This is a genomic window from Roseateles aquae, assembly GCF_032337115.1.
GTDB classification, from domain to species: domain Bacteria; phylum Pseudomonadota; class Gammaproteobacteria; order Burkholderiales; family Burkholderiaceae_C; genus Roseateles_C; species Roseateles_C aquae.
This window is the reverse complement of the sequence record NZ_JAVXZY010000007.1, coordinates 54,964-167,326: the sequence shown is the minus strand read 5'-3', so window position 1 is coordinate 167,326 and position 112,363 is coordinate 54,964. Positions and strand designations below refer to the sequence as shown.

Here is a 112,363-nt window from a genome sequence, read left to right as displayed (position 1 = left end):
CATACTTGGATCAAATTCCCAACCTTTTCTTGATTGGGCGTAACGGTATGCACCGTTATAATAATCAGGATCATTCGATGCTTTCGGCCAAATTGGCTGCGCAAGCAATATTGAGGGGTGCAGGTGACAAAAGTTCAATTTGGGCTGTCAATATTGATGATGAGTATCATGAAGAATCGAAGTAATAGTTTCGGTGTGAGCCGTGACGCGCATTGATGAACGAAATTGTAGGCCAGCGACAAACGCGCCGCCCTAGACTTCTGGCGATCGAGTGGTTGGCGCTTTTCTCAGCCTATGTGCTGATTGCCGGTAGTGTATTTGGTTTGAGGATATACATGCCGGATCGAGGGGCGGCATTATTTTCGTTCGAGCACTACCTGCTGCCATTGGCGGCTGTTATTGTTGTTGGTGTCTTCTGGGGGCGTGGGAGCGTTGATCTTAAAGCGGTCCAACTGCGGTGTCGTTTGTTGGCAAGCTTGGCATTTATTGTATTCTCTCATTTCAATATAAAGTTGTGGGCGCACTTGATCAATGAAACCAAGTGGGATGCGCAATTCAAAGCGATTGACCTGGATCTGCCGCTGCTGCAGCAAGCCTGTCTCTTCATTTCGGCCGCATTGAAATCTACGTTGTTTGGCTGGGACAGTGCATATCATGACGTTTTTGTAGGCATGTTCGTGCTTGCAATCATTGTCGCTGCATTCGATGGTGCCGCGGCATTGGAGCGACTTGTCACACTAATTGGTGCTGTGCTTGTATTTGGTGGTCTGTCGTATCTGCTCGCGCCAGCGTTTGGACCATTCATCTTCGACATAAATCGCAGCCCTGTGCAACAGTTGATGTTGTCTTTTCAGTTGAGCTTCATTGACTCAGGCGGGGCGAACTATTCAGGGGAGAACTTCATCATGCCGTTGGGTGCGATGCCCTCTTTACATGTCGCGCATGGTTGGGTATTGACTTGGGTAGTTGCACGGATGCATGTTTGGATAGGTGTTTTGTTTGCACTGACTCTGATTTTTATCGGTGCTGAGGCAGTGGCATCGAAATGGCACTATCTCGTAGATATCCCAGTTGGACTGGCGGTTGCAGCGCTGTCGAAGTGCTTTGTGCGGCATTTTTTGCCCCAAGCTGGTTCAGCGAAATCAATGCAGCGTGCTTGAGTATGAGGTATGACCGAACTAAATGCCATGTGTTTTTGAAATTGAGGTTGATTGATACGCTCTGATTTGAATGCATAACTCTATTGCAAACTCAATTAATGATCGCTGCGTTGACGCGGCAAGTGCGCTGTGCGCCGCGCTGCCTTTCTTGATCGCGTTCAGTCAAACACCAAGCACTACCCTTTTTAACCAGTTGGCTGCATTTGCGGCTTGTGGCGCGACGCTCGTGCTCCTGCGTTGTCGTCGCAGCCCACCGTCGATCAGCTTGAATGCGGGAGTGTTGGCCGTCGCCATCCTGCTGGTCATGGGTGTCTACTCAAAGCTCGTAGGCGACCTGCATGCTGTACTCAATTGGTCGTATGTCGCTATGACAGGGGCAGGGCTGGCAGTGCTTTTCGCAGCGCAACAAATCGACAGCTCTGAGCGCGAGCGCTGTTGGGCCAATTTGTCCTGGGCTATGTTGGCGGCAGGCCTTGCGAGCGTCGTGGTAGCTGTTGTGCAGGTCTTTGCACCCGGCCTTGCAGATGGTGACTGGATTGCCCGCTCCGGATTGCCAGGCCGCGCCATCGGCAATATGCGTCAGCCGAATCACCTTGCGAGCCTGTTGATGTGGTCTTGCATCGCTACGGTGTACCTTGCGGAGTCCGGGCTCCTTGGCAGGCGGGGGCGTTTGGCTATGGCTGCCTTGCCATCTGCTTTGTTGGGATTGGTGTTTGGGGTGGTGCTTAGCGCTTCGCGGACCGGGATGCTGGCCGTGCTGCTGCTGGCCTTGTGGGCGCTGCTGGACCGATCCCTGTCGGCACGCAGTCGCTGGAGCTTGCTGGCCACACCCTTAATGCTGGCGCTCAGTTGGGCGTTCTTGAGTTGGTGGGCGCACAGCCACGCGCAGGTGTTTGGTGCCGAGTCGCGACTGGCCGAGGGCGCCGGCTCGCCCTCGCGGCTGGCGATTCTGTCCAATGCCCTGGACCTGCTGCAGCGCTATCCGTGGTCTGGTGTGGGGGTCGGTGAATTCAATCTGGCCTGGACGATGACGCCGTTTCCTGACCGCCCCGTGGCCTTTTTTGACCACACCCATGACCTGCCGATGCAACTGCTGGTCGAGCTTGGTTTGCCGTTGGGCTTGCTGGTTCTGGCCTTGCTGGGCACGGCATTGTGGAAAGCCTGGCGCTATGCCTATGCGGCCAGCGGCAGCGAGGCCCGCATTGCTCGCAGCGCCTTGATGATGGTGCTGATGATCGGTCTGCACAGCCTGCTTGAGTATCCGCTGTGGTATGCCTATTTCCTGTTGCCAACCGCCTTTGCGCTAGGCATTTGTAGTCCACGTGAGACCTTGCGCCTGGCCGCTGACGTGCGGCCTGCGCGATGGCCGCGTGTTGCAGGCGCAATGCTACTGCTGGGTTCGGCCTACGCGGCGTGGGACTACAACAAGGTCGTCGTCATCTATGCGCCGCCCGCTGGTGCGGCGTCTCTGGAGGAGCGCATCGCCATCGGCCAGCGCAGCCTGTTCTTCTCGACGCAGGCCGACTACGCGGCGGCGACAAGCTTCAGCCCTGGGCCAGAGGCACTGGCGGCCGCCAAGCGAACAGCGCATAACCTGATTGATGCGCGTCTGATGATGGCCTGGGCAAAGTCTTTGCACGCGACCGGTGATACCGACAGGGCGCGCTATGTGGCCGCACGGCTGCGTGAATTCAGAAATGCCGCAGCCAAGGAGTGGTTCGAGGAGTGCGAGACGTTGGCGCCTGGCGCGCCCCGGCCTTTCCAATGCGATCCACCGCAGCGCGAGTACAGCTATCGCGAGATGCGTTGAACGAACGGTGTTGCAGGCTTAGTCCTGCGCCACCCAATCACCCGACTTGCCCCCGTGTTTTTCCAGCACACGAATCGCTTCCATGACCATGCCGCGGTCGGCGGCCTTGCACATGTCGTAGATGGTGAGCAGGCCCACCTGCACTGCGGTCAGCGCTTCCATCTCGACGCCTGTGCGACCCAACGTCTCCACCTGAGCGATGCAGCGCACCAGACTGGCCGCCTCGTCAATCTCGAATTCGACGGCGACGCGGGTGATGGGCAGCGGGTGGCACAGCGGGATCAGATCGGCGGTGCGCTTGGCGCCTTGGATCGCGGCAATGCGGGCCACGCCGAGCACGTCGCCCTTCTTCGCCTGGCCCGAGCTGATCAAGGCCAGCGTGGCCGGCAGCATGCGGATCTGACCAGCCGCGCGGGCGATGCGGTGGGTTTCCTGTTTGGCGCTGACATCGACCATATGGGCCTGGCCATGCGCATCGAAATGGGTGAGTGGCGACTGGGGGGGGGCGGAGCTGCTCATGGGCGCCTGTCGTGAAGTGTCGGTGCGTGACCAATGCCGCCCACCGTGCGGGCAGCAACAATAGGGAAACCTGTTCGCTGTCATCATAGCGACCGGCTTGCGCCTGCCGCGGCCCTGCGTTTTTCCGGAGATCTGCTTGAAACCCTTGATGTCTGCACTGCGTCTGCCGCGTCGTCCCTTGATCAGCGTGTTGGCCGCCTCTTTGCTTTGGAGCGGCGCTGCACCGGCGCAGGTCAATCTGCCGGCGCTGGGCGATTCGGTGTCGGGCGAATTCGACGTCAGCACCGAGAAGCGGCTGGGTGACCAGATCATGCGCCAGATTCGCCTCGATCCCGACTATCTTGAGGACCCGCTGCTGCTCGAGTATGTGCAGCAAACCTGGCTGCCGCTGGTGGCAGCGTCCAAGCGGCAGGGCAATATCGCTGACGACACCTCGGAGCGCTTCGCCTGGGAAACCTTTCTGATCCGCGACAAGAGCGTCAATGCCTTCGCCTTGCCGGGCGGCTTCGTCGGCGTTCACCTCGGCCTGATCGCGATGACGGTCTCACGCGATGAGCTGGCATCGGTGCTGGCGCATGAGCTGTCGCACATCACGCAGCGCCATGTGGCACGGCGCATCGTCGGCGACTCGCGCAATAGCCTGCTGGCCACGGCGGGCATGGTGCTGGGGCTGATCGCGGCGTCCAAGGCGGGCAGCATCGATCTGGCCAATGCGGCCATCGTCGGCTCGCAGGCAGCGGCCGCGCAGGCCTCGCTGAATTTTTCGCGCGATATGGAGCGCGAGGCTGATCGCGTCGGCTTCAATGTGCTGGTCGAGGCCGGTTTCAAGGGCGCGGGCATGGCGTCGATGTTCGAGCGCATGGAGCAGGCCTACCATCTGATGGACAACGGCAGCTACCCCTACCTGCGCTCCCACCCGCTGACCACCGAGCGCATTGGCGATGCGCGTGCCCGCCTTGGTGCTGGCGCGCCGGAGTGGCCGCAGAGCGTCGCCGAGCATGTGCTGATGGCAGCACGCGCGCGGGTGCTGATGGACCCCCGTGCCGAGTTCTGGGCCCAGCTGCAGAACATGGATGCCGGCGTGCGCCAGAACGATGTGATGGCGCAGCTGGGCGCGCGCTATGCCAGCGCCCTGGCCTCGATCAAGATGCGCGACTGGGCTCGCGCCGAGTCCGCGATGCAGACGGCGCAATCGCTGCTGGCCACGCTGAAACCCGATGCCCGGGCGCAGCGGGCGATGGTTTTCCTGCGTGCTGAACTGGCGCAGGCGCAGGAGAAAACCGAATCCGGCTTTTCAGCACTGGCCAGTCTGTCTGGCGACAAGTCGCGCGCGATGATGGTGCAGCGGGCCGAACTGGCCGTCGTTGACGGACGAGCCGAACGCCTGCGTGAAAGTGCAGAGACCTTGCAGACCCATGTCAGCCTGCAGCCGCAGGATGCCCAGGCCTGGGGGCTGCTGGCCAAGCTGTGGACCAAGCTCGATCAACCGCTTCGTGCGGTGCGCGCCTTGGGTGAGACGCGTGCGGCCGTCGGCGACCTCAATGGCGCCATCGACCGGCTGCGCTCAGGGCTGCGCCAGTCGAGGGGGCGCGATGTCGATCAGATCGAGGCCGCTGTGATCGATGCGCGCTTGCGTAGCCTGCTGTACGAGCGGCGCCAGTTGTTGGAGGAGCTGTACCGCCGCGGCGTGCCTCCGGGCACGGAACTGCCCAATCTTCGTTGAGGAGCGCCCCTGCACTTGAGCAGCTGCGCTTCAGTCGCCGCTGACGAACAGCCGCTCAATCAGCACGTCGATCAACATGCCGCACAGGCTGTAGATCAGCGAGCCGATCAAGGCCGCGGCGAAGCCGGATACCGAGAAGCCCTCCAATACCTCGGCCGCTGCCCAGAACATCAGCGCGTTGATGACGAAGAGAAAAAGCCCGAGGCTCAGCACCGTCACCGGCAGGGTCAGCAGCACCAGCAAGGGACGCAGCAAGGTGTTCAGCAAACCCAGCACCAGCGCCGCAATCAGGGCCGAGCCAAAACTCTTCACCGAGACGCCAGGGTAAAGGTGGGCCACCAGCAGCAGGGCGGCGGCGAGCAGCATCCAACGCAGCAAGGTTTTCATGCCGCAAGCATAACGGCCGCTGCCGGATCGGCGCGCCCGGTATCAATCAGTATTGATCAATCGCAGCATCATTCGCCCGCACAAGCCGCTTGTTATCGAGACCCGGGCATGCCCGACGTGAGCTGCCGTGGCGCATCACCTGCTCCCCGCGTGCCGGAGGCGAAGTGGCCGGAAGCATGCAGAGTGATGCAGCGCCGCGACAAACCCCTCGCCATGGGGCTTTTTACTTGTGTCTAAGGGTCTTCTAGGCCTTGCAAAGCCTTCTCAATGCAGAAGGTGCGCAGTACCATTGCCTGCGCAGGGTGCTAGAGAGAAATGAAGGACAGACCTTCGCCCGGGCCCGGCACATCAACAAACCTTTGATGGAGAGAATCGAAATGGCAACTGCGAAGAAGGCCGCGCCTGCGAAGAAGGCGGCTCCGGCCAAGAAGGCGGCAGCCCCGGCGAAGAAGGCCGCGGCACCCGCGAAGAAGGCTGCACCTGCAAAGAAGGCCGCTCCGGCGAAGAAGGCTGCTCCGGTCAAGAAGGCCGCAGCACCCGCCAAGAAGCGCACGCCCAATGCTGCCTTCATGAAGGCCCTGACCCCCAGCGCAGCGCTGGCGGCCATCGTCGGCTCGGCACCGCTGCCGCGCACCGATGTGACCAAGAAGGTCTGGGAATACATCAAGAAGAACAAGCTGCAAGATGAGGTGCAGAAGCGCATCATCGTGGCCGATGCCAAGCTGAAGGAAATCTTCGGCAAGGCCAAGGCCGATATGTTCGAGATGACCAAGCTGATCAACAGCCACCTGAAGTGATCAGGGTTTGAGCGCAGGCTTCAGGGCCGGCGCTTCAAGCGAGTCAAAGCCCGGTTCTGCCGGGCTTTTTTGCGTCTGCGGCGAGTCGCTGACGGGCCTCAGCCGAGCATCTGGCGCAAGACGGCTTCGAGCCGTGGCACATCGATCGGCTTGGTCCAGTAGTCGCAGAAGCCGGCGGCGAGCGCTGTGGCGGTCTGTTCATCAAGGGCATCGGCAGAGAGCGCCACACAGCGTGGTGCGGCGTCGCCGTGCCGGGCCTGGATCTCGGCCAGCAGCTGCAGGCCATTCATGTCGGGCAGATTCATGTCGATCAGCAGCAGCGCGGGTGCCAAAGATTGCAACAGGCTCAGCGCCTGGGCGCCGTCTTCGGCGCATTCCAACTGCCAGCCCGGCAGGCGGCGGAACACTTCTTCCATCAACACGATGTTGATGCGATCGTCTTCGACGTAGAGAACAAGCCGGTTGGCCGAGAAACTGGACATGGGTGGGGGCGGGAGTCTTTGCGCAAAGCGCGAGGCGCACGATAGCAGCGAAATGCAGGCGTAACCGTGCCTTCAGTCAAATCTGCGCCGCAGCGTAGTGCTTGCCGGCGTGGCAGCCGATGCCCATCAGCACGAAAAGCCGGGCATTCGTGAAATATGAGGGCACGAGCACCACCCCTGAACCGGGGGAGTCATCGAATCTAGGACTTACCCCTAATTACACTGGCAACACTTCAGCAATGGATCGCGGCACACCGCGATTACCACTGCACAGCCGACGCAATGCACGCATCGCATCGGCGCCAGAACTACAAGGGAACGGTCCACATGTCTTTGATTGCCTCGCTCGCTTTGGCGGCGTCCAGTGTCACGCTGCCCCATTGCTCCTGGGACAAGCCGGGCGTCAATCCCTTCATGGGTGATCTGGTCGCGGCCGTTGATCACTATCCGGATATCCCCAAGGCCGTGCGTGTGAAGCTGCAGGCACGGATGCAGGCGCGCAGCTACGACGAGATCGTCAGCATCCAGCGCGATGGCATCAATGGGCGGGCCCGCTATGGCGCCGAGATCACCGACATGCACTTCGGCAGCGGCAGCGTTTGTCGCACCGTCAGCCGGGCCAAGTGGACCGTCAGCGCCGTCGAGCGCGGCCTGGTCTATTGCGAGGATGGCCATTGCATCCTGGTGCCCACCGTCTGCCGCAATGTCAGCCGCATCAAGCGTTTGACGGCACAACCGACCGCGGTGGCGCCGGCCCAAGCTGCACATATCGCCTCAGCCGAACAGACCAATGACGAGCTGCCGCTGGAGATCGAGCCGCCAGCCGCTGGTGTGATCGGCGGCGGCGCGCCGGCGATGCCGGGCAGCTTTGCGCAGACGGCCAATCTGCCCAGCAGCGATGGCGGCGGCATTCTTGGCGGTTCGTCGGGCAATCCGGCCCCGCTGGGCGGTGGCAGTCTGCCGCCGCTGCCGACGACCAGCGGCACGCCACCGCTGCCGATCGGCCCGCTGGACAAGAATCCGCCGCCTATTCCGTCAGTGCCCGAGCCGCAGACCTGGGCCATGCTGGCAGCCGGCCTGCTGCTGGTGGTGTGGATGGCGGCCAAGCGCCGCCGCTGAATCCGCCGCAGAACGAGAGGCGCTGAGCGCCTCAGCGCTTGGCCAGCAATGGCTTCAGATAGCGCCCTGTGTGGCTGCCCGCGTGTTCGGCCAGCTGTTCCGGCGTGCCGGCCAGCAACAACTGACCCCCGCCCGAACCGCCCTCCGGGCCCATATCGATCAGCCAGTCGGCCGTCTTGATCACATCGAGGTTGTGCTCGATGACGACGATGGTGTTGCCCGCATCGCGCAGCTGATGCAGCACCTTGAGCAGCAGCGCGATATCGGCGAAGTGCAGGCCGGTGGTCGGCTCGTCAAGGATGTAAAGCGTGCGGCCGGTGTCGCGCTTGGAGAGCTCCAGCGCCAGCTTGACGCGCTGCGCCTCGCCGCCGGATAGCGTGGTGGCGCTCTGGCCCAGGCGCACATAGCCGAGGCCGACATCGAGCAGGGTCTGCAGCTTGCGCGCCAGATTTGGCACGGCGTTGAAGTAGCCGTAGGCCTCTTCCACCGTCATGCCCAGCACCTGGGTGATGTTCTTGCCCTTGTAGAGCACTTCCAGCGTCTCGCGGTTGTAGCGCTTGCCGTGGCAGACGTCGCAGGGCACGTAGACGTCGGGCAGAAAGTGCATCTCCACCTTCAGCACGCCGTCGCCCTGGCAGGCCTCGCAGCGGCCGCCGGCCACATTGAAGCTGAAGCGGCCCGGGCCGTAGCCGCGTTCGCGCGCCATCGGCATCTCGGCAAACAGCTCGCGGATTGGCGTGAACAGCCCCGTGTAGGTGGCCGGGTTGGAGCGCGGCGTGCGGCCAATCGGCGACTGGTCGACGTTGATCACCTTGTCGAAGGCGTCCATGCCCTCGATCTCGTCGTGCGCGGCCGGGTCCTGGTGGCTCTGATAGAGCTTCTTGGCGACCGCGGCATACAGCGTGTCATTGACCAGCGTGCTCTTGCCCGAGCCGGACACGCCGGTCACGCAGGTCAAGAGGCCGACCGGGAACTCCACCGTCACGCCCTTCAGATTGTTGCCGCGGGCGTTGACGATCTTCAGCGTGCGACCATCGGCCGCCAGCTGATGGCGCTGGCGTGGCACCTCGATGCGCTCGGCGCCGCTCAGATAGCGGCCGGTCAGTGACTCGGCATTGGCTGCGACCTGCTCGGGCGTGCCCTGGGCGATGATGCGCCCGCCGTGGACGCCGGCGCCGGGGCCGAGGTCCAGCACATAGTCGGCGGCGCGGATCGCGTCCTCATCGTGCTCGACGACCAGCACCGAGTTGCCCAGATCGCGCAGCCGACGCAGGGTGGCGATCAGGCGGTCGTTGTCGCGCTGGTGGAGGCCGATCGAGGGTTCGTCCAGCACATACATCACACCGGTCAAGCCCGAACCAATTTGCGACGCCAGCCGGATGCGCTGGGCCTCGCCGCCGGACAGCGTGTCGGCGCTGCGATCCAGGCTCAGGTAGTTCAGCCCGACATCGTTCAGAAAGCGCAGTCGCGCGCCAATCTCGCGGATGACCTTGTCGCCGATCTCGGCCTTGGCGCCCTTGAGCTTCAGGCCTTCAAAATAGGCCAGGGCGTCGCGCAGCGTTGCATGCTCGACTTCATAGATCGGCCGGCCCTTGAAGCCGGGCGGGGCATCGGCCGGCTGCAGCACCACATGGCGGGCCTCACGGCGCAGCCGCGAGCCCTCGCAGGCCGGGCAGCATTTGGCCGCCATATAGCGGGCCAGGTCCTCGCGCACCGCGGTTGAATCGGTTTCCTTGTAGCGCCGGGCGAGATTCGGCAGGATGCCTTCGAAGGGATGCGAGCGCTTGACGCTGCGTTTCTTGCCGTTGGCGGCCTCGGCCTGATAGATGAACTGGATCTCTTCGCTGCCCGAGCCATGCAGCAGCACCTGGCGGGCCTGTTCGGGCAGCTCCTCGAAGGGCAGCTCGATGTCGAACTGGTAATGCGCGGCCACCGCCTCCAGCGTCGAGAAGGTGTAGGCATTGCGACGGTCCCAGCCCTTGACCGCACCGCTGGCCAGGCTCAGCGTCGGAAAGGCGACGACGCGCTCGGGATCGAAATCGGTGACTTGGCCCAGGCCTTCGCAGCTGGGGCAGGCGCCGACCGGCGAATTGAACGAGAACAGCCGCGGTTCCAGTTCGGGCAGCGAGTAGCTGCACACCGGGCAGGCGAACTTGCTGGAGAAAATGGTTTCGGTCGCGCTGTCCATGTCCAGCACCAGCGCACGGCCTTCGGCCAGACGCAGCGCCGCTTCGAAGCTTTCGGCCAGACGCTGGCGCAAGGCGTCGGCGCCGCCCTCGCGACGCAGCTTGATGCGGTCGACCACCACATCGATATCGTGCTTCTCGGCCTTCTTCAGCGCCGGGATGTCCGGCGCCTCGACAGTGACGCCATCGACGCGAAAGCGCACATAGCCCTGCGCCTGCAGATCCTGGAACAGCTCGACGAATTCGCCTTTGCGATCGCGCACCACCGGCGCCAGCAGCATCAGCTTGCTCTCGTCGGCCATGGCCAGCACCGCATCGACCATCTGGCTGACGCTCTGCGCCTCCAACGGCAGATGGTGGTCCGGGCAGAAAGGCGTGCCGGCGCGGGCATAGAGCAGGCGCAGATAGTCGTGAATCTCGGTGACGGTGCCCACCGTCGAGCGCGGGTTGTGGCTGGTGGCCTTCTGCTCGATCGAGATCGCTGGTGACAGGCCTTCGATCATGTCGACATCGGGCTTGTCCATCAGCTGCAGGAACTGCCGCGCATAGGCCGACAGGCTCTCGACATAGCGGCGCTGGCCTTCCGCGTACAGCGTGTCGAACGCGAGGCTCGATTTGCCCGAGCCGGACAGGCCGGTGATCACCACCAGCTGGTTGCGCGGCAGGTCCACATCGATGTTCTTCAGATTGTGGGTGCGGGCGCCGCGCACCCGGATCATCGGCGCTTCCGAGGCAGCAGGGGGGCGGGTGTCGGCGTTGGACATGGAGGGCGCGCTGTGCAGGCTTGAGGGGAAACCCGACATCATAGGCCGATGGGCCCGAATGACGCCAGCCGCAGCCAGGGCGCTGCTGCCAGCGTGCTGTCAGGGGGCTTCGCGATGGGCGTCTTCATCGGCCTGGCAAGGCAGCTGCAGCAGCACGCAGAGCCCGACACCGGACCCGCTCAGCGGCGGCAGTGGCGAGTCCTGCAGATCGATCTGCCCCCCCAGACGTTGCACGACGCTGGCCACGATGGCCAGGCCCAGGCCGGAGCCGCTCTGTGCTTGGTCGGGCAGGCGGTAGAAGCGGTCGAACACCCGTTCGCGGGCTTCGGCCGGAATGCCCGGGCCATGGTCGGCAATGCTCAGCTGTGCCAGGCCAGCGGCGGCAGTGAGGCGGACCTGGACCAGACCGCCCGGCGGGCTGTACTTGATCGCATTGGTGATCAGGTTGTCCAGCATCGAGATCAGGCTCTCGCGTGGAGCGCCGATGGCGATGCCGTCGGCGGCCTCGCAGTCCAGCTCGATGCCGCGCTCGGCTGCCAGCAGGGCCAACTGGGCCAGGCGCTCGCGCAGCAGCTCGTCCAGCATCACCGGCTGGGCGGGGGCCGTGCCGTCAACCGCGGCATCGCTGCGCATCAGCGCCAGCAGCTGGCCGACCAGGTGGTTGGCACGCTCACCGCCGCGCAGCACACCGTCCAGCAGGGCCTGGGCATGGGCACCGCTCACATGGGCTTGCAAGGCCTCGGCATGGACGCGCATCGTGGCCAGCGGGGTGCGCAGCTCGTGCGCGGCATCGGCAATGAAGCTGCGCTCACGGGCCACGCTCTCGCGTACCCGGCGCAGCAAGCGGTTCACCGCATTGAGCATGGGGCGCAGCTCGCGGTGGCGGGGCGCATAGGCCAGCGGGGACAGGTCTTGCCCACCACGGCTGGCGATCTCCGCGCTGACCCGCCGCCAGGGCCGCAGCGCCAGCCGCACCGAGGCCCAGGCCGGCAGCACCAGGAGCGGCAGGCTGACCAGCAGCGGCAGCACCAGGAAACCGTGCGAATTCATCGCCATCAGCAGATCGGCGATGCTGCCCGGCAGCAGCAGCGTCACGCGGGTATTGGAATGCTGCGATTGCTTGGTCAGCGCGCGCCAGCGCCGGCCATCGCGTTCGACCAATTGCACCCCATCGCCGGGCGGCGTGTAGACGACGCCTGGCTCACCTGGCGTCGCATAGACCAGCTGATCGCCGCGCCAGACCACCATGGCCATGCGCAGTGCCTCGATGTCTTCGACGCCGTCCTCCAGGCGCTGGAACATATCGATGTGGTGCAGCACCTGCTGCAGCTGCTCGGGCTGGTCGCGCAAGGCCTCGGTGACGGCGATGATGGATTCGAAGCGATGGCCGCTGTCGAACACGCTGGTGTCGTGCAGGGTTTCGGTCGCCACGTAGGCGATCAGCCCCAGCCAGAGCAGCAGCACCAAGAGGCCCTGGGCCAGCAGCAGCCGGCGCAGCACCGAGGGCTCGCGCCAGCGCAGCAGCAGCAGCTTGAAAGTCCTCAGCACGGGGCGGCGCGGTTCAGGCGGGCCGCTGGCGATCGATCACATAGCCAACGCCGCGAACCGTGCGGATATAGCCCTCGCCGATCTTCTTGCGCAGATTGGACATGTGCACATCCAGCACATTGCTGTCGCCGGCGCCGCCGGGCAGCACCTGCTCCTCCAGCATGCGCCGGGTCAGCACGCGGTCGGCACGCTTGAGCAGGGCGGCCAGCAGCTGGAATTCGCTCTTGGACAAATCCACCGGCGCGCCCTGCACGCTGACCCGCATCGTCGGCTCATGCAGGGCCAGGCCGCGCAGCTCGATCGAATCGTCCTCATGGCCATAGCTGCGCCGCACCAGCGCACGCACCCGCGACACCAGCTCGGCCAGCGCAAAGGGCTTGACCATGTAATCGTCCGCCCCGCCGTCGAGCGCGCGCAGCCTTTCGTCCAGCGCGTCACGAGCGGTGAGTATCAGCACCGGCAGGCGCTGCTTGTCGCGGCGCAGCTGGGCCAGCAGCGTCAGTCCATCCCCATCGGGCAGGCTCAGATCGAGCAAGAGCAGATCCGGTGGCGATTGCGCCAGCGCCTGCGCCGCTTCGGCCAGGCGGCGCACCCAGACCACGCTCAGCCCCTGGTCGACCAGGGCCATGCGCACCCCGTTGCCGAGGTCCAGATCATCTTCCAACAACAACACCTTCATGGCCCGGATTGAAACCGGGCCCGCGCGGGATTTCGGAAGTCATGTTGTGGCGGCTTCCTTCAGCAAAGCTTCAGCCAAGCTTTGGCTGGCCTTCAGCCAGTCTCTCCAGACTGCAAGGCATCGGTGCTGCAGGCCCTCTGCCCGGCAGTCCGTTGAACAGGAACGGTGGCCCAGCAGCACGGTTCTTGTTGATGTCCAGAGATTGCTGCTTGATCTGACTATGTTTCCCAGGAGGAATTCATGAATCGCACTACCGCCCTGTCTGCCCTGTCCACGCTGGCCGCCGCCGTGCTGGCCCTGTTCAGCCTGTCGGCCCAGGCCGCTGACGAGGTCGGGCCTTATGCGGGCGCGGCCATCGGTCGCGGCAGCTTGAGCCTGCCCGATGCCAGCGTGCCGCTGAAAGACAAGGATGGCCGCGACACCAGCTACAAGCTCTTCGGCGGTTATCGTCTGAACGAAAACTTCTCGCTCGAAGCCGGCTATGCGCGCCTTGGCAAACTCGGTGAAACCGCCACCATCGGCGGCACCGATCTGCGCCAGCAGGGCACGGCCAGCAGCCTCTACGCGGTGGGCGTCGGCCGCCTGCCGGTCAATGAACAATTCGCCTTCACCGGCCGGCTCGGCCTGGCCCGCAACAAGGTGTCCGGTACCAACGTTCTGCCTGCCGCTGACAGCCTGCAAGGCAGCAAGAACAACGTCGTCTGGGGCTTGGGCGCCGAGTACAAGCTGAGCAAGACGGTGGCACTGACGGCCGACTACGACAACTACGGCAAGGTGTCCGACAAGGTCAAGGCCAGCACCTTGATGCTGGGCATCAAGACCAGCTTCTGAAGCTGGCGCGCCCTTGGCATCAGTTGCGCAGCCTCATCGAGGGCTGGTAGCGGCGGGCCAGGGCAGCCACAGCGCGACAGATGCGCCACGGCCGGAGTTGCCGCGAACTGCGGTGCGAACGTCCAGTAACTCAAGAATTTCCTTGGTCAGCCCATGCATCTGCGCGCGCTTGGCTCAGTCGGCGTCGGTCTGTCCTTGGCACAAAGGCGGCTTGCAAATGACCAACTGCTGTTTGCCGTCGAAGTCGGCGCAGCCGTCCGGACCGAGAATCGAACGTCTCGGTCAGCCGCGCACTGTGCTCGATCACCAGCGCGTCGAAAGGCAGTCTTCGACTAGCAGCAAATCCGCCGCGCAGTGGCTTCTGACCATGGCACAGGTGGCGCAGCGCAAGTTGACGGCAGTGCAGGCGATGGACTAGCCGCCAAAGAGGTGGCCGCGGCGTGGCCTGGGCCAATGCTGAGTGATTCCGGAGCGGGGCCCCTCAGCAGGCCGTGGCCATCAATCGCTCGATGGTGTCAACCAGTTGTACCGGGCTGAAGGGTTTCAGCAGGTATTCGTCGGCCCCGGCAGCCAGGCCGGCTTCCCTATCCTTCTGCTGGCCGCGGGCCGTCAAGAGAATCAGCTTGATGTGGCGCAGCACATCGTCACACTTGAGCCGCGCGCAGGCTTGTAGACCATCGATATCGCCCGGCATCATGACGTCCATCACGATGAGGTCGGGCTGTAGGCTGGCGGCCATTGCCAGCGCTGTGCTGGCATCGCTGGCATCGCTGGCCTCGTGGATCTCGTAGGCCTCGAATTCCATCGTCATGCGGATCAGCTTACGAATATCGGGCTGGTCCTCAACGATCAGGATGCGCTTCATGGGGCCTCCTTGCCTGCCCACGGCCCGTGCAATTGCATCAGGTTTATCATTTGTAGCCATTTGTATCCACGGCGACAAGGAATTCCGTCACACTTTGAGCCGAGCAAGCGTGTTGAGTGCGCGCTGCTTGAGCGGCTTCGGGCGTACGCCGAGAATGAAGACCTATGCAAAGCCATGAAAGCAACAGCGCCGTGAGCGACGAAAAGCGTCAACGCAAGTCCTGGCTTGACGGCTTCATGGCCTATCCGCTGCCTGCTGGCCTGGGCGAAGCTCAGGTGCGCAGCAATATCGTGCTGCTGGATCAGCGGCTCTATGCGCTGTGGTGCCTGGGCGAGAACCTGATCTTTGCCTGGACGCCCACGGCGCGGGGCATCACCGTGCTGCTGGCACCGCACACCTTGCTGATTGAGTTCATCGCGGCCGCAGACTCAGCCGCCGACAAGCGGCGCCGCGAACAGCTGCTCGAAACACTGCTGGCGCGCCAGGAGCATCTGGATGCGGCCGCCTTTGAAGCGACGGCGCTGGAGCTGGGCCTCAGCCCCCAGCATGTGCCGCTGCCGTTCTCGCCAGGCGAGGGCCTGGGGCTGCCGCTGGTGGCCGCGGTGGTGGAGCGTTATGGCATCCGGCTGGTCGAGGACCGCGCGGTCATCCTGCTCGATGCGGTCGGTTTCTCGCTGCTGTCGCCGCTGGAGCAGGTGGTGCAGCTGAACAGCCTGTCCTGCTCGGTCAATGCGGCCTACGCCAAACTGCTGGACCGCGAGATCAATATCAATTTCGCCCGCACCACCACCGGCGACGGCTTCTACATCTGGAACCGCATGCGCGGCATCGCCGCCAATGTGGAGCTCTATCAGCTGATGCAGTTCATCCTGGCCGATAACGCCCTGGCCCGCGAGCGTGCCGGCGGCAAGGGCAAGGCACCGCAGCTGCGCGCCTGCTTCCATGTCGGCTCGCATTACGAGTTCTACCAGTCTGAGGGCCTGAACCCGACCTCGTTCAGCTACCTGGTCGGCCAGGTGACGATCGAACTGGCGCGGATGATCGAGCGCGCGCTGCCAGGACAGATCCTGGTTGGCAAATTCCGCACCATGATGCGTGACGAGAGCGATGGCTCGCAGAAGCTGGTCGATAGTGTCGACTTTGTCGAGCACATGCGCGGGCCCATGCAGAAGCTCGGCGGCTTGCCGCTCGGCGGCGCCGAGATCGACGAGATCGCCTGCTATCTCACTGGTCAGCGCGCCGGCGGGCGCGAGTTTGGCCTCAATGAGTACGAGATCACCGACAAGCACGGCCTGCAGCATCGCGTTTACAACGCCAAGCTGAATATCCACCGCCGCGACGGCGAGCCCATCTATCTGGGCCTGCGCGACGAAGACCTGCGAGACTTTGAGGGTCGGGTGGTGGCGAGTGCGGCAAGCCAGCCAGATAAACAAGAAGAGGCCGCGCCAGGTGCTGAGCGCTGATGCCCAGACACGGGGCGGCCGGCCAGGGGCGCGATGAGGGAGATAGCGTGATGAGCATGGGCAAGACGGGGCTCACGGCCAAGGCGCAGCTGTGCGTTCAGCGTGCGGCTGTGCTGTTTGCATTGGCGCTGGTGGCCTGCGGTGGGGGCGGCACGGGCACTGCGGTCACCGAGTCACCGGCCGGCAGCACCTGCAAGAACGCCCGAATCCAAGCCAGCACGACGGCACAGGTGGGCCGCAATGCCGAGCTGAGCGTGTTGGGCTGTGCCGGTGCTGCGCTGTCTCAGCTGCAGTGGCGTCAGACGGCCGGTCCTGCCTTGACGCTGATGTCGGCGCGCTCGCAGGCCATCAGCATCGAACCCACCGAGGCGGGCAGCTATCGATTCGAAGTCGGCTATGTCGATGCAGCCGGCGCCCTTGGCAGCAGCACGATCGACCTGAGCGTGGCGCCCGCGCCGGCTGCTCCCGCACTGATCGTGCGCGGCGAGCCCTCGGTGTGGAGCGGCGGGCAGCTGTCGCTGCGCGCCTGGATGCCCGGACTCAGCGAGGCAGAGCGCAGCAGTGCCAGCGTGCAGTGGAGCGTGCTGTCGGGGCCGTCCACGACACTGGCCGAAGCCAAGAGCTGGCGGCTGATCTTCAGCGCGCCGCAGGTCACGCAGGACAGCCTGCTGCAGCTGCGCGTCGCGGTCACCCTGGCCGATGGGCGCAGTGCCAGCCAGGACTTCGGGCTGCTGGTGCAGGCGGTGGCGGCGCCGGTCAGCGGCGCGCTGTTTGGCAGCAGCAACCCGTCCTCACGGGTCTATGCCTACCGGGCTGACAGCCCCCATGCCGGCGCTTTGGCAGCCTGCATCTATCACCCGGCCCTGTCCGGCAGCACCGTGTGTCCACTCAGCCGCCTGCCTTTGCTGGGTCAGGAAGCCGGGGCAGTCGCGCCTAGCGTCGAGCAGGTGATGAACCGGGTGCTGGTGTCCAACGACTGGATGGGCGAGGTGTTCGAGAACTTTCTGCGCACGCAGGACGCGAACGGCGATTTCCGCCGCATGCTGGCGGCGACGACGGCCGTCGTCATCGGCGGCCGGGTCAGGCCGGCGTTTTACTGGAGCTACACCGGCGCCATCTATCTAGATGCCGACTTCCTCTGGCTCACCGCTACGCAGCGCGACAGCATCAGCGAGGTGCCCGATCCGCGCAGCGACTATGGCAGCGAGCTGGGCTTCACCACGCTGTGGCGCTATGTGAAGAACAACCAGTATGCCGGCGGCAGCTATCCGGTCCAGCAGCGCGGCAATCGCGACATCAGCCAGCTCAGCTACACGCTGGGCCGCCTGCTGTATCACGAGCTGAGCCATGCCGGGGACTTCGTGCCGCCGCGGGTGCATCAGGTGCTGCGCAGCGACCTGCCGGTCTGGCAGGCCGGCCCGGCCTTCACGCCATCCAACGATTTGCAGCAGCGACTGCCCTTCTTCTCGCAGGACATGGTCGGCCTGGGGCAGGTGCAGTTCTTTGGCCAGCCGGCGAGTGCGGCGCAGCGGGCCTGGACGCCGGTGGACATCACCGCCTTCTTCAGCAGCGACCGCGTCAATGACGACTACAGCTACTCGCTGCCGGTCGGTGCGACGGTGCCACGCGAGGATGCCGCCATGCTGGTCGAGGAGGCCATGATGCAGCTTCGCTACGGCGTCATGCGCGACTTTGCGATCACGCTGCCGTTGGCCAAGGGCGCCAGCAGCGCCGACCTGCTGGTGCACTGGGGCCAGCGCGGGCGCATCGGCGAGGCGGCGTTACGACCGCGGGTCGATCTGGTGCTGGGGCAGATCCTGCCCTGGCTGCAGGCCGACTTCAGTGCCGGTCTGGCCCCGGCGCAGGCACTGCGCGCGGGCCTGAGCTGGGGCGTCAATCTCGACCAGGCTGCCTTGGCGGCCGGGCAGGCGCGCGGGCTGACGGCTACTGAACGTCAGATCGAGGCCGAGCAGGCCAGCCGGCGTGGCGGCGAACAGGCGCGGCGCCAACGCGCTCAGACACTGCAGCACGGGGCCACGAGTTTCTAAAGCATGGAAATCCACGAGCACGGCGTCAGTTCAGGAGCCCGGCGCTGAGGCATGATCGCAGCTCTCGTATCACCGCTTGAGAGATGATGCTGGTCGATCAGACGTCTGCGCCATGAAGTCCTGGCTGCGTGTGCTGTTTGCAGCAGCCTGGCTCGGCGGCATGTTCGCCGCGGCGCCCGCTGCCGAATTGGTGCTTGCGGTGGATACCAGCACCGAGATGCCCTTGGCCCAGCTGAGCGGTAAGGATGTCGTGGATGGCCTGCATCATGACCTCGGCCTGGAACTGGCGCGTCGACTGCAGCGCAGGCCGCGCTTTCTGGCACTGCCGCGCATGCGCATCGTGCAGGCGCTGGAGCAGGGCGAGGCCGATCTGGTCTGCATCTATCTGCCGCCCTGGCTGCCGGGCCCACTGGACTGGAGCAAGCCTTTCATCCCGCAGGCCGATTGGCTGGTCAGCCGTACTGAAGCCAAACGCCCGCAGAGCCTGGCCGACCTGGTCGGCCAACGGATTGGCACGGTGCACGGCTTTTCCTATCCGGCCTTGAGCCAGGCACTGGGCGCCGGTCTGGTGCGCGACGACGCGCCCAGTTCAAGTGCCAATCTGCGCAAGCTGGCTCTCGGCCGCGTCCAGCATGCGGTGGTCAGCCAGCGCTTACTGGAATACACGCAGCGTGAGCGCCGCGGTTTGCTCGACCTGCATCCACCGCTGCTGATTAGCGAGGAACTGACTCAGTGTGCCCGCTCCCGCCGTTCTTCCGTCAGCCTGAACGATTTGAACGCAGCCATCGACGCCTTGGCGGCAGATGGCACGCTGAATCGGCTGCAGGCCCGCTACCGCTGAGCCCAGCCGGCCTTCCCTTTGCCGCTTACTTGAACTGATACTGAGCGCTCAGGTAGAAGAAGCGACCACGCGGATCGGTGTAGCTCGGGTCATAGCCAGACAGGAAGAAATAGGCCTGGTTGGAGAAGGGCGGGCTGGTGTTGCCGATGTTCTGGATGCCCGCGCGCAGCTTGAACTGCTGGTTGACCGCCCACCAGCCCGACACATCCCAGGTTGAGTAGGCCTTGACGCGGTTGGCCGCGACGACGGTGCCGTTGTCGGTGTTGATGGCCGAGTTCTGGTCGTCGTAGCCGGCCGAGTAGTTGTTGGCCAGGCTCAGGCCTACGGGGCCCTGCTCCCAGTCCAGCGTCAGGTGATGGCGCCAGCGCTGCACCACGCCCTTGGTGACGAATTTGCCGAGGTTGCTGATGTAGGGGTCGCCCGGGGCGTTCTGCAGTTTGGACTGCAGCACCAGCGTGCCGTTGAGCCGCGCGCCAAGCACGCCCCATTCGGTCTTGACGCCGTGCAGATCGAAATTCAGGTCCAGACCGCTGGCCTTTTGAGCGCCTCGGTTTTCCTTGCGCAGCTCGATATAGCAGATGCCGTTGTCCTCGGCGTCGTAGTCGCACAGGCCATCGTTCTGGCTGTAGCGGTGAACCAGATTGCCGTATTTGGCCAGGTTGCCGAGGATGATGTCGTCACCGATCTCGCTGATCAGGTCGGTGCGCTTGATGTTCCAGTAGTCCAGGCTCATCGTCAGCGAGCGGCTGGGTTCGAACACCGTGCCCAGCGAGAACTGCTGGCTGCGCTCGGGCTTGAGCTTGGCATTGCTGTAGCGGCGGGTGTTCCAGTTGTCGGCACAGACCGAGAGATCGTTGTCGTTCTCGGCGCAATAGACCGGGTCGGGCAGGGTAGACGTCGAGCTGTAGACGGTGGGCCGGTACAGATCGTTCAGCGAGGGCGCGCGGAAGCCGGTGCTGGCCGAGCCGCGGAACAGCAGGCTCTTGTCCGGCTGATAGCGCAGGCCCAGCTTGGGGCTGCTGGCGCCGCCAACGGTCTGGTAGTGGTCGTGGCGCAGCGCCAGCTGCATCTCCCACTGCTTGGCAAAGGGCACGAACAACTCGCCGTAGACGGCCGCGACACGGCGTGAATCGCTGGTTGCCTTGCCGCCCTCGGGTGCCCGGTCGTTGTTGATGTTGTCGGTCATCAGCAGCGCCGAGGGGGTGAAATCCGTGCGCTCATTGCGCAGCTCGCCACCGAGGGCCAGCATCACGTCGCCGCCGTCCATCTGGCCGATCGCCCGCGAGGCCTTGAAGTCCAGCGTGGTCATGGTGCCGCGGGCATGGCGGACTTCGTCGTTGACCTGGATGCTGTCGATCAAGGCCACGCCAGCGGCGCTGGACGGGCCGAAGGGATTGATGATGCCGCTTCGGATGCCCTGAATCAGCTTGTCGTAAAGCACATAGCCGTGCACGTCGCGGTCGCCCACCGTGTTCACGCTGCGATTCAGGCCGATGTCGTAGTCCCAGCCGGCGAGCGTGCCCATCATGCCGAGCACGAAACGCTGGCCGGTGCTGGTCAGCTCGCTGGTGCGGCGGCCTGCCTCGTTGAGGCGCATGCGCAGCTCAAGTTCGCCAGGGTAATCTTCGTCGAGCTGATCCAGTCCGGTGTTGGCCAGGGCCGGAATCATCTTGTAATTGATGTCGCCGGTGACTCGTGCCGACGACCCCACATAGCGCGTCTTGGCCTTGGCCAGCGAGAGCTCGGCATAGAGCTGATGATCCGGCGCGACCTGCAGGACGCCGCGGCTCAGCAGACTGATGTTCTTCGACTCCGGGTACAGCTCGGTGTCGCCCATGTAGTCATAGGTGCAAGCATCGACACCGCCCGTGCCGTCCGGCAGGTAGAGATTGGCCGGCGGTGCGCAATTCGGGATCGAGAAATTGATCAGGCGGTTGGTGATGGGCTTGCCGTTGATCGTGAAGCCGATGTCCTGCAGATGGTCGCGCTGCGTGCGGGTCAGGCGGATATTGGCTGGGCTGGTGAAGCTCGACAGCAGATGCCCCAGCCGCTCAGGGATCTTCAACTCGGGGATGAACTTGCGCTGTGAGGTGCTCAGGCGGCCGGTGTTTTGCAGGTCGAGCACGGCAAACAGGTTGTAGCCATCACGGGTGATGTTGCCGAAGCCGCCGGCCAGGCTGGCGGTCTGCTTGCCGGCACCGCCTTCCTGAGTTTTGCCGGCGTAGGCGCTCAGGTCAAAGCCCTGAAAATCCTTGCGGGTGATGAAGTTGATCACGCCACCGATGGCGTCGGTGCCATACAGCGCCGAAGCACCGTCCAGCAGCACCTCCACGCGCTGGATGGCCGCGGCCGGGATGTTGTGCAGATCGACGCCAGCATCGTCGCCGGGCGAGGCGAAATTGGCCATGCGCCGGCCATTGAGCAGCACCAGCGTCGATGAACTGCCCAGGCCGCGCAGATTGGCCGAATTGAAACCGCGCTGGTCGCCGCCGACGTTGATGCTGACCCCATCGGTCAGCCCGCCGACATTGGCCGCCACCTTGGACAGCAGTTCTGCCGCTGTGGTGACGCCGGCCTTGTCGATGTCCTCGCGGCTGATCACTTGTACCGGTAGCGCTGTTTCACTTTCCAGCCGCTTGATGGCCGAGCCGGTGATCTCGACGCGGTTCAGTCGCGCATCGGGCACAACGGCCTGCTGGGCCACGGCCGGCAGCGCTGCCAGGGCCAGCAGCACCGCCTCGACGCTGTGGCGCAGCTTGGCGCTCGGTAGCGAAGCGTTGTAGCTGGGGCGGGCGGGGCGATGGGGGCGTGGGCTCAAGATGCGGGCTCCTGCAGTAGGGGAAGGCGGCTGCCTCGATAGGGCGAGTCTAGGAATGATTGCATGGCGATGACACCCGGGCTATCCCAAGAAGTGTCTGGCAGCAACAAAGCGCCGGCCCGGGCCTTGCAGCTGCTTGCAGCAAGGCTGAGTGTCCGTCGATTGGCGGTTTTTGCTGTGCGCTTTGCGAACCTGGCGATGCTGATCCGTGTTGTTAGGGGGTGTGCCGGCTGGGCAGCTTGGGCTTTATGACGTAGTCTGACCGTTCAAAAGCCAAGTGTTTCCCTTCGGCTCTGTTTCCATCCGCTGTCCGTTGCCACCATGCCTGTTGCCAAGCGCGCCCTGTTCCTGCCACTGAGCCTCCTGCTGCTATCCGTGCCTGCGGCGCAAGCGGCAGACCATGGTTTTCCAGCCATCACCGTGGCCGCGGCGACGGCCGGCACACCCGCGGCACCGGCCGCTTCCCAGCCGCAGGGGCGCAGCATCTGGAATGTGATCCCGGGCCTGAGCAAGAATGCGCCGCCACCAGCGGTGGCCAAACCGGCTGTTGCGGTGCAAACAGCGCCCAGCCAGCCGCCAACCGCCCCGGTGGAAGCAGCGATCAAGGGCTATGCCGTGCCTATCGGCGGCGCCTTGAAGTCCGATAACGAAGAGGTCTGGGGCCGCATCGTCCAGCTAGCCGGCGGCAAGGGCGCGCGTTTCGTCGTCTTCGGCACCGCCTCGGAAGACCCCGAAACCAGCGCCAAGCAAGCGGTCGATCTGCTGCAGCGGCGCGGTGCGGTGGCCGAGGCGCTGCCGGTGGCACCCAAGTTCAGCTGGGTCGATCTGAACAAGGTGGTGCGCGATCCGGCGCTGATCAACAAGGTGAAGAACGCCCGCGGCGTGTTCTTCACCGGCGGGGCGCAGGAGCGCATCGTTGACGTGCTGGCGCCGGGTGGCCATGTGACGCCGATGCTGGAGGCGATCTGGGACGTCTACCGCCGTGGCGGCGTGATCGCCGGGACCTCGGCCGGCGCGGCGATGATGAGCTCGGTCATGTTCCGTGATGCGCCGAGCGTCATCAACATCATGAAAGGCAAATGGACCGACGGCAAACAGGTTGATCGCGGTCTGGGCTTTCTCGGCCCCGACCTGTTTGTCGACCAGCACTTCCTCAAGCGCGGCCGCTTCGGCCGGATGATCCCGCTGATGATGGCCAAGGGCTACAAGCTGGGTTTGGGCGTCGACGAGAACACCGCTGCCGTGGTGCGTGGTGACGAGGTCGAGGTGATTGGCGGGCGTGGCGCCTTGCTGGTCGACCTGAGCGAGGTGAAGACCGATCCGACGCTGGGCGCCTTCAACGTCACCAATGCCCGACTGACCTATCTTGACCATGGCGATAAATTCAACCTGAAGACCCGCATCACGACGCCGGCGGCGATCAAGCTGCGCGGCCAGCGCCTGGACCCGCAGCAATCCGACTACAAGCCCTACTACACCGAGGATCTGTTCCACCTCGACATGCTGGGCGACCAGACCATTGCCAACGCCATGGCCTATCTGATCGACAGCAACAAGGCCGAGGTGCGTGGCTTGACCTTTGATGTGATCCCCAAGCCAGGCGATCCACTGGCCGAGTTGGGCTTTCTGTTTCGCCTCTACAAGGGCAAGGGTAGCGTTGGCTGGAGCACCGAGGAGATGGGCGGGGAGGAATACACCGTCGTCAGCCTCTATCTGGACATCACGCCGGTGCATATGCCCAGCCCGATCTATGGCAGCTGGCGGGCCGACGAGCGCCGCGATGCGCCCAGTGAGCGCATCCCGACCAGCCAGTGAGGCATTGATGAGGGCCTAGCCGCTGCGTTTTATCGCCACCCATGGCGATTCGCGCGGCCACAGCGGCGATTGATCGCATGGCGCTGGCGGTGCCCGGCTGGCGTGACGACACTGCAAAGCATGGACAAGCAAGAGCACGCCATGAACTACGCCACCAAGACCTTTCTGACCGCCGTGCTGGCGGTGACGGGCGCTGTTTTCAGTGCCCTGTTTCTGGCCGAACAAGCCGATCTCGAACAGGCCCAACGCCTGCAGCTGAGCCAACCTGCCGGGCACCAGGCCCAGCAGCTGGGTCGGCAGACCGCGGCCAGCGGCGCCATCAATTCCTGAGCCTCGCAAGGGGTTTGACTGCCGTTCAGGCATGTCAAAACGTCACTCAAGCTTGCGCTGCTGGCGCACATCGCACGGAGCAGGGAAACTCGCGCGTTTCTCTCGTTTCGTCCGACAAAGGTCTGCCCCATGTCCGTCCAGCGCATCTCTCGCACCGCCCTTGCCATCGCCACGGCGCTCGCTGGCGCCTCACAAGCCCATGCCGATGAGGGCATGTGGACCTTCGACAATGCGCCGCTGGCGCAGATCAAGCAGCGCCTGGGCCTTGAGCTGAGCCCCGCCTGGCTGGAGCATCTGCGGCTCTCCGCCGTCAAACTCGGCGCCTCGGCCTCTTTTGTGTCCAAGGACGGCCTGCTGCTCACCAACCATCACGTCGCCCGCGGCTGCGTCGAGCGCCTGTCCACCGCGCAGCGCAATCTGATCGCCAACGGCTTTGTCGCCCACGGCCGTGCCGAGGAGCTGCAATGCCCCGGCGCCGATGCACGGGTGTTGCAGTCCTGGCAAGACGTGACCCCGCAGCTGCGCGCCGCCGCACCGGCCAGCCTGGGCGAGGCCGAGGGCAATGCCGCGCGCAAGAGCGCCATCGCCAAGCTGGAAGCCGATTGCAAGCAGGAGACCGGCCTGAAGTGCGATGTCGTCACGCTCTACAGCGGTGCCGTCTACCACCTCTACCGCTACAAGGAATACCAGGACGTGCGCCTGGTGATGACACCGGAAGCCCAGGCTTCCGACTTTGGCGGCGACTTTGACAACTTCACCTTCCCGCGCTTCGCGCTGGACTTCACGCTGCTGCGTGCCTATGAAGACGGCAAGCCGGTGCAGCCGGCTCACTATCTGAAGCTGGCCGCTGCGCCGCTGAAGGACGGGGACGCCGTCTTTGTGGCCGGTCATCCCGGCAATACCGACCGCCAGAACACGCTGGACCAGCTGCGCGCCAAGCGCGATGTGCTGCTGCCGCTGCGCTTGAAGGAGCTGCAGGCCGAGCGCGAGATGCTGCATGCCTTTGCCGCCCGCTCGCCGGAGTCGGCCCGCCGCGCGGCCGGCCAGATCGCCGGCGTCGAGAACAGCCTGAAGGCGATGACTGGTCAGCACAAATCGCTGCTGCGCCCCGCCCTGCTGGAGCAGAAAGCCAAGGAAGAGGCCGACTTCAAGGTCGCCTACAAGGCCTCCGGTCGCAGTGATGATCCCTGGGCCCAGGTCGAGCGCGCCACGGCGCAGCAGACCGCACTGGCCGCCCAGCAGCAGTACAGCGGCTATGGCTGGAACTCGCTGATGGGCCTGGCCGGTGGCCTGGTCGAGGCCGCGGCCGAGCGCCAGCTGCCAGAGGGAGAACGGATGCGCGGCTATTCGGCCAACGGCCTGGCTGCGGTTGAGCGCCGTCTGCGCGCCAACTCGCCGGTCTACAAGGATCTGGAGCAAGCGCGTTTGGCCTTCAGCCTGAACCGCGCCGCGCAGGCGCTGGGGCGCCAGCATCCGCTGGTGCAGGCCGCCCTGGGCAGCGACAGCGCCGAGGCCGTCGCCGCCCGCGTGATCGCCGGTACCAAGCTCGACCAACAGGCCGAACGCGTGCGCCTGCTGGAAGGCGGCGCCGCCGCGCTGGCGGCTTCGGACGACGCTGCCATCGCGTTGGCGCGCAAGCTCTACCCGCTGCACCGCGCGCTGGCCCGCCAGCTCGAGCGCGAGGTTGACGAGCCGCTGAAGCGCGCTGCCGATCAGCTCGGCCAGGCCCGCTTTGCATTGCAAGGCCGTGGCGTGCCGCCCGATGCAACGGGCACGCTGCGCCTGTCCTACGGCCGCGTGGCCGGCTATGACGCCGAAGGCATCAAGGTGCCTTACAAGACCGTGTTCGGTGGCCTCTTTGCCCGCGCCGCCGCCTTCGAGCATCAGATGCCCTTCAAGGTGGCGCCGCAGGTGGCTGCTGTGCGCGCCAAGCTGAATCCGGATCTGCCGCTGAACTTCGCCTCCACCGCCGACATCATTGGCGGCAACTCCGGCTCGCCGGTGGTGAACAAGGATGGCGAGCTGGTCGGCCTGATCTTTGACGGCAACCTGGAAGGCCTGGGCGGTCGCTTTGCCTATACCGACGCGCTGGACCGTGCCGTCGCCGTCGACATCCAGGCCATCCTGGCCGCGCTCGAGCAGGCCTACGGCGCACCCGAGGTGGCCCGCGAGCTGCGCGGCCGCTGAAGGCGGCCGGGCCTGGATGCAGCGCCGCTCAGTGCTGCGCGATCCAGGCCTGGACCTTGTCGGCCAGCATGTCCAGCGGCAGCGCGCCGCCATCCAGAATCATGTCGTGGTAGGCGCGCAGGTCGAAGGCTTCACCCAGTGCGGCTTCGGCGCGGGCCCGCAGCGCCAGCATCTGCAGCTGGCCGATCTTGTAGGACAGTGCCTGCCCCGGCCAGCCGATATAGCGATCGACCTCGTTGGCGATGTCGACCTGGGTCTTGGGCGCATGGTCACGGAAATAGCTGATGGCCTGCTCGCGGCTCCAGCCCTGGGTGTGCAGGCCGGTGTCCAGCACCAGGCGCAGTGCGCGCCAGATGTCGTAGCTGAGCTGGCCAAAGCGTGAGTAGGGGTCCTGATAGAGGCCCAGCTCATAACCGAGCTGTTCCGCGTACAGTGCCCAGCCCTCGATATAGCCGTTGTAGCCGGCAAAGCGGCGGAACTTGGGCAGCTCGCCCTGCTCCTGGGCCAGCGCGATCTGCAGATGGTGGCCGGGCACGGCCTCGTGCGTGGTCAGCACCTCGATCTCGTAGCGCGGCCGCATCTCCGGCCGGTAGAGATTGACGTAGTAATAGCCGGCGCGGCGACCATCGGCCGAGGGGCCGCTGTAATAGGCGGCCGTCGTGTTGGGCGCGCTGGTGGCCGGGATCGGCCGCACGCCATAGGGCGTGCGCGGCAGCTTGCCGAACAGCTTGGGCAGCTCGGGCTCGATCTGCTTGGACGTCATCACATAGGCGGCGAACAGCTGCTCGGCGTCGGCGTAATAGAAGCGCGGATCGCTGCGCAGCCAGTCGAAGAACTCGTGCTTGCTGCCCTCAAAGCCCAGCTCGTCCAGCAGCTCCTGCATCGCTGCAGTGATCCGAGCCACTTCGGCCAGGCCAAGCTGGTGGATGTCGTCAGCACTGAAATCGGTGCTGGTGTGGTGGGCGATGCGGTTGGCGTAGAAGGCCAGGCCGTCCGGCGTGTCGCTGATGCCCAGGCTGTCGCGGCAGGCCGGCAGATAGTCGTTGGCGAAAAACTCGCGGAAGGCGCGGTAGGCCGGTACCAGCGCTGCGGCAATCAACGCGTGGGCCTGCTGCTGCAGGTCCTGATCGGCCAGGCCGGCGAAGGCGCTGTAGAAGGGGCTTTGCGCCGGGTCGTCGACGATCTGCATGTCCAGCTGCGGCAGCACGCGCTCCATCAGCATGCGTGGCTGGGTGTGGCCCTGGGCGGCGCACTCGCGCAGCAGATCGGTGTACTGGGCCAGATAGGCGGGCAGGCCACGCAGCCGTTGCAGCCAGGTCTCGATGTCGGCGCGGCTGTCCATGGGCATCAGCTCGACCAGCTCGTTCAGCGATTGCGGCCCTTCGCGTGCGGTGATCGCATAGGCCTCGGGGCGAAAGCGATGCAGCGCGATGCGGCCTTGCAACTCGCGCTCGAACAGGCGCCGGTTCAGCTGATCGGCGGCACTCAGATCCTCGGGGGCGATGCCTTGCAGCTCGGCCAGAGCCGCACGGTCGGCGGCATGGCGACGTTCGCGCGCCGCCGCGCTGAGGTCGGGCCAGAGGGCGTTGTAGGCGGTCTCGCCGTAATAGGTGGCCAGCAAGGGATCGGCCGCCATATCGCGCGCCCAGGTGGCGTCGAACAGGGCGTGTAGCCGCATGCCGGGGGAGGCGGTGTCGTTCGTCATGGCATCAATCCAGCGGCAAGGTACCGCAGCAGCAGACAGATGCGGACAGTGTGCGCGAAAGTCCGCCGCCGCTGCGCGTTCATCGCCCCAGCTTGCAGCTCAGCGGCGATAAAGCGCGCTGCATCGCCTGCGGCTTTCAGGGTGCTTGCCTATTGACGAAACTGCAATCACTGACCCAGCCAACCTCAAGGAGCCTCACCATGAACACCAGCACCCAAGCCTTTGTATTCGGTCTTGCCGGCACCATCGCCCTGGCCGCCGGATTGAGCGTCTCTGCGGCCCAGGCCGAACGCGCCAACATCGTGCGCCTGGCGCCGGTGGTCGTGGTGGGCCAGCATATCGGTGGCAAGGTGGTGACAGCCCAGATCGAGCGCCTGCCCACTGTCTATGTGCTGGGGCGCAGCAACGGTACTGCTGCCGTCGTGGCCCAGGCGGCCACCCAATGCCTGCCGCAGACGATGTGCTGAGCCGGCGCGAGCCGGCTGGCGTCAGTCACATTTTCATGAACAAGGCCCGCGATCCGCGGGCCTTTTCCATTTCTGCCACCGTCCGCCATGGACGCCGATTCACACCGAATTTCCCTCGTGCCCGAACGCCATCCCCGCATCCGCCGTGCCTAGCGCCAGCCAGTGTTCTTGCTGCTGCCATTGCGCGATCCAGCCCGGCAGCGCGGCCGCCGGCATCGGGCGGGCAATGCCATAGCCCTGGCAGAGCCGGCAGCCCAGCTTGAGCAACAGCGCGCCATGGGCCAGCGTCTCGACGCCTTCGGCAATCACCTGGCGGCTGAAGGTGTCGGCCAGCCGCACCACGCCTTCGACGATCAGCTGATCGTTCGGTTCCATGATCATGTTGCGGATGAAGCTTTGATCGATCTTCAGGGTGTCGATCGGCAAGGAGCGGAAGTAGAGCAGCGAGGAATAGCCGGTGCCGAAGTCGTCCAGCGACAGCTGCACGCCGAGCTGGTGGCATTCGGCCAGCGTACGCGCCGCCTGGGCCACGTCGCTGAGCGCCGCGCTCTCCAGAATCTCCAGTTCCAGGCAGTCGGCAGGCACATCGGGCTGGGCCTGCAGCGTCAGCCGCAGCCGCGCAGCAAAGTCCTCGCGCAGCAGGTGTTCGGGGCTGATGTTGACGCTGCTGATCAGCCTGAGCCCCTGCGCCCGCCAGGCCGATTGCTGGCGCAGTGCGGCGCTGATCACCCACTCGCCAATCGCGCGGTCCAGCACATTGCCCTGCAGGTACTGAAGAAATGCGTTAGGCGCCAGCAGGCCGCGCTGCGGGTGCTGCCAGCGTATCAAGGCCTCGACACCGATCACCGTACCATCGAGCAGGTCCACCTTGGGCTGGTAATACAGCACGAATTCCTCGCGCTCCAAGGCCAGCGCCAGCGCCTGCTGCTGGGCAGCACGCTCCTGCATCTCGCGGTCGTGCAAGAGATCGAACAGCTGGTAGCGGTTCTTGCCCTGTTCCTTGGCGCGGTACATGGCCTGGTCGGCGTGGCGCAGCAAGGTGTCGGCATCGGCCGCGTCCTGCGGGTAGAGCGTGACGCCGATGCTGGCCGAGATCACGCAGGCCTTGCCCTGGATCAGCAGCGGCGCACTGACCGCCTGCAGCAGGCGTTGCAGCAAGGCCGGGCATTCCTCGGCGACCATCAGATCAACGAGCAGCACAAACTCGTCACCGCCGATGCGGGCCACCGTGTCTTCGGTGCGCAGCACGCCGTGCAGGCGCCGGGTGGTTTCAACCAGCAGTTGATCGCCGCCTTCATGGCCGAACTCATCGTTGACGGCCTTGAAGCCGTCCAGGTCCAGATAGCAGATGGCCAATGGCCGTGCGCTGCGCTGGCTGCGGGCAATGGCCTGGTTCAAGCGGTCGGCAAACAGGCGCCGGTTGGGGGCGCCGGTCAGCGCATCGTAGTTGGCGATGCGGTCGAGTTCGGCCTCATGCTTCTTGGCGCTGCTGATGTCCGAGAACACGCCCACATACTGTTGCAGCACGCCGTTGGCATCGCGCACCGCGGAGATGGCCAGGCGCTCGGCATACAGCTCGCCGTCCTTGCGGACGTTCCAGACGTCGCCGCTCCAGTAGTCGTTTTCATGCAGAAATTTCCACATGCGCAGATGAAAGAGCGGGCCGTTCATCGTCGAGGCCAGCAGGCGCGGGGTCTTGCCCAGCACCTCTTCGCGGGCATAGCCGGTGATGCGGCAAAAGGCCGGGTTGACGTCGACGATGGCGGTGTCCGGGTCGGTCACCATGATGCCGTCGTAGCAATGCTCGAAGACCTTGGCGGCCAGGCGCAGATCGGTTTGCTGGCGCTCCAGCTCCTCGTTCTGCATCTCCAGCTCGACCTGATGAACCTGCAACTCGTGCATCAGGCGCAGGGTGTCGGCCGCAGACAACTCGGCCTGCGGCTGCTGCTGGCGCGCCTGCAGCCAGGCCTCGGCGCGTTGCCGCAGCTCGGTGTTGAGTGCCTGATCGGGCTTGTCCATCCGGCCTCCCTGGTCGAAACTGGCCCTGTGGCTGCGGGCCCGACAGATGCCTGGTCTTCAGTTCACGATTTGAGCAGCTTCAACTCCGCCTGCATCAGCTTGATCTCGGTGATCTCGATGAAGGTGATGACGATACCGTCGATGACGTTGTCCAGCGTGCGGTAGGGCATGATGCGCACCCGGTAGCAGCGGCCATCGGCCGTGCGGGCCTCGGTCTCCTTGTAGACCAGGCTGCGCAAGACCTCGACGGCATCGGCGATCAGCCGAGGGTAGTCCAATTCGCTGACGATGTCCGAGAGCGGCCGCCCGATATCGCCAGGAATCAGCTTGAAAAGACGCTTGACGTCGCTGGTAAAGCGGCGCAGCTGCATCTCCATGTCAAGAAAGATCGTCGCGATCTCGGTGCTGTTGAGCAGATTGGTCATGTCGTTCTTGACCCAGCTCAGGTCGTCGACCTTGGATTGCAGCTCGGCATTGACCGTCTGCAACTCCTCGTTGAGCGACTGCAACTCTTCCTTGGAGGTGGTCAGCTCTTCGTTGGTCGACTGCAGCTCCTCGTTGGTGGCCTGCAGTTCCTCGTTGCTGGCCTTCAGCCGCGCCAGCGAGCGCTGGGTTTCCTCATGGGCCGCCCGCAAGGCTTCGCGGGTCAGCAGCAATTCCTGCTCGAGTGCGCTGTGGCTGTCTGGCAGTGTCCGCGGCCGGCGTCGGGCGGACGGCGCCGGGAGTTCATGAAACACCACCAGCACGCGGCCGCGCAGCACCTCCGGGCTGTGCAGGCCCTGGACGGTGACATTGAGCGTCAGCCGGCCGGCCTCGTCGTCGATCTGCACCGCGTCGAGCTTGATCGGCTCGGTCTGCTCGGCGGCCTTGCGCAGCACGCCCACCAGCGCCTCGCGCAGGCCTTCGCGAGCCATCGCATGCAGATTGATATTGACCTTGCCGGCCGCCGGTTCCAGGTATTTGCCGGTACGGCCGCTGATGTAGACGATGTCGCCATCGGGGGTGACCAGCACGGCCGCTGGCGCGAAGCGTTGCTGGATCAGCCGGTCGGTCTGCACCTCCAGGCTGTCGGCTGCCAGCGCCGGCCACTCATCGCCGGGCGTGTTCGGCTCACTGATCGGTCGGATCAGAAAGTTCAGTCCGCCGGGCGAGGCGATGCGCTCGCTGCGCTGGTAGAGCCGCGATTTGGCATCGATGACGCTGAAGTCGTCGCCGAATGCGCCCACCGTCTCGGCGCTGCCCAGCAAGAGCAGGCCGCCGGGGTTGAGCGCGTAATGGAACAGCGGCAGCAGGCGGCGCTGCAACTGCGCCCCCAGATAGATCAGCAGATTGCGGCAGCTGAGGATGTCCAGCTTGATGAAGGGCGGGTCGGAGATCAGGTTTTGCGGCGCGAACACCACCATATCGCGGATCTCGCTGCTAATGCGCCAGCCGCCGTCCTCGGCAACGAAATGGGCGGCCAAGCGCTCGGGCGTCAGGTCGGCGGCTATCGTGTCCGGATACCAGCCCTTGCGGGCCCGTGCGATCGCGTCGGCATCCAGATCGGTGGCGTAGATCTGCAGGCTGAAGCGGCGCCCGGCCGGTTGGCGCGCCTGCACCTCGCGGAACAGCATCGCCAGGGTGTAGGCCTCCTCGCCGCTGGAGCAGGCCGGCACCCAGGCGCGCAGGCGCTTGCCAGCCGGCTGGCGTGCCAGCAGCGCCGGCAGGGCCTGCTCGGCCAGCTGCTCCCAGACGGCGGGATCGCGGAAAAAGCTGGTCACGCCGATCAACAGCTCGCGGAACAGCAGATCGAGTTCCTGCGGGTTGTCGCGCAGATGCTTGGCGTAGTCGGCCAGCGTGGCGAGCTGGTGCACGGCCAGGCGCCGCTCGATGCGCCGGTACAGGGTGTTGGACTTGTACAGCGAGAAGTCCTGTCCGGTGCGCTCGAACAGCAGGGCGGTGATGTCCTCCAGGTCGCTGCGGGTGCCCAGTGCGAGGGCTGGCGCCGGCGCCGTTTCAGCGGCGTGGGAATCGGGAAGGTCTTGCGAGGCCATGGCGCTTGCGTCGTGAAGGTGGGCGAGTATCCGTGCCGGCATCTGGGCTGGCAAGGCAATCACGTCGGCGAGGCCGGCATTGATGATGGCGCGCGGCATGCTGTCGGCGCCGGCACTGGCCGGCTCCTGGGCCAGGCAGAGCGCGCCCACCTCGTGCAGGGCACGCATGCCCAGCAAGCCGTCCTGGCCCATGCCGGACAGCACGATGGCGACGGCATCGGCGCCGAGTTGCTCGGCCAGGGACACAAAAAAGCGATCGACCGGCAGGGGCGGCCCGGCCGGCGCGGCACTGCTGCGCAGCCGCAGCCGTCCATCGCTGAGCCGCATCGAATGGCCCGGCGGGATCACCAGCACCTGATCGGCCGCGACGACGCTGCCGTCCTGCGCCTGTTGCACCGGCATGGGCGTCACCCGTTGCAGCAGTTCGGCCAGGGCGCTGGGCTGCTCCGGGCTGAGATGCTGCACCACCACCCAGCACAGGCCGCAGCCCGGCGGCACCGCGGCCAGCAGCGCTTCGAGCGCCGCCAGGCCGCCGGCCGAGCAGCCGATGCCGACGACGCTGGCGACGCCCTGTGCCGCAGGACGCTTGGGAGCGCTGCGTTCGGGCGGGGCGGCGGTGTGGGCCTTGCTCATCGTCAGCTCCTTGCGGCCAGCCGAGGCAGGTGCAGCGGCAGTGCGAGGCTAACAGACGGTGATGGCGGGTTCAGTTGCCCAGCACACGCAGGATCTCGCGCCCGTAGGCTTCCAGCTTCTTGGTGCCAACGCCGCTGATCTGCGCCAGTTCGTCGAGGCTACCTGGCTGGCGGCGGGCCATTTCGGCCAGCGTGACGTTCTGAAAGATCACATAGGCGGGCAGGCCATGTTCCTTGGCCACCTCGGCGCGCCATGACTTGAGCTGCTCAAAGCGCTGTTGGGCGTCGATATCCAGATCAATGGCTTCGCCGCTGCGCGTCTGCGGCCGGGCGGCGCGGCTTTGCTTGCCCTTTTTGGGCGCCACCGTCGGCACGCGCAACAGCAGCTGCACCTCGCCCTTGAGCACCGAGCGGGCCGTCTCGGTCAAAGCCAGCGTGCCGTACTCGCCCTCGGCAACCACATGGCCCAGCGCGACCAGCTGGCGTAGCACGGCCCGCCATTGCTGCTCGCTCAGATCAGCGCCAATGGCCCAGGTGCTCAAGTGCTGATGGCCGTATTGCCTGACCTTGTCGGTGTCCTTGCCGCGCAGCACATCGAGCAGATGGCCGACGCCAAAGCGCTGGCCGCCGTTCTGATGGAAGCGGTAGATGCAGGACAGCGCCTTGCGCGCCGCCTCGGTGCCATCCCAGGTGGCGGGAGGATTCAGGCAGTTATCACAATTTCCACATTGGACCCCCACGTCGCTGCGCTCCTGCCCCTCAAGGGGGCGCTGCCCGCCTTGGGGCGGCCCGGCGTCGGGCAAACGCTTGCCCCCCACGTCGCTGCGCTCCTGCCCCCCGAGGGGGCGCTGCCCGCCTTGGGACGGCCCGGCGTCGGGCAGACCGCCTTCACCCCGGTACTGCTCACCGAAATAGCTCAGCAGCCGCACCCGCCGGCAATCCGTCGCCTCGGCCAGCGCCAGCAGCGCATCGAGCTTGCCGCGCTGGATCTTCTTGAAGTCCTCGCCGGCCGGGCTTTCGTCGATCATGCGGCGCTGGTTGACCACATCGGCCAGGCCATAGGCCATCCAGGCCTCGGCGGGCTGGCCATCGCGGCCGGCGCGGCCGGTTTCCTGGTAATAGCTCTCGATGTTCTTGGGCAGGTCCAGATGGGCGACGAAGCGCACATCGGGCTTGTCGATGCCCATGCCAAAGGCGATGGTGGCGACCATCACGATGCCGTCCTCGCGCAGGAAGCGGTCCTGATGGCGCTGGCGCAGTCCGGCGTCCAGACCGGCGTGGTAGGGCAGGGCCTTGATGCCCTCGGCCTCCAGCCAGGCAGCGGTTTCTTCGACCTTCTTGCGGCTCTGGCAGTAGACGACGCCGGCCTCGTCCTCGTGTTCGTCGCGGATGAAGCGCAGCAGCTGTTCGCGCGGCTTGTCCTTCTCGACGATGGCGTAGCGGATGTTCGGCCGGTCGAAGGACGAGATGAAGATGCGCGCTTCTTCGAGGCGCAGGCGCTCGATGATGTCGGCGCGGGTGATGTCGTCAGCGGTGGCGGTCAGCGCGATGCGCGGCACTGCCGGGAAGCGCTCGTGCAGCAGCGACAGCGCCAGGTATTCGCTGCGGAAATCATGGCCCCATTGGCTGACGCAGTGCGCCTCGTCGATCGCGAACAGGCTCAAGAGGCCGCGCTCGTTGAGCGAATCCAGCTGGGCCAGGAAGCGCGGATTGGTGATGCGCTCCGGCGCCGCATAGAGCATCACCAGCCGGCCGCTCATCATCTCGCGCTCGACCCGCTGCGCCTCCTCGCTGGACAGCGTCGAGTTCAGAAAGGCGGCGTGCACGCCGGCTTCTTCCAGCGCCCCGACCTGGTCATGCATCAGCGCGATCAGCGGGCTCACCACCACCGCCACGCCCTGGCCGGCGCGGTGGCGGGCAATCGCCGGCACCTGGTAGCACAGGCTCTTGCCGCCGCCGGTGGGCATCAGCACCAGCGCATCGCCGCCCGCACAGACCTGCTCGATGATGGCCTGCTGGGCGCCACGGAAGGCGTTGTAGCCGAACACCTCTTGCAGGATGGCCAGGGGGGCGTGATGATGGGTGCGCTGGGTCATGGAGCCCGGCATTGTCCCAGGAGATTGCATGAGCGAGCTGAGCGGCGAAGAAAGAGTGCAGGAACTGCGCAGGAAACTGATACGCAACTTCAACGGCCTGCCGCGCGAGCAGTTCCTGCGCGAGCCTTTGTACGAGAGCCAGGTGGCCGGCGTGTCTGACGGCACCCTGGCGCGCAAGCTCGGCTGCGGGTTTGACATCGTGCCCCCCGGCAAACAGAGCTGCCCCTACCACTTCCACCACACCCAGGAGGAGATGTTCATCATCCTGGAAGGCTCGGGCACGCTGCGGGTGGCCGGCGAGCGGCTGCCGGTCACGGCCGGCGATGTGATCTTCATCCCCTGCGGGCCGGACTATCCGCACCACCTCATCAACACCTCAGACGCGCCGCTGAAATACCTGTCGATCAGCACCCAGGAACGGCCCGAGGTCTGCGAATACCCCGATTCCGGCAAGATTGGCATCTTCCCGTCCAAGGGCGATGCCTTTCTGCAGCGCCGCGAGAACGCGCTGGACTATTGGGATGGCGAGCCCTGAAGCCGCGCTGCCATGCTCGCCCCCGCCTTTCCCGCTGACGAAGCACAGCGCCTGCAGGCGCTGCAGGCCCTGCATCTGCTGGACACCGAGGCCGAAGAGCGCTTTGATCGCTTCACCCGGCTGGCCAAGCGTCTGTTCGGCGTGGCCGTCGTCTCGGTGACGCTGGTCGACGCGCACCGGCAGTGGGCCAAGTCCATCCAGGGCATTGAGCTGCGCGAGCTGCCGCGGCGGGTGTCCTTCTGCGGCCACGCCATCCTCAGCGATGCGCTGCTGCTGGTGCCCGACGCCCGGCTGGACGAGCGCTTTGCCGACAACCCCTTGGTCACCGGCGAGCCCTTCATCCGTTTCTATGCCGGCCAGCCGCTGCGGGCGCCGAACGGGCAGCGCATCGGCACCTTGTGCCTGATCGACCGTGACGCGCGGGCCTTTGGTGACGAAGACCAGGCCTTGCTCAAGGATCTGGCGCTGATGGTCGAGCACGAGATCGCGCTTTTGCAGCTGGCCACCGTCGATGAGCTGACCGGGCTGAGCAACCGGCGTGGCTTCGAGGCCCTGGCTCGCCATGCGCTGAGCCTGTGCGGCCGCCAGCAACGGCCGGCCACGCTGCTGTTCTTTGACCTGAACCGCTTCAAGGCCATCAACGATCAATTCGGCCATGCCGCCGGCGATCAGGCCCTGGTCGCCTTTGCCGGGCTCTTGCGCAAGACCTTTCGCGAATCGGATGTGGTGGCGCGCCTGGGTGGCGACGAGTTCGCCGTGCTGCTCAGCAATGCGCCGCAAACGGAGCTGGCCGGCGCCCTGCAGCGCCTGCGCGATGCCGTGCAAGGCTTCAACAGCGCCCAGCCGGCGGGCGGCTGGCAGTTGCTCTACAGCGTGGGCAGCGCCGCCTTTGATCCGGCCCGCCATGCCAATGCCCAGGAGCTGCTCAACGAGGCCGACCGGCTGATGTATGAAGACAAGCTGTCCGCCGGCCGGGAGCGCTGAAGCAGCGGCCGGATGGCGCGCTAAAATTAGAGGTTAGCGCTTGTCGCCGTGCGCGTTGATCGAGGCCAGGCCGGCGATCGCGCGGCGCACCTCGGGCTGGCCCCAGTAGTCGACCGTGCCCAGGCCCGAGACGCTGACGCTCAATGATTCACTGACCCACAGGCTGGCATTGCCGATGCCGCTGATCGACACGGCGGCGCGATCACAGTGCAGCTGATCGGCCTGCAGCTTGCCCTTGCCCGAGACGTAGAGACGCAGATCGCCGACCTGGCCGCGCAGCCGGCCATCGCCGGCGCCGGAGATGTTGAACTGCAGCTGCTCGGCATTGAGATCGTCAAAGCGGGCAAGACCTGCCCCCGAAATGCTGACTGCCAGCTTGCCGGTCTTGACCGGGCCCAGCGCGTTGACATCGGCCGCGCCGGACAAGACCAGCTGGCTCAGATTGCGCATCATCACCTCGACCTGCAGGCGCGCACTGCGCCAGAACTTCCAGCCGCCGGTGGGGCGGATGAAGAGCTTGTCGTCGATCAGCTCGACCTGCACGCCTTTTTGCACATCGGCATCGCCGGCGATGAAGACCTCGTCCTTGCTGCCCTGGCTGAGCTTGACCTGGGCGGTGCCGGCAATCTCCAGCCGTTCAAAGGGCCCGGGGGCGTAGGTGCGGCCGTCCACCGAATCGGCCCAGGCCGCCGGCATCAGCGCGGTCAACAGGCTCAGCGTCGCGGTGGCGAGGCACAGCTGGCTGGGCTTCATATCGATTGCTCCCTCAACTTCTTGGAGACCTCACGGCTGGCGGTGAAGCGGCTGCCGTCGCGCATCTGCACAACGAATTGCGAATTCTCGTCGGGCGTCATCGCCTCGACGAAATCCAGATTGACGATGCAGCCGCGCTGCAGCTTCAGAAAACGCTGCGCATCGAGCCGCTGCTCAAAGCTGGTGATGGGCAGGCGCACCAGGAACTGGCGGCCGCGGCTGGCGATGGCGGTGTACTTGCTGTCCGAGCGCAGGTACTCGATGGCGTCGACATGCAGCGGGAAGATCTTGCCCTGGTCGCGCACCAGGATGCGGGTCAGCGGCTCGCTGTCCTGGCCGGTGCTGGAGGCCGCCTCCAGCGCACCGAGTTGCTGGCTGGCTGCGGCGCTGTGCGCCAGCGCATGCTCCACCGCCTCGTTGAAGCGCTCTTGCGAGAAGGGCTTGAGCAGATAGTCGACCGCGTGCAGCTCGAAGGCCGTCAGCGCGTGCTCATCGTAGGCGGTGGTGAAGATCACCGCTGGCGTCACACCCTCGGCCGCCTGACCCAGCGCGCGCAGCACCTGCAGGCCAGTCATGCCGGGCATATTGATGTCCATGAAGACCAGGGCGGGCTGATGCTGGCGGATCTGCTCCAGCGCGCTCAGGCCATCGGCGCACACCGCCACCAGCTCCAGCTGCGGCCACTGCGCCACCCAGTCGGCCAGCGCTTCGCTGGCCAGCGGCTCGTCTTCGGCGATCAGGGTCTTGATCTTCGGGTTCATACGGCTTGGGGAATCCAGATATCGACGCGAAAGCCCTGGCCGGGCGCGGTGTGGATACGCAGCCGGGCACGGCCTTCGTAGTCCAGGGAAAAGCGTTGGCGCAGTGCCGACAGGCCGATGCCGCTGCGGCTCTGGTGCGCGTCCAGTTGGGCCGGCTCGCAGCCCGGGCCGTCATCGCTGACGCTCAGGGCCAGGCCCTGGGTCAGCGCATCGCGGCGCGCGCTGATGTGCAGCTGCCCGCCCTGCGGCCGCGGCGCGATGCCGTGGATGATGCTGTTCTCGACCAGCGGCTGCAGCGACAGCGGCGGAATCTCGTCATTCAGCGTCGCGTCATCCAGCTCCCAGTGCACCTGCAGGCGCTGGCCCAGGCGCAGCGCCTCCAGCGCCAGGTAGTCGCGCACAAAGTCCAGTTCGTCGGCCAGGGCGACACGGTCGGTGGCGCTGCGCTTGGTGTCCAGCACATAGCGCAGCATGCCGGAGAAGCGCAGCAGGCCCTGCTCGGCGGCGCGGGCGTCCTTGCGGGTCAGCGCGATCAGCGAATTCAGCGTGTTGAAGAGGAAATGCGGATTGAGTTTGCCGCTGATGGCCGCCAACTCGGCCCGCGCCAGCGCTGACTCGGCCTGTGCCGCTGCCACCGCACTGGTTCGGGCGCGCTGGGCGTTGTGCCAGGAGGTGAAGCCGGCGCTCAGCGAGACATAGACGAACACGCCCCAGATCAGCCGCCACAGCACGTCTTGCGCCAGCATGGCGCTGGCGTGGTCTTCGCCGAACAGGGCCCAGGCCAGCGCGAAATCGCAGGCCTGCCACAGGGCGCCAAACAGCAGCGCGGCCAGCATGTGCAGACCCAGCTGGGCGAACAGCCCCCATTCGCGGCGCTGCAGCCAGCAGACCCAGGGCTGCACCATGGGGCCGAGCAGCATCGCTGCCCACAGCGAAACTGTGGCCTGGTAGACCGATTCCCAGACCTGCCAGAGGCCCCGCTGGAATTCGGTGCCGGCCAGCACATGCAGCAGCCAGACGAGCAGGCAGACGGCCGCGTAGGCGACCCAGAGGCCGCGTCGGCTCTGTTCGCCCGTGGGGCTCGTGAGGCTGCGTTCGTTCACCATGCCGGCATCTTAGGGAGGGCCGAGCGGGCCCGGGGGCGGCAGAAGACAAAGTGCCGGATCGTGGGCACGATTCGCCGCCCCGGCGCCGCGCTGCGGCGGCTGGGCTGAGTATGACGAATGGCAGGGGTCAGAAAAAGTCGACACCGGCGCTGCTGGGCGCAGCCGCTGGCGCGCTGGCCGGTCGACTAGCCGTCATGGCCAGGCTGCTGCGGCCGGGCGCGGCCTGGGCCTCATCGCCTGGCGCCTGCTGCAGCTGGGCCACCAGGGCGCGCAGCTCACCGGCGCTCTGGTTCATGCTGTCGGCCGTCATCACCGATTCGGCCACCAGCGCGGCATTGTTGTCGGTCAGGCTGGCCAGTTCGCTGAGCTCGCGCATCACCTGGGTCAGCTCGGCGCTTTGGCGGCGCGAGTCGCCGGCCAGGGCCTGGGTGCGCCGGGCCACATCTTCGACGGAGCGCTGCATTGCATCGAGCTGTTCGCGCACGCCCTGCACCTGCCGCACGCCGACCTCGGCCTGGCTGCTGGCTCGCTCGATCAGCCCGCGCACCTGCTGGGCCGTCTCCGCGGTGCGGCCCGAGAGGCTGCGCACCTCGGCCGCCACGACGGCAAAGCCGCGCCCCGCCGTGCCGGCGCGGGCCGCCTCGATGGCGGCATTGAGCGCCAGGATATTGGTCTGGAAGGCGATGTTCTCGATCAGGCCCAGCGCCTCGCGCATCTCATCGGAGCGCTGGCTGATCAGCTCGATGGACTCGACCGCGCTTTGCACCACGGCGTTGCCCTGCTCGGCCTGCGCCTGCAGCCGGCTGCACTGGGCATCAACGCCGGCCACGTTCTCGGCCGTTTGCTGCACCTGGGTGACGGCGCCCTCCACCGTGGTCGAGATCGCCTTCAGGCTGGTGGTTTGCTGGTCGGTGCGAATGGCCAGGTTCTGCGCGCCCTGCGACATCTGCTCGCCGGCATCGGCGACCCGGTCAGAGCCGCTGGCCATCGCGGTGACCACCGCTTCAAGTCGCGCCCGTGCTGCGCTCAGATCGTCCAGCGTGCGGTGGGCCTTGTCGTGGGCGCTTAGCGTGCCCTCCACAAGCACGGCAGCGGCGAGCAAGAAGGCCTGCCAGCCGAGCAGATAGCGCAGGAACAGCGCATCTACATCGCCCAATTGAACCAGCAGCACGGTCAGGGGCACCACCCCCATGCACAGCAGCTGGGCATAGGCGCGCTGGCGTTGAACCTGGCTCAGGAACAAAAGGCCGAACAGTGCTTGCAGGCCGTAAAGCACACCATAGCCCCAGAAGAACTGCAGGCGATTCAGCACGCCGGCCAGGGTCAGCAGCAGCACGAAGCCCGCCACGCTGCCCAGCATCCACGTCAGTTGCACCAGCCGCGGGCTGCCACGATCCAGCAGTTGCTGGGCAGTGGCACGCAGCATGCCAACCGTCATCAACATGCCGGCGCTGCCGGCCACGATATTGGGCTTGTCCATGCTGGGCTGTGTGCTGCCGTCCAGCGCATAGAACAAGGAGCCGAGCAGGCAGATGATGGAGAAATGACCAAAGACCGGCTCGCGCATGCGGTGCCACAGAGCGAAGAACGCCAGGCCCAAGATGCCGGTAGCCACGGCTGTGCAGCCTGCCAGTGCGTGGAATACGGTGAAGCTCTCTGTCATGCCTGCCCCGTTGTATTGCCTTGTCGATCAGCCAAACCAGTGTAGGCCGGTGATGCAAGCCCAGGCGTGGCGCCTGCGCACCACCTGGCCAGCGCCAGCGGCATAATCCCGCCTTTGGAAAACACCTTCCAGCGGAAAGCTCATCATGGCCTCGGTCAACAAAGTCATTCTTATCGGTAATCTGGGGCGCGACCCTGAGGTGCGTTACACCCCCAGCGGCTCGGCCGTCTGCAATATCAGCCTGGCCACGACGCGCAACTGGAAGAGCCGCGAAGGCGGCGAGCGCCAGGAAGAGACCGAATGGCACCGTGTGGTGTTCTACGACCGCCTGGCCGAGATCGCCGGGGAATACCTGAAGAAGGGCCGCCCCGTCTATGTGGAAGGCCGCCTGAAGACCCGCAAGTGGCAGGACAAGGAAGGCAAGGACCAATACACCACCGAAATCATTGCCGATCAGATGCAGCTGCTGGGCGGCCGCGACGGTGGCGATGAAGGCGGTGGCGGTGGCGGCGGCTACAGCCGTCAGGCCCGTGGCGGCGCCGGCGGTGGCGACGAACGCGGCGGTGGCGATTTCGGCGAGGCCCGTGAGTCGCGCGCCCCGGCTCCCCGCGCTCCGGCCCCGCGCCCGGCGCCAGCACCGAAGTCGGCGACCGGCTTTGACGATATGGATGACGACATCCCGTTCTGATCAGATCGTCCCTGCGGAGGACGATATGGATGACGACATCCCGTTCTGATCAGATCGTCCCTGCGGAGGACGATATGGATGACGACATCCCGTTCTGAGACGCTGTCATCCTGGCAACTGAAAAAGCCTCAAGCCGCGCGCTTGAGGCTTTCTTCTTTCTGGGGTCCGTGCCTGATCGGTGTGGCCGGACTTTTTTCAGACGGCCAGCAGTTCGCGGGCGGCGCGCAGGCCGGAGTCGTAGGCGCCATGGGTGGTGCCGAAATGCTGGCCGTGTGTGGCCTCGCCGGCGAAGAACAGGCGGTCGCCCAGCGGCGCAGCCAGTGCCGCGCGCATCGCCGGCGTGCTGCCCAGGGCATTGAAGGAGTAGGAGCCATGGGCGAAGGGGTCGGCGGCCCAGCGGGTGATCTGATGGCCGACCGGGGCGGGAATGCCGGGCCCGAACAGCGTGCGCAGTGTTTGCATGGCGCTGGACACGATCTGGGCGTCACTCAGCGCCTCCACTTCGCGCCCGCGGGCGGCGGCGTTGAAGCCCAGCAACACGGGGGCCCCGGTGGCGCGCGCCAGGCTGACCCACTCGACCCAGTGCCCACGCTGCGGCGCGATGTATTCGAGCCAGTCGACGTCATCAGGCCAGAACACCTGCTCGAAGCGCAGGTAGCACTTGTTCAACACGCCCATGCCCAGCGCGGCAATGGCCTGCTGCTTGGCGGCGGGCAGGGCGGGCACAAAGCGCAGGCTGCCGGCCTTGAGCACGCCCAGCGGCAGGGTGACCAGCACGCGGTCAGCCTCGTAGGCGGCCTCGTCGGTGAGGACGCGCACGCGCGGTGCGCCCCAGTGCAACTCGCGCACCGGCCGACCCAAGCGGATGTCCAGCCCCTGGGCCAGGTGCTGGGTGATGCGCTGGAAGCCGTCAGCAAACAGCGCATCGCCGCCTGGGAACTGCTCGGCGGCGTCGTACCAGTGCGCCGAGAGTTCTTCGGCTGAACCGGCGTACTCCTGTTCAATGCTGCCATTGATGATGAAGTCGATCAGGCGGCGCGTGTGTGCCGAGCCACCTTGCTGGCGCAGCAGCAGCTGCGCGACGCTGTGGACCGAGCGATCCGCATCGGCCCGCTGGGCCTGTGCCAACAGCATCTTCAGCTGCTGGCGCAGGCGCTCCAGCGCTGCCTCAGTTTCCGCGTCGAGCGGCCGACCCTGCGCGTCCCAGACCTGCGCGTTTTCGTAACGGGTGCCGATACGGCGCGCATTCAGCTGGTCGGCCAGGGCGCTTAAGGGGTTGCCCTGGACGCCATGGATCCATGTGGCACCGAGGTCCAGCGGCAGGCCTGGCCAGTGGGTGCTGGTGTGAACCCGGCCACCGATGCGTGTGCGCGCTTCCAGCACGGTGACCTGGTGCCCGGCGCTGTGCAGCTGGCGCGCCGCCGCCAGGCCGGCAAGACCTGCTCCGACGATGCAGACCTTCAGTGGGCGGCTGGCCGCGACAGCGGCCATGCTGGACGACGCCAGCAGGCTGGCGCTCAAGAGCGCCCGTTCGGCAGCGAGCAGGAAGTGGCGACGAGAGTTCATGCTGCCTCCGGTGTTGGTGCGCGTGCTCAGGCGTTCAAGCTGCCCCGATCGGCCAGGCCAGCACCGGCCCGCCGTCGTCGATGCGCACATGCAGGGCCGCTAGAAAGCCCAAGGCCTGCAAGGCCTCGGCCAGTGTCGGCTCGGCGGCGGTGGCGCAGGCCTGGCTGGCCGCCGTGCCCAGGAAGGAGAGGTAGAGCATCTGGCGCGGCAGCAGGGCGGCCAGGTGGCTGACCCAGGCCGGGCCATGGGTCAGCAGGGCCTGCTGCGGCTCGAGCGGGCAGAAACGCGCGCCAAGCGCCTGCCAGAAGGGGCTGTGGCCGCTGGCGTCGCGCCAGCCGGGCAGCTCGATGACCAGCCATTGCGGCGCAGCGGCCTGCTGCCGCAGCGCCTGTTGTGCGGCGCGCGCCAGCGTGCCCAGGGCGACGGCACGCGCCGAGGCGTCCAGTTCCGGCGCGCAATGCAGCTCGCTGAGTTCGGCCTCGCCGGTCAGGTCATTGCACAGCTGCAGCGTGCGCTGCACCCGAAACAGCTGCAGCGCCGGCGCGGCATGGACGGCGCGGCCGAGGCGGAAGTGATAGCGCGGCAGGCTCAGGCCCAGGGCGGTGCTGAGCGTCAGCGCGGCGCTGTCATCGGCCAGGCTGAGGCGTTGCCGGCCCTCGGCCAGCGTCTCGATGCGGACAGGGGTGGGGCTCATCATGCGTCCTCGGGCCACAGCGGCGTGCAGAGCAGCTCCTCATCGGGCCGCAGCGCCAGTTCAGGCAGCTCGTCGCTGCCGATCTCGCTGCCGATCTCGGCCAGCATGGCGGCGCAGTGCTCGCGCGCCGGGCGCAGCACCAGTCTGAGCTGGCGCGGGCCACTGCCCGCTCCGGCGCGCACGCGCTGCCGGCGCAGATGGCGGATGCTGCGCAGGCTGGCCAGCGTCGCCTCGACGGTGGGGCCGCCATCGAAGATGTCGACATAGCTGTCGGCGTCGAAGCCCTCGTCGAGCAGGATGGAGAAGGGCACCTCGCCGACCGGGTGCAGCTGCCCCAGCGCCAGCTGCGCCTCTGCCGGCAGCAGCGGCACGGGGATCGGCGCCTGCGGCATCAGATCGGCGATAACGGCCTTGCTGCGGCCGCCGACCACCTGCTCGGCCTGCGGATAGTCCATGCCGAAGAAGTGCCGGCCGACGGCATCCCAGAACGGGCTCTGCCCCTGCGCATCGGTGACGCCCGGGTTCTCGGCCGCGATGCGGTCGGCGAAGCGTTCGGCGTGGGCCTGGATGAACAGCAGCCGGGCGCGCGAGAGCAGCTGCGCGGCCAGGCTGTGCTCGTAGGCCGGTTCAATGAAGAAAGACGTGAGCAGCGTGCAGCCGGTCAGGTCGTGGCACAGGTGCAGCGTATGGATGCGCTGCGAGACGCCCAGCGCCGCACTGGCGTGGACGACGAACTCATTGCGATAGCTGTAGAAGCGGTCGAAGAAGCCGGCGCTGGCGGCGATGCCCGAGCAGCCGACCAGCCGTTCGGCCGCGCGGTCCTCCAGCACGAACAGATAGGTCTCCTCGCCGCTGGCGTCATCGGCGCTGGCGAAGGCCTGCAGCGAGGCGTCGATGCGCTGGCGCAGCTTGGCCTCGTCATGCGGCAGCGAGCTGATGCCGTCGGCGCTGGCGGCGGCCATGCGCAGCAGGTCGGGCAGGTCGGAGGCTGCAACGGGGCGCAGCAACAGGCGGTTCATGCGGGGTCTCCCAGGGGCGCACCGGGCCAGCCGGGCCGGCGGCTGCGCTCCTCGCGCGGTGTATGGCCGTGATAGGCCTTGTAGGCATTTGAGAAATGCGGGCCGGACGCGAAGCCGCAGCTGAGTCCGACCTGCAGGATCGACTGCGTGCCCTGCTGCAACAGGCGCTGCGCGCGTTCCAGGCGCAGGCTCAGATAGTGGCGCGAGGGCAGGCTGTCCAGGTGCTGCTTGAACAGGCGTTCCAGCTGGCGGCGCGACACGCCGACCAGCCGCGCCACCTCCTCGGTGGGCAGCGGCTCGGCCAAATTGGCCTCCATCAGCGCCAGCGCCTCGGCCAGCTTGGGCGGGCTGTGGGCCTGGCGTTCGTCCTGCTCGCGGCGCTGGCGCTCGTCCTGGCGGCGTGCCTGCCTCAGGTCCAGTGTGCGCTCCAGCGCCTGTTGTGCCGGCAGGCCATGCCATTGCGCGACCCAGGCACTGATCAGATCGCTGACGCCGGCCGTGGCGGCGCTGAAGCGGCGCTGCGGCAGCGCCAGATCCCACAGGCCCTGGGACCAGGCGACGGCCGGGTAGGCGGCGGCAAAGGGGTCCAGCCAGCGCCAGTCGGCGCAGGCGCGCTGCCCGTCCAGCAGGCCGGCGGCGGCCAGCGTCGCGGCGCCGGTGCCGATGCCGCCCAGCAGCACGCCCTGGCGATCCCAGTCGCGCAGCTGGGCCAGCAGCCGGGCGTCGACGCTGCGCTGCGGGCCGGCGATCACCACGACCGTCCGCCAGGATGTTGTCGCGTCGAGCGGCTGGCACAGCAGCGCCGGGCCGCTCTCCGAGGCCACCGCCGCACCGCTGACCGACAGCAGCCCGAGCTGGTAGTGGAACTCGGACTGGCTGGCGTTGAGCACCTGCAGCGCATCCGCCAGCGCGGCGAGCGCGCGCAGCGCGAAGCCGGGTTCGAGCACGCAGGCGATGGCGCGTACGGGGGCGGACATGGGGCGACTGTAATCAAGTCCAGTGCTGCAGCGCCGGAATCGCCAGCAGCACCAGGGCCATCAGCAGGTAGAGCGCCTGCAGCGGCAGCAGCCAGCGCACCCAGGTGCCAAAGGGCAGCCGGGCGAGCGCCAGCACGCCGACGGTGATGCCGGAGGTCGGGATGATGGGCGTCGTCAACTCGCCGAACTGGAAGGCCAGCACGGCCGTCTGGCGGCTCAGCCCGACCAGATCGGCCAGCGGCGCCATGATGGGCATGGTCAGCGCGGCCTGACCGGTGCCCGAATGGATGAAGAAGTTGATGAGCGACTGGATCAGGAACATCTTGTGCGCCGCCCAGACCGTCTGCTCCGAGGCCACCAGCGGTGCCAGCGCGTTGAGCAGCGTGTCGATGATCTGGCCCTCGCGCAGCAGGATCACCGTGGCCTTGGCCAGGGCGATGACGAAGGCCGTGCCGACCAGGTCGCGTGCGCCCTGCAAAAAGGCGGCCATGAAGCCCTCGCTGCCCAGCCGCGCGACTACGCCGACCAGCACCGCCATCACCAGGAACAGGGCCGCGATCTCCTCGATGTACCAGCCCAGGCGCACCACGCCAGCAATCATTACCAGCAGGCACAGCGCGAACAGGGCCAGCACCAGGCGATGCCGGCCGCTCATGCCCTCGAAGCGCGCGAAGGCGTCCAGGTCGAGTTCGGCGCGGCGTGCCTGGTCGGACTGGTAGCAGGGGCTCAGCGCGGGCTGGCGGCGGATGCGGGCGGCCCACCACATCAGGAAGGCGATCGTCAGGCCGGTGGCAATGGCCCAGCACAGCAGCCGGTAGCCCAGGCCGGAGAACATCGGCAGGCCGGCAATGCCCTGGGCGACGCCAACATTGAAGGGGTTCAGAAAGGCGGTCGCAAAGCCGATCTGCGAGCCGACGAAGGGGATCGCCACACCGGTCAGCGTGTCCAGCTTCAGTGCCAGCGCCAGCGGGATGAAGATCAGCACGAAGGGGATCGCCTCCTCGGCCATGCCGAAGCTGGCGCCGCCGAGCGAGAACAGCGTGACGAAGACCGGGATGGCCAGCGCCCGCACCAGCGCCGAACGCTGATGGGCGCGGGCGACCGACTTGATCAGCGCATCGATCGCCTCGGTCTTCTGCAGCACGGCAAAGGCTCCGCCGACGATCAGCACGAAGCCGATGATCAGCGCGGCCTCGACAAAGCCCTTGATCGGCGCGGTCAGCAGCGCCGCGAGGCCCTGGGGGCGCGCCTCCACCGTGTGGAAGCTGCCCGCCACGATCAGCGTCTTGCCATTGACGAGCGCGGTTTCGAAGCGGCCGCCGGGCACGATCCAGGTTGCCAGCGCGATCAGCGCCAGCAGGCTCACCAGCAGCACATAGGTATTGGGCAGTCGCAGCTTCATGGCGGCTCTCACAGGGACAGCAGCTTGCCGCTGCGATAGGCCTCGCGGCCGGCGATCTTGGCCAGGCGCATGCCGCGGCTGGCATAGCGCCTTGCGGTGCGTGCGAAACAGCGGCCAGCCGCGCGGGCGTGCAGGGCGCTGCGCTGGTCGCTGAGCGGATCGATGATCTCGGCCACCAGCTCGCCGGCCTCGACCCAGTCGCCCGGCGCCTTGGCAAAGACGATCAGGCCGGCGCAGGGCGCGGTGATCGGCTCCACCGCCTCCAGCGGCGTGGCCGGGCAGGCTGGCGGCAACGGCGCGGCGGCACCGCTCAGATGGCCCTGCTGGCGCAGATAGTCCAGCAGCGCCTGCGCGTCCTGGTCCGCCAGTTCATGGCTGACCTCGGTCTCGCCGCGCAGCTCGACGGTCAGGCCCACGCAGCCCAGCGGATCGACCGGATGGCGTCCGGCGAACTGCGCGGCCAGCTCCCACCAGGGGCGCGCCAGCGTTTCGTCGAAAGGCTCATCGCCGGCCAGCGGCGTGTGCAGCAGTGCCGCGGCGCCCAGGTAGGCGGCCAGCGGCAGCGCCGCTTCCAGCTGGGCCGTGGCGGCGTAGACATGCAGCACCGCCTGGTTGTCGCAGTGCAGATCCAGCACGAGCTCGGCGTCCAGCGCCAGGCGCTGCAGCAGCTGCTTGAGCGCCTCGGCCTCGGTGGCCGGGGCCCAGGCGTCCAGCGCCACGTGCATGGCGCGGCGGATGCAGCGCGCGTTCTCGGCCGGGTCATCGCCGAGCTGGCCTTCCAGGGCGAGCGCGAGCGCCGGTGTCAGGTGGCGGAACTGGCGGTTGAAATTGAGCCCGCTGCCCAGATCGAAGCGGCCCAGCGCGCTGCCTTGCAGCTCCTGGGACAGGCCGATCGGATTGGCCATGGGCACCAGCACGATCTCGCCGGCGATGGCGCCCGCCGCCTCCAGCGCCTGCAGACGCTCGATCAGGACCTGAGCCACCAGCATGGGCGGGATCTCGTCGGCGTGCAGCGAGGCCTGCAGATAGGCCTTGCGACCCGACAGACGCTGGCCGAAGTGCAGGCTGCGCAGCCGGCGCTGGGTGCCGGCATGGCCGGCGGGGAGTTCGTGGTGTTGGACAAGCATGGCAGCAGCAGAGCTGAGCGGCCACTAGCGGGCCGCCCTGTTTGTTTATTGGAGGGCTGGGACGAGAGACCGCCGTCAGCGGCGCGGCAGTGGCACGTACAGCGGATGGGCCATGCGCACCGGGCGCACGTCCAGATGGGCGTTGAGCACCGTGTAGTCCTCCGAGCCCAGGGCGCCGCTGAACCAGCCGTTCAGGTCGGGCGTCTTGTAGAGCCTGAACTCGAAGCCCAGCTGGTTGTGGCTGCCGCGCGGGCCGGGTTCGTAGGCCAGGCCCAGCAGTTCGCGTTCCGGGCTGTCCAGCAGCTGCGCCATGGCGCTGACGATGGCGCCTTCGGCCAGGATGTCGCCAAAGAAGTGGCCGTGCGGCAGATAGGGCTTGTAGTCGCTCGCGCTGGGGTCGATGCGGGCCTCGCGACGCTTGTGCGGCGCTGCCGTGGTCTGGCCGCTCAGCAGATCGTGCTGATCGCCCTGATCCAGGTAGCTCAGGCGTGCGCCGCGGAGGTTGAAGGCGCCGAGCTTGGTGTCGCTGCGGGCCTCGCGCAGATCGACCAGCAAGGCCCCACGCGCGCCGATGATCTCGATCTGCGCGCCCTTGATGACGGCAGCCGAGTTCTCCTCGACGCCCAGTCCGATCTGGTAGCCCAGCGCCTGCATCGCCGGCAGCATGCGGCCGATGCGACCGCGCTTGAGGAAGTGCTGATCGATGAACAGCTCCGGGCCGACAAAGCCCAGACCGCGGTCGTACTCATGGCCCTGGCGCCATTGGCCCTGCAGGATGCGCAGATTGTCCTGCGCGTCGCGGAACATCATCCGGCTCATGATGGCCGCACCGGCACTGGTGCCGGCGACCACGCCGCCGCGCTGGAACACCGCCCAGATCGCCTGCAGCATCGCCGTGGGCTGGCCGCCTGGCTGCAGCGTGTCGACGATCAGCTCCTGCGCGCCGCCGGAGAAGAACACCGCCTGGCTCTGGCGCACCTGCTCGATCAGTGCCGGGTCGTTCAGCTGCGCCTGCAGATCGACGCCGGGCAGGCGCGGCGCCACCGGGATGAAGCTGGCCTGGGCACCGTGCTGGCCGAGCGTGTTGATGATCTGCGTGGCACTGCGTTCGGGATTGCCCGCCGCGGTGGCAAAGACGGCGACACGGGCGCCGGCACCGCCGGCCTCCTGGACGACGCGTTGCCAGACGGCGGCGTTGTCGTGCCGCAGCGCGCCGCCGATGACGATGGCCGTGCCGGCCTGGGCGCTGCCGAGCGCCAGCACGGACATAAGCATGAGGGAGAGGGGGCGTGGGATTCGCATGGCTTCATCTTGGCAGTCCGCCGGCGCCCGAACCAGAGGGTGGCGCCGCTGTCCGGGCTCGGCTGCGCCAGGAACGCAAGTGCATGTCGCTTCTGCGCAAGCCGCAGCGCGGCCGTGCCGTCTGCGCCGCGCCGGCTTGTCGGTTTGCGACAGGCAATTGCCTGCAAGCGACCGCCGCGCCAAAACCCCATAGGCAAGTCATCTGTGCCGGCCCACAGTGATCCCAGCTTCCCCGGCTTCACCTCCTCCATCTCTTCCCCCATCTCTCCCCCTTGAGGTTTCCATGACTCGTGCAAGAACCCCGAACCCGACCCTGCTGGCCCGCGCGATCTGCCTGGCCCTGGCACTGCCCGCGCTGCAGGCGCAGGCGCAGGACGCCGCTTCCAAGCTGGAGCGTGTCGAGATCACCGGCTCCAGCATCAAGCGACTGGCCGGCGAACAGGCGCTGCCGGTGCAGACGATCCAGCGTGACGAGATCGCCAAGGCCGGCGTCACCACGGCCGCCGAGCTGCTGAAGAACATCAGCGCGGCCGCCGCCAATCTGGGCGATGGCGCCTCGATCACCGACAACACCGGCGGCCAGCGCGGCTTCAATGGCGCGAACCTGCGCGGTGTCGGCGTGTCCTCGACGCTGGTGCTGCTGAACGGCCGGCGCCTAGCCAATTTCGCCTCGCCCGGCGATGCGGCGGGTGTCGATCTGAACAGCATTCCGGCCGGCGCGATCCAGCGCGTCGAGGTGCTGAAGGACGGTGCCTCGGCGATCTATGGCACCGATGCGATCGGCGGTGTCATCAACTTCATCACCCGCCAGGACTATCGCGGCATCGACCTCAGCGCCTACGCCTCCGCCACGCAGGAGGGCGGCGCCGGCAAGCGCGCGTTCACGCTCAGCGCGGGTCACGGTGATCTGCAGCGCGATGGCTTCAATGTGTTCGCCACGCTCGATGTGCAGTCGCTCGACGCGCTGCGCTCGACCCAGCGCGAGTTCATCCAGGAACGCCCGCTGGCCGAGACCGTGCCCTTCTATCTGTCGAGCCGGCCCTACCCGGGCAATATCCGTCTGTCCGGCACGGCATCGACGCGCGCCGAGCAGCTGGCTGCGATCAATGCCGCGGGCTATCTGTTCAACGGCAAGCCCTACACGCAGCGCACGCTGAACCTGTTCGCGCCGACCTGCAATGCGCCGGCCTCGGTCTATGCGCCCACACGCACCGGCCTGGAAGCCTGCGGCTATGACTACATGGCCGACACCGAGATCTACCCCAAGTCGGACAAGCTCGCCTTCCTCACCCGCGGCGTGCTGCAGCTGCACCCCGGCCATCAGCTGTTCGGCGAACTGCTGCTGGCGCGCGCCGATACCCGCTATGTGCTCTCGCCCAACCCGACAGGGCTGACGGGCTTGAACTGGGCGTCGGTGAACGCCTTCCTGCCCAAGCCGGTGGACAACGCCCGCAGCATCGAGATCCGCTTCCGCGCCACCGAGCTCGGCAATCGCAGCAACGAGGTGCGCAGCGATGCCAATCGCGTCGTGCTGGGCATGAAGGGCAGCCTGTGGGGCGACTGGGACTACAGCACGGCCCTCAGCCATGCACAGAACAAGGTGGCGGATCGCTATGTCGATGGCTACTTCAAGTTCAACGAGCTGCTCGATGCGGTGCGCGCCGGCAAGATCAATCCTTTCGGTCCCTCGCCGGCGTCCAGCCGCGGCTTGATCGAATCGCTGCGCATCGATGATGTGGCGCGTGCCAGCGAAGGCACGACCACGGGCCTGGACTTCAAGATCAGCGGCAGCCTGGGTCAGCTGGACGGCGGCGAGATCGGTGGGGCATTGGGCGCCGAGCTGCGCCGCGAGACGCAGCGCTTCACGCCCTCGGCCCTGCTGCTGAGCAACAACATCGGCGGCGACCGCGACAGCAGCGGCACCAGCCCGGCGATAGCAGCCACCCACTACAGCCGCAACATCGCCTCGGTCTATGCGGAAGTGAGCGCGCCGCTGAGCAAGCAGCTGGAACTGCAGGCCGCGCTGCGCGCCGACCATTACCAGCAGGTGGGCAGTTCGGTGAACCCCAAGCTGGGTCTGCGCTATCAGCCGAGCCAGGCCCTGGTGCTGCGTGCCTCGGCCGGCACCGGCTTCCGCGCGCCCAGCTTCAGCGAGCTCTACCGCCCGACCACCTACGGCAGCAGCCCGGCCTTCCTGTACGACAAGGTCTATGGCGACTTCGACCAGTACCCGACCGAGAAGATCGCCAACGCGAACCTCAAGCCCGAGAAGAGCCGCCAACTCTCGCTGGGCCTGGCCTTCGAGCCCAACAAGCACAGCCTGGTCAGCCTGGACTACTGGCAGATCCGCAAGACCGATGTCATCAGCGATCTGTCCGGCAAGGTCATCCTGGAGAACACCGACCGCTATGGCGCCTACATCAAGCGTGACGCGGACGACTATCCGACCCTGGTGCTGAAGAAGGAAAACCAGGGTGGGCTCAAGACCGATGGTCTGGACCTCGAAGCCCGCTGGCGCTCCGAGGCCAGCGGCATGGGGCGCATAGCGCTGAACCTCAGCGGCACCTACGTGATGCACTACCAGCGCCAGTTCGGCGCGTCGGAGCCCTATGTCGAGAATGCCGGCCGCTTCCTGCAGGACCAGGTGATCCAGCGCTGGCGCCATCGCATCGCGGCGGATTGGGAGCGCGGCGCGCTGACGCTGACCCTGGCCAACAGCTACTTCTCCGCCTACACCGACGACAGCTACCTGCCCGACACCGAGCCACGCCAGGTCAAGGCCTATTCGCTGTGGGACCTGAGCGCCAGCTACCGCGTCAATGAGCGACTGAGTGTGCGCGGCGGCGTGCAGAACCTGCTCAACACGGCGCCGCCCTATTCCAACCAGTCCTACTACTTCCTCTCGACCTTCGACCCGACCTACACCGACCCGCGTGGTCGCAACTACTTCCTCAGCCTGAACTACCAGCTGCGCTGAGGCGCGTGGCGCGAGGCGGCGCTGCCGCAGTACTGGGCACAGTACTGAGCGCAGATCTGGCCGGCCTCGGCGCCGGCCAGCCACTGCCGCGCCAGTTGCTGCAGCGGCCCGCGGGCCTCGCGCGGCAGCGTGCCGTCGAGCGCATCGCCGGCCACGGCCAGCAGCTGGCTGGCGTAATGCTGGCGGGCATCGGGTGCGCAGTCGAACAGTTCCATCACGGTGCTGGCGAACAGCTGGAACTGCTCGCTGCTCAGTTCGCTGCCCTGGGCGCCCGGCCACACGGCCAGGCACAGGTATTCGAGCGGCCCCAGGCTGCGCGTGGCACGCGGAGCGCTCGCCTGGCCCCAGGCGGCACGGCGCCCACTGGGCAGTCGCCCCTGCTGCAGCGCCAGCGCCAGGCTGCGCGCCACCAGGGCACGGGCAGCGAAGTCGCCGCGTTGGTTGACCTCGATCAGCACGCGCAGAAAGGCCGGGTAGAGCTGTTCTCCCAGGCCCTCACAGACCTGCTCCAGCAGTTCGACCGAGGCGTCCGGCCCCAGGTCGGCACAGCCGCTGATCAAGGCCTGCGCCGCCTCCGGCCAGCGTGGATCGGCGCGCAGCTCAGCGGACAAGCAGGGCGGCCAGCACCTGGCTGGCATGTTCGGCGATGCTCAGGCCGCGCTGTCCCGGCGCCACCTCGGCGTGCAACACCGGGCCCCCCTGCCCCAAGCCCTGCAGCCAGGGCGCTTCATGGGATGAGGTCAGCGACGGGGCCTGCACCGACGCAGCGCCGCGCAGGCTGCCGGATGCAACAGGGGCGAGCGAGGACGGAAGATGGAGGCCGATCATGGGCTTACCCGGCGGTGTGGCTTTGGAGCTTGAAGCTTAGGGCCAGCGCCCTGGCAGGGCGATTGCGGCTGGCCCTAATTCCGGCTTGCTCAGGGCCGCTGCCGGGCCGCACTCTGGCCATCGAATTCGCAGCCGGCACCGCCATAGGGGGCGCAGTTGCCCTCGGTGCTGCTGCTGACCTTGTTCCAGGCCTCGTCGAAGTCCAGCGTCAGGCGGCAGTCTTCGCCGCGTGGCAGCTTGCGATAGGGCTCGATCACCAGCCGACGTTTGCTCATCTGTCCGATGCCGGCGATCGACGCCGAACAAGCGCCCTGTGTCAGCGTGGCGCTGAGCGCCGCGCTTGCTGTCTGTCTATCCAGCCAGATCAGCCGCAGGTCCAGCCCTTCGGACTTGTAGTTGGCCTGGGCGCGCGCGTTGTACTGTGCCTGTGCCGGCGCTGCACACAGCAGGCTCAGCGTTACCAGGCCAAACAGCGTGCGTGCTAGCGCATCAATGCGCCTCAGCGGCACTCCGAGCGTCGGCCGCGTAGGTCTGGCCCGCTCGCATCGCATCGCCCATGCGCTGGTAGGCGGCTTCGACCGTGATGCTTCCATTGCCATAAAGTGAACTGTTATTGCTGATGACCGCTTCGGGTAGCACGGCGTCGACGCGGGCGGCGGGTTCGCTGCGCAGCGCGCGGAGAAAATCAGCACCGTCGCCGGCGCCGAGATTATGCAAGGCGTAGACGTTGGCGACATCATCCCGGCCCCCGAGCTCGCGCCCTGTTTCAATGTTCTGGCGGGTGTGCTCGGCCAGCATGGCGGCCTGCAGTCGTGTGTCGGTGCGCAGCGCGTTGGCCTGCGCGCGGCTGAGATTGCCGGCATTGGCAACACCATGGGCCGCGCCATGCTCGCGCAGCATCTGTTGCCAGGTGCCATCGGTGAACTGACCGAGGCCGTGGGCACTGGACAGCGCCATGGTGCCGTCGAACTGCCGCACCCTGTTGCGCGAAGCGTCGCGAGCAATCGGGCGGGCATTGGTGTTGAAGCCGGACTCGAAGTTGGCGATCATTGCGACGACACCGGCATCGACGCCACTGTCGCGGGCGGCATTGACCAGCTCGCCCCTCACCGCCAGCCAGCGCTGGTCGCGCGCACCGTGCGCGACAAACGCCGTGGCCGGCGCGACAGCCTGCGACGCAGCCGTCGCGGCCGCGGCGCTAGGGCGCGCTGACGGTGTTGCATTTGTGGGCGCCGCTGCACTGTGTGTGGGCCACGGCAGCAGATCGAGCAGCCGCTGCAAAAGGCTGGGCTGTGCAGCGATTTGCGCGCCGGCCCTGAGCCCAGCCTGTGCGGGGTGGGCCAAGTCTGCGGCACCTGCCGGCGCATGTCCTTGAGCATGCCGCTGGCCTGCTGTGGCCGAGGTCGGCGGCAGCCGCAGCCGCTCACCGATCTCGATCCGGTCCGGGTGATGCAGCTGCGGGTTGGCCGCCACCAGCGTGGCCAGACTCAGCCCATGCTCGTGGGCGATATGCGCCAGCGTGTCACCGCGGCGCACCGTGTAGTGGCCGGGCGCGTCGGAGGGGTGGGGCAGGTGCAGCCGGGTGCCCGGGTAGATGACATCCGGGTTGTGCAGCTGCGGATTGGCCGCCAGCAGCGACTTCAGGCTCAGGCCATGCGCGCGGGCGATCTGTTGCAGCGTCTCGCCGGGCTGCACGGTGTGCCCGGGCTCTTGCTCCAGGGGCGCGGCGTTCGGGCCGTTGAGGCTGCGTGCGCCTCGTGTGCCGCTGATGGCTTGCGTCATGCTGAAGACTCCCTCCAAGCGCCGCGCGGGGTGTGCGGCAGATGCAGGGAATCTTCAGGTGGCGGGTCCGGCTCGGGCAATTGCGGCTGGCGCTAGTTCTGCAGGCGGGGTGAATTGCCGGCTAGGGTTGGCCGCAGTGGTGCGCCGGCGACTACCAGCGGATTTCCGCGTCTTCCTGTCGAATCCACCCGAATGCGACGGCAAAGCCCAGCAGGGCCGCCAATACAGCCATCCAACGCCAGTGCTCGTGTGATTCGATCAGCTCGTCGCCGCGGCGGATCTGCGTACACATTTTTATGATGCGGCTGGCACGCACGGTCAGGGCGTCGCCATCGGCGAGCTGCTTGTAGACCAGATAGCCAACGGAGCAGTGCTCGACACTGCCACCGGCGAAATGAAGGGTGTAACTGCGCTCGGCGGGGCTGATGCGCGATGACTCGCTGCTGTGTCGGTCCAGCTGGACGAGCTCTGTGCGTGGGGACAGCAGGGCGTCGAGCAGGAGCACCGCGCTGAGCACCAGCGTCAGGCAGCGAACAAGAAACTTGAGCATGATCCTCCCTCTGCACCAGGCTGGCCGTACAAACCGCGTGCCGCCCGGCGTCGAATGCGCGGGATGCTAACCCAATAGCTGCCGCAGCCAGTCCAACACCCGCGCCGGCCGGGACAGCAGGTCCTGGTTGAGCAGGCTGACCAGGCTGCCCAATTGCAAGAGCAGCACCAGCTGGCCAACGATGGACTTCAGCGACATCGAGAGGCTGAACACATTGAGCTGCGGGGCGAAGCGGTTGGTCAGGCCCAGCACGGCGTCGACCAGGTAGAGCATCAGCAGCGCCGGTGCGGCCAGCATCAAGGCGCTGCGCAGCCAGCGGCCCCCTTCGATCTCGAACAGCGCCGCGCCCGAGGGCAGCCAGTGCCAGGGCTGGCCGACCGGCCAGAGCGCGAAGCTGTCCAGCAGTGTGGCGGCGAAGAGCATGAAGCCGCCCGAGGCCATGAACACCCAGCTCGCCAGCCGCGCCAGGAAGGCACCGGTGAGCGAGGTTTGGTGACCCGAGAGCGGGTCCATCAGCTGGGCCTGCGAGGAGCCGATCTTGTTGTCGATCAGCTGGCCGGCCATCTCGAAGGACCACATCAGGCCGGCATAGCCAAAGCCCAGCGCCAGGCCGATCAGCGCCTCGCCGGCATAGGCCTGCAACCAGGCGGCGGCGCTCAGCGGCAGGCTCAAGGGGCGCTGCAGCAGCAGGGCCAGCAGGGCCAGGGCCAGGAACAGCGCGTTGCGGATGATGGCCGGCAGCAGATCCTGCGTGAACAGCGGCACCAGCAGGAAGGCGACCGCCACCCGCATCGCCAGCAGGCCCAGCAGCAGGGCCGTGTCGCTGGCGTTGCCGATCCAGAACGGCGGCATCAGCGCTGCCTCACCAGACCTGGGAATTCGCTGAACACGCGGTCGCCGAGCCGGTACAGCCCGCCGCCCAGCAGCGAAGCGGTGATGAAGATCGTCAGCACGATGGCGAAGAACTTGGCCACGTACTGCAGGGTCTGCTCCTGCAGCTGCGTGGCCGCCTGCACGAAGGCGATCAGCAGGCCGACGATGGCCGCCACCAGGATGGGCGGGGCGGACAGCAGCAGCACCAGCCACAGGGCCTGCTGCGTCAGTTGGATGACTTCGGCATTCATTGGTAGGTCAGCACCAGGCCATGGGTCAGTTTCACCCAGCCGTCGATCAGCACGAACAGCAGCAGCTTGAAGGGCAGCGAGACGGTGGTGGGCGAGAGCATCTGCATGCCCATGGCCATCAGGATGTTGGCGATCACCAGATCGACGACCAGGAAGGGCAGGAAGATCAGGAAGCCGATCTCGAAGGCGACGCTCAGCTCGCTGACGGTGAAGGCGGGCACGACGATCAGGAAGTCGCGCTCGCTCAGCTCGGACGCCTGCGACGGCGCCAGGCTGCGCTGCGCGGTCTTCAGAAAGAAAGTGCGCTCCAGCGGCCGGCTGTGCTGGAAAAGGAACTCGCGCAGCGGCTCCTTGGCGCGGTCGGCGGCGGCCAGCAGCTGGCTGGTCGAGCCCTTGTCGCTCAGCGCTGCGCTGCCGAGCTGCTGCTGCATCTGCACACCGACCGGATACATCACATAGATGCTCAGGATCAGCGCCAGGCCGTTCATCACGACATTGGGCGGCACCTGCTGCAGGCCCATGGCATTGCGCAGCAGGCTCAGCACGACGACCAGCTTGGTGAACGAGGTCACCATGACGGCGACAAAGGGCGCCAGCGCCAGCACGATCACCGTGATCAGTGCCGAGGCGGGCGTGAAGCTGCTCAGATCCATGGGAGGCTTTTGTCTTGTGAGAGGGTGTGGCCGCTGGCTTCAGCCTTCGATGCGCAGCGCCTCGCCGTGCCCGAAGGGCAGCAGGCGACCGCGGGCGATGCACTGGCGCGCCTCGTCCAGCAGCAGGCATTCGTCGGCGGGCCCGGCCTCGAAGGCCTGCCAGCCGAGCAGCTGTTCCAGCGCCAGCGGCTGGGCCCAGCGCGCCACCAGCTGGCAGGCCTCGGCCTGCGCTGGGGCCTCGGCGCAGGCGCGCAGTTCGTGGCGAAAGCCAGGGTCGAGCAGCAACAGCGCGCCGGGTTCCAGCGCCGCGCGTTCCTGCGCGCTGAGCGCCCAGCGGCCCAGCAGCTGCTCGCCACGGGCCGCGTGCCAGGCCAGGCCGGGCAGCGCCAGCGCCGCTGGCAGCGCGCGCAGCCTCGCCCAGGGCAGATGCAGGCGGGCCTGTAGCGGTGCCTGCATGCCGGTGGCCAGCAGACCGCTGGCCTCGGCCTGGCCGAGCGGGCGCGCCGGCGCTTCAGGCAGCCAGTGCCAGGTCTTGCCATCGGCGAGGCCGGCGGCCTCCAGCGCCTGCAACAGCGGCGCGGCGGCCGCCAGGCGCAACACGGCCTCGGCGGCACAGCAGGCGCCGGGTTCGGTGTCGCTGAGCAGCAGCTCGAGCGCGCCGCCTTCGCTGCAGAAGTGCCAGTGGCTGGCCTGGGGGCGTGCATGCGGGTTCATCGCGGGACTCCGTGAGAGGCTTCAGGCACGGCGGCTGACCATCATGCGCGTCAGCTCGCTGACCGAACGCGCCTTCATCTTGCGCATGCCGCGCGAGCGGTACAGCTCGACGCTCTTGAGCGAGAGCGCGATCTCGTCGGCGATCTGCTTGTTCATCAGGCCCTTGACGACCCAGCTGAGCACCTGGCGCTCGCGCGGCGAGAGCTGGCGTTCGCGGCGCTCGAATTCCTCGCGGCAGCCCTCGGCCTCGGGCACCCAGCCGGTGTCGACCTCGGCATGGCTGAACGCGCGCTCCAGCGCCGCGCTGAGCGCCTCATCGTCAAGCGGTTTTTCCAGCAGCGTCACCGAGCCGCGCTTCTGCATCGCAGCGACGGCCAGCGGCACATCGGCATGGCCGCTCATATAGATCACCGGCAGCGTGACGCCGCGCTGCTGCAGCGCATCGTGCAGGTCCAGGCCGCTGAGTTCGGGCATGCGCACATCGAGCATCAGGCAGCTGGCCTCGGGCAGCGTGGCGCCGACGGCCACGCGCGAGAGCGCCTGCAGCGCCTCGCGCGGATCGCCCCAGTCGCGCACCTCGCAGCCAAAGCCCTCCAGCCAGAAGCGCAGCGAGCTGCGGAAGTCGGGGTTGTCGTCGACGACGTAGATCTGTTGGCGTTTGTCGCTCATGGCAGGCTTTCCTTCTCGGTGCGCCCGACGGCATGGGCGCTGCTATCGGTGGCGCGTTCATCGAGCAGCGGCAGGCTGATATGGAAGCAGCAGCCGCCGCTGTCGCGCCGGCTGAACCACAGCCGGCCCTGGTGCATCTCGATCAGCGAGCGGCAGATCGACAGGCCCAGGCCCATGCCATTGGGCTTGGTCGAGCTGAAGGGCAGGAACAGGCGCGCCTCGGTCTGCGGCGTGATGCCCGGGCCGTTGTCGGCCACGCTGAGTTCGGCGCGGCGTCCGGCCAGCTTCAGCTCCAGCTCGATCAAGGGGGCGGGCGGCCGGTCCAGGCGCAGCGCATCGAGCGCATTGCGCAGCAGGTTGACCAGCACCTGCTGCAGCATCACCGGGTCGGCCTGCACCAGCGCGCCCGCGTCACCCAGGCGCAGCTGCACGGCCACGCCCTCGCGCTGCAGGTCCCAGTCCAGCAGGGCCAGGCTGTCGCGGGCCAGCGGCTTCAGGTCGACACGGCACAGCTTGGGCTGGCGCGATTGCGTGTAGTCGCGCACCCGGGCGATCACCTGGCTGGCGTAGCTGACCTGCTGCACCGCCTTGTCCAGCGCGAGCAGCTCCTCGCTGGCCGCGCCGAGCTTGCGTGCCAGGCGCAGCTTCAGCCCGCGCAGCAGATTGACGGTCGCGCCGATCGGCTGATTCAGCTCATGGGCCAGCACCGAGCCCATCTCGCTGACGGTCAGCGAGCGCGAGGTGAACAGCAGGCCTTCGCGGTCGTCGAGCTGGCGCTGCAGCTGCTGCAGGCGCTGGCGTTCATCGATCAGGCGCAGCAGGCGCCGGCCGTCCGACAGCAGCGCCGTCTCGGCCTGGAATTCACCGCTTTCACCGCAGCGCAGACGCTGGCCCGGCTCGGCAGCGAGCACCGCGGCCAGGCCCTCCAGTCCGGCGACCCAGCGCGAGGCCAGCTGCCCCGGCTGGCCGGGCAGCAGGGCCAGCATCGCGCCATTGAGCGCCAGCAGGAAGTCACCATCGAGCAGGGCCAGCGCCTGGCCCAGTTCGCCCATGGCCTGCAGCAGCGCGTCGTGGCGCAGATCGAGTCGTCCGTTCATCACATCAAGCTCCAGGCCACAGGCGGGTCGTGCAAAGCAGCCAGGTCAGCGGCCCCTGGCGCAGCAGCGCGAGCAGGCTGGGCGCCGCTGCGGCCTGCACCAGCACCGAGCGCCAGCGCGCCAGCTGCGCCGCCTGGCCATGCAGGCGCAGCTCGCAGCTGACGCGTCCCGGGTCCAGCGGGGCTTCGGCGCCGGCCAGCTCACGCAGCGGCTGCGGGCGTCCCTGCGGGTCCAGCCCCAGGCGCAGCGCCCACCAGTGTTCATTCGGCATCGGCCGGCTCAGATGCCATTGCGCCGACCAGCGCCGCCAGTGCCAGGTCTTGCCTGGCTGCAGCGCGAGCAGGCCGCTGGGGCAGGCCAGCAGCGCCGGCCGGCCAGCGTGCCAGCTGCGCAGCAGGGCGCGCAGCGCTGCGGCGGACTGCGGCGCCTGCGCGGCGCGGCGCAGGCCTTGCAAGAGGGCGGGCAACCAGGCAGGTAGCGGCTCGGTGGGATCGCCATCGCCGCCCTCGTCAAAGGCGGGTGAAGTCGCGCCGTCGGGCTGCGCGCTGAGCGCAGCGCTGTCCGCGGCGTCCGCAGCGTCCTTCGCCTCATCGTCCTGGGCCAGCAGACGTTCGAGCTCGGGCCAGGGCCAGGCCGGCACGCGCGATTCGGCCGGTGCATGCAAGGGGCGCAGCAGCACCGGCAGCCCGGGCAGCAAGGCCAGGCGCGCCTCGGTGGCCGTGCCCTCGGTCGGGGCGGCCAGCGGTTCCTGTGCCGGCGTGGCGGCTTCGGTCGAGGCGGACATGGCCGGCACGGCGGGGCTGCCCTGCACCTCCGGCGTCGCACCGGACGCTGTGGCCAGCGCCGCCTCGCTCTGCTGCAGCGCCTGAGCCCAGGCGGCCCAAGGGTCTTGCAGGCTGATGGCCTGGATCGGATTCATCGCGTGCGCTCCCGGGCTTCGACGCGCGGCAGCGCGTCGTCCTCATCCGCGGCCTCGCTGCGGCGCTCGGCCAGGCGGTGGCCGGCCTCGCGCAGGCGGCGCTCCAGCGCGGGCAGCTGCTGGCGCCAGGGGCTGGCCTCGGCGCTGTGCAGGCTCAGGCGCAGCGGGGCGCCGGGCTCCCGGCGCTCCAGCAGCAGGTGTTCGCCGGGGCCCATCTGCGGCAGCTCCAGCTGCCAGCGGCCTTGCAGCGCCTGTGTCATGGCGTCGGGGGCCTGGCCTGCGGCCGGCAGATGCGAGGCTTGCAGCAGGGCCTTGCGCTGACGCTGCACACCCAGGGGCTCGTCCTGCAGCGGCTGGCTGCGTGTGGCCGTGGCGTCGCTGGCGCCACTGCGGCCATCGAAGGGCGGGGGCGGCAACTGGACGATCCAGCGTGGGCCGTCCTGCGTGGCGTCCCGTGCGGTGTCCATTGCGGCATCCTGTGCCGTCTCCTGTGCGGCCGCGCTCGGCGGATGAGGCGCGGGCGGTGGCGGTACATCGCCGTGCCTTGCGGCGTCGGCGAGCAGCGTCTCCAGTTCGCGCGCCCTGGTCTCGTCCTCAAGGCGGTTCGCGCTGCGCAGGGCGCCATGCGCCGCGGGCGTTGCCGTTGCCGTTGCCGTTGCCGTTGCCGTTGCCGTTGCTCGAGACGTTGTCGCTCGACTGCCGGCCATGGCGGGATTGAGTGCTGGGCGGATCTGCATCTCAGCGCGACCCCCGCGTCGGCCGTTCCTCGGCTTCCAGCTCGGCGGCCCGCTCCTGCGACTGCGCGCGCTCGCGGCGCCAGTGCGCCAGGCTCTGCTGCACGGCGGCCTCGCGCGCCTCGGCACGCTGCAGCGCGCGGCGTTGCTGCGCCGTGTGCGCCTGAGCCTCTTGCAGATTCTGCTGCTCCAGCAGCAGCGCGTAGTCGTCGCGTTCCAGCCGTTCGTCCAGCGCCGCGCGGTGCAGGCTCAGCTGGGTGCCCCAGCGCGCCAGATCGCCGCTGCGGGGGCCGGACCAGCGGGTCTTCAGCGCCTCCAACCGGGCCCGGCTGTGGGCCGCGGCGGCCTCGCACTGCGCCAGCAGCGCCGCCTGCGCGGCCTCGGCCTGCAAGGCTGCGCCCAGGGCCTGGCGTTCGCGTTGCAGCTTCAGCTCGCGCAGGCGCAGCCATTGGCGCGCGGCATCGGGGCTCAGGCCGGGCTTGCTCGTCATTGCACCAGCTCCCGCAGTTGCTGCAGGCAGCCGTCCCAGTCGCTGCACTCATCGGTCGCCTGGCGCAGCAGCGCCTCGATCTGCGGCATCCGGGCGATCGCCTGATCGGCCAGCGCATCGCTGCCGGACTGGTACTCGCCGACACGCAGCAGGAACTCGACCTCCTTGTGCCGCGCCAGCAGGGCGCGCAGCCGCGCCGCGTCACGCTGCTGGTCCCGTCCGGTGACGCGGCCGGCCAGGCGGCTGGCGCTGGCCAGCACGTCGATGGCCGGGTAGTGCTGGGCCTGCGCCAGGGCACGCGACAGCAGCAGGTGCCCGTCGAGGATGGAGCGCACTTCCTCGGCCACCGGGTCGCTGCCTTCCTCGTCCTCGGCCAGCACCGTGTAGAAGGCGGTGATCGAGCCCTTGTCGTCGGCGCCGGCGCGCTCGAACAGGCGCGGCAGCTCGGCGAAGACCGAGGGCGGGTAGCCGCGCCGCACGGCGGGCTCGCCGGCCGCCAGGCCCAGCTCGCGCAGGCCGCGGGCGAAGCGGGTCACCGAGTCCATCATCAGCAGCACGCGGGCGCCCTGATCGCGAAAGCCCTCGGCGATCGCCGTGGCCGCATGGGCGGCGCGCACGCGCTCCAGCGCCGGCCGGTCCGAGGTCGAGGCGACGACGACCGAGCGCGCCAGGCCCTCGGCGCCGAGGCTGTCCTCGATGAATTCGCGCACCTCGCGGCCACGTTCACCGATCAGGCCGATCACATTGACGTCGGCGCGCGTGTTGCGCGCCAGCATGCCCAGCAGCGTGGACTTGCCGCCCCCGGCCATCGCGAAGATGCCCAGGCGCTGGCCTTCGCCGACGCTCAGCAGCGCATCGATGGCACGCACGCCGCAGACCAGCGGGCGCTCGATCATGCGGCGCTGCAGCGGCGCCGGCGGCTCGCGGTACAGCGGCACGCGCGGCAGCGCATCGAGCGGGGCGCCGCCGTCCAGCGGCTGGCCGAAGGCGTCGATGACGCGGCCCAGCAGCGCCGCGCCGCTGGGCAGCTGTGCCATCTCCTGCTGCACCTCGACCGCCGCACCGACCGGCAGGCCCTGCAGCGAACCGAGCGGCGCCAGCACGGCCTCCTGGCCGGCAAAGGCTATCACCTCGGCCTGCAGCGCCGCCTGCTGCGGCTGCAGCGGATCGAAGACGCGGCAGGTCTGACCGATGCGCGCCTGCACGCCGGTGGCGCGCAGCAGCGTGCCACTGGCCTGAACCACGCGCCCCAGCGTGGCCACCGTGCGCAAGCGCGCCAGCTGGGCCAGCTGCAGGGCCGGCGTCGCTTCGAGCGCGCTGTTCATCGCGTCAGCCCCCAGGCGCTGGCGATGCGCTGCAGCTGCGTCTCCAGGCTGGCATCGGCGCTGCCCAGATCGGTCAGCAGCCGGCAGCCCAGCGCTGGCAGCGCGGGGTCGGCGATCAGCTCGGTGTCCTGCAGGCCGGCGCGGTTCTGCGGGTCCAGCGCCTGCAGCGCCTCGCGCAGGCCGGCCAGCTGGGCCGGTGACACGGCCAGGCGCCAGCAACGCGCCGGCAGCAGTTCGCGAGCCGCCTGCAGGGCCAGCCGGGCCAGCTGCTCCTGCGCGGGCAGCTCGCCCATCAGCTTGTTGTGGATCGCCAGCGCCAGCTCGGCCAGCGATTGCTGCCACTGCTGGCGCAGCTGCTGGTTGGCGGCGGCGAGCTGGGCCAGCTGCGTCGCCTGGGCCTCATCCAGCCGGGCCTGCAGGCGCGCCTCGGCTTCGGCCAGACCCTCGCGCAGGCCCTGCTCGCGGGCGGCGTCGCGCAAGACCTGGCACTGCGCCTCGGTCTCGCTGAGCAATTGGTCGACGCGGGCCAGCAGTGCCTGGGCCTGCAGCAGGGCCGGTGCGTCGGCGGCCGGCACGACGCGCTGATCGCTGACCAGACCCAGCGCCGCCTCGGGCCGGGCGCGCCACAGCAGATAGCCGCTCATGCGCCGTCCTCCTCGCCGAGGCGCTGCTGCAGCTGCAGCGTCGCCTGCAGCACGGCCCCTGCGGTGGGCTGCGGCATCACCCAGGCGGCCACCGGGCCGAGCCGGCGTGCCGCCGCATGGCGCAGCGCGCCATGCGGCAGGCTGGCCAGCAGCACGGCGGCGCCGGCCTCGCGGAACTGCTGCGCCAGCGCTTCAGGGGCGACCTCGCCGGGCCAGCCGTCCAGCGCGGCGGGCAGGCCGGTGCCCGGGCCGGTCTGCAGGCTGGGCCAGTCGGGCTGGGCGCGCAGCTGGCGCCACCAGGCGACGCCCAGCACCGCGCGGGCACGCTCGCGCGCCGGTCCGGCGATCCACAGCCGCAAGGCCGGCGCGGCCAGCACCGAACCGCAGCGCAGCATCAGCTGCTGCAGCGCGGCGCTGTCCAGCGCCAGCCAGTCCGGCGCGCCGGCCAGCTGGGCCCAGCTCAGCGAACGGGCCTCGAGCGGCGCTTCATCGAGCAGCTGGCGCGCCAGTTGCGCGCGCAGCGTGAGCGCGCTGCAGGTTTCAGACATCGCTGCCGCCCTCCAAGGCCTGCTGCGGCTCAAGGCTAGCCGCACGGCCGCGGCGCCAGGCCAGCCACAGCGCGGCGCCCAGGCAGCTCAGGCCCAGCACGCCGCCCAGCACGGCGGGCAGCGAAAGCGGACTCGGGCTCGCGCTGACACCCGCTGGCAGCGGGTCGGCCGCGAAGGGCACGACCGAGACGCTCTCGTAGGGCAGGCCCTCGACGCTGTTGACCACCAGCGCGCGGACCTTGGGCACCAGCGCGTCGATGTCGATGCCGGCGCGGTGCTTGATCATCACCGAGGCCGACGAGGGACGCGGTTTGTCGGACAGCGGATGCCGCTCCGGCAGCACCAGGGTGACGCGCGCCTGCAGCACGCCGTCGATGCTGGTCAGCGTGTGCGACAGCTCCTGCGACAGCGCATGCATCAGCCGTGCATGCTCCTCGACCGGCGTGGAGACAAAGCCCTCGCGCTTGAAGACCTTGCCCAGGCTGTCGTAATCCTCGCGCGGCAGGCCCTGGGCCTTGAGCAGCTGCACCGCGCGGGCGAAGTCGCTCTCCGCGATGAGCACCTCGAAGCCCTCTTCGCGCGCCTGCTTCTGCGCCGACAGCCCGGCCTGGCGCAGCGCGGCGACCATGTCATTGGCCTGGCGCTCGTCGAGGCGGGCGTAGAGGGTCTGGTCGCCGCAGGCCACCAGCAGCAGGGGCAGCAGCAACATCAGCAGCGTTGGGAGCAGGCGCGAGGTGTTCATCAGGACTGTTGGCGGAACAGTTGCTGCAGACCTTCGGACGTGCGGTTCGCGATGTTCGAGGTCAGCTGGCAATGGAACATGAACTCCTGGCAGCGCACGGTCAGGCTGACCAGTTCGCCAGGGCTGAGGGCCTGATCGGCCGCGGCGGCGGCGCGCGCATCGATGCCCAGCGAGCGCGCCTCGGCATTGATGTGGTCGAGCGGGCGCACCAGCTCGCGCATGGCCGCCGAGGGCGCGCCGCTGGCCTCGACCCGCTGGGCCGCGCCACTGAGCGCACGCTCGAAGGCCAGGGCCTCGGGGGCCGGCCCCGCCACAGGCAGGGCCGTGCCACCGAGCTGCAGCGCCGGCACCGAAAGGGCAAGCGCGGCCTGCATCATTGCTTGCGCGCCATGGTTTCGAGGGCCGAGCCGACCGTCGAGACGGCGGTGTGCGAGCTGCTCGCCAGGAAGCTCATCTTCAGCGACATCGCGGTCAGCTCGGTCACGTCGGCCGGCTTGTCGCCGCCGTTGTTCATTGCGGCCGACTTGGTCTCGATGTCGCTGGCCTGCTTGTCCAGCGCCTGGCCCCAGGCGTCGGCCATGGCTTCGAACCAGGAACCGCCGGTCTTGCCGTTGTTGCTGGTGCTGCTGACCGGGCTGCTGGCCAGGGTGTTCAGAAGGGTGTTGCTCATGAAAGGCTCCGTGTGTGGTGGATGGACGGTGGGTGGGACGGTGGGGAGATGGTGAGGAGACGGGTATTCAAAGCGTCAGGCGCAGGCGCTGGCCGTCGCGCTCGACCCAGACGCTGCGCTCGGCGATCTGGACGACGCGATGGCCGCTGGGCAGCAGCGCGCCGGTGAAGTAGCGGCTGCCATCGGCGGTGATGAAGAAGGGGTTGTCGGCGCTATCGACGACGGCGACCAGGCGCTTGGCCGGGTCCTCGCGCGGCACCGGGGCCGCCGCCGCCGGGGGCGTCTGCCTGAGCAGCTGCCAGGCCGGCAGCCCGGGGATCTCGCGCCGCGCCGCCGCCTCGGCGGCCTGCAGCCGCGTCGCATCGACCTCGGTGGTCTGCAGTTGCAGCGTGCCGTCCGGCAGTTGCTTGCCCTCGGCCGCCACGCCATGCAGGCGGTAGAGCTCCAGCAGGCGCGGCAGCAGGTCCGGCGCTGGCGCGGGACTGGGCTTGGGCGCGGCCAGCGCCAGATTCGGCTGCGACGCGGTGCTGGTCTGCAGGCCCATGGCCGTGGCGGTGGCCAGCAGGCACAGGCCGCCCAGCGCCAGCAGCCGTTCGACGGCCTGCGTGGCGGGGCGGGTGGCGGAGCGGTGGGGCCGAGGTGCAGCGAGGGCAGGACGCGCTGGCTCGTCCAGCAGCACCGGCTCGGGCCAATGGGCTTGTGCGGCCGGGCCATAGGCCAGCACCGTGTCGCCCAGCTGCAGCAGCTGCCCCGGCAGCCAGGGCCATGGCGTTTCGCCGGGCTGCAGCGCCTGCTCGCCCAGCCAGGCCTGGCCTTCGAGCAGCTGCAGCTGGAAGCGGCCCTGGCCGGCTGGCAGCAGGCGCAGCTGGAAGGGCGCGAGGCTGTGCAGCAGCACGTCGGCGAACTGGGTTTCGGCAAAGGCGTCGGCGGCCAGACCGCAGACCAGGCAGGCCTGGCCCGGCAGCAGCGGCGCGCGGGCGCCGGCCTGCGCGCCGGCCAGCACGCGCAGCTCCTGCATCTCGATCGGGCTCAGGGCGCTGCTCATCGTCGGCTCACTCGGCTTGTGGCGTGGCCAGCGGCTGGCGCGCCTTTTCCAGCGCGGCGCTGCCGGCCTGGGGCGTGGCCAGCCGTGGCGTGATCAGGAACATGCGCTCGATGCGCTGGCTGCCCTTGCGCTGGCTGCGGAACAGGCCGCCGATGCCGGGCAGGTCGCCCAGCAGCGGGATCTTGTCGACGCCAGCATTGGCGCTGTCGCGCACCATGCCGCCGATCAGCAGGCTCTGGCCCTCGCTGATCAGGGCCTGCGTGTTGATGCCGGAGCGCTCGACGATGGGCAGCTGGTCGACGCTCTGGCCGGTCAGGCCGCCGTCCTCGATTTGCACCAACAGCTTGATGCGCGGCGTCTCGTCGCCCTCGCGGAACACATGCGGCGTGACGCGCAGCCGCGTGCCGGCGCTGACGTTGAACAGGTCGACATCCTCGCGGCCGGCGACACGCACGTAGTAGGTCGAGCTGTTGTCGAACACTGCCTCGACATTGGACAGCGTCACCACCTGCGGGCTGGACAGCACCTTGGCCGCGCCGTCGCTTTGCAGTGCGTTGATGCGGGCGACGAAGGGGTAGCGGTCGCCGAGCACCGCCGACAGCGTGCCGCCGCGCGCGCTCGGCGTCACGTCGCTGCGTCCGTTCAGCGCCAGGTCGCTGGCGTCGCCCTTGCCGAGCATCAGGCTGGAGTTGCCGTGGTTGTAGCGCCAGGCCACGCCCAGCTCGCGCAGCCGGTCGGTGTTGATGTCGATGATGGTCGCCTCGATCTCGACCGCCTGCGGCTCCACGTCGAGCGCCTTGATCAGTGCGGCGTAGCGGTCCAGCCGCTCCGGCAGGTCGCGCACGATGACGGCATTGAGGCGCGGGTCGGCCTCGATGCGCGGGCTGAACTCGGCCGGCGCGGCCTCCGCGACGTCGCCGCTCGGTGTCGGCGCATAGCCGGCCTGGTTCAGCGCGGCAACCAGGGTCTCGGCGCCGCGCGGCAGCGGCTCGTCATTGAAGCCCAGCGTGCTGCTGCGCGCCGGGCTGCTGCGCAGGCGCTGGCTGCCCTGGGCACGTGCCGGGTCGGGCATGGGCGCGCTGCGGCCGCTCTTGCCCTGGCCGACCAGCGAGCGCAGGATGCTGGCCACGCCGGGCAGCGTGCTCTGCTGGCCGGCAAAGCTCATCGGCACGTCCTGGGCCCAGGCATAGCGCAGGTAGAAGATGCGGTAGTCCGGCAGTGGCTGCTGCTGGGCCGGCGCCCAGGGGTTGGCGGTGCCGCTGGCCGCAGCGGGGCGCACCTGGCGCACCAGTTCATCGATCTGCTGCACGAAGCGGCGCGCGCCAATGGCCTGCAGGGCGCCATCGCTGCCCTGGCGCAGCGTGTTGCGCGCATCGGGCAGGGCCAGCGTTTCGGCGGCATGCAGCACCTGGCTGGCAACGGCCGGCGCCAGCAGGTAGCTGCGCGTCTGCGTCTCGGCCGCCGGGCTGATGTGCAGCACGCCGCCGTCGTAGTAGGGCAGCAGGTTGTAGGCGCGGCTCAGATCGCGCAGCAGGCGGGCCGGCGTGCCTTCGAAGCGGCCGTTCACCTGGCCCTGCACGGCGCCGCTGATCACCACCGGGATCTCGCTGGCCGAGAACAGGTTCTGCAGGAACTGCTCGATCGGCTGTTCGCGCGCTTCCAGCTTCAACGCGGGCAGCTTGTCGGGCAGCGGGGCGGCCGGTGCGCCCAGGGCCAGGCAGCCGAGGCCGAGCAGGGAGCTCATGGACTTGAACAGTGGATTCAGCGGTTTCATCGTGGGATCGCGGTTCGGCTCAGGCCGCCAGCAGGCCGGTGTGGCCGGCCGCTGGCTCGGGTTCGAGGGTGAGCTGCGGCGGCACCAGATGGGCCAGAGGCGTCAGGCGCAGCGTGGGCAGCAGCTCGTGAAAGGACAGCAATGGCAGCTCGAAGCAGTCGTGCTCCAGCAGCTTGCGCAGATGCCAGCGCAGGTCGATCGCGCAGACCAGCGCCTGCGGGCGCAGCGCGTCGGCCTCGGCGCGCACCAGCGCGGCCAGGGCGCGCGCCTCGTCGGGCGAGATCGCGAGCTGCGTCACGCCATTGCTGCTGCGCAGCGCCTGGCGCAGCTGTTCTTCGAGCGCGCTGGACAGCATCAGCGCGCGCAGCTCGCCACCCGGCGCGAGCCGGTGATGGGTCTGGCGGCGCAGCGCGATGCGGGTCATCTCGGTCAGCGCCTGCACGTCCTTCTCGCGCTGCCCGGCCTCGGCCAGCGCTTCCAGGATGTCGCGCAGATTGCGGATCGAGACCTCCTCGGACACCAGGCGGCGCAGCACCTCGGTGACCTTCTGGATCGGCAGGGCCCGCAGGACTTCCTTGACGACATCGGCCAACTCGGCCTGTGCGCGGTTGATCAGCTCGCTGGTCTCCTGGATGCCGATGAACAGCGCGGCATGGCGGCGCAGGCTCTGGCGCAGCGCGGCGACCAGCGTGGCAATGTCCAGCATGGCGGCACCTTCGGCACTTTCAGCCAAGGGCACCTCATGGGCCAGCAATCGCCAGCCGCCATGCTCCAGCCGGCCGTGCAGGGCGATGCGTGGCAGCGCCAGGCCCAGCTCCAACTGGAACTCGTCCAGCAGGCCTTCGAGCGCGCGGGCCACGGCCAAGCCACCATCAGGCGTCAGCAGCGGCTGTGGCAGCTCCAGCAGCAAGGGCACCGAGGGGCGGGCGCGTGGCAGTGCCGTGGCCAGCGCGGCGGCGACGGGGGCGCGGCGCTGTGCGGCGTCCAGCGCCGGCATGCGCCTTGCCAGCCAGTCGCGCCCGGCCGGCAGCAGCAGGGCACCGGTGGCGCCGAAGACCAGCGCCAGCATCACGAACACCAGCGCCGGAAAGCCAGGCACCACGGCCATCAGCAGGCAGATCGCGCCGGCCATCAGATGGACGCGCGGCTTGGCGCCGAGCTGCTTGCGGATCGCGTCACCGAGGTGGCGGTCATGCTCCTCGTCATTGGTGCGCGTCACCAGCAGGCCGGCCGCCATCGCGCCCAGCAGCGCCGGGATCTGCGCCACCATGCCCTCGCCGATGGTCAGGATCGAATAGCGGTGCGCGGCCTCGCCGACGCTCATGTCCTGCTGCAGCACGCCAATCGCCAGGCCGCCGAGCAGGTTGATCAGGATGATGACGATGCCGGCGATCGCGTCGCCCTTGACGAACTTCATCGCGCCATCGAGGCTGCCGTGCAGCTTGCTTTCCATCTCCAGCACGCGGCGGCGGCGCTTGGCTTCGTCCTTGTCGATCAGGCCGGAGCGCAGGTCCGAGTCGATCGACAGCTGCTTGCCCGGCATCGCATCGAGCGAGAAGCGCGCCGCCACCTCGGCGACCCGCTCGGCCCCCTTGGCGATGACGATGAACTGCACGACGGTGATGATCAGGAACACCACCAGGCCGACGACCAGATTGCCGCCGGCCACCAGCTTGCCGAACGTCGCAATGATGTGCCCGCCATCGGCGTGCAGCAGGATCATCCGGGTCGTCGCAATCGACAGCGCCAGCCGGAACAGCGTGCTCATCAGCAGCACGCTGGGGAAGACCGAGAACTCCAGCGCGCCGGCCACGTAGACGGCGATCAGCAGCAGCACCAGGCCCGAGGCGATGTTGACGGCGACCAGGAAGTCGATGATCCATAGCGGCAGCGGCAGCACCATCAGCGCCACGATGGCGACGATGGCCCCGACCAGGAACAGATCGCTGAAGCGCGCGATCAAGCCTTCGCGCGGCGTGTCGGTGGCCGCGAAGTAGCGCGCCAGGCTGCTGCTGTTGACGTCACTCATGGCGTTTCCCTGTTCGCTCAGGCGCGGCCCTTGGCGCGCAGGCCGGGTGCCAGCAGGCGCAGCCGCAGCTGCCGGTACAGGGCCAGCACATCGCGCACATAGGCCTGGGTCTCGGCATAGGGCGGCACCCGGCGGCCATGGCGCTCGACGGCGCCTTCGCCGGCGTTGTAGGCGGCCAGCACCAGGCTCAGTTCATTGCCAAAGCGCTGCTGCAGTAGCTTCAGGTAGCGCGCCGAAGCTTCTAGGTTTTGCGCCGGCTCGTGCAGGCCGCCGTCGGCCACGCCCACGCCACGCGCCGTCGCCGGCATCAGCTGCATCAGGCCTCTGGCACCCGCGGGCGAAACGGCCTCGCTGCGATGACGCGACTCCACATGAGCCAGCGCATGCAGCAGCAGCGGGTCGATGTCATGGCGTTGCGCGGTCGCCTGCACCAAGGGATCCAAGCTCAGGATTCGCCGTATATCTGTCAATGACGACGAATCGCGTGACGCTGGCATAACCGATTGGGGCGCTGGCCGCAGAGGTCGCAAACGTTTTTCATCAAACTGCAATATCGCTTCCGGCGTTTCGATGGCGGCCGGCTGCGGCACCGCCGTCATCGACGATGCAGCCGGCGTGGCGGTCGCCGCGGGCGGCGCCGTCAGGCTGGGGTGCTGGCAGCGTGCATCGGTCTGCAGCAAAGCGTCGAGCGCGAGCTGCCGGCAGTCGGTGGTGGCCAAGCCGCCCGCCGGCGCAAGGCCTGGCAGCAAGACTGCGCTCATCAGCAGCAAGGCGGCGCGCTGCGGCTGCCACGGAGCCGAACGGCGCAGCGGTCGCAGCGCTTGGCCTTGCTGTTTGTGTGATGTATTGCTCACCTGGGCCCCTCTCTGTCGGTGTTTTCCGGCATTGCTCTGCCTTTGCGTCGGAACTATGCCGACAAGTGCTCGGCTTGTCGTGACGGTTGCAAGCAGACGTAACGAACCAGGGTCAAGGCCACCCATCTTCTTATTAGTGAGCAAGCACCCCCCACGTTAACGCGTAGAAACATTTGTCGCACGCAAGCCGGTCGAAGCAGGGCATCGTTGCGGCGCGGTGCGTGGTCGTTCGCTTTTTGAGCGGGCGCAGCAGCACGCGAAAGACAGGGAGTCATGGCTGAGGATGCAGGCGACAAGACCGAGCAGCCCACGCCCAAGCGCTTGCAGGATGCGCGCAAGAAGGGCGATGTTTCCAAGAGCAAGGAACTGACGAGCACGGCGACGTTGCTGGTCTGGCTGCTGATGAGCGCGCTGGTTCTGGACCTGGCGGGCGACCGCCTGGCCGCGCTGTGGGAGCGTCTGTTCGCCGACATCGCCCAGGGTTGGACGCGCGAGGGCTTTGCCGCGCAGGCGGCGCGCTTGGGCTGGGCCTGTGCCGAGCTGAGCGCCTGGCTCATTGCGCTGCTGCTGGTGCCGGTGGCCGTGCTGGGCCTGCTGGTCGAGTTCCTGCAGGTCGGGGCCGTGCTGGCCTTCGAGAAGGTCACGCCCAAGATGGAGCACCTGAACCCGGCGGCCGGCATCAAGCGCATGTTCTCGCTGGACAACCTGATGGAACTGCTCAAGGGCGTGCTCAAGACCGCGCTGCTGCTGCTGATCGGCTGGCGTCTCGGCGTGTTGCTGCTGCCCGATGCGCTGCGCCTGTCCACCGATCTCGAACGACCGGCCCAGCACTTTGGCGCGCTCAGCTGGATCGCCAGCTGGCGCCTGCTCGGCTGGACGATCGCGGTGTTCGCCGCCGTGGCCCTGCTGGACGCGCTCTGGACCCGCCATCGCTACCTGAAAAAAATGCGCATGAGCCTGCGCGACATCCGCCAGGAGATGAAGGACAACGAGGGCGACCCGATGCTCAAGCAGCAGCGCAAGCAGGCCCATGCGGAGTGGAGCGAGCGCAACCAGTCCGCTGCCGCGCGCGGGGCCAACGCGCTGATCGTCAATCCGACCCATGTGGCCATCGCGATCGACTACGAGCGTGGCCGCTGTCCGGTGCCGACGGTGGCGGCCAAGGGTGAGGACCATGTGGCCCGCGCGATGCGCGAGGCGGCCGAGGAAGCCGGCGTGCCCATCGTGCGCAATGTGCCATTGGCGCGCGAGCTGCTGGCGCGCTGCGAGGAGGGCGAGCTGGTGCCGGCCGAGCTGTTCGACGTGATCGCCGAAGTCATCCTCTGGGCCGACAGCGTGCGCGAGCAGCTGCGCTGGGAGGCGCGCCAGGCGGACCCGCTGCAGCGCGATGGCAGCGCGGCGCCCGCCATACGACCGGCACCGGGTGAAGACCTGACCCCGCACCCTGATCTGGATGCGCGCCTCCAGCCCTGTTGAAAGCCGTACTCCATGCAAGACCTGTGGTTCACCCTGTTGCGTACTGTGCTGGCCCTGAGCCTGGTGCTGGGCCTGGCCTGGTTGCTGCTGCGCGCCTGGCGTTCCGTTCAGCGACCCGGCACACGCGCTGGCGCCGATACACAGACGCTGCGCTTCGTGCGCGCGCTGCCCGTCGGTGCGCGCGAACGTGTCGTGCTGATCGAGCATGCCGGCGAGCGCTGGATGCTGGGTGTCAGTGCCGGCAGCGTCAATGTGCTGGCGCGCTGGCCGCTGCAGGATCTGCAGGCGCAGTTCGAAGCCGGCCGTCTGCCGGAGGCCTCATGAGCCCGGCGCTGCCCGCGTCCGCGCGCTTGCGGCTGCGCCGCTTCGAAGCCGGCGACGCGCCGGCGCTATGCGCGCTGCACCAGGATGCGCGCGTGCGGGCGCTGCTGCCCGATGAGCAGCCGCTGCACGAGCCGCTCTGGGCGGCGCGCTTCATCGAGGCGCTGCAGGGCTTCTATGCCCGCCATCCCGGCCTGGGCATCTGGCACTGCAGCACCACGGAGCCGGCACGCTTCGCCGGCTGGTTCAGCCTGATGCCGCTGGGCGAGAACGCCCAGGCGCTCGGGGCCGCTGGCGACGAGCCCGAGCTGGGCAGCCGCCTGCTGCCCAGCCACTGGGGCAGCCGGCTGAGCCTGGAAGGTGGCGAGCTGCTGCTGGCCCATGCCTTCGAGCAGCTCGCTGCGCCGCGCGTCTGGGGCCTGTGCGACCCGCTGCATCGCAGCGCGCGCTTCTGCCTGGAGACGCTGGGCTTTGCGCTGCGGCAGCGCACCGTCTACGAAGGCCGGCCGGCCGACGCCTTTGCGCTGGAGCGTGCGCAATGGCAGCTGGCGCGGCGCATGCCCTGGCGCGAGCGCATGCGGCGCGCCACCCTCTCAAACCGCGAAGGAGTGCAAGGATGAACGCAAGCAAGGCCGACGAACACCGCGGCGCCTGGCAGAGTGCGCTGGCGCTGGCATTGCAGCAGGCGCTGGGCGGCAGCCGCCTGGCGCAGACACCCTACCGCGAGCCGGATTCCGGCTGGCATGGCACGCGCTGGCTGCTGCCGCGCCGCGATGGTGCCGAGGCGCTCTCGGCGCGCTGCCTGGGCGTGCTGGCGCGCGCCGGGCTGCAGCTGCCCGAGAACCTGGCGCGCCAATGCCTGAGCCATTTCCGCCACCAGCTGGCGCCGGGCCCGCTGGATGATTTGGGCCTGGCCCTGGCCGGCTTCCTGGGCGCCTGCTGGCAGGCCCAGGACCAGCTGGCGCTGACCCGCGAACGCTGGGCCGCGATCACGCTGTGGCTGGAGGCCTGGGTGATCGACAGCCTGCCCTGGGACGAGGCCTCGCTGGCCGAGCGCCAGACCCTGTTCGAGCGCCTGGCCGTGCTGACCGCGGCGCTCGGTGAATGGACGCTGCAGGCCAGCCACGAGGGCGGCGCCGCGATGGAGTCGGCACGCTGGCTGGCGCGCAACAGTCTGCAGACGGTGCTGGGCCTGGAGCTGGAGCTGCTGTGCACAAGGCTGCGCAGTCTGGACGTCAGTACTGCGGTCAACCCTAGCCTGCCAGGCGGCGAATTAGGAGCAGCAGCAGATCGCCAGCTGCGCAGTGGGCCCGTGTAATGACACCGTCAGCAGCGCAGATCGATGAAAGCGAGATTTGCGCCGCGACGGGTCGAAGTGGCGGTGTTTTCAAGTCGCCATCGCCGCAACGATCGCGATCAGGACATGAACTCACCTTGGCCGGCAAGCCGGCACTCGATTCAATCATTCACTCAAGCATTCGGAGGTTCTTATGGGATCAGCAGTTAGCAGCGTGTTCGGTGGCGGCGGTGCCGGTGGCATCCTGGGCGCCGTGGGCGGCATCGTCGGGGGCGTCTTCGGCGGCCCGATCGGTTCCATGATCGGCCAGGCCGTCGGCAACCTGCTCAACCAGGCCATCGGCCAGGCCTTCAACCAGGTCGTCGACAACCTGGTCAGCAACCACGGCATGCCCAAGTTCCTGGGCGACGAAGTCAAGGCCAAGGTCGGCGACACCCTGGGCCGCCTGCAGCACCAAGTGCCGGATGCGGCCACCAATGCCGCCAAGGACCACTTCGGTTCGGCCATCCAGGAGTTCCAGCATAACTTCGCCAATGACCTGACCGCCGCCATCCTGAAGGCGCTCGGCAAGAAGGCCTCGGGTGCTGACGGTTCGGACGGCTCCGGCGGCGCGCCGGCCGGCAAGGGCTGGCTGCAGGCGATCGCCCGTGCCATGGGCGAGCATCTGGGCGACAAGGCCGCCGAGATGGTCTCGCTGAGCGAGCAGATGACCGCGCTCGACAAGGAGTCGGCCGGCACCACCAAGGCTGTCGCCGATGCTGGCGCCAAGCTTGACCAGGGCGGCAAGGGCGGTGCACTCGCGGGCGCGCAGAGCCAGGACCAGGCCAATGCCCGCAAGTTCAACCAGCTGATGACGCAGTTCCAGGCCACCAGCCAGGAATACGGCATGCTGAACAACACCTACTCCAGCGCCATCAAGGCACTGGGCGAAGCGCTGTCCTCGATGGCTCGCAAGCAGTAATCGACTTCGATCAGACCCGGCGACGGGTCTCGCACCGCGTGCTCCATCAGAGGAGTACGCGGTCTTTGCATTTCTGGAAGCAGGCCTCAACCGATGTCAGACAGATCCACAGCGCCATCACGGTCTCCGTCACGCCTTGATGTGTCGCGCTGGCAACAGTGCGCTCGGACTTCGCTCGGCCGCGTTCTGGCGTTCGGCTGCATGCTGCTGTTGGCGCCATGGGTGAGCACAGGCGTCCATGCCGGCGACGCCCAGGGCCATGTGCTGTTCCGTGATTTCTACGGCACGTTGACGCGCAGTTCGCTGGACGGGCTGAGCGGCACGGAACTGCCGGTCCGTGATCTGCCCAATGCGCCGCTGGGCAACTATTTCCAGTCGCTCGACGGGGATCGCAAGTTCGCGATCTACCGCCCCAAGTCCAAGGATTTGACGACGCTGTCCGTCCATGAGGCCGGCTCGGCCAAGCTGCTGTTCACGCAGGATGTGCCCGCCGGCACCTTCATCGTCGGTCCCGTATTCGGCGACCCCGAGCAGTACCTGCTGCGCACCGTGGTCGGCGCGTCGGACGGCCGGCAGGCCTTTGTCGTCAGGCTGCGCGAGGGGCGCATGCTGGGCGTGCTCAGCACGCAGGGCGTGGACGATGACATCGCGGTGCTGCCGGATGGGCGGCTCTACCGGATCAACGACAAGAGCGGCGACATCTCCACCGCCGGCCCCGATGGTGTCTGGCAGCCGCTCGGCCGGCTGCAGCCGCCTGCGGGCATGCGCATCGGCGTCTGGCGGCTCAACCATCGCGGCGATCGCCTGGCCGTGATCTACATCCGCTCCGAGCAGCGCAGCGTCATCTGGACCGATGCCTGGGTCGCCGCCATCGACGGCAGCGCACAGCAGCGCCTGACCGTGCAAGGCCTCTTCAACTACCCGCTGTGGTCGCCGGACGACCGCGAGATTTCGCTGCGCATGGACACCCTTTCCAGCCGGGTGCCGCAGGGGCGCGTCAGCGGTGACTGCGGCAACTGGCGCATCCCGGCCGACGCCCGCGATGTCGACGGCCTGGGCTTCGGCCACCCGCACCCGATTGCGCGGGAAATATTCGTCAGCGAAGGCGGTAAGCCCTCGAAGACGCGCGCCTGCAAGCTGGCCGCCTGGGTGCGTTGAGCAAGACCTGGCCCTTTCTTGAACCCGATTCAATCGACTCGAGACCATCATGAAACAAACTCTGAAGACCTTGGCTGTGGGCCTGTGTGTCGGCGCAAGCCTGGTGGCTTGTGGCGGTGGTGGCTCCGAGCCTCCGGTCACACCCCATACACCTACACCTACGCCTACGCCTACACCTACGCCCACGCCCACGCCCACGCCCACGCCCACGCCCACGCCCACGCCCACGCCCACGCCCACGCCCACGCCCACGCCAACGCCAACGCCTGCTTCACCCAGCGGCACGCTGTGGGTCAAGAACTATGCGCTGGACTATCGCAGCGGCGTGCAGCTGGCCCATCTGGACGGCGCGCTGCCGGAGGATGTCACCTTGCAGAGCGATGTGGATGTCTATGCCTGGACCGACGGACGGCAGTACGCCGTCACGAGCTGGAACGCGCGCTACGACTACAGCACCGTCAAGGTCTTTGATCGCGCCACTGGCAGTACTGTCTACCAACTGCAGCCGGATGGCAATGTGCGTGGCCTGGTGCCCTCGCCGGTGGACAAGCGCCTGGTCAAGTGGATGCAGGGCGCAGGCACGATAGGCGCTGTGACCGAAAAGGTCGTGGACCTCTCGACTCAGCAGGTCCTGTTGCTCATCGACGATGACGACTACTTCGCCTGGCTTCCCGATGGCCGCTACCTGCTGATCAGTCGCACCAGCGGGCGCATGCGCATCGGCGCGCTGGGCAGCAGCGAGCAGCAGCAGGTGGCGCAGCTGCAGTTGCCCGCCGATCGCAAGATGGGCCAGTTCGCCGTGGACCCGAGCGGCAAGCGCTTCATCGTGCAGATGTCCTTGCGCGGTGCGGTGCCGGCGCAGTCGGACCTGTGGATCGGCAATGTCGATGGCACGAACTTCGAGCAGTTCACCGACGTCAAGGCCTTTGGCGGCGCCGCCTGGTCGCCCGACGGGCGCTTTGTCGCCTACACCGTCGACACCGGCGGCTTTTGCACCGGCGGCGGCTGCATCGGTGGCTGCGACCAGTACTACACGCCGGTGGAGCTGCGCATGGTCAAGGGCCTGACCGGGCTGCCGGGCAGCCTGGGCTTTACCGTCAACAACCGCAGTGGGCGGCCCCATTCATTGGGCTGCTCGGTGCTTGCCTGGACGCCGTGATTGCCAGGTCTCTAGAGTCCCAGGGCATGCGGCGCATGGATCGCAAAGGTCTCGTCAAGCCGCGCCGCAGCCAGCGCACCCAGAAACCTTCTGTTTCGTCACTGACAAGCGCTCATGATTTCCACGAAATTGGGGGTAGAGGGCGCGCGCTGTAGACGTTAACAATGCAGCGCAATGATGAAGCTCAGGGGGGAGCCGTGAATTCCAGTCGTTCCGTTTTGTGGCGCATGGAGCGCAAAGCTGCCAGCGCGTCGAGAACGCTTGCGCTGTTGACGGCCGCGCTGATGCTGGCGGCGCCCGCGCAGGCGCAGTACGTCATGGAGTTCGCCTACACCTACACGGCGCCGACCTCCACCTTCATCAGCAATACCTTCCTCAACCAGCAGGCGATGATCGAGGCGACCAAGCCTCAGGCGGCCACGCGCAAGCCGGTGGCCGTGCCGCTGGCGCCGCCGCGCGTGGCGCGCAGTGCGGCCGAGCTGTCCGCCGCGGTGCCGGCCACACATCGGGCGGCGCTTGAAAAGCTCTATGTGCAGCTGATGCCGGCCTACCAGCTGATCGAGCAGCGCTTTGGCTGGCCACAGGACGACGTGGCCGGCGCGATGGTGGCCTTGCTGGCCGGCAACTACCAGGTCTTGCATGGCGAGGTTTTGAACGAGCCCTGGGTCGCGACCGCCGGCAAGCAGCTGCGCAACAGCGCGGCGGTGCAGGACCTGATCGCGCGCATCAGCCCCGAGGACCGACGCCGCCTCTACGAGCATTGCGCCTTGCTGGGCATGTTCATGGCCACAGCCTTCGAGACCCGCGCCCAGCAGTCGCCTCAAGTGCTGGAGAACCTGCGCCAGTCGGCGCGGGCGAATCTGCGCGTGGCCCTGGGCGACGCGGCCGACACGCTGCGCTTCACGCCGCAAGGCCTGCAACTGCACTGAGGCCAGGACATGCTGCGATCCAAGTCGGCCAACTGGGCTCTGGCCGCGCTGCTGAGCCTGCCCTGCGCGGCTGAAGCCCAGAACCTGCCCGTCGATGCGGCGACGCTGCAGCAGCTGGTCGATGCGGTCAGCCTGGACCAGATGTCCGAAGCCGCGCTGCAGGCCTGCGGCGAGCTGGGCGTGAACGTCTACCCGCGCATGCTGGACGCCTGGGTGAGCTGGCGCGAGCAGCAGCAGATCGCACCGCTGCGCATGGTGGTGGCGGCGCTGGGGCGGCGCCATGCAAAGGGCCGGACACCGGGGCAGGAGCTGGCGGCCGTGATGCGTGAGCGTGTGCTCAGCGAGGCGGACCCCGAGGCGCGCTGTGCATCGCTGCTGCAGGATTGGCGCGGGCCGGGCATGGATGCCGCCAGCCTGTTTCCGCAGGCGCGCGGGGCTGCGAAGGCGCTGGTTAGGGCCAAGCTGGTGAACCCGCCCGAGATGCCTGCCATTGACCCTGAGCCGGCGCGGGGCCAGGTCTTGCTGCCCAGCCAGATTCCCGCGCTGGCCGAGGCGCACAAGGGCGGCTGGACCGCACTCTCGCTGGAAGCGGCGCGCCAGGCGCTGCCGCCGGTCTATGTCAAAGGGCGCGTGCAGCGCTGGTCCGGCGATCAGGACCGCTTCGTGCTGGTCCAGCAGCGCGAGGAGCGGCGCGCCGATGCGGTGATCGAGCTGAGCTTCGATGCCGAGGCCTGGGTGGGCCGCGAGCTGGTGCTGCGCGGCGTGCTGACCACGCTCAGCACTGGCCGCGCCCGGCTCTCCGACGCCGTGCTGGTGCCGCAGGGCGCGGCGCTGCAGCCGGCCGCGCTGCCTCAGGCGCCGCTGCGGCGCCAGGCGGTGCTGCGCCAGCGCGTGCTGGCCGCGCCGGGCCGCGGCATCGCAGACAAGGATCTGGCGGCCGTGCTGATCCATGGCGAGGGCCGCTACGACGGCGGTTCCAGCTGGGCCGAAGACGTCTGCTACCTGCTGCGCGATGGCACGGCCTACCTGCGGCCCGACATGCCGCCCGACCAGCTCGACGTGGCCGCCTCGCGGCGCCTGGAGCCGCAGCGTTGGGCACGTTGGCGCCGCAGCGGCCAGGGCTATGAACTGCAGGCACAGGACGACGACGGACGTGCCGTCGGCGAGTGGCGGCCGCTCAAGCACCATGCGGTCCGGCCTTGGGCCGAGGGCAGCAAGCTCGACGGCAGCTTCAGCCGCAGCAGCTTCTACGGCAGCCTGATGGGCGCCAGCACCAGCAGCACGCGGCGCATTCGCTTTGGGGCCGATGGGCGCTTCGAGCAGAGCCAGCAGTCGCTCTCCAGCTCGGGCGGCATGGCGGCCGGCAATGGCGCGGTGATCTCTGCCAGCTCGCGCCGCGATGGCCAGGGCAGCCGCAGCGTGGCCGGCGGCACCGTCGGCGGCGCCGGGGCTTTCAGCGGCAGCCAGCTGGACGACGGGGCCGGCCGCCGTGGCCGCTACCAGCTGCAGGGCTACGTCATCACGCTCAGCTTCGACGATGGCCACCAGGAGCGGCTGCTGAGCTTCCCGGTCTACGACAAGCAGCAGACCGTCTACGTGGGCAGCGGCAGTTTGACGCAGGACTGATCACCCATTCCATTGAGGAGGAAAAAATCCATGCAAGCCCTTGAATCCCAACGCCGCCAACGCCGGCACGGCTTCGGCCCGACGCTCCTGCTGCTGCTGGGCTGCCTCTTGCAGCCTGCCGTGGCGCAGGTAGCGCCCTCGCAGAGCCTGGCCGAGCAAATGCGCGCCATGCTGGCCAAGCCGGCGCCACGCGCAGGCACGACGGCGCCGGCCGCTGCAGCCACCACCCCGGCCCCTGCGGGCCTCGCCGGCATCGCCACGCTCCCGGCCGCGCGCCAGGGGGGCGGCGTTGGCGTCTTCGATGCGCCCCTGCAGACCGAAGGCCCGGTGCAGATCGCCCAATCGGCGGCCGAGCTGGCGCAGCGCTTCCCGGCGGACAAGCGCGCCGCGATGGCGCGGGCCTACGAGGCCTCGTTCTCGTTCTGGCAGAAGCTGGAGACGCAGCTGGGCCTCACACCCAATGACCTCGCCGCCGGCGTGGCCGCCTTCATTGCCGGCAACTACGCCGCCTTCATGCAGCAGCAGGTGCCGGACGAACAGTTCAAGACCCTGGTGCTGCAGATGCAGGGCGTGCTGGCCCAAAGCCCGGTGATCCGTCAGGCCAGCCCGGCCACGCGGCGCAGCCTGTTCGAGCAGATGGCCATGGTGGGCACCTTCATGGCCGTCTACCGCGAGCAGCTGAGCCGCCAGCCCAGCCCGAACGAGGAACTGCATTTCCGCAATGCGGCGCGCGCCAACCTGGAGCTGGCGCTGGGCGTGCCGGTGGAGCGCATGGTGATCGGCGAGCAGGGGCTGGAAGTGCGTTGAATGGCGCTGTAGCGCCATGGCGCCGCGGACGGCTGACCGTGGGGCCGCCAGCTGCCTCGCTCTTACAGGCTGCCCAGATCGCCGCTGGCCGAGGCGCGCATCACCGCCAGTGTTTCTTGCCACCAACGGTCGCGCTTCATGCCGCGCGCGGTGGCCCCATGTTGCTGCAGCGTGGCTGCCCAGCCGCGCATCTCGCTGGCCGCCAGATCGGCGTCGCCACCGAACAGCTGCATCGTCGCGGCCCAGTACTCGGCGTCGCTGAAGACCTCGGGCACGGGGCTGCACAGCAGCACCCGCGCCAAGGTCCAGGGGGTCGCAAAAAAGGGCTGATCGGGGTCGAACAGGCGCGGGCCGCTGGTCTGCAGCAGGTTTGACCGCTGGGCGCTGAAGAAGTGCTCGAAGCTCGCGCGCCAGGTGCGCGCCTGGCCGGCACGCCACCAGCGCTGGCTGCCCTGCCAGGGCCAGAGTTGCCCGGGCCAGACGCTGCGCCAGCCCTGCGCGGCCCAGGGGCCGAGCAGCGCGCGCCGCTGCGCCTCCGGGCAGTCCGGCCAGGCGCGCTCCAGCGCCTGGCGCAGTTCAACGGGCAGGGTCAGCAGCTCAAGCTCCAGCATGCGCGCGACCTTACCAGGCTTTGATGGCCTTCCAGGCGCTGCCAGCGCCGTCGCTCAGCGACTGCAGGCCGGCCGCGAGCGTGCCCTTGGCGGCGCTGGTGAAGCCGGTGGCCTTGTCCAGCGCGCCGATCGCGTAGTGCGCGCCGACGCCGACGCCAAAGCCCACCACGGCGCCGACGGCCGTGCCGGCCACCGGCACGATCGAGCCCACGGCCGCACCCACCGCCGCGCCCGCTGCGCCTGCCGCGGCCGCCGTGCCGGTGTCGACGACGGTATTGGCCACGGCGCGCGCGCCGCTGATCTGCCCGGCCCGGTAGGCCTGGGCATTGCCGTAGCCGCTGAAGCCGGCCTGCACCAGCGCGCCCACGGCACCGCCCGCCTTCACCAGGCCCAGGCGAGGCGTCAGTGCGTCCACCGCCTTGGCCGCACCGGCGCCCAGCACTGCATTGCTGGCCGTGGCCTGTGCCACCTGGCCAGCCGCGACCTGCTCGCCGCGGCTGGCACGCACGCCGGCGTCGATCAGCGTGGCCGCCGCGCCGCCAACGGCGCCATAGCGGGTCGACGCCGCGCGTGGGTAGCCTTCGGTCGCGCCGCCGGCGGCCTGGCGCAGGCGCCCGGCCGCCGTACCGGCCGGCGCTTCGAGCGACTGATTGCCCGCTGCCAGTGGGCGCCCCGGCGCGTCGGTCGGCGCATAGGCCTTGCCGCCGCTGCGCTCCACCAGCGCCGGCCGCGCGCCGGCGGATTTGTCCAGCGCACCGGGCGTGTAGCGGCGCGTGTCCGCTGGCATCGGGTCGATCACGCCGGTCGCCGGCTGGGCGGGCGCGGCCTTGCCGGCAGCGTCGTGGCGTGTCAGCTGCTGGGGCCTGATCTGATCGGGCCGGGTGTTGCGCGGCAGGATGTCGATCTGGCTGCCGCCGGTGGCCGAGGGCGCCCGCAGCGCGCTGGCGCCGGCATCCGAGGCGCCCTTGGACGCCTGCTGCGGCAGCGTGTACGGGTGCTCGCCGGCCAGCTGATGCAGCAGGCTGGGCGACTTGCCGCCCTTGGGCTCGGTGAGCGCCTGCTCGGGCAGGCCGGCGCGGCGTGCCCCCTCGGCCAGATCGGCCACACCGCCGCGTCCGGCAGCGTCCGGCGTGGCCTTGAAGCCCAGCTCCAGCACCGTCTTGCCGGCCAGCGGGTGCTGGCCCGTGCCGGCGTAGGCGGCGTTCTCGTGCAGCATGCTGGCCGCATCGGGCGAGGTGTAGAGCATGCCCTGGCCGGGCGCGTTGTAGCGGCCCGGCGAGCCGTAGTTGTGGTTCAGCGCGCCGGCCTCGTAGGCGCTCGGCAGCGCGCGGTGCAGCGTGCCGTCGAACGCAGTCTGCGGCGCCACGCGGCCGGCCTCATAGGCCTTGGCCTGCAGCGCCTGCACGAGGCCCTCGCGGCCGGTGGCGCCGGCCACGCCGGCCACGGCGGCATTCAGTTCTGCCTTGGCTTCGGGCAGACGCAGCGCCTGCCCGGCGGCCAGCTGCTGGCTGGCGCCCAGGTTCGGGTTGGCGGCGCGCAGGGCCGCTTCATCAAGGCCATAGCGTGCGGCGATGTCGGCCAGATGGTCGCCACGCTGGGCGTGCACGACCCCGGCGCTAGGGGGGCTGGCGGCGCCGGGCTGTTCACGCCAGCCGGCGGCTTGCAAGGCTTGGGTCATCAGAAGCTCCTGAAAGGCAAAGGCTCTTTTGGCGTTACTTGTGGATGCTCTCGAAACCGCCAACGGCAAGCACAGCGGCACTGAGTCGCAGAGAAAGCCTCATCGAACTCTGGCCTTCCCTATGAATTCCTCTGTGTCTCCGTGCCTCTGTGCTTGCGTTTTGAGCTTCAAGGGCCGAGCCCCAAAAAACGCGCAAAGAGCCAAGGGAAACGGCGGAGCCGGCGCCTGAAGCGCGTTCCGCCGTTCATGGGCCCTAGACCTCAGATCACAGCGCGCCGCGCAGCAGCGTCATCGTGAAGCTCAGCAGGTCGCGCAGCGCGACATCGGGGGTGCGCGGCTTGGCCTGGCCTTCGTCGTTGTGCTGCTGGGTCGGGCGGGTCTGGTTGCCGTTGGAGCCCTGCGCTGCGGCGGCCAGCACGGCGCCCATGAAGGCACCGGTCAGGCTGATCGAGATCAGGCCGCTGAGCGACTTGAAAGCGTCCTGGAACAGGTTCTCCAGCTGCTGCAGCTGAGCGTCGCGGCCGGGGTTCTTCACCAGATCGGTGGCGTTGATGTAGGCCTGGTCCACCGTCTTCAGCTTGCCATCGGCGCCAAAGGCGACCAGGTTGTTGCCGGCGGCGTTTTCCATCAGCACATTGCCGTCGTCATGGGCCCAGTCCAGCGTGTTGCCCCAGCCGGCAGCCTCGTTGATCTTCAGATCGCCGACGGTGTTGGTGTCCACGCCCGTGATCTCGACGCCGTAGTCGCCATTGGTGATCGTCACCTTGCTGCTCAGTGTGGCGGCCAGGTTGTTGCCCCAGGGCGTGGTCTCGATCGTCACCTTGGTGCCGTCGTCCAGCTTGAGCGTGGTCGTGCCCCAGAAGTCGAACACATGCTGGCCATTGACATACATGTGCGGGTCGCCCGCAGCCATATAGGTGGAGCCGGTCTGCTTGTTGGTGATCAACACCTGGTTGTTGTCGCCCGCCGTGATGCGGTAGTGGTCGTTCTCGAACACCGCCTGCCCGCCCTGCATTGAGGTATGGGCGTGGCTGGGGTTGCTGGCGTTGGTGTTGCTGCTGGGCAGGGCCGGGCTGCTGGCCGCTGCGGTCTGGATCGTGGTCATTGAGGGTCCCTCGCTGGTGTGGGTTCAGTCGCGGGATTGATTGCAAGCGAAAGCCCCTGACGCCGAAAGCTGCGGCCACCCGCAATTCGTAGCGGCCGCAGCTAGGGTTGGCCGCAGTTGGGCGCGGCATCTCACGGCAGCGCTGAGGGTGTTCTAGGCCTGGGGTGGACTCAGACGCGAGCTTGCCCACTGCTGGGCCAATTCGATACTGGGGAAGCAGGCAAAGGGTATGCCGCCCTCCTTGAAGCACTTCTCAAACAAAGGTGCCATCAACTCGGCGCCGTCGACCTCGGGCGTCAGCACAAAGGCCGTTGCAACGGGAGCGATCTTCATCTGCACCAGCTGCTTCATCGTGGCGGTGAAGCTGAGCAGCACGTCCGGCGAACACAGCGCGCTGTGATTGAAGGTACAGATATTGACCCAAGGCCCCTTGGCCGTCATGGCCGGAAAGGTGGCAATGACCAGCTCGCTCAAGGCCTGCATCAGCTCCGGGTTGAAGGGCCCCGTCGCTCGGGACCACAGGATCCGGCCCTGCTCTTCGTATTCGACGCGTCCATGGGGGCGGAACCTGCCCGGATCGTATTGATCGGTCGTGTAGGTGTTTGGACTCACGATGGCGAACTCCGGTTTCAGCGATGTCGAGCAGCGGCGGTCTGGGGGGAAAGTCTAGCGCTGGGGAAGGGCTGCGCTTGTGGGGGCTTGGCTGTGCTGGCCGAGCGCTAGGGCGCGCGACTCGCAGGGGTTTTTCTGAGCAAGAGCTAACTGATTGAGTGATAACCTCGACCGGTCGCGATATTCTCGACGAAGTCGATTGGTGCGGTGGTGATGCAAGGCTGTATGGGTGCTAGGGCGGGTCGATTGACCCGCGCGGACTGTTCGTCGACTTGGGGCCAATTTGCAGCGTAGTGGAAGATTGGCGCCGATTCGCCGTTGTTCTGGCGAGATGGGCATGACGGGTATTTGGTCTCGATGCGCGACAAGGGCTCCGTTTGCAATGCGAGCTTGCGTGGCGGGTTAAGCCTCCGACTAACCCAGCTAACTGGGCTAGCGGTAAACCAGCCTGGGGCCTAACGCGCGGATTGTTGGCCTTGGTGTGTTGGTGCTTGGCTGGGATTGTCTTTACTGCCTTGGCCAAAACTAGCGGAGGCGGTTCAAATTTTGTGCGGAGTTTGTCAATGATCCACAAATAACCAAGTAAGGAATCAGCATGTCGGCGGGATACGTTTATCTCCTCATCAATCCATCAATGCCTGGCCTTCTGAAAGTAGGCCGGACTTTTCGTGACTCGAAGGCTCGAGCTCGCGAGCTTCACTCCACAGGAGTTCCGACTCCATTTGAAGTCGCGTTTGAACTATTCTCAGAAAATCATGAGGAGCTTGAGAAAAAGCTGCACGGGCATTTGTCGGAGTTTAGGGTTTCCGGTAATCGGGAGTTTTTTAGATATCCCCTTAGGCTTGCAATTCAGCACCTCCAAGAGCTTTCCGTTCCGCCAATGGAGTTGTCGTCCGCCTATTGTGCGGAAAGCATCTTTCAGGATCTTTCTGAAAGATATGCACCATGGCTCAAGCCATCAATCGTGGATGTTCGGATAGTCCAAACGCAAGAGCGTGTCTGGCTTGAAATCACCGAAGAAGAAGAAATAGCCGGCTATCTCGTTGACCAAACCATCAAGCGCAGCGACCTTGCCTTCTGCTCGGGAGATGGACATGAAAGCAAGTGCTTCAGTCCTGCCGACTCGGTGTCTAAGAATTCGGCAAAGTTCGTCGAGAGATGGTGCCCGTACTCGATCATCATGACTACCGATCTATTCCACGATAGCGCATGTCGTCAAATCGAAAATGACCCCAATCTCAATCCACATAAACGTGATTCCTAACATTGCAGCGAGGTAGGGCAGGTAGTTGAAAGGCGGGTTACGCCCCTGGCTAACCCGGCCTACGTGTGATTTCCCGCTTTGTCGGTGGCCGGGCCACCCCTCCAGGTGGGTGCCCGGACATGCCCCGATTGCTCTGTCACAGAGCGGGTGCGATAGTCGCGCCCCGAGGGAACGCTGGTGAGGTCTGTAGACTGGCCGCCGCGCCGAGGACGTCGTCACAGAACCGATAGATTGAGAAGAGCCGTGCAGACCATGCAAGCCCAGCCGCCATCCAGAATTGCTCGCTGCCCGCGCCAAGCGCGCGGCTTCACCCTGCTCGAACTGCTGGTGGTGATGGTCATCATCGGCCTCTTGGCCGGCTATGTGGGCCCGAAGTTCTTCAACCAGATCGGCAAATCCGAGGTCAAGGCGGCGCGGGCGCAGATCGACGGGCTGCAGAAGGCGCTGGACCAGTACCGGCTCGATGTGGGCCGCTATCCGACGACCGAACAGGGCCTGCTGGCGCTGACCAGCAAGCCGGCCGATGAGCCGCGCTGGGCCGGGCCATATCTGAGCAAGGCGCTGCCCAAGGACCCCTGGCACAACGACTACCAGTACCGCTCGCCGGGCGAGCATGGCGAGTACGACCTGCTGTCCAATGGGCGCGATGGCCGGCCCGGTGGCGAGGGCGAAGACGCCGACATCGTCAGCTGGTGAGCCGCCTGGGCACGATGAGCCGCCACGCCAGTCGCGCCCAGCCTCGCTTGATTTCCCGCACCCTCCGACTTGCCTTCGCTCTGCGCGCCGCTCCCCATGCCCGACTTTCTCGTCCGCGTTCTGCACCCCCAGCAAGGGGTGGTGTCGCGGCGTGTGCAGGCGGCTGATCGGCAGTCGCTGGCCGCGGTGCTCGGCGTCGCGCCGCAGCATGTTCTGGAGGTCGAGGAACTGAGCAGTGGAGCGCCGGCTGCTGGCGCGCAAAGGCGCGGCAAGCGTTTCCCGCTGCAGCTGTTCAGCCAGGAGCTGGCCGTACTGCTGGACGCCGGCGTGGCGCTGCTGGAAGCGCTGAACACGCTGCGCGAGAAGGAGAACAACGCGGCGGTGCGCGAGGCGCTGGACGCGGTGATCGCTGCCGTCGAGCAGGGCCAGCCGCTGTCGGCCGCGCTGCGGCTGCGGCCCGAGGCTTTTGACGAATTGGTCTGCGCCATCGTTGCCGCCAACGAGCGCACCGGCCAGCTCTCGCAGGCGCTGGCTCAGCATGCGCGCTACCTGGCCTGGGTCGAGAGCCTGCGTTCGCGGCTGGTGGCCGCCTGCGTCTACCCGGCCATGCTGCTCCTGGTGGGCAGCGCGGTGATCCTGTTCCTGCTGCTCTTTGTGCTGCCGCGCTTTGCCGGCATCCTCGATGGCCTGGGCGACGAACTGCCCTGGGCCTCGCGGGCGCTGATCACTTTCGGCCAGACGGCCGGCGCCCATCCGCTGTGGATTCTGTTTGGCCTGGCGCTTCTGGCCACCGGCCTGGTCGGGCTGTGGCGCCACCAGGGCCTGCGCGAACGGCTGCAGGCGCGGCTTTGGACCTTTCCCGGCCTGGGGCCGCGCTTGCGCGTGCTGGCCCTGGCCCGGCTGTATCGCAGCCTGGGCATGCTGCTGGCCTCGGGCGTGCCGGTGCTGCAGGCGCTGAAGATTGTTGAAGACGTGGTCGCACGGCCCTGGCGGTCGGCGGTGGCCGCGGCGGCCGAGGGCATCTCGCGCGGCGAGCGTTTCTCCGAGGTGCTGGAGGCGCAGGACCTGGCCACGCCGGTGGCGCGGCGCATGGTGCGTGTCGGCGAGCGCAGCGGCGAGCTGGCCGCGATGCTGGAACGCGCCGCCGCCTTTCACGACGAGGAAGCGGTGCGCCTGACCGAGCTGCTGACCCGCGCGATCAATCCGGCGCTGATGCTGGTGATGGGGGTGCTGATCGGTGGAATTATTGTCTTGATGTATTTGCCTATTTTTCAGTTGGTGGAGCAGGTTCAATGAGTCAGGACGGCGTGCTCACCGCGCAGGCCCCAGCGGCCGACCCGCAGCTGCTGTCCAGCTGGTTGCCGGCCGCGCACGGGCCGTGGCAGCTGGACTTCGAACGCTGGCCGCAGGCGCAGGCGCAGCGCTGGCGCGCGGTGTTGGCCGCCGGTGCGGGCGGGCGCACGGTGCTGCTGGCCGATCGCGATTGCGACGCGATGCTGCTGCAAAGCGTCGAGGTGCGGCTGCAGGCGGCGGTGCGCTGGCAGCGCTGCGAGGCGGCGTCCATCGATCACTGGCTGGGTGCCGGCGAGGCGGATTTCCGCGCGTTGTCGGACGTTGAGGAAGGCGTGGCCGATGCCGACGGCGGCGGCGTGCGCACCGAGGAGTTGTCGGCGCTGGCGCTGTCTGAGCAGGTCAGTCCGGTGGTGCGCCTGCTCAACGCCACCTTGTACGACGCGCTGCAGGACGGCGCCAGCGATGTGCACATCGAATGCACGGCGCGCGGCGCGGTGATTCGCTTCCGCGTTGATGGCGTGATGGCGCTGGTGCGCCAGGTCGAGGGCGCGCCGGTGGCCGAGCAGCTGGTGTCGCGGCTGAAGGTGATGGCCGAGCTGGACATCGGCGAACGCCGCCTGCCGCAGGACGGCCGCTTCAAGCTCAAGGTGCAGGGCCGCGAGGTCGATTTCCGGCTCTCCATCATGCCCAGCGTGTTTGGCGAAGATGCCGTCGTGCGGGTGCTCGACCGCGCCCGCATCGAGCAGGTGCAGGGCCAGCTGACGCTCGATGCCCTGGGCTTTGACGACGAGGAACGCGCCGCCATCCGCGCGCAGGCGCGACAGCCGCACGGCATGCTCTTGGTGACCGGCCCGACCGGCTCGGGCAAGACGACCACGCTGTACGCGACGCTGGCCGAGATCCACACCGGGCAGGACAAGATCATCACCATCGAAGACCCGGTCGAGTACCAGCTGCCCGGCGTGGTGCAGATCCCGGTGAACGAAAAGAAGGGCCTGACCTTCTCGCGCGGCCTGCGCTCCATCCTGCGCCATGACCCGGACCGCGTGATGGTGGGCGAAATCCGCGATTCGGAAACCGCGCAGATCGCCGTGCAGGCGGCGCTGACCGGCCACCTGGTCTTCTCCACCGTGCACGCGAACAATGCCTTCGACGTGATCGGCCGCTTCATGCACATGGGCCTGGACCTGTACAACGTGGTCTCGGCGCTGAACGCGGTGCTGGCGCAGCGCCTGGTGCGGCTGAACTGCAGCCACTGCGCCAGGCCCGAGCAGCCCGATGCACAGACGCTGGCCCGCCACGGCCTGCGTGCCGATGACCCAGCCAACCATTTCATGCGCGGTGCCGGTTGCGGCCATTGCCGCGGCACCGGCTACCGCGGCCGCCGTGCCGTGGCCGAGCTGCTCAAGCTCGACGACGGCCTGCGCGACCTGATCGCCGCGCGCGCCCCGATGTCTCAGATCAAGGAAGCCGCGCGCAGCCGCGGCATGAAGCCGCTGCGCGCGATGGCGCTGGATTGCGTGCGCCGCGGCGAAACCACTTTCGAGGAGCTGGAACGTGTCACCCTCGATGAATAGTGCGAGCAGCCTCGGCGCGCCGGCCCGCGAGGGTCAGGTCTTGCGCTGGCGGCGTGCCTTGCGCGCGCGCTTGGCGCAGCCGCAGCAGCTGTGGCTGAACGAGGCGGTGGCCGTGGCGGCGCTGGACGGCGTGGGCCGGGCCGAGCCGCTGCAGGACTGGGCCAGCCAGCAGGGCGGCACGGCGCTCGGCCTGATCGTCTCTGAACAGCTGATCCACCCGCTGCTGTGCGAGCCGGGCCTGCCGCTGCACGGCGACGAGGCGCTGCAGGCCTATGGCCGCCAGCAATTCCTGCATTACTTTGGCGCCGCAGCCCAGCGCTGGCCGCTGGCGGCCTGGCGGCAGGCAGAAACGGCCGCAACGGCCGAAACGGCCGGTGATCCCGCCGCGGCCGGTGTGCTGGCCTTGCATCTGGCGGACTGGCCGGCACGGCTGCAGCAGCTGCAGGCTCAGCAGATTCGCCTGAGCAGCCTGCGGCCGGCCGCGCTGGCGGCGCTGCAGACGGCGGCACATCAGCAGCCGGACTGGTGGCAGGCCGAGAGCGCTGCGCTGGCCTGGGTGGAAGGCAGCTTGCTCAGCTGGCTGCAGCTGCGCCACGGCCGGGTGAGCCAATGGCGCCATCTGCGCCTGGCCGCAGCCAGCGGCGGATCGCTGGCCGAAACGCTGGCCGAGCTGATGGCCGCGGCGCCGGGCGTGCAGGTACTGCTCAAGGGTTACGGCCTGGACACGGCCGCAGAGTCGGCGCTGGCGCGGCTGGCCGGGTTGCGCGTTCTTGGCCGGCTGGATGCCCCGGCGCCGCTGGCGGCGCATTTCGAGCTGCCGGCCAAGCATCAAGCCACGCTGGCCGCTGACTTCGTCGTTCAGCGTCCTCCCCGTTCGCCGATTGCCTGGCCTCTGCTCGGCTGTGGCCTGCTGGTGCTGGCCACGGCGCTGCAGCAAACCTGGCAGACGCATCAGGCCCGCGAGCAGCTGCAGACCCTGCTAGACCAGCAGACGCAGCGCCAGGCCCGGCTGGCGCCGCGCGCCGCCGCGAGCAAGCCGGCGCGCTCGGCCACGAGCAAGGCGCAGGAGGCCGACGATTGGCGCGCCGCGGCCGAGGTGCAGGCCTTGTTGCAGCACCGCTGGGATGCCTTGCTGGCCAATGTCGAACAGGCGGGCGCCGAGACTGCCGGGGCGATCAGCTGGCTGGGCCTGGACTATGTGGCCGGCCGCCGCGAGCTGCGCCTGGAAGGGCTGGCCAACGAGCGCTTGCCGGCGCTGAAACTGGTCGACCGGCTGGCCGCTGCGCCGGGCTGGCAGGACGTCATCGTGGGCCGGCTGCAGAACGGCAGCCAGGGCCTGGTCGGCCAGCGCTTTGAGCTGAGCGCCAAGATCCGGCCGGCGGCGCTGCAAGCGGCCCTGCCCGCGGTAGCGGCCGTGCCGGCCTCGGGAGCACAGCGATGAGCATCTGGCGATCCAGCCAAATGGCTGTGCTGGTGCAGCGCGCGCGGCAGTTCGCTCAAAGTCTGGGCGCGCCGGGCCTGCTGGGCCTGCTCTGCCTGGCCCTGGCGGCGCCGCTGGCGCTGTGGGCCGTGCCGCACTGGCAGGCGCAAGGCGAGCAGATGGAGGCGCGGCTGCAGGCGCAGCGCCGGCAGCTGCTGGCGTTGGCCGCGGCGCCGGCCCAGGCCGAAGTCAAGACGCCCGAGCAATGGCGCATTGCCCTGCCGGACGCCGAGCAGCGCCAGCAACGCCTGGCCGATCTGCTGGAGATCGGCTTGCGCGCCGGCCTGGCCAGCACGCGCACCGAGCACCGGCTCAGCGTCGATGCACGCAATGGGCTGGAGCGGCTGCGCGTCAGCATGCCGGTGCAGGGCGGCTATGCCCAGCTGCGCCGCTTCATCGAAACCGCGCTGAGCCACGACCCGGCGCTGAGCCTGGACAGCCTCAAGCTGCGCCGCCAGACGCCGCAAGCGGCCGAGCTGGAGGCCGAGCTGGTGTGGTCGCTGCATGCGCGTGCGGCCGTCGCCGTGACTAGCACCGGAGGGCAGCGATGAGTGCCGACGCCAAGCGGCTGACGCCGCGCCAGATCGCACTGGCTGCCGGCCTGGGGCTGACGATTGCCGCCTGCATGTGGGTTGCGCAGCTGGATGACGAGGAGCCCGTGCAGGCGACGGCCGGAGCCAGCCGCAGCGCCCAGGCCCGCCCGGCGCCGCGTGCGGATTCCAGCGCCAGCAAGACCGCGCGTGGCAAGGACGCCGGCAGCGAGACCGCCGCCGAGATGACGCCGCCGCCGAGCTGGCAGCCGGTGGCGCGCGCGCCCTGGCCCGAGGTCGGCGATGCCCAGCTGGCGGCCTGGCAGCCCCCACCGCCACCGCCCGCACCGCCGCCGCCGCCCGCGCCGCCGCCACCACCGCCGGTCGCACCGCCCTTTCCCTATCAGCTGATCGGCAAGCTGGAAGAGGGCGGCGTGGTGACCGCCTTGCTGGGCAGTGCCCAGGCGGCCACGCGCACCGCCCGCGTCGGCGAGATCATCGACGGCCAGTGGCGCGTTGACCGCATTACCGAGACCGGCGTGCAGCTGATGTGGCTGTCCGGCTCGCTGCCCCAAACCATTGTTTTCCGACCCCTACCATGATGCGCAAGCCCTACCCGATGTCCACGCTGGCGCGCCCGAGTCTGGCGGCGGCGCTGCTGCTGTTGCTGGTGGCCTGCGCCAATCCGGCGCTGCGCCAGTCCGAGGAGCTGATCCGCGCCTACCAGCTCAATCAGGCCGACACCGTGCTGGCCGAGGCGCTGCGCACGGCGCCGGCCGACCAGCAGCTGCGCGCGGCCCAGCTGCGCCTGCATGAGCAGATGAAGTCGCGGCTGATCGTGCAGATCGAAGGCCTGCGCCTGGCCTCGCGCTGGGACGAAGCCCAGCAGGCGGTGCAGCAGCTGCGCGAGGTGGACGCCAAGAACCCGCGGCTGGCCAGCTTCGACACCGAGATCGAGCGCGGCCGCCGCCAGGAGCAGCGCCTGAAGCAGGGTCGCCAGCTGCTGCGCGAGGGCAAGCTGGCGGCCGCCGAGGCCCAGGTGCGCGAGATCCTGATCGAATCACCCGGCCATGCGGGCGCACGCCAGTTGCAAGGCCAGATCGCCCAGGCACGGCCCTTGGAGGCCTCGAGCAGCGAGCTGGGCCCGGCGTTTCAGAAGCCGGTCAGCCTCGAATTCCGCGATGCGACGCTGCGCCAGGTGTTCGAAGCGCTGGTGCGCGCCTCCAACCTGAACTTCGTGTTTGACAAGGATGTGCGTGCCGATGCCAAGGTGACGCTGAGCCTGAAGAACGTCAGCGTTGACGAGGCCATGCGCATCATCCTGACCACGCAGCAACTTGATCGCAAGCTGCTGAATGACAACTCGGTGTTGATCTTTCCTAACAGCCAGGGCAAGCAGCGCGAGCACCAGGAGCTGGTGACACGCACGCTCTATCTGACCAATGCCGATGTGAAACAGGTGCAGGCCATGGTGCGCACCATCGCCAAGGTGCGCGACATCCATATCGACGAACGCCTCAATCTGATGGTGGTGCGCGACACACCGGAGGTGGTGCGCCTGGTCGAGAAGCTGATCGCCTCTATCGATCTGCCCGAGCCCGAGGTGATGCTGGAAGTCGAGGTGCTGGAAATTGCCTCGGACCGGGTCGATGCGCTCGGCCTCGACTGGCCAGAGCAGGTCAACTTCGGCCTGATCGGCGGCGGCGCCACTGTGCCCTTGAGCGCTCATCGCGGCTTTCGCGCCAGCATTGCCAACCCGGCGCTCACCGCCACGCTCAAGGGCAGCTCCGGCGATGTCAACCTGCTGGCGAATCCCAAGATCCGGGTTCGCAACCGTGAGAAGGCGCGGGTGCAGATCGGCCAGAAGGTGCCGGTGTTCACCACCACCACCAACTTCAACGGCCAGACCCAGGTGGCCGCCTCGGTGTCGTATCTTGACGTCGGGCTGAAGCTCGATGTCGAGCCGACCATCCAGCTGGACAACGATGTCGTCATCAAGGTCGGCCTGGAGGTCAGTTCGCTGCTCGACAAGGTCACCGGCCCAGGCGATACGACCGCCTACAAGACCGGCACGCGCCAGACCTCGACAACCTTGCGCTTGAACGACGGCGAAACGCAAATCCTCGCCGGTCTGATCAACGATGAGGACAGGCGCAGCTCGGCCGGCGTGCCCGGGCTCTCGGCGATGCCTTTGCTCGGGCGGCTGTTTGGCGTGCAGACCGACACCCGCAACAAGACCGAGGTGATTCTGCTGATCACGCCGCGGGTGGTGCGCAATCTGGCCCTGCCCGATGCCGGGCTGACCCAGCTGGCCGGCGGCAACGATGCCTCGCCGGGCGCCTTCTCCAGCCTGCTCAGGCCCAGCGCGCGAGCAGCCGTGGGCATCAGTGGCAGCGCCGCGGCGGCACCACGGCCGGTGGCCGAAGCGCCGGCCAATGCCGAGGTGCTGCTGAAGCTGGAAGTGACGCCACAGGTGCCTGCCGGCGGCACGATCTCGGTGACGGTGCGCCATGACAGCGGCTTCGCCGTCAAGGGTGAGCTCGAGTACGACGGCAGCCGGCTGGCGCCGGCGCAGATCGTGCCAGGCGCCGTGGCCGGACGCATGCCTTTCGAGCTGACGCCGCGCGGCGAGCGCGCGCTGGTGCTGCGCGCGCTGCCGGCGGCCAGTGGCCAGGTGCTGAACATCGGTGTGGGCGCGCTGTCGGCCAGCGGTGTCAATGGCGAGGCACCGCCGGTGCGGCTGGAGGGCTCGGGCCTGGTCAGCGTGGAGGCGGCGAAGTGAGATGAGCACGCTGTCGCGGGCCGTGGCCTGGCCGGGTTCAAGCGCTGCCGGTGCACATCGCCGCCAGCGCGGCTTCACGCTGATTGAAATGCTGGTGGTGCTGGCCATGATGGGCGTGCTGGCTGCGGCGGCGCGGCCGATGCTGCTGCTGTCGGTGCAGCGCAGCCAGGAGTTCGCGCTGCGTGAGGCGTTGCGCACGCTGCGTACCGGCATCGACGCCTACAAGCGCGCCGCGGCCGAAGGCCAGATCGCGATGAGCCCGCAGGACAGCGGCTATCCGCCCGATCTGCAGAGCCTGGTCAAGGGCGTGCCCGATGCCAAGTCCGTCAACGGCCGCAAGCTCTATTTCCTGCGCCGCCTGCCACGCGACCCCTTCGCCGATCCGGCCCTGCCGGTCGAAGAAAGCTGGGGCCTGCGCGCCTCGGACAGCCCACCCGACGAGATGCGCGCCGGCCGCGATGTCTTCGACATCTACTCGACCTCCGAGCGCCGCGCGCTCGACGGCAGCCGCTACAAGGATTGGTGATGGAGCAGCCCTTCGCAGACCACGGTCAGACCGAGCAGAGGCCGCGGATCCGGCTCCGCCGGTCGGCCGGCCTCGCCCCCCCGGGGGGGCGCGCGCAGCGCGTAGGGGGGGGGCAGCGCCACGGGGGGTTCACCCTCATTGAGCTGATCGTCGTGATGGCCATCGTCGCGCTGCTCTCCAGCATCGTTGCGCCGCGTTATTTCGCCAGCCTGCAGAAGTCGCGCGAGACGGCGATGCGCTCCTCACTGGCGGTGATGCGCGATGCCATCGATCAGTACGCGGCCGACAAGGGGCACTACCCGGAATCGCTGCAGGAGCTGGCCGCGGCGCGCTATCTGCGCGAGATCCCGGAAGACCCCTTGCTCGGCAAGCGTGATGGCTGGGTCGAGCTCGGCCCGCCGCCAGACGCGCAGTTGAAGGGGCAGCTCTACGACATTCGCAGCGGCGCCGCCGGGCGTGGCAGCGATGGCAGGCTCTACGCCGACTGGTGAGGCGATGCGCCAGCGCGGCTTCAGTTATCTCGGCATGCTGTTCTTCGTGGCCATCACGGCGGCCGCGCTGGCGGCCCTCGGCCAGCGCTGGAGCACCGCGATGCAGCGCGAACGCGAGCGCGAGCTGGAGTTCCGCGGCAAGGAGATTGCGCGCGCCATCGAAAGCTATCTGGCCGCCACGGGCACGAGCGTGCCCCAGTACCCGCGCAGCCTGGACGATTTGCTGATCGATGGCCGCAGCTTCAAGCCGCGCCATCATCTGCGCCGCCGCTATCTCGATCCCTTCACCGGCACGGACGACTGGGTGCTCGTGCCTGCGCCCAGCGATCCCAAGGGCTTTGCCGGGGTTCACAGCAGCAGCGAGCAGGTGCTGCTGCGCCGCCTCAGCGCGGACGCGTCCAAGGAAGCTCTGGCGCGTGATTGGCAGTTCCTCGCCAACGCCTCCGGGCAGGCAATACCTGACCCTGGGATAAACCCTGCGGACATCCAGGCATCCGCACCTTCGGCGGCGCATTGATCCGCAAATCTTTCGTTTGAGGCCTCCCGGCCCAGGTGAAAACCCTGTTTCCCCGCAGATGAGGGGCGGGGAAGTCGGGATTCGTCACAAAACGCAAATCCTCAGAATCCCGCCACTCGGCCTGGCTGGGGCGCTTGTCGCACCAAATCCAGCTGAGAGCGGCTTGAGCGGCTGCGGCGACAAGCCACAGCGCGTGAGTGAGCCAGACGTTGAGGGATTCGTCCAAAAGACTTGTTGGGAAAGCGAAGGATAAACATGAAGTTGGGAATCAAACATGCACTGGCCCTTGCGGCCGTCGCAGCGTGCACGGCAGCTTCGGCTGGTGTGGTGACTTTTGAAGGCTTGGATCCAAGCATCTACGGTGGCGGTGATGCCTTCAGCAGCGGCGGTGCAAGCCTGACCGTGCTGGGCAGTGGCTTCAACGGCGCCATCGTCAACGGCAGCGATGTCAACACCTGCACGACGGCCGCCTGCCCGACCGGTAACGGGAGCAACTATTTCGCTGGCCTCAATGACGGCGGTCTGAACGTCGCCGGCGGCGGTGGGATCACGCTGCGCTCGCTGGATTTCGGCTTCATCGCTCCGCTGCCCGTGCCTGGCCTGACCGGCTTTGGTCGCCTGGTGCTGGAAGGCATCTTCGCCGACGGCAGCGTCTACAACGTCAGCGAGGAATTCAGCGGTGCTGACGCATCGGGCAACTTCGGCTTCAGCCACTGGAACGTCGGTGCTGGCTTCGGCAACAACCGTTTCGCCAGCGTCAATGTGTTCGCCTGCCTCTACACCACCAGCGGCAGCTGCGTGAACCCGGCCGGCAATCAGGCCCAGTTCGCCGTCGACAACCTCGACTACGTCATTCCGGAGCCGGGCAGCCTGGCCCTGGTTGGCCTGAGCCTGGCCGGCCTGGCCGCCGTGCGCCGCCGCCGTCAATCGGTCTGATGTTGCCCGCCAACGGAACAAGGAAACACTCGATGAAGAACAAGCTCCGTCCGGCTTCAATGGCCGTCGCCACGCTGGTGGCCATCATGGCGCAAGGCGCCTACGCACAAGAAGCCCGCAATTCCTACATCGTTCAACTGGTGCAAGCGCCGGTGGCTGCCTACGAAGGCGGCATCGCCGGCCTGGCCGCGACCAAGCCGGCGCCTGGCACGCGGCTGGATGTCAGCGCTGCTGACGTGCAGGCCTATATGAACTATCTGACCAGCAAGCAAAACGATGTGCTGGCCAGCATCAATCCGGCCCACGTCTCTTTCCGTTATGACGTGGTGCTCAATGGCTTTGCCGCCAACCTGACCGACGCCGAAGTTCGCGCGCTGAAGAAGAACAGCAATGTGCTGAGCATCGAAGCCGATGTGATGCTGCAGCCGACCACCGCCTACACGCCCGCCTTCCTGGGCCTGGACAAGCCGGGCGGCCTGTGGGATCTGGCCGGCGGCAAGTCCAATGCCGGTGAAGACATCATCATCGCCATGGTCGACAGCGGTGTCTGGCCCGAAGACATCAGCTTTGCCGACAAGGTCGACGCCAACGGTACGCCCACGCACGATGCGTCCGGCACACTGGCCTACGGCCCGGCACCGGCGAAGTGGAAGGGCATCGGCTGCGAGCTGAAGCCCGGCATCACCGCGGCGAACTGCAATAACAAGTTGCTTGGTGTGCGCTCCTTCGTTGCTGCCACGGCGCCAATCAATGCGGCGGACTTCCTGTCCGGCCGCGACGGCACGGCGCAGAGCGGTGGCGGTCATGGAACCCACACGCTGTCGACCGCCGGCGGCAATGCGGGCGTGCCTTCGGCGATCAATGGCGTCAGCATGGGCATGATGTCCGGCATTGCGCCGCGCGCCCGTCTGGCGATGTACAAGACCTGCTTCAAGGGCACGACCTCGACCAATGGCGGTTGCGCCTCGGCGTCCAGCGTTGCCTCGATCAACCAGGCCGTCAAGGACGGCGCTGATGTCATCAACTACTCGATCGGCCCGACGGCCGGCGGCGGCACCTTCACCGACGCCACCGAAGTGGCCTTCCTGAACGCGTCGAACGCGGGTGTGTTCGTGGCAGCCTCGGCGGGCAATGCCGGCCCGACGACTGGCCCCTCGGCCAACCTCGGCCCCTGGCACGCCACGGTCGGTGCGTCCACCCACGACCGCACCGTCGGTGCCGTGGTCGCGCTCGGCGATGGCAGCAGCTACGTTGGCGCCTCGGTCAACCAGCAGGCGCTGAACAACCACGCCACCCTGGTCAACGCGATCGATGCCGGCGTAAAACCCTATGCCCTGCTCTCGCCGGCCGATCAGCTCGCGCTGCGCCTGTGCTACACCGCCGCAGACCGCGCCTCGTTCGGCGGCAGCGCCGATGCGGCGCTGGACCCGGCCAAGGTGGCCAACAAGGTGGTGATCTGCGACCGTGGCAATAGCGCCCGCGTGGCCAAGAGCCAGGCGGTCAAGGACGCCGGTGGCGTCGGCATGGTGCTGGCCGACAACGGTGCCGGCCTGGTTGCCGAAGCGCACTCGGTGCCGACCATCCACATCACCCAGGCCGACGGCAATGCCGTCAAGGCCTATGCCGCGGCCAATGGTGCTCCGACCGCTGACCTGGGCATTGCTCAACCGCGCTACGGCGATGTGCTGGCGCCCAAGATGGCGAACTTCTCCTCGCGCGGCCCCAATGTCGCCAACGCCAACATCCTGAAGCCTGACTTCACCGCCCCGGGCGTCGACATCGTGGCTGCTTACGCGCCGACGACTACCGCTGCAGACGTTGCCACGCTGATGGCCGGTGGCACGGTGAACAAGACCGCCGAAGGCATGATTTCGGGCACCTCGATGTCCAGCCCGCACATCGCGGGGCTGGCCGCGCTGATCAAGCAGCAGCATCCGAGCTGGACGCCGGCGATGATCAAGTCGGCCCTGGCGACCACCGCCAAGGACACCTATGACGACGGCGTCAACGTCGCCCTGCCCTGGGACGCGTCGGCCAGTGCCAACGGCCGCCTGCCCTGGGCGCAGGGTGCCGGTCATGTGCAGCCCAATCTGGCCACCGATCCGGGTCTGGTCTATGACGCTGGCGCCATCGACTACGCGCGCTTCAGCTGCGGCCTGAACCTGGGCATCTACAACGCGGCCACCTGCGCGTCGATCGGCTCGATCGCTGCCTACAACCTGAACCAGCCGGCCATCACGGTCGGCTCGGTGATGGGTGTGCAGACGATCACCCGCACGGTGACCAATGTCGGTACCGCGCCGTCCACCTACAGCGCCACCGCCACGCTGCCGGGCTTCGATGTCGTCGTGTCGCCGTCCAGCTTCACGATCGCTCCGGGGGCCAAGCAGACCTTCACCGTCAAGCTGACCCGCAATGGCGCGGCGCTGGACAAGTGGGCCTATGGCTCGCTGGTCTGGTCCGATGGCAGCCACACGGTGCGCAGCCCGCTGACGGCGCGGCCGACCGCCATGTCGACCCCGGCATCGGTCTATAGTGAAGCCAAGGCCGGCAGCAAGATCTTCACCATCGGCACGGGCTTTGCCGGCGCCATGTCGGCGGACAAGGGCGGCCTGAAGGCGGCCACACGGACCGCCAACACCGTGACCGGCACCAACACCGGCACGGCGGCGACGATCTGCGCGGCCAACAACTCGCCGGCAGTCAAGGTCACGACCGTCAGCATCCCGGCCGACACGCTGGTGGCCCGCTTCCAACTGACGGACGCTGAGACCACCGGCGGTCAGATCCCTGGCAAACAGGACGATCTGGACCTGCTGGTGCTGGACGCCGCGGGCAAGTCAGTCGCCGGCAGCCTGAACGGTGGCTCGAACGAGACCGCAACGATGCTGCGCCCGGCCGCTGGCAACTACCGCGTCTGCGTGATCGCCTATGACCTGCAAGGCCGTCCGAGCTCGACCTACACGATGAACTCGTGGGTCGTTACCAAGTCGGACACCGGCGGCGCACTGAAGGTGCTGGTGCCGGGCACGTCTTACATCGGTGGCACGGCGTCGGTCGGCATGAGCTGGTCGGGTCTGACGGCTGGTCAGCGCTACCTCGGCGCCGCCAGCTTCAAGGTCGGCGGTGTCGAGCAAGGCCTGACCCTGCTGGAAGTCAATGCCAACGACCCGGTGCCGGTCGCCGTCAACTCGCGTCCTGCAACCCAGGCCGCTGACTGATTGCCTCACTGCACGCTGAGTGGCTCCGGCCGCTCAGCCGTTCAGAACTCGGGCCGCAAGCATTCGCTGCTTGCGGCCATTTTCATTGGTACTTTGCTTTCGCTGTTTGCGCGCCAATTGCAACGGCGTCGCCATGGAGCCGAATGCAAACCACAGAGACACGGAGACAGCAGCCTCAAAGCCCTGAACGCTCCGTGTGGCCTCTGTGGCTCTGTGACTCTGTGGTTTGTTTTCGCCGGTCAAGCACGGGCCCACAAAGCGCTGCTTCCATCGGCCGTTCGGCAGGCGCCGCCGCCCTCAGGCAAACAGCGCTTCGGCGCGCTGGTAGAGGATCCAGCTGGTGGCGATGAATTTGTTGCCGCCCTCGGGTCGGTTGCCCCGGTGCGTATGGGTGAAGCCGGCCGGCGCGATCAGGAGGCTGCCGGTACGCGGCTGGATCTTGCGCTGCTGGTAGAGGAACTCGGTCTCGCCGGCCGCGAAGTCGTCGTTCAGATAAATCGTCCAGAGCAGGGCGCGGTGCAGGGCCTCGCCCTGGTCCCGCTTCGGATATTGCTCGCAATGCCAGTAGGGATAGCCGCCCTGGCCGGCGATGTACTTCTGCAGATTGATGCTGCCGGGGCGAAACACCTTGGCGATCAGGCCGTTGAGCAGCGCATCGTCCAGCCGCGCCATGCCCTCGGCGTCGAGCAGCACCAGCTCCTTGCTGCCCGGCGCCTGCATCTTCAGCTGCAGCGGCGCCAGCGCCACATGCGCGTAACGGCGCAGGTAGTCGCGCAGGCAGCGCAGCACGGTGTCGTTGAGCTGCTGGCGCACATCGGCCCAGCCGGGCGCCTGGTCGAGCTGGATGTCCCAGCTGTCCTTCATCGTCAGGTCGACGCCGCTGCCGGTGGCGCCGCGTTGGGCCTGGCCGCTGGCCTCGAAGCGCTGCAGCAGCGCCGCGCAGGCATCGGCTGGCAGGGCGTCCTCATAGACCTCGATGAAATCAACGGCGGGCATGGCAGGCACCCAGGCAAAGAGAGGGCGAGATTTTAGGCGCCCCACAGGGCAACAAGCCTGCTCAATCGGCCCGGCCCGGCGCGCGGCCCAGCCCTGGAGGCAGCAAGGTGCAGCGCTGGGCGATGCAGCGCGCGCCCGGGTCGGCGTTGAACTGGCAGTTCGACATCATCTCGCTCTTCAGGTTCTCGGCGTGGCGCAGCGCGCGATGCTCGGCCAGCAGCTGGTTCAGCCGCGTTTCATTGCTGCGCAGGGTTGACCAGGCCAGATAGCGTTCCGGCCCGCCACAGGGTTTGTCGCCGACGGCGGCGCTGCGGCACTGGCTGTCGGACTCGCAGCGCGCGTCACCGATCTCGGTTTCGATGCGCGACCAGAGCTGTTCGCTGGCGGGCAGTGACTTGGGCGGCGCTGCGGCGCAGGCGCCGAGCAGGCCCGTCAGGGCGCATGTCAGCAACAGACCCGGCAGGCGGCTGCAAGCAGGAGGGGCTCGGAAAAATTGCATGCCCGATGCTCAGGCCTCGGCTCTTGAAACGCAAGCGCGGCACATGTTGTGCGCCCAACGCCCGCAATCGGTCGGAGCAGCATGGCGACTTCTGGCAGATCGCGAACGCCGCTCTAAGCTGGATGCCGCGCGGGTCGATGGTCGGCCAGGCCAGCTTGCTTGTTCTCTGCCCATGTCTTTGCCCCTTGCCCCCGAGTTGCAGCGTCGCCTGATTAGGCCCTTCCAAGGGCTGCCCCCTTCGGTCTACATCCAGGTGGTGGCGACGCTGATCAACACCATGGGCGGCATCGCCAAGCTGTTCCTGCCGCTGTTCTTCCTCGAGCGCTACCAGATCTCCTACGGCCAGATCGGCCTGCTGATGAGCTGCTACGGCATTGGCGCCTTTGGCGGCTCCTACCTGGGGGGGGTGCTGTCCGACAAGTTCGACAACCGGGGCCTGGCCGCCGTGCTGCTGACGGCCAGCGGTGCGCTGACGATCAGCCTGGCCTTGCCCTTGCCGCTGTGGCTGTTCTTCCCGTTGCTGGCGCTGACCGGTCTGGCCGACGGTTCCTTCCGGCCCTGCAATATGCGCTTGGTGCTCGAGCCCTGCAGCGCGGCGGACCAGCCGACCGCGCAGGGCCTGTACCGGATGGCCTACAACCTGGGCACCGCGCTGGCCGGCATCACCGGCGGCCTGCTGGCCGGCTTTGGCTACCACTGGGTCTTCGTGGCGCAGGGCTGCGCCAGTCTGCTGGCCAGTGTCTGGGTGCGGCTGGCCTACCGGCGGCTCGGCGGGGCGGCGCCGGTTCATCATGCCCAGCGGGCGGGCGAATCGGCCGCGCTGGCCTCGCCCTGGCGCGACCCGGCCTTTCTGCGATTCATCGTCGGCATGCTGCTGATCGTCGGCGTGTTCGACCAGATGTACGGCACGCTGGGCCTGTTTCTCAGCGAGCATTTCAAGCTCGGGCCACAGTGGGTCGGCTATATGTTCACGATCAATGGGCTGATGGTCGTCGGCCTGCAGGTCTGGATTGCCCGACGCATCCATCGCTGGGGCTTGCTGCGCTGTTCGCAAATCGCGGTGCTGCTGATCGGTGCGGCCTTCCTGCTGCTCAATGCCGGCCGCTCGGTGCTCTGGCCGCTGCTGTGCGTCGTCGTGCTGACCATCGGCGAACTGCTGATCTCGCCGAGCTACTCGGCCATCGTCATGCAATGCTCCGAGGGCCGCCAGCGCGGCCGCTACCTGGGCATCTACAGCGCCGCCTGGGGCGGCCGCACCCTCTACGCGCCGGCGGCCGGCACCTGGCTCTATGGCAGCCTGGGTGGTGCACAGCTGTGGTGGGTCTGCGCCGCGATCGGCGTGCTGACGGCGCTGATGCTGCAGCGGCCGCTGGGAGAGTTGTTGCGTAGGGAAAGCAGCGCAAATGTGCTTGCATGACCAGACGGTCAGGTAACTGGTTAATTTAGAACATTTATGGCTTGCCCCTGATCCGCGCTAATTTACGCTCGGTCGCTCAGTTGGGTGAATCCATTTTTGTCAGCCAAGGCGATGTAGTCGCCGCGCCGTGATCCTTTGTGCAGCGACTAGCATGAACAGACACGCAATACTGGCTGCAATCGTCGGCTGCACCTCGAAGGAAGTAGCTGCCCAGCTTGCAACGGCCATGCCTGCGGATCGCCCACCAAACGACATCCAGCTATTGACACCATAAATCCGCCCTAGCAGATTCGGTGGGGTGAGCTCTTGCAGTGTCGAATGCCAGGTAATCTCGAATAGCGCTAGAGTGAAGCCCGCGAAGAAACCACACAAATACACTACCCATGTGGTAGAGAAGAAGTAAGTCAACAGATATATCGCTGCCGCCAAAGTGATATAAAAATGGAGAAGTGCGCCTTCCGAGAATCCGGTAATCTTTGGAATTTTCGACAATCCAGCAAGCCCCAGACCGAGCGACAGAGCGGCATAGAAGTATCCAAGGTCTGCGGCGGATGCGCCAAGGCGTTCAAGCTTTATGGGTATAAGTAGTGTGCTGATTGGTAGGATGAAAAAGTTTGCTATGGCGGCGGCGTAAATGCCATTTATTAACCAATAGTTCTTCTTAAAGAATTTTGTCGAAAGACCTTGGGTTTGTTCACAGTCAGTCGTTGGGTTGTCTTGGTTTGTGGTGCGAAATCTGGTAAGGCTAAATAGTGAGCCTGCGATAAAATAAGCTCCAGCGGTGATTGAAAGTGCTATTTCAGCGCCAAATTTATCCAGTGTAAGGCCGATTAGTACGGGTGCTATGAAATATCCGATCTCACCGAGTGTTAGAATATAGCCGTTAATCTCGCGTAGTTCGAGTGATGACTCGATTCTTGGTATGAGAGTGCGCGCTGCATTGTCGTGAATCGCCAGGTTTGTGTAGATGAGAAAGGCCAAGATCGCAAGATTGCTAAGGGGCTGTGCACCTTGCGACAAGCCTATCGCGGTCAATAAGAATAGGCCTGCGCCCAGCCAATTGGTGAAAACGGCGATTCGCTTTCGATTGAATCGATCAGTCAGGTGACCGGCAGCCAGCGAGCCGAAGAATTGACCGACTGTAATCAGTAGCGTAACCAAGCCCAAGCCTGCACCGCCGTAGCCCTTGAGCACAATCCAACAAATGGCAACGCGAGCACCACCACCCGCAAAGTCGGTTGCAAAAATGCTCGCAAGGAATGCCCAAGGCTTGGTCATTTGGTATTCCTTAAATCAAATTACACGCGAAAAAAGCGGGAGCATGATGCCGTTCTCTTTTTGGCCGCGTTCGACCAGCCGCTGGTAATAGTCGTTTCTGAATTTGGACGAGCAGTCGTTTTGATGGATTGGGATTCCGGTTGTTACTTGGGGTAGGTGACACTTGCCTCCACAGATGTAGCGCAGGTCACAAGATTTGCAGAGAGGTAGCTTTTCAACGTTCGCTCTCTTAGCATTCAGCATTATCCGGTCAAACACTTTGCCCACCGGCTCAGCGACAATGTTCCCCGCAATGTAGCGAGGAGACAGGCACGGTGAGACATCTCCGTTGGCGTAGAGCGCATACAGCTTGCCAAATCCGCAGCTGATCCGTTTTGTCGGCGAAGTAGGCTGCCAACCTGTTCCAAGGAATTGCATTGACAGTTTCGGGAGTAAGCGAGCCATGGCGTCGGGCGCTACAGCCTCATTGCGATTCTCAAGACCACGACCTTCCTCCACGAATTTGGCGAACAGAACACTAACTTTGAAGGGAAGTGATTGAATCAAGTTGTGAAAATTTGCTTCAATGTCTGCTATGTTTGATTTCATCAGGCAAATATTTATTCCAACTTCAATCCCCGCTTCGCCAAGGCGTCTTATTCCGCGAATTGCCTGTCTGAAAGCACCGTTGCCACGTACCGCATCGTGGACAGTATCCGAGGCGCCATCTAGAGAAACGTTTACTAGATCAACATAGCTCCCAATTTCGGCAATGCGTTTGTCTGTCCAAAGCATCCCATTGGAAAGGATTGACGTGCGGATTCCCAGAGATTTACTGTGCTGCAGCAGTTCCGGTAGCCAAGGGACAAGTAATGGCTCGCCGCCGCTAATGCTCAGGTATACGGTGTTGTATCTATTTCTCGCTTCTTCAATGACATCGATCCATGCATCAACACCAATTTCCAGACTAAACGGCTCACCCGAGGATACATAGCAGTGCTTGCATCTTAGATTGCAGGCATTTGTAACATGAATTTGCAATGTGACTTCATCCTCAACCTCGATGGTGGTATCTGGCTCGATGAAGTCATTGACAGCAAGCTTTGTCAGAAGGGTTGATAGAGCTTCATTGGCGTTTGATATTCCCCAGGAATTCAAACTGTATGCAGCTTCCCTGAGTGACGCTCCTCGACTCAGCCGTAAGATAGCTTCAGCTTCATGATCGGCCACTACGATCCAAGCTGGTATTTTCGGTGCAATTAGCAGATTGGTCTCTAGCAACTGATGCCGGGCTATTTCCCTTGGTACAGGGAAGGACCGTTCCATGTCAAATTCTGTTGGCACCAGTTTCATTCTTGTTCCTGAGCTTTTTGGAGGCCAGTTGATGTTTCCAGAAAGAGGCGCCGCTGTTTCGCGCCGCCTCTTTGGGGCGCTTAAGCGTCGCGATCAGAACAGTATGCGGTTTCTTTGTTGTCCGAGTTACGGCGTACATAGTTCAGAGAAGCGCCGCGCGTGTTCACATAGCCCTTGCTCGATTCTTTATCGGGCATGGCAACAACTAGGACTGTTGGGCTGGAATTGGTCTGGTCTTCGTTGCGAGTAGTCGGGTTCATCATTTGTGTTCCTTTGAAAACGGAAAAGTATTCCATCCACTGGATGGTGCGGATATCCCGGGCGGGCGAAGGCCAACCACGGAATGCTATGAGCAGAGTCAAATTGCAAAGTGGCAGTAACGTTGTTTTCGCGCGGGCGCAATTGCTGTTCGATGCCTGTTTCGTCTGGCAGGGCGGGCTGGCCCCGCGCTCAGTCTTTTGTTCTCGACTCTTCTCTCAAGCGGAAAGTTTCCTGGCTCTCAAGTCGTGGCGCATCGGGGCAATTACGTCTGTAAAGGTTGACAGGTGCTCTAGGTGTTAGGGTGAGCGGCACTTGTGTTGATCTGGCTCGTTGGTCTGCGTGAGCATCCGGCTCTGGAGGGCAAGCTAGGTAGCGAGGGTCGTTTGACCCGCGCGGGCTCTTGAAACGCCGCCATCGGTGGAATGTGAAACCGGTGACTACCGGCTTGGCGACGTGCCGCCGTTGGAAGGCGTGTTACGCCTTCGGCTAAGCCGGCCTACGCGCTAACCCGGCATACGCGTTGATCAGCCTTCACGCCGCCCTCAACCCATCCACAATATTCAAGCGAGCCGCCCGCCAGGCCGGGATGAAGCCGCCCACCAGGCCCATGAAGAGGGCGAAGAGCAGGGTCTGGAGGGCGATGGCGCTGGTCAGCTTGAACTGGAAGGCCAGTTCGGCGAAGGTCTGGAAGTTCGTCGTCGAGATATTGACCGTCTGCATCAGGCTGGCGCCGGCCAGGCCGATCAGGCCGCCGACGAAAGACAGCAGCAGCGATTCGAGCAGAAAGGCCAGCAGGATCGCGCTGCGTCGGAAACCCAGCGCGCGCAAGGTGCCGATTTCGCCGGTGCGCTGGGCGACGGCGGCGAACATGGTGATCATGGCGCCGACGATGGCGCCGATCGAGAAGATCACCGACAGCGAGGTGCCCAGGATGCTGATGAATTTGGCCAGCGCCTCGCTCTGTTCGGCATAGAACTGGATCTCCGGCTTGGCCTCGACGGTCAGGCGCGGGTCGTCCGCGATGCGCTGGCGGATGGCGTCGGCCTGGCCGGCATCGGCGAGGCGGAACACCACGGTGGAGAAGGCATTGCGGCGAAAGGCCTGCAGCATCTGCTCGGCATCGCCCCAGATTTCCGAATCGAAGCCGGTGCGGCCGGCCTCGAAAACGCCGACGACCTGCCAGTCGCGCCCGGCAAAGCGCATCGTCTCGCCCAGCGCGGCGCCCTGAAAACCGCTGGCCACCGCGCTGCCGGTGATGATCTCCGAGGTGCCGGGGCGGAACATCCGGCCCTGCGTCAGCCGCACCTGGGGCCGCAGCGCCAGGCCGTTGGCGCCGGTGCCGCGCACGGTGACGTTGCTGGGTTTGCCGCTGCCGCGCTTGGGCAGATTGTTCAGCACCACTGGTTCCTTGCTCAGCAAGACCTGACCCTCGGCATTGGTGGCAATGCCGGCCAGGCTTTCGATGATGGCGGCCTGGCCGCGGTCCACCGCGCTGTTGATTTCGGCGCCGGCGCCCTTGCGCAGCAGCAGCAGGTTGTCGGTCTGCCCGGTGGCGACCAGCGTGGCGCGTATGCCTTCGCTCATCATCAGCACGGTGGCGAACACATAGACGACCAGGGCCATGCCGCCGGCCGTCAGCAGCGTGGTGACGCGGCGCACCCAGAGGTTGCGGGCGATGTAGCTGAGCGGGATGGCCTTGATCATGCGTGGTCCATGGGCTCGTCAGGCACGCAGCCCGCTGACGATGTCGATGCGGCTCATCTTCCAGGCCGGCCAGGCGGCCGCCACGGTGCCGACGACGAGGGCCGCGCCGAGCTGCAGGCCCTGCGTCAGCGCCGAGACCTGGAAGACCGGGAACAGCGTGCCTGCGGCGCTGGCAAAGCCGGCCGCCATCGGCAGCGTCAGCAGCAGGCCGGCGATGCCGCCGAGCAGCGCGATCAGCAGGCTCTCGCCGAACAGCAGCTTGACGACGAAGCCGGGCGGAAAGCCCAGCGCCTTCAGCGTCGCGTATTCGGCCAGGCGTTCGCGGGCGGTCATGGTCATCGTGTTGGCCATCACCGCCATGATGATGACGATGATGATGAAGCTGACCGCGCGCACCGCCACCAGAATCGCTTCGCTCATCGAGACAAAGCTGAGCTGAAAGGCGGACTCGGTTTCGGTCAGCGTCTCGGCCAGCGAGTTCTTGAACAGCGCGTCGACCCGCTGCGACACCAGCGCCGCGTTCTGCGGCTCGTTGATGCCCAGCACATAGACGCCGACGAAATCGGCCCGGCCGGGGTACTTCTTGCGCAGGGTTTCGTTCAGCAGCGCCCAGTGGAAGAGCAGCTGGCTTTCGTCGGTCTTGGCCTCGGCGCCGTCCCAGATGCCGCGCAGGGTGAAGGTCCAGGTGCCGGGGTAGATGGTGCCGCGCAGCGGGATCTGGTCGCCGACCTTCCAGCCGAACTTGTTGGCCAGCTTGCGGCCGACGATGCAGCCCTGGCGGTCGCGGATGAAGGCCAGCCGCTCCTCGTCCTTCAGCCGGTATTCGGGGTAGAGGGACAGATAGCTGGCCGGCTCGACCCCGAACTGCGGGAAGAAATTGCGCTCGGTGACGTAGACACCACCAAACCAGTTGGCCCAGGACACGCTGCTGACGCCCTCGACCGCCTTGATCCGCTGCGCATAGTTCAGCGGCAGCGGAAAGGTCAGCGAGATGCTGCTGCGCGACACCAGCCGCGTGCTGCTGGAGCCTTCGACGCCGGCATACCAGGCGTCGACGATGGTCTGCAGCAGGCCAAAGGCGGACACCGCCACCACCAGGCCGACCAGGGTCAGCAGCGTGCGCAGCTTGTGCCTGAAGGCGTTCTTGAGCAGCAGCTTGAGCAGGAACATGGCTGCGTGGCGGTCAGGGCTGCGGGGTCAGGTCTTGCGCCGGCGCCTCGTCGGGCACCAGCACGCCTTTTTCCAGATGGACCAGCCGCCGCGCCCGTGCCGCCGCCTTCGGGTCGTGGGTGACCATGACGATGGTCTTGCCCAGCTTGCGGTTCAGGTCATCAAGCAGGCCCAGCACCTCGGAGCCGGTCGTGCGGTCGAGATCGCCGGTGGGCTCGTCGGCCACGATCAGCTGCGGATCGCTGACCAGCGCGCGGGCGATCGCCACCCGCTGCTGCTGGCCGCCGGACAGCTCGTTGGGGTAATGGTCCATCCGGTCTTCCAGATGCACCATGGCCAGCGCTGCCTCGGCATGCTGGCGGCGCTGGCGGGCCGAGAGCCCGGTCAGCAGCAGCGGCAGCTCGACGTTCTCCAGTGCCGACAGCACCGGCATCAGGTTGTAGAACTGGAAGATGAAGCCGACATGGGCGGCGCGCCAATCGGCCAGCGCGCCTTCACCCAGCGTGGCGATGTCGATGCCGCCGATCTCGATGCGGCCGCTGCTGGGCTTGTCGATGCCGGCGATCAGGTTCAACAGCGTGCTCTTGCCCGAGCCGCTGGGGCCCATCAGCGCGACGAAATCGCCGGCCTGCACGGCCAGCTCGATGTCCAGCAGCACTGGAATGTCCTGCCCGCCGCGGCGGTAGGACTTGGACAGGTGGCTGATCCGGATCAGCGGGGCATCCATCGCCGGCGCGCCTGGCATGGCCATCACTTGGCGGCCAGCTTGACGCTGGCGCCGTTCTTCAGCGTCTCGGGCGGCGCGAGCACCAGGCGGTCGCCGCTCTTCAAGCCGGCGCCGCTGATCTCCAGCGCATCGCCAAGCTGGCGGCCCTTGCGCACCTCGATGGCCTCGACGATCTCTTTGTCGCCCTCGCGCTTCAAGCGCATCAGCCAGCTCTTGCCTTCGCGCTCCAGCAGCGCCTTGGGGTTGACCGCCAGCACCGGTTGCTGCTCGGCCTCGCTGGGCGCCTTGGACAGAAAGCTGACCTTGGCGCTCATCTCCGGCAGGATGCGCGGATCGAGCTTCTCGAAGCGCACCTTGGTCATCACCGTGGCCTTGGCGCGGTCCACCGTCGGCACGATGCCGCCGACCTCGCCGCGCAGGCGCAGGCCCGGCAGCGCATCCAGCGTGATCTCGACCGGCTGGCCCTTGGTCGCCTTGGCCAGGCTGCCTTCGGACACATCGGCCTCGACCTCCAGCGTGCTCAGATCGGCCATGGTCACCACCGCGCCCTGCGAACCCGAGGCGCTGGAGAAGGGCGTGATGATGTCGCCGACATTGGCGTTCTTGACCAGCACGATGCCGTCAAAGGGCGCGCGGATCTCGGTGTAGTCGCGATTGACCTCCTGCACGCGGGCCTGGGCCTGGGCCTGGGCGATCGCCGCCTGAGCCTGGGCCAGACCGGCGCTGGCGCTGGCCTGGCTGGCGCGCGCGGCATCGAGCCGGCGCTGGGCGGCGTCCAGCGCCTGCGGCGACACAAAGCCCTGCGCATTCAGGCTCTTGGCGCGCTGGTACTCGGCCTCGGCATTCAGCGCCTCGACCTCGGCCTGGCGCTGCGTGGCCTGGGCCTGGCGCTGGCCGGCCTCGGCCAGGCGCACGCCGGCTTGCGCGGCGCCGATGGCCGCCTGCACATCGCTGGCGTCGAGCCGGGCGATCAGCTCGCCCTTCTTCAGCACCGAGCCCTCGCGCACCAGCAGCTCGATCAGCCGCCCGGTCGCCTTGGAGGCCACCGCCGCACGGCGCTGCGCCACCACATAGCCGGAGGCGGTCAGCTGCAGGTACTGGGCCGAGGGGTAGCTCTGCAGCACCGTGGTGACCTGCACCTCGGGCGGTCGCGGCGCCAGTGCGAAGGCGCCGACCAGCACTACCACCGCGCCGGCGATGAGCCAGCGCCAGGGCCGGCGGCGGGTCTTGGTGGCGCTGCGGTTGATGGCCAGTTGAGCCAGGGACGATTGCGTTTCAGCCATGGTGCTCTTCAGCGGGCGCGGTGCGCGACGGCCGGATTGTGCACGCGGATGGCAGGCTGCGTCTGTGCTTTGAGCTGCTCTACCATCCTGGCTGGTGCGCTGCGCGGCGCGGGACAATGGGCGTCATGAGGCAGGTCAAGAGTTCGTTTGGCGGGGCGAAGCGGGTGGCATGGTTGCGCGGCAGCGCGCTGCTGGCCCTGTGCCTGTTGGTGCCGGCCGCCTTCGGCGAGACCGAGCCGGCTGCCAGCGTGCCTCAGCCGGTGGCGCCCGGCTGCCCGGCGCTGGCGCCCGAGGCGGTGCTGGCCACGCTGAACGCCGTTCGTGCGATGCCCCGGCAGTGCGGCCCGCGCGCCTTTGCCGCCGCTGCAGCGCTGCGCTGGAGCGCGCAGCTGGCCGAATCAGCCGGCCGCCATGTGCAGCAGCTGGCGGCACGCAACACGCTCAGCCACCGCGGCCAGCAGGCGGAATCGCTGCGCCAGCGCTTGCGCGAAAGCGGCTACCGGCTGCGCCTGGGCGGCGAGAACCTGGCCGCCGGGCCGGCCGATGCCGATGAGGCGCTGGCCCAGTGGCTGCT

Annotated in this window: 103 protein-coding genes (2 of these 103 running past the window's edge); 43 read left to right on the top strand and 60 right to left on the bottom strand. The window is 67.3% G+C overall.

Annotation, left to right across the window (positions count from 1 at the left end; translation table 11 throughout):
* The 3 genes from RQP53_RS17110 to RQP53_RS17100 all read left to right on the top strand — a co-directional run.
* Positions 1-185 carry the 3' end of an NAD(P)/FAD-dependent oxidoreductase gene (locus tag RQP53_RS17110; RefSeq protein WP_315651889.1) on the top strand. It extends 1,393 nt beyond the left edge of the window, so 185 of the gene's 1,578 nt are visible here — the last part of the coding sequence; its start codon lies off the left edge, out of view; it ends in the stop codon at positions 183-185.
* Positions 186-215: 30 nt separating this feature from the next.
* Positions 216-1,160 (top strand): phosphatase PAP2 family protein, encoded by a 945-nt coding sequence (locus tag RQP53_RS17105; protein ID WP_315651888.1) that lies wholly within the window; start codon positions 216-218, stop codon positions 1,158-1,160.
* 70 nt (positions 1,161-1,230) lie between these two features.
* On the top strand, positions 1,231-2,970 hold the full coding sequence (locus RQP53_RS17100; protein ID WP_315651887.1) for a PglL family O-oligosaccharyltransferase: 1,740 nt from the start codon (positions 1,231-1,233) through the stop codon (positions 2,968-2,970).
* A gap of 18 nt (positions 2,971-2,988) precedes the next feature.
* Here the strand turns inward: RQP53_RS17100 and moaC are convergent, their stop codons facing one another.
* Positions 2,989-3,489 (bottom strand): cyclic pyranopterin monophosphate synthase MoaC, encoded by a 501-nt coding sequence (gene moaC / locus RQP53_RS17095; protein WP_315651886.1) that lies wholly within the window; start codon positions 3,487-3,489, stop codon positions 2,989-2,991.
* A 148-nt stretch (positions 3,490-3,637) separates the two neighbouring features.
* Here moaC and RQP53_RS17090 point away from each other — a divergent pair, with 148 nt between their 5' ends.
* Positions 3,638-5,212, top strand: a complete 1,575-nt coding sequence (locus RQP53_RS17090; RefSeq protein WP_315651885.1) for a M48 family metalloprotease — start codon at positions 3,638-3,640, stop codon at positions 5,210-5,212.
* 30 nt (positions 5,213-5,242) lie between these two features.
* Here the strand turns inward: RQP53_RS17090 and RQP53_RS17085 are convergent, their stop codons facing one another.
* Positions 5,243-5,599 (bottom strand): phage holin family protein, encoded by a 357-nt coding sequence (locus RQP53_RS17085; protein ID WP_315651884.1) that lies wholly within the window; start codon positions 5,597-5,599, stop codon positions 5,243-5,245.
* Positions 5,600-5,976: 377 nt separating this feature from the next.
* On the opposite strand from RQP53_RS17085, the gene RQP53_RS17080 reads away from it, so the two are divergent.
* On the top strand, positions 5,977-6,396 hold the full coding sequence (locus tag RQP53_RS17080; RefSeq protein ID WP_315651883.1) for an SWIB/MDM2 domain-containing protein: 420 nt from the start codon (positions 5,977-5,979) through the stop codon (positions 6,394-6,396).
* A gap of 98 nt (positions 6,397-6,494) precedes the next feature.
* On the opposite strand, the gene RQP53_RS17075 is transcribed toward RQP53_RS17080, so the two are convergent.
* Positions 6,495-6,878 carry a response regulator gene (locus RQP53_RS17075; protein WP_315651882.1) on the bottom strand — a complete coding sequence of 128 codons (384 nt, stop codon included), beginning with the start codon at positions 6,876-6,878 and terminating at the stop codon, positions 6,495-6,497.
* A gap of 327 nt (positions 6,879-7,205) precedes the next feature.
* Between RQP53_RS17075 and RQP53_RS17070 the strand changes: the two genes are divergently transcribed.
* A complete protein-coding gene (locus tag RQP53_RS17070) occupies positions 7,206-7,997 on the top strand; it encodes an MHFG family PEP-CTERM protein (protein WP_315651881.1) in 792 nt (263 codons plus the stop codon).
* A 31-nt stretch (positions 7,998-8,028) separates the two neighbouring features.
* Here the strand turns inward: RQP53_RS17070 and uvrA are convergent, their stop codons facing one another.
* The 3 genes from uvrA to RQP53_RS17055 form a co-directional block, all read right to left on the bottom strand.
* On the bottom strand, positions 8,029-10,947 hold the full coding sequence (gene uvrA, locus RQP53_RS17065) for an excinuclease ABC subunit UvrA (protein WP_315651880.1): 2,919 nt from the start codon (positions 10,945-10,947) through the stop codon (positions 8,029-8,031).
* Positions 10,948-11,046: 99 nt separating this feature from the next.
* Positions 11,047-12,495: a sensor histidine kinase gene (locus tag RQP53_RS17060; protein WP_315651879.1), complete on the bottom strand. Its 1,449-nt coding sequence runs from the start codon at positions 12,493-12,495 to the stop codon at positions 11,047-11,049.
* Between the two features lie 13 nt (positions 12,496-12,508).
* On the bottom strand, positions 12,509-13,174 hold the full coding sequence (locus tag RQP53_RS17055; RefSeq protein WP_315651878.1) for a response regulator: 666 nt from the start codon (positions 13,172-13,174) through the stop codon (positions 12,509-12,511).
* Between the two features lie 240 nt (positions 13,175-13,414).
* Here RQP53_RS17055 and RQP53_RS17050 point away from each other — a divergent pair, with 240 nt between their 5' ends.
* Complete coding sequence (locus RQP53_RS17050) at positions 13,415-14,005, top strand: porin family protein (RefSeq protein WP_315651877.1); 591 nt, start codon at positions 13,415-13,417, stop codon at positions 14,003-14,005.
* Between the two features lie 481 nt (positions 14,006-14,486).
* Here RQP53_RS17050 and RQP53_RS17045 read toward each other — a convergent pair whose 3' ends face one another.
* On the bottom strand, positions 14,487-14,870 hold the full coding sequence (locus tag RQP53_RS17045; RefSeq protein ID WP_315651876.1) for a response regulator transcription factor: 384 nt from the start codon (positions 14,868-14,870) through the stop codon (positions 14,487-14,489).
* A gap of 191 nt (positions 14,871-15,061) precedes the next feature.
* Between RQP53_RS17045 and RQP53_RS17040 the strand changes: the two genes are divergently transcribed.
* From RQP53_RS17040 to RQP53_RS17030, 3 genes are all read left to right on the top strand, one after another.
* Positions 15,062-16,333 (top strand): hypothetical protein, encoded by a 1,272-nt coding sequence (locus RQP53_RS17040; protein WP_315651875.1) that lies wholly within the window; start codon positions 15,062-15,064, stop codon positions 16,331-16,333.
* A 50-nt stretch (positions 16,334-16,383) separates the two neighbouring features.
* Entirely contained in the window at positions 16,384-18,381 is a 1,998-nt protein-coding gene (locus tag RQP53_RS17035) for a hypothetical protein (RefSeq protein WP_315651874.1), read from the top strand.
* Positions 18,382-18,493: 112 nt separating this feature from the next.
* Entirely contained in the window at positions 18,494-19,222 is a 729-nt protein-coding gene (locus tag RQP53_RS17030) for a substrate-binding periplasmic protein (RefSeq protein ID WP_315651873.1), read from the top strand.
* Between the two features lie 25 nt (positions 19,223-19,247).
* Here the strand turns inward: RQP53_RS17030 and RQP53_RS17025 are convergent, their stop codons facing one another.
* Entirely contained in the window at positions 19,248-21,956 is a 2,709-nt protein-coding gene (locus RQP53_RS17025) for a TonB-dependent receptor (protein ID WP_434064113.1), read from the bottom strand.
* A gap of 405 nt (positions 21,957-22,361) precedes the next feature.
* Between RQP53_RS17025 and RQP53_RS17020 the strand changes: the two genes are divergently transcribed.
* From RQP53_RS17020 to RQP53_RS17010, 3 genes are all read left to right on the top strand, one after another.
* Positions 22,362-23,855: a cyanophycinase gene (locus RQP53_RS17020; protein ID WP_315651871.1), complete on the top strand. Its 1,494-nt coding sequence runs from the start codon at positions 22,362-22,364 to the stop codon at positions 23,853-23,855.
* Between the two features lie 141 nt (positions 23,856-23,996).
* Positions 23,997-24,185, top strand: coding sequence for a hypothetical protein (locus RQP53_RS17015; RefSeq protein WP_315651870.1), 189 nt, complete (start codon positions 23,997-23,999; stop codon positions 24,183-24,185).
* A 129-nt stretch (positions 24,186-24,314) separates the two neighbouring features.
* Positions 24,315-26,372, top strand: a complete 2,058-nt coding sequence (locus RQP53_RS17010; protein ID WP_315651869.1) for a S46 family peptidase — start codon at positions 24,315-24,317, stop codon at positions 26,370-26,372.
* A 28-nt stretch (positions 26,373-26,400) separates the two neighbouring features.
* Here RQP53_RS17010 and RQP53_RS17005 read toward each other — a convergent pair whose 3' ends face one another.
* Positions 26,401-28,077, bottom strand: coding sequence for a DUF885 domain-containing protein (locus RQP53_RS17005; protein WP_315651868.1), 1,677 nt, complete (start codon positions 28,075-28,077; stop codon positions 26,401-26,403).
* 200 nt (positions 28,078-28,277) lie between these two features.
* On the opposite strand from RQP53_RS17005, the gene RQP53_RS17000 reads away from it, so the two are divergent.
* Positions 28,278-28,544, top strand: a complete 267-nt coding sequence (locus RQP53_RS17000; protein ID WP_315651867.1) for a hypothetical protein — start codon at positions 28,278-28,280, stop codon at positions 28,542-28,544.
* Between the two features lie 99 nt (positions 28,545-28,643).
* On the opposite strand, the gene RQP53_RS16995 is transcribed toward RQP53_RS17000, so the two are convergent.
* From RQP53_RS16995 to RQP53_RS16985, 3 genes are all read right to left on the bottom strand, one after another.
* Complete coding sequence (locus RQP53_RS16995; RefSeq protein WP_315651866.1) at positions 28,644-30,563, bottom strand: putative bifunctional diguanylate cyclase/phosphodiesterase; 1,920 nt, start codon at positions 30,561-30,563, stop codon at positions 28,644-28,646.
* A 62-nt stretch (positions 30,564-30,625) separates the two neighbouring features.
* A complete protein-coding gene (locus tag RQP53_RS16990) occupies positions 30,626-33,229 on the bottom strand; it encodes a chemotaxis protein CheB (protein ID WP_315651865.1) in 2,604 nt (867 codons plus the stop codon).
* Positions 33,230-33,299: 70 nt separating this feature from the next.
* The gene (locus tag RQP53_RS16985) at positions 33,300-35,324 is read right to left on the bottom strand and encodes a RecQ family ATP-dependent DNA helicase (protein ID WP_315651864.1); all 2,025 of its coding nucleotides are present in this window, start codon (positions 35,322-35,324) and stop codon (positions 33,300-33,302) included.
* 28 nt (positions 35,325-35,352) lie between these two features.
* On the opposite strand from RQP53_RS16985, the gene RQP53_RS16980 reads away from it, so the two are divergent.
* Positions 35,353-35,859 (top strand): cupin domain-containing protein, encoded by a 507-nt coding sequence (locus RQP53_RS16980; protein WP_315651863.1) that lies wholly within the window; start codon positions 35,353-35,355, stop codon positions 35,857-35,859.
* 12 nt (positions 35,860-35,871) lie between these two features.
* Entirely contained in the window at positions 35,872-36,843 is a 972-nt protein-coding gene (locus tag RQP53_RS16975; protein WP_315651862.1) for a GGDEF domain-containing protein, read from the top strand.
* A gap of 33 nt (positions 36,844-36,876) precedes the next feature.
* On the opposite strand, the gene RQP53_RS16970 is transcribed toward RQP53_RS16975, so the two are convergent.
* From RQP53_RS16970 to RQP53_RS16955, 4 genes are all read right to left on the bottom strand, one after another.
* Entirely contained in the window at positions 36,877-37,596 is a 720-nt protein-coding gene (locus RQP53_RS16970) for a head GIN domain-containing protein (protein ID WP_315651861.1), read from the bottom strand.
* Positions 37,593-38,357 (bottom strand): LytR/AlgR family response regulator transcription factor, encoded by a 765-nt coding sequence (locus RQP53_RS16965; RefSeq protein WP_315651860.1) that lies wholly within the window; start codon positions 38,355-38,357, stop codon positions 37,593-37,595. The genes RQP53_RS16970 and RQP53_RS16965 overlap by 4 nt, the downstream gene beginning before the upstream one ends.
* Complete coding sequence (locus RQP53_RS16960; RefSeq protein ID WP_315651859.1) at positions 38,354-39,463, bottom strand: sensor histidine kinase; 1,110 nt, start codon at positions 39,461-39,463, stop codon at positions 38,354-38,356. Before RQP53_RS16960 ends, RQP53_RS16965 begins: the two co-directional genes overlap by 4 nt.
* Positions 39,464-39,590: 127 nt before the next feature.
* On the bottom strand, positions 39,591-41,078 hold the full coding sequence (locus RQP53_RS16955) for a methyl-accepting chemotaxis protein (protein ID WP_315651858.1): 1,488 nt from the start codon (positions 41,076-41,078) through the stop codon (positions 39,591-39,593).
* A 193-nt stretch (positions 41,079-41,271) separates the two neighbouring features.
* On the opposite strand from RQP53_RS16955, the gene ssb reads away from it, so the two are divergent.
* A complete protein-coding gene (gene ssb, locus RQP53_RS16950) occupies positions 41,272-41,814 on the top strand; it encodes a single-stranded DNA-binding protein (RefSeq protein WP_315651857.1) in 543 nt (180 codons plus the stop codon).
* Positions 41,815-42,009: 195 nt separating this feature from the next.
* Here ssb and RQP53_RS16945 read toward each other — a convergent pair whose 3' ends face one another.
* The 7 genes from RQP53_RS16945 to RQP53_RS16915 form a co-directional block, all read right to left on the bottom strand.
* On the bottom strand, positions 42,010-43,380 hold the full coding sequence (locus RQP53_RS16945; protein ID WP_315651856.1) for a flavin monoamine oxidase family protein: 1,371 nt from the start codon (positions 43,378-43,380) through the stop codon (positions 42,010-42,012).
* A 34-nt stretch (positions 43,381-43,414) separates the two neighbouring features.
* Positions 43,415-44,074, bottom strand: a complete 660-nt coding sequence (locus tag RQP53_RS16940) for an arginine N-succinyltransferase (protein WP_315651855.1) — start codon at positions 44,072-44,074, stop codon at positions 43,415-43,417.
* A complete protein-coding gene (locus tag RQP53_RS16935) occupies positions 44,074-45,093 on the bottom strand; it encodes an arginine N-succinyltransferase (protein ID WP_315651854.1) in 1,020 nt (339 codons plus the stop codon). Before RQP53_RS16935 ends, RQP53_RS16940 begins: the two co-directional genes overlap by 1 nt.
* Complete coding sequence (locus RQP53_RS16930; RefSeq protein WP_315651853.1) at positions 45,090-46,070, bottom strand: GlxA family transcriptional regulator; 981 nt, start codon at positions 46,068-46,070, stop codon at positions 45,090-45,092. Before RQP53_RS16930 ends, RQP53_RS16935 begins: the two co-directional genes overlap by 4 nt.
* Before the next feature lie 13 nt (positions 46,071-46,083).
* Positions 46,084-47,472 carry a YfcC family protein gene (locus RQP53_RS16925; RefSeq protein WP_315651852.1) on the bottom strand — a complete coding sequence of 463 codons (1,389 nt, stop codon included), beginning with the start codon at positions 47,470-47,472 and terminating at the stop codon, positions 46,084-46,086.
* An 8-nt stretch (positions 47,473-47,480) separates the two neighbouring features.
* Entirely contained in the window at positions 47,481-48,599 is a 1,119-nt protein-coding gene (locus RQP53_RS16920) for a succinylglutamate desuccinylase/aspartoacylase family protein (RefSeq protein ID WP_315651851.1), read from the bottom strand.
* Positions 48,600-48,674: 75 nt separating this feature from the next.
* Positions 48,675-49,874 (bottom strand): cyanophycinase, encoded by a 1,200-nt coding sequence (locus tag RQP53_RS16915; protein ID WP_315651850.1) that lies wholly within the window; start codon positions 49,872-49,874, stop codon positions 48,675-48,677.
* 310 nt (positions 49,875-50,184) lie between these two features.
* Here RQP53_RS16915 and RQP53_RS16910 point away from each other — a divergent pair, with 310 nt between their 5' ends.
* The gene (locus RQP53_RS16910) at positions 50,185-52,878 is read left to right on the top strand and encodes a TonB-dependent receptor (RefSeq protein WP_315651849.1); all 2,694 of its coding nucleotides are present in this window, start codon (positions 50,185-50,187) and stop codon (positions 52,876-52,878) included.
* Here the strand turns inward: RQP53_RS16910 and RQP53_RS16905 are convergent.
* The 24 genes from RQP53_RS16905 to RQP53_RS16790 form a co-directional block, all read right to left on the bottom strand.
* Positions 52,863-53,489 carry a hypothetical protein gene (locus RQP53_RS16905; protein ID WP_315651848.1) on the bottom strand — a complete coding sequence of 209 codons (627 nt, stop codon included), beginning with the start codon at positions 53,487-53,489 and terminating at the stop codon, positions 52,863-52,865. The two genes, RQP53_RS16910 and RQP53_RS16905, sit on opposite strands and share 16 nt — an antisense overlap.
* Positions 53,479-53,706, bottom strand: coding sequence for a hypothetical protein (locus RQP53_RS16900; protein ID WP_315651847.1), 228 nt, complete (start codon positions 53,704-53,706; stop codon positions 53,479-53,481). Before RQP53_RS16900 ends, RQP53_RS16905 begins: the two co-directional genes overlap by 11 nt.
* Positions 53,707-53,795: 89 nt before the next feature.
* Entirely contained in the window at positions 53,796-54,215 is a 420-nt protein-coding gene (locus RQP53_RS16895; RefSeq protein WP_315651846.1) for a hypothetical protein, read from the bottom strand.
* Positions 54,196-55,488, bottom strand: a complete 1,293-nt coding sequence (locus tag RQP53_RS16890; RefSeq protein ID WP_315651845.1) for a LysM peptidoglycan-binding domain-containing protein — start codon at positions 55,486-55,488, stop codon at positions 54,196-54,198. The genes RQP53_RS16895 and RQP53_RS16890 overlap by 20 nt, the downstream gene beginning before the upstream one ends.
* A gap of 151 nt (positions 55,489-55,639) precedes the next feature.
* Positions 55,640-56,038 carry a hypothetical protein gene (locus RQP53_RS16885; RefSeq protein ID WP_315651844.1) on the bottom strand — a complete coding sequence of 133 codons (399 nt, stop codon included), beginning with the start codon at positions 56,036-56,038 and terminating at the stop codon, positions 55,640-55,642.
* A gap of 66 nt (positions 56,039-56,104) precedes the next feature.
* A complete protein-coding gene (gene sctT, locus RQP53_RS16880) occupies positions 56,105-56,890 on the bottom strand; it encodes a type III secretion system export apparatus subunit SctT (protein WP_315651843.1) in 786 nt (261 codons plus the stop codon).
* Entirely contained in the window at positions 56,890-57,162 is a 273-nt protein-coding gene (gene sctS / locus RQP53_RS16875) for a type III secretion system export apparatus subunit SctS (RefSeq protein WP_315651842.1), read from the bottom strand. The genes sctT and sctS overlap by 1 nt, the downstream gene beginning before the upstream one ends.
* Positions 57,159-57,815 (bottom strand): type III secretion system export apparatus subunit SctR, encoded by a 657-nt coding sequence (gene sctR / locus RQP53_RS16870; protein WP_315651841.1) that lies wholly within the window; start codon positions 57,813-57,815, stop codon positions 57,159-57,161. The genes sctS and sctR overlap by 4 nt, the downstream gene beginning before the upstream one ends.
* Before the next feature lie 39 nt (positions 57,816-57,854).
* Positions 57,855-58,529: a hypothetical protein gene (locus RQP53_RS16865; protein WP_315651840.1), complete on the bottom strand. Its 675-nt coding sequence runs from the start codon at positions 58,527-58,529 to the stop codon at positions 57,855-57,857.
* Positions 58,530-58,550: 21 nt separating this feature from the next.
* Positions 58,551-59,198 carry a response regulator transcription factor gene (locus RQP53_RS16860; RefSeq protein ID WP_315651839.1) on the bottom strand — a complete coding sequence of 216 codons (648 nt, stop codon included), beginning with the start codon at positions 59,196-59,198 and terminating at the stop codon, positions 58,551-58,553.
* Positions 59,195-60,295 carry a sensor histidine kinase gene (locus RQP53_RS16855; RefSeq protein ID WP_315651838.1) on the bottom strand — a complete coding sequence of 367 codons (1,101 nt, stop codon included), beginning with the start codon at positions 60,293-60,295 and terminating at the stop codon, positions 59,195-59,197. The genes RQP53_RS16860 and RQP53_RS16855 overlap by 4 nt, the downstream gene beginning before the upstream one ends.
* Before the next feature lie 4 nt (positions 60,296-60,299).
* Positions 60,300-61,214, bottom strand: a complete 915-nt coding sequence (locus tag RQP53_RS16850) for a hypothetical protein (RefSeq protein WP_315651837.1) — start codon at positions 61,212-61,214, stop codon at positions 60,300-60,302.
* Positions 61,211-61,681 carry a hypothetical protein gene (locus RQP53_RS16845; RefSeq protein ID WP_315651836.1) on the bottom strand — a complete coding sequence of 157 codons (471 nt, stop codon included), beginning with the start codon at positions 61,679-61,681 and terminating at the stop codon, positions 61,211-61,213. Before RQP53_RS16845 ends, RQP53_RS16850 begins: the two co-directional genes overlap by 4 nt.
* A gap of 271 nt (positions 61,682-61,952) precedes the next feature.
* Positions 61,953-62,438 (bottom strand): hypothetical protein, encoded by a 486-nt coding sequence (locus tag RQP53_RS16840; RefSeq protein WP_315651835.1) that lies wholly within the window; start codon positions 62,436-62,438, stop codon positions 61,953-61,955.
* Positions 62,435-63,763: a FliI/YscN family ATPase gene (locus RQP53_RS16835; protein WP_315651834.1), complete on the bottom strand. Its 1,329-nt coding sequence runs from the start codon at positions 63,761-63,763 to the stop codon at positions 62,435-62,437. The genes RQP53_RS16840 and RQP53_RS16835 overlap by 4 nt, the downstream gene beginning before the upstream one ends.
* Complete coding sequence (locus tag RQP53_RS16830; RefSeq protein ID WP_315651833.1) at positions 63,760-64,407, bottom strand: FliH/SctL family protein; 648 nt, start codon at positions 64,405-64,407, stop codon at positions 63,760-63,762. Before RQP53_RS16830 ends, RQP53_RS16835 begins: the two co-directional genes overlap by 4 nt.
* Positions 64,404-64,955 (bottom strand): hypothetical protein, encoded by a 552-nt coding sequence (locus RQP53_RS16825; RefSeq protein WP_315651832.1) that lies wholly within the window; start codon positions 64,953-64,955, stop codon positions 64,404-64,406. The genes RQP53_RS16830 and RQP53_RS16825 overlap by 4 nt, the downstream gene beginning before the upstream one ends.
* On the bottom strand, positions 64,948-65,697 hold the full coding sequence (gene sctJ, locus RQP53_RS16820; RefSeq protein ID WP_315651831.1) for a type III secretion system inner membrane ring lipoprotein SctJ: 750 nt from the start codon (positions 65,695-65,697) through the stop codon (positions 64,948-64,950). The genes RQP53_RS16825 and sctJ overlap by 8 nt, the downstream gene beginning before the upstream one ends.
* Positions 65,697-66,071: a hypothetical protein gene (locus RQP53_RS16815; RefSeq protein ID WP_315651830.1), complete on the bottom strand. Its 375-nt coding sequence runs from the start codon at positions 66,069-66,071 to the stop codon at positions 65,697-65,699. The genes sctJ and RQP53_RS16815 overlap by 1 nt, the downstream gene beginning before the upstream one ends.
* Positions 66,071-66,367, bottom strand: coding sequence for a hypothetical protein (locus tag RQP53_RS16810; protein WP_315651829.1), 297 nt, complete (start codon positions 66,365-66,367; stop codon positions 66,071-66,073). Before RQP53_RS16810 ends, RQP53_RS16815 begins: the two co-directional genes overlap by 1 nt.
* Before the next feature lie 67 nt (positions 66,368-66,434).
* On the bottom strand, positions 66,435-67,412 hold the full coding sequence (locus tag RQP53_RS16805) for a SctD/MshK family protein (protein WP_315651828.1): 978 nt from the start codon (positions 67,410-67,412) through the stop codon (positions 66,435-66,437).
* Positions 67,413-67,419: 7 nt separating this feature from the next.
* Positions 67,420-69,156, bottom strand: a complete 1,737-nt coding sequence (sctC, locus tag RQP53_RS16800; RefSeq protein ID WP_315651827.1) for a type III secretion system outer membrane ring subunit SctC — start codon at positions 69,154-69,156, stop codon at positions 67,420-67,422.
* Between the two features lie 49 nt (positions 69,157-69,205).
* Positions 69,206-71,215, bottom strand: coding sequence for an FHIPEP family type III secretion protein (locus RQP53_RS16795; RefSeq protein ID WP_315651826.1), 2,010 nt, complete (start codon positions 71,213-71,215; stop codon positions 69,206-69,208).
* A 17-nt stretch (positions 71,216-71,232) separates the two neighbouring features.
* A complete protein-coding gene (locus RQP53_RS16790; protein WP_315651825.1) occupies positions 71,233-71,658 on the bottom strand; it encodes a lytic transglycosylase domain-containing protein in 426 nt (141 codons plus the stop codon).
* A 684-nt stretch (positions 71,659-72,342) separates the two neighbouring features.
* Here RQP53_RS16790 and RQP53_RS16785 point away from each other — a divergent pair.
* From RQP53_RS16785 to RQP53_RS16740, 10 genes are all read left to right on the top strand, one after another.
* Positions 72,343-73,545 (top strand): EscU/YscU/HrcU family type III secretion system export apparatus switch protein, encoded by a 1,203-nt coding sequence (locus RQP53_RS16785; protein ID WP_315651824.1) that lies wholly within the window; start codon positions 72,343-72,345, stop codon positions 73,543-73,545.
* Between the two features lie 12 nt (positions 73,546-73,557).
* On the top strand, positions 73,558-73,869 hold the full coding sequence (locus tag RQP53_RS16780; RefSeq protein WP_315651823.1) for a flagellar biosynthetic protein FliO: 312 nt from the start codon (positions 73,558-73,560) through the stop codon (positions 73,867-73,869).
* Positions 73,866-74,486, top strand: a complete 621-nt coding sequence (locus RQP53_RS16775) for a GNAT family N-acetyltransferase (protein ID WP_315651822.1) — start codon at positions 73,866-73,868, stop codon at positions 74,484-74,486. The genes RQP53_RS16780 and RQP53_RS16775 overlap by 4 nt, the downstream gene beginning before the upstream one ends.
* The gene (locus RQP53_RS16770; protein ID WP_315651821.1) at positions 74,483-75,184 is read left to right on the top strand and encodes a DUF6683 family protein; all 702 of its coding nucleotides are present in this window, start codon (positions 74,483-74,485) and stop codon (positions 75,182-75,184) included. Before RQP53_RS16775 ends, RQP53_RS16770 begins: the two co-directional genes overlap by 4 nt.
* A 172-nt stretch (positions 75,185-75,356) precedes the next feature.
* Positions 75,357-76,124: a hypothetical protein gene (locus tag RQP53_RS16765; RefSeq protein WP_315651820.1), complete on the top strand. Its 768-nt coding sequence runs from the start codon at positions 75,357-75,359 to the stop codon at positions 76,122-76,124.
* A gap of 222 nt (positions 76,125-76,346) precedes the next feature.
* The gene (locus RQP53_RS16760) at positions 76,347-77,282 is read left to right on the top strand and encodes a hypothetical protein (RefSeq protein ID WP_315651819.1); all 936 of its coding nucleotides are present in this window, start codon (positions 76,347-76,349) and stop codon (positions 77,280-77,282) included.
* A gap of 49 nt (positions 77,283-77,331) precedes the next feature.
* Positions 77,332-78,441: a TolB family protein gene (locus RQP53_RS16755; protein ID WP_315651818.1), complete on the top strand. Its 1,110-nt coding sequence runs from the start codon at positions 77,332-77,334 to the stop codon at positions 78,439-78,441.
* Between the two features lie 227 nt (positions 78,442-78,668).
* Positions 78,669-79,370 (top strand): DUF6683 family protein, encoded by a 702-nt coding sequence (locus RQP53_RS16750; RefSeq protein WP_315651817.1) that lies wholly within the window; start codon positions 78,669-78,671, stop codon positions 79,368-79,370.
* Between the two features lie 9 nt (positions 79,371-79,379).
* Positions 79,380-80,996: a hypothetical protein gene (locus tag RQP53_RS16745; RefSeq protein ID WP_315651816.1), complete on the top strand. Its 1,617-nt coding sequence runs from the start codon at positions 79,380-79,382 to the stop codon at positions 80,994-80,996.
* A 30-nt stretch (positions 80,997-81,026) separates the two neighbouring features.
* Positions 81,027-81,803 (top strand): DUF6683 family protein, encoded by a 777-nt coding sequence (locus tag RQP53_RS16740; protein WP_315651815.1) that lies wholly within the window; start codon positions 81,027-81,029, stop codon positions 81,801-81,803.
* Between the two features lie 62 nt (positions 81,804-81,865).
* On the opposite strand, the gene RQP53_RS16735 is transcribed toward RQP53_RS16740, so the two are convergent.
* The 4 genes from RQP53_RS16735 to RQP53_RS16720 all read right to left on the bottom strand — a co-directional run bounded on the left by RQP53_RS16735 (position 81,866) and on the right by RQP53_RS16720 (position 85,809).
* On the bottom strand, positions 81,866-82,414 hold the full coding sequence (locus RQP53_RS16735) for a hypothetical protein (RefSeq protein WP_315651814.1): 549 nt from the start codon (positions 82,412-82,414) through the stop codon (positions 81,866-81,868).
* Between the two features lie 10 nt (positions 82,415-82,424).
* Positions 82,425-84,092: a LysM peptidoglycan-binding domain-containing protein gene (locus tag RQP53_RS16730; RefSeq protein WP_315651813.1), complete on the bottom strand. Its 1,668-nt coding sequence runs from the start codon at positions 84,090-84,092 to the stop codon at positions 82,425-82,427.
* A gap of 265 nt (positions 84,093-84,357) precedes the next feature.
* On the bottom strand, positions 84,358-85,197 hold the full coding sequence (locus tag RQP53_RS16725) for a DUF1521 domain-containing protein (protein ID WP_315651812.1): 840 nt from the start codon (positions 85,195-85,197) through the stop codon (positions 84,358-84,360).
* Between the two features lie 153 nt (positions 85,198-85,350).
* Entirely contained in the window at positions 85,351-85,809 is a 459-nt protein-coding gene (locus RQP53_RS16720) for a hypothetical protein (protein ID WP_315651811.1), read from the bottom strand.
* A 595-nt stretch (positions 85,810-86,404) separates the two neighbouring features.
* Here RQP53_RS16720 and RQP53_RS16715 point away from each other — a divergent pair.
* From RQP53_RS16715 to RQP53_RS16655, 13 genes are all read left to right on the top strand, one after another.
* Positions 86,405-87,073, top strand: coding sequence for a GIY-YIG nuclease family protein (locus RQP53_RS16715; protein ID WP_315651810.1), 669 nt, complete (start codon positions 86,405-86,407; stop codon positions 87,071-87,073).
* 252 nt (positions 87,074-87,325) lie between these two features.
* Positions 87,326-87,769, top strand: coding sequence for a type II secretion system major pseudopilin GspG (gene gspG, locus RQP53_RS16710; protein ID WP_315651997.1), 444 nt, complete (start codon positions 87,326-87,328; stop codon positions 87,767-87,769).
* 96 nt (positions 87,770-87,865) lie between these two features.
* Positions 87,866-89,065: a type II secretion system F family protein gene (locus tag RQP53_RS16705; protein WP_315651809.1), complete on the top strand. Its 1,200-nt coding sequence runs from the start codon at positions 87,866-87,868 to the stop codon at positions 89,063-89,065.
* Complete coding sequence (locus RQP53_RS16700) at positions 89,062-90,639, top strand: GspE/PulE family protein (RefSeq protein ID WP_315651808.1); 1,578 nt, start codon at positions 89,062-89,064, stop codon at positions 90,637-90,639. Before RQP53_RS16705 ends, RQP53_RS16700 begins: the two co-directional genes overlap by 4 nt.
* Positions 90,632-92,080, top strand: a complete 1,449-nt coding sequence (locus tag RQP53_RS16695) for a hypothetical protein (protein ID WP_315651807.1) — start codon at positions 90,632-90,634, stop codon at positions 92,078-92,080. Before RQP53_RS16700 ends, RQP53_RS16695 begins: the two co-directional genes overlap by 8 nt.
* Positions 92,077-92,670 carry a GspMb/PilO family protein gene (locus RQP53_RS16690; RefSeq protein ID WP_315651806.1) on the top strand — a complete coding sequence of 198 codons (594 nt, stop codon included), beginning with the start codon at positions 92,077-92,079 and terminating at the stop codon, positions 92,668-92,670. The genes RQP53_RS16695 and RQP53_RS16690 overlap by 4 nt, the downstream gene beginning before the upstream one ends.
* Entirely contained in the window at positions 92,667-93,251 is a 585-nt protein-coding gene (locus RQP53_RS16685) for a hypothetical protein (RefSeq protein ID WP_315651805.1), read from the top strand. Before RQP53_RS16690 ends, RQP53_RS16685 begins: the two co-directional genes overlap by 4 nt.
* Positions 93,251-95,431 carry a secretin GspD/PilQ domain-containing protein gene (locus RQP53_RS16680; protein ID WP_315651804.1) on the top strand — a complete coding sequence of 727 codons (2,181 nt, stop codon included), beginning with the start codon at positions 93,251-93,253 and terminating at the stop codon, positions 95,429-95,431. Before RQP53_RS16685 ends, RQP53_RS16680 begins: the two co-directional genes overlap by 1 nt.
* A gap of 1 nt (position 95,432) precedes the next feature.
* The gene (locus RQP53_RS16675; RefSeq protein WP_315651803.1) at positions 95,433-95,957 is read left to right on the top strand and encodes a type II secretion system protein; all 525 of its coding nucleotides are present in this window, start codon (positions 95,433-95,435) and stop codon (positions 95,955-95,957) included.
* On the top strand, positions 95,957-96,448 hold the full coding sequence (locus RQP53_RS16670) for a type II secretion system protein (protein ID WP_315651802.1): 492 nt from the start codon (positions 95,957-95,959) through the stop codon (positions 96,446-96,448). The genes RQP53_RS16675 and RQP53_RS16670 overlap by 1 nt, the downstream gene beginning before the upstream one ends.
* On the top strand, positions 96,423-96,965 hold the full coding sequence (locus tag RQP53_RS16665; protein ID WP_315651801.1) for a type II secretion system protein: 543 nt from the start codon (positions 96,423-96,425) through the stop codon (positions 96,963-96,965). Before RQP53_RS16670 ends, RQP53_RS16665 begins: the two co-directional genes overlap by 26 nt.
* Before the next feature lie 255 nt (positions 96,966-97,220).
* Entirely contained in the window at positions 97,221-97,901 is a 681-nt protein-coding gene (locus RQP53_RS16660) for an NF038120 family PEP-CTERM protein (protein ID WP_315651800.1), read from the top strand.
* 32 nt (positions 97,902-97,933) lie between these two features.
* Positions 97,934-101,122, top strand: a complete 3,189-nt coding sequence (locus RQP53_RS16655) for a S8 family serine peptidase (protein WP_315651799.1) — start codon at positions 97,934-97,936, stop codon at positions 101,120-101,122.
* A 297-nt stretch (positions 101,123-101,419) separates the two neighbouring features.
* Here the strand turns inward: RQP53_RS16655 and RQP53_RS16650 are convergent, their stop codons facing one another.
* Positions 101,420-102,118, bottom strand: coding sequence for a 2OG-Fe(II) oxygenase (locus RQP53_RS16650; RefSeq protein WP_315651798.1), 699 nt, complete (start codon positions 102,116-102,118; stop codon positions 101,420-101,422).
* 61 nt (positions 102,119-102,179) lie between these two features.
* Positions 102,180-102,569 (bottom strand): hypothetical protein, encoded by a 390-nt coding sequence (locus tag RQP53_RS16645; protein ID WP_315651797.1) that lies wholly within the window; start codon positions 102,567-102,569, stop codon positions 102,180-102,182.
* Between the two features lie 220 nt (positions 102,570-102,789).
* On the opposite strand from RQP53_RS16645, the gene RQP53_RS16640 reads away from it, so the two are divergent.
* Positions 102,790-104,034: an MFS transporter gene (locus RQP53_RS16640; RefSeq protein ID WP_315651796.1), complete on the top strand. Its 1,245-nt coding sequence runs from the start codon at positions 102,790-102,792 to the stop codon at positions 104,032-104,034.
* Between the two features lie 99 nt (positions 104,035-104,133).
* On the opposite strand, the gene RQP53_RS16635 is transcribed toward RQP53_RS16640, so the two are convergent.
* From RQP53_RS16635 to RQP53_RS16605, 7 genes are all read right to left on the bottom strand, one after another.
* A complete protein-coding gene (locus RQP53_RS16635) occupies positions 104,134-105,312 on the bottom strand; it encodes an MFS transporter (RefSeq protein WP_315651795.1) in 1,179 nt (392 codons plus the stop codon).
* Positions 105,313-105,327: 15 nt separating this feature from the next.
* Positions 105,328-106,644 (bottom strand): radical SAM/SPASM domain-containing protein, encoded by a 1,317-nt coding sequence (locus tag RQP53_RS16630; protein ID WP_315651794.1) that lies wholly within the window; start codon positions 106,642-106,644, stop codon positions 105,328-105,330.
* An 80-nt stretch (positions 106,645-106,724) separates the two neighbouring features.
* Positions 106,725-106,940, bottom strand: a complete 216-nt coding sequence (locus RQP53_RS16625) for a hypothetical protein (protein WP_315651793.1) — start codon at positions 106,938-106,940, stop codon at positions 106,725-106,727.
* Between the two features lie 496 nt (positions 106,941-107,436).
* Positions 107,437-108,609 (bottom strand): ABC transporter permease, encoded by a 1,173-nt coding sequence (locus RQP53_RS16620; RefSeq protein WP_315651792.1) that lies wholly within the window; start codon positions 108,607-108,609, stop codon positions 107,437-107,439.
* Positions 108,610-108,627: 18 nt separating this feature from the next.
* Positions 108,628-109,779: an ABC transporter permease gene (locus RQP53_RS16615; RefSeq protein WP_315651791.1), complete on the bottom strand. Its 1,152-nt coding sequence runs from the start codon at positions 109,777-109,779 to the stop codon at positions 108,628-108,630.
* Positions 109,780-109,792: 13 nt separating this feature from the next.
* Positions 109,793-110,530, bottom strand: a complete 738-nt coding sequence (locus tag RQP53_RS16610; protein ID WP_434064110.1) for an ABC transporter ATP-binding protein — start codon at positions 110,528-110,530, stop codon at positions 109,793-109,795.
* On the bottom strand, positions 110,530-111,789 hold the full coding sequence (locus RQP53_RS16605; protein ID WP_315651790.1) for an efflux RND transporter periplasmic adaptor subunit: 1,260 nt from the start codon (positions 111,787-111,789) through the stop codon (positions 110,530-110,532). Before RQP53_RS16605 ends, RQP53_RS16610 begins: the two co-directional genes overlap by 1 nt.
* Positions 111,790-111,914: 125 nt before the next feature.
* Between RQP53_RS16605 and RQP53_RS16600 the strand changes: the two genes are divergently transcribed.
* Positions 111,915-112,363, top strand: the 5' portion of a protein-coding gene (locus tag RQP53_RS16600; RefSeq protein ID WP_315651789.1) for a CAP domain-containing protein. 133 nt of this gene lie beyond the right edge of the window; only the first 449 of its 582 coding nucleotides appear in the window; its start codon is at positions 111,915-111,917; its stop codon lies beyond the right edge, outside the window.

Excerpts from the sequence above, each read along its gene's own strand:
- RQP53_RS17105 (WP_315651888.1), top strand. The coding sequence starts at position 216 with ATGAACGAAATTGTAGGCCAGCGACAAACGCGCCGCCCTAGACTTCTG.
- RQP53_RS17100 (WP_315651887.1), top strand. The coding sequence starts at position 1,231 with ATGCATAACTCTATTGCAAACTCAATTAATGATCGCTGCGTTGACGCG.
- moaC (WP_315651886.1), bottom strand. The coding sequence starts at position 3,489 with ATGAGCAGCTCCGCCCCCCCCCAGTCGCCACTCACCCATTTCGATGCG.
- RQP53_RS17090 (WP_315651885.1), top strand. The coding sequence starts at position 3,638 with ATGTCTGCACTGCGTCTGCCGCGTCGTCCCTTGATCAGCGTGTTGGCC.
- RQP53_RS17085 (WP_315651884.1), bottom strand. The coding sequence starts at position 5,599 with ATGAAAACCTTGCTGCGTTGGATGCTGCTCGCCGCCGCCCTGCTGCTG.
- RQP53_RS17080 (WP_315651883.1), top strand. The coding sequence starts at position 5,977 with ATGGCAACTGCGAAGAAGGCCGCGCCTGCGAAGAAGGCGGCTCCGGCC.
- RQP53_RS17075 (WP_315651882.1), bottom strand. The coding sequence starts at position 6,878 with ATGTCCAGTTTCTCGGCCAACCGGCTTGTTCTCTACGTCGAAGACGAT.
- RQP53_RS17070 (WP_315651881.1), top strand. The coding sequence starts at position 7,206 with ATGTCTTTGATTGCCTCGCTCGCTTTGGCGGCGTCCAGTGTCACGCTG.
- uvrA (WP_315651880.1), bottom strand. The coding sequence starts at position 10,947 with ATGTCCAACGCCGACACCCGCCCCCCTGCTGCCTCGGAAGCGCCGATG.
- RQP53_RS17055 (WP_315651878.1), bottom strand. The coding sequence starts at position 13,174 with ATGAAGGTGTTGTTGTTGGAAGATGATCTGGACCTCGGCAACGGGGTG.
- RQP53_RS17050 (WP_315651877.1), top strand. The coding sequence starts at position 13,415 with ATGAATCGCACTACCGCCCTGTCTGCCCTGTCCACGCTGGCCGCCGCC.
- RQP53_RS17045 (WP_315651876.1), bottom strand. The coding sequence starts at position 14,870 with ATGAAGCGCATCCTGATCGTTGAGGACCAGCCCGATATTCGTAAGCTG.
- RQP53_RS17035 (WP_315651874.1), top strand. The coding sequence starts at position 16,384 with ATGAGCATGGGCAAGACGGGGCTCACGGCCAAGGCGCAGCTGTGCGTT.
- RQP53_RS17030 (WP_315651873.1), top strand. The coding sequence starts at position 18,494 with ATGAAGTCCTGGCTGCGTGTGCTGTTTGCAGCAGCCTGGCTCGGCGGC.
- RQP53_RS17020 (WP_315651871.1), top strand. The coding sequence starts at position 22,362 with ATGCCTGTTGCCAAGCGCGCCCTGTTCCTGCCACTGAGCCTCCTGCTG.
- RQP53_RS17015 (WP_315651870.1), top strand. The coding sequence starts at position 23,997 with ATGAACTACGCCACCAAGACCTTTCTGACCGCCGTGCTGGCGGTGACG.
- RQP53_RS17010 (WP_315651869.1), top strand. The coding sequence starts at position 24,315 with ATGTCCGTCCAGCGCATCTCTCGCACCGCCCTTGCCATCGCCACGGCG.
- RQP53_RS17005 (WP_315651868.1), bottom strand. The coding sequence starts at position 28,077 with ATGACGAACGACACCGCCTCCCCCGGCATGCGGCTACACGCCCTGTTC.
- RQP53_RS17000 (WP_315651867.1), top strand. The coding sequence starts at position 28,278 with ATGAACACCAGCACCCAAGCCTTTGTATTCGGTCTTGCCGGCACCATC.
- RQP53_RS16995 (WP_315651866.1), bottom strand. The coding sequence starts at position 30,563 with ATGGACAAGCCCGATCAGGCACTCAACACCGAGCTGCGGCAACGCGCC.
- RQP53_RS16990 (WP_315651865.1), bottom strand. The coding sequence starts at position 33,229 with ATGAGCAAGGCCCACACCGCCGCCCCGCCCGAACGCAGCGCTCCCAAG.
- RQP53_RS16985 (WP_315651864.1), bottom strand. The coding sequence starts at position 35,324 with ATGACCCAGCGCACCCATCATCACGCCCCCCTGGCCATCCTGCAAGAG.
- RQP53_RS16980 (WP_315651863.1), top strand. The coding sequence starts at position 35,353 with ATGAGCGAGCTGAGCGGCGAAGAAAGAGTGCAGGAACTGCGCAGGAAA.
- RQP53_RS16975 (WP_315651862.1), top strand. The coding sequence starts at position 35,872 with ATGCTCGCCCCCGCCTTTCCCGCTGACGAAGCACAGCGCCTGCAGGCG.
- RQP53_RS16970 (WP_315651861.1), bottom strand. The coding sequence starts at position 37,596 with ATGAAGCCCAGCCAGCTGTGCCTCGCCACCGCGACGCTGAGCCTGTTG.
- RQP53_RS16965 (WP_315651860.1), bottom strand. The coding sequence starts at position 38,357 with ATGAACCCGAAGATCAAGACCCTGATCGCCGAAGACGAGCCGCTGGCC.
- RQP53_RS16960 (WP_315651859.1), bottom strand. The coding sequence starts at position 39,463 with ATGGTGAACGAACGCAGCCTCACGAGCCCCACGGGCGAACAGAGCCGA.
- ssb (WP_315651857.1), top strand. The coding sequence starts at position 41,272 with ATGGCCTCGGTCAACAAAGTCATTCTTATCGGTAATCTGGGGCGCGAC.
- RQP53_RS16945 (WP_315651856.1), bottom strand. The coding sequence starts at position 43,380 with ATGAACTCTCGTCGCCACTTCCTGCTCGCTGCCGAACGGGCGCTCTTG.
- RQP53_RS16940 (WP_315651855.1), bottom strand. The coding sequence starts at position 44,074 with ATGAGCCCCACCCCTGTCCGCATCGAGACGCTGGCCGAGGGCCGGCAA.
- RQP53_RS16935 (WP_315651854.1), bottom strand. The coding sequence starts at position 45,093 with ATGAACCGCCTGTTGCTGCGCCCCGTTGCAGCCTCCGACCTGCCCGAC.
- RQP53_RS16930 (WP_315651853.1), bottom strand. The coding sequence starts at position 46,070 with ATGTCCGCCCCCGTACGCGCCATCGCCTGCGTGCTCGAACCCGGCTTC.
- RQP53_RS16925 (WP_315651852.1), bottom strand. The coding sequence starts at position 47,472 with ATGAAGCTGCGACTGCCCAATACCTATGTGCTGCTGGTGAGCCTGCTG.
- RQP53_RS16920 (WP_315651851.1), bottom strand. The coding sequence starts at position 48,599 with ATGCTTGTCCAACACCACGAACTCCCCGCCGGCCATGCCGGCACCCAG.
- RQP53_RS16915 (WP_315651850.1), bottom strand. The coding sequence starts at position 49,874 with ATGCTTATGTCCGTGCTGGCGCTCGGCAGCGCCCAGGCCGGCACGGCC.
- RQP53_RS16910 (WP_315651849.1), top strand. The coding sequence starts at position 50,185 with ATGACTCGTGCAAGAACCCCGAACCCGACCCTGCTGGCCCGCGCGATC.
- RQP53_RS16900 (WP_315651847.1), bottom strand. The coding sequence starts at position 53,706 with ATGATCGGCCTCCATCTTCCGTCCTCGCTCGCCCCTGTTGCATCCGGC.
- RQP53_RS16890 (WP_315651845.1), bottom strand. The coding sequence starts at position 55,488 with ATGACGCAAGCCATCAGCGGCACACGAGGCGCACGCAGCCTCAACGGC.
- RQP53_RS16885 (WP_315651844.1), bottom strand. The coding sequence starts at position 56,038 with ATGCTCAAGTTTCTTGTTCGCTGCCTGACGCTGGTGCTCAGCGCGGTG.
- sctT (WP_315651843.1), bottom strand. The coding sequence starts at position 56,890 with ATGCCGCCGTTCTGGATCGGCAACGCCAGCGACACGGCCCTGCTGCTG.
- sctS (WP_315651842.1), bottom strand. The coding sequence starts at position 57,162 with ATGAATGCCGAAGTCATCCAACTGACGCAGCAGGCCCTGTGGCTGGTG.
- sctR (WP_315651841.1), bottom strand. The coding sequence starts at position 57,815 with ATGGATCTGAGCAGCTTCACGCCCGCCTCGGCACTGATCACGGTGATC.
- RQP53_RS16865 (WP_315651840.1), bottom strand. The coding sequence starts at position 58,529 with ATGAACCCGCATGCACGCCCCCAGGCCAGCCACTGGCACTTCTGCAGC.
- RQP53_RS16860 (WP_315651839.1), bottom strand. The coding sequence starts at position 59,198 with ATGAGCGACAAACGCCAACAGATCTACGTCGTCGACGACAACCCCGAC.
- RQP53_RS16855 (WP_315651838.1), bottom strand. The coding sequence starts at position 60,295 with ATGAACGGACGACTCGATCTGCGCCACGACGCGCTGCTGCAGGCCATG.
- RQP53_RS16850 (WP_315651837.1), bottom strand. The coding sequence starts at position 61,214 with ATGAATCCGATCCAGGCCATCAGCCTGCAAGACCCTTGGGCCGCCTGG.
- RQP53_RS16845 (WP_315651836.1), bottom strand. The coding sequence starts at position 61,681 with ATGGACACCGCACGGGACGCCACGCAGGACGGCCCACGCTGGATCGTC.
- RQP53_RS16840 (WP_315651835.1), bottom strand. The coding sequence starts at position 62,438 with ATGACGAGCAAGCCCGGCCTGAGCCCCGATGCCGCGCGCCAATGGCTG.
- RQP53_RS16835 (WP_315651834.1), bottom strand. The coding sequence starts at position 63,763 with ATGAACAGCGCGCTCGAAGCGACGCCGGCCCTGCAGCTGGCCCAGCTG.
- RQP53_RS16830 (WP_315651833.1), bottom strand. The coding sequence starts at position 64,407 with ATGAGCGGCTATCTGCTGTGGCGCGCCCGGCCCGAGGCGGCGCTGGGT.
- RQP53_RS16825 (WP_315651832.1), bottom strand. The coding sequence starts at position 64,955 with ATGTCTGAAACCTGCAGCGCGCTCACGCTGCGCGCGCAACTGGCGCGC.
- sctJ (WP_315651831.1), bottom strand. The coding sequence starts at position 65,697 with ATGAACACCTCGCGCCTGCTCCCAACGCTGCTGATGTTGCTGCTGCCC.
- RQP53_RS16815 (WP_315651830.1), bottom strand. The coding sequence starts at position 66,071 with ATGCAGGCCGCGCTTGCCCTTTCGGTGCCGGCGCTGCAGCTCGGTGGC.
- RQP53_RS16810 (WP_315651829.1), bottom strand. The coding sequence starts at position 66,367 with ATGAGCAACACCCTTCTGAACACCCTGGCCAGCAGCCCGGTCAGCAGC.
- RQP53_RS16805 (WP_315651828.1), bottom strand. The coding sequence starts at position 67,412 with ATGAGCAGCGCCCTGAGCCCGATCGAGATGCAGGAGCTGCGCGTGCTG.
- sctC (WP_315651827.1), bottom strand. The coding sequence starts at position 69,156 with ATGAGCTCCCTGCTCGGCCTCGGCTGCCTGGCCCTGGGCGCACCGGCC.
- RQP53_RS16795 (WP_315651826.1), bottom strand. The coding sequence starts at position 71,215 with ATGAGTGACGTCAACAGCAGCAGCCTGGCGCGCTACTTCGCGGCCACC.
- RQP53_RS16785 (WP_315651824.1), top strand. The coding sequence starts at position 72,343 with ATGGCTGAGGATGCAGGCGACAAGACCGAGCAGCCCACGCCCAAGCGC.
- RQP53_RS16780 (WP_315651823.1), top strand. The coding sequence starts at position 73,558 with ATGCAAGACCTGTGGTTCACCCTGTTGCGTACTGTGCTGGCCCTGAGC.
- RQP53_RS16775 (WP_315651822.1), top strand. The coding sequence starts at position 73,866 with ATGAGCCCGGCGCTGCCCGCGTCCGCGCGCTTGCGGCTGCGCCGCTTC.
- RQP53_RS16770 (WP_315651821.1), top strand. The coding sequence starts at position 74,483 with ATGAACGCAAGCAAGGCCGACGAACACCGCGGCGCCTGGCAGAGTGCG.
- RQP53_RS16765 (WP_315651820.1), top strand. The coding sequence starts at position 75,357 with ATGGGATCAGCAGTTAGCAGCGTGTTCGGTGGCGGCGGTGCCGGTGGC.
- RQP53_RS16755 (WP_315651818.1), top strand. The coding sequence starts at position 77,332 with ATGAAACAAACTCTGAAGACCTTGGCTGTGGGCCTGTGTGTCGGCGCA.
- RQP53_RS16750 (WP_315651817.1), top strand. The coding sequence starts at position 78,669 with ATGGAGCGCAAAGCTGCCAGCGCGTCGAGAACGCTTGCGCTGTTGACG.
- RQP53_RS16745 (WP_315651816.1), top strand. The coding sequence starts at position 79,380 with ATGCTGCGATCCAAGTCGGCCAACTGGGCTCTGGCCGCGCTGCTGAGC.
- RQP53_RS16740 (WP_315651815.1), top strand. The coding sequence starts at position 81,027 with ATGCAAGCCCTTGAATCCCAACGCCGCCAACGCCGGCACGGCTTCGGC.
- RQP53_RS16735 (WP_315651814.1), bottom strand. The coding sequence starts at position 82,414 with ATGCTGGAGCTTGAGCTGCTGACCCTGCCCGTTGAACTGCGCCAGGCG.
- RQP53_RS16730 (WP_315651813.1), bottom strand. The coding sequence starts at position 84,092 with ATGACCCAAGCCTTGCAAGCCGCCGGCTGGCGTGAACAGCCCGGCGCC.
- RQP53_RS16725 (WP_315651812.1), bottom strand. The coding sequence starts at position 85,197 with ATGACCACGATCCAGACCGCAGCGGCCAGCAGCCCGGCCCTGCCCAGC.
- RQP53_RS16715 (WP_315651810.1), top strand. The coding sequence starts at position 86,405 with ATGTCGGCGGGATACGTTTATCTCCTCATCAATCCATCAATGCCTGGC.
- gspG (WP_315651997.1), top strand. The coding sequence starts at position 87,326 with ATGCAAGCCCAGCCGCCATCCAGAATTGCTCGCTGCCCGCGCCAAGCG.
- RQP53_RS16705 (WP_315651809.1), top strand. The coding sequence starts at position 87,866 with ATGCCCGACTTTCTCGTCCGCGTTCTGCACCCCCAGCAAGGGGTGGTG.
- RQP53_RS16700 (WP_315651808.1), top strand. The coding sequence starts at position 89,062 with ATGAGTCAGGACGGCGTGCTCACCGCGCAGGCCCCAGCGGCCGACCCG.
- RQP53_RS16695 (WP_315651807.1), top strand. The coding sequence starts at position 90,632 with ATGAATAGTGCGAGCAGCCTCGGCGCGCCGGCCCGCGAGGGTCAGGTC.
- RQP53_RS16690 (WP_315651806.1), top strand. The coding sequence starts at position 92,077 with ATGAGCATCTGGCGATCCAGCCAAATGGCTGTGCTGGTGCAGCGCGCG.
- RQP53_RS16685 (WP_315651805.1), top strand. The coding sequence starts at position 92,667 with ATGAGTGCCGACGCCAAGCGGCTGACGCCGCGCCAGATCGCACTGGCT.
- RQP53_RS16680 (WP_315651804.1), top strand. The coding sequence starts at position 93,251 with ATGCGCAAGCCCTACCCGATGTCCACGCTGGCGCGCCCGAGTCTGGCG.
- RQP53_RS16675 (WP_315651803.1), top strand. The coding sequence starts at position 95,433 with ATGAGCACGCTGTCGCGGGCCGTGGCCTGGCCGGGTTCAAGCGCTGCC.
- RQP53_RS16670 (WP_315651802.1), top strand. The coding sequence starts at position 95,957 with ATGGAGCAGCCCTTCGCAGACCACGGTCAGACCGAGCAGAGGCCGCGG.
- RQP53_RS16665 (WP_315651801.1), top strand. The coding sequence starts at position 96,423 with ATGGCAGGCTCTACGCCGACTGGTGAGGCGATGCGCCAGCGCGGCTTC.
- RQP53_RS16660 (WP_315651800.1), top strand. The coding sequence starts at position 97,221 with ATGAAGTTGGGAATCAAACATGCACTGGCCCTTGCGGCCGTCGCAGCG.
- RQP53_RS16655 (WP_315651799.1), top strand. The coding sequence starts at position 97,934 with ATGAAGAACAAGCTCCGTCCGGCTTCAATGGCCGTCGCCACGCTGGTG.
- RQP53_RS16650 (WP_315651798.1), bottom strand. The coding sequence starts at position 102,118 with ATGCCCGCCGTTGATTTCATCGAGGTCTATGAGGACGCCCTGCCAGCC.
- RQP53_RS16640 (WP_315651796.1), top strand. The coding sequence starts at position 102,790 with ATGTCTTTGCCCCTTGCCCCCGAGTTGCAGCGTCGCCTGATTAGGCCC.
- RQP53_RS16635 (WP_315651795.1), bottom strand. The coding sequence starts at position 105,312 with ATGACCAAGCCTTGGGCATTCCTTGCGAGCATTTTTGCAACCGACTTT.
- RQP53_RS16630 (WP_315651794.1), bottom strand. The coding sequence starts at position 106,644 with ATGAAACTGGTGCCAACAGAATTTGACATGGAACGGTCCTTCCCTGTA.
- RQP53_RS16625 (WP_315651793.1), bottom strand. The coding sequence starts at position 106,940 with ATGGAATACTTTTCCGTTTTCAAAGGAACACAAATGATGAACCCGACT.
- RQP53_RS16620 (WP_315651792.1), bottom strand. The coding sequence starts at position 108,609 with ATGATCAAGGCCATCCCGCTCAGCTACATCGCCCGCAACCTCTGGGTG.
- RQP53_RS16615 (WP_315651791.1), bottom strand. The coding sequence starts at position 109,779 with ATGTTCCTGCTCAAGCTGCTGCTCAAGAACGCCTTCAGGCACAAGCTG.
- RQP53_RS16610 (WP_434064110.1), bottom strand. The coding sequence starts at position 110,530 with ATGGCCATGCCAGGCGCGCCGGCGATGGATGCCCCGCTGATCCGGATC.
- RQP53_RS16605 (WP_315651790.1), bottom strand. The coding sequence starts at position 111,789 with ATGGCTGAAACGCAATCGTCCCTGGCTCAACTGGCCATCAACCGCAGC.